Source organism: Flavobacterium sp. XS2P24, from assembly GCF_030010285.1.
GTDB lineage: Bacteria > Bacteroidota > Bacteroidia > Flavobacteriales > Flavobacteriaceae > Flavobacterium > Flavobacterium algoritolerans.
The window spans coordinates 1-111,202 of record NZ_JASCRU010000009.1 but is presented as its reverse complement, the minus strand read 5'-3'; the positions used below and the strand labels follow the sequence as shown (position 1 = coordinate 111,202).

93 protein-coding genes, 1 pseudogene and 2 riboswitches are annotated in these 111,202 nt (G+C 34.2%); of the genes and pseudogenes, 57 read left to right on the top strand and 37 right to left on the bottom strand.

Annotation, left to right across the window (positions count from 1 at the left end):
* Positions 1-166: 166 nt before the first annotated feature.
* Together QLS31_RS08740 and QLS31_RS08735 are read right to left on the bottom strand one after the other, a co-directional pair.
* Positions 167-1,084 carry a GYDIA family GHMP kinase gene (locus tag QLS31_RS08740; RefSeq protein ID WP_282743536.1) on the bottom strand — a complete coding sequence of 306 codons (918 nt, stop codon included), beginning with the start codon at positions 1,082-1,084 and terminating at the stop codon, positions 167-169.
* A gap of 52 nt (positions 1,085-1,136) precedes the next feature.
* The gene (locus QLS31_RS08735) at positions 1,137-2,453 is read right to left on the bottom strand and encodes a hydroxymethylglutaryl-CoA reductase, degradative (protein ID WP_282743535.1); all 1,317 of its coding nucleotides are present in this window, start codon (positions 2,451-2,453) and stop codon (positions 1,137-1,139) included.
* A 179-nt stretch (positions 2,454-2,632) separates the two neighbouring features.
* On the opposite strand from QLS31_RS08735, the gene QLS31_RS08730 reads away from it, so the two are divergent.
* From QLS31_RS08730 to QLS31_RS08715, 4 genes are read left to right on the top strand one after another with little or no spacing between them, the layout of a single operon-like run.
* Entirely contained in the window at positions 2,633-4,804 is a 2,172-nt protein-coding gene (locus QLS31_RS08730) for a S9 family peptidase (protein WP_282743534.1), read from the top strand.
* A 9-nt stretch (positions 4,805-4,813) separates the two neighbouring features.
* Positions 4,814-6,358 (top strand): oligopeptide:H+ symporter, encoded by a 1,545-nt coding sequence (locus QLS31_RS08725; protein WP_282743533.1) that lies wholly within the window; start codon positions 4,814-4,816, stop codon positions 6,356-6,358.
* Positions 6,359-6,362: 4 nt separating this feature from the next.
* On the top strand, positions 6,363-8,168 hold the full coding sequence (locus QLS31_RS08720) for a peptide MFS transporter (protein WP_282743532.1): 1,806 nt from the start codon (positions 6,363-6,365) through the stop codon (positions 8,166-8,168).
* Positions 8,169-8,214: 46 nt separating this feature from the next.
* Positions 8,215-8,676 carry a thioredoxin family protein gene (locus tag QLS31_RS08715; RefSeq protein ID WP_282743531.1) on the top strand — a complete coding sequence of 154 codons (462 nt, stop codon included), beginning with the start codon at positions 8,215-8,217 and terminating at the stop codon, positions 8,674-8,676.
* On the opposite strand, the gene QLS31_RS08710 is transcribed toward QLS31_RS08715, so the two are convergent.
* The 5 genes and pseudogenes from QLS31_RS08710 to surE all read right to left on the bottom strand — a co-directional run bounded on the left by QLS31_RS08710 (position 8,677) and on the right by surE (position 13,780).
* Entirely contained in the window at positions 8,677-10,716 is a 2,040-nt protein-coding gene (locus tag QLS31_RS08710; RefSeq protein ID WP_282743530.1) for a ComEC/Rec2 family competence protein, read from the bottom strand. It abuts the gene before it with no gap.
* Between the two features lie 69 nt (positions 10,717-10,785).
* A complete protein-coding gene (locus QLS31_RS08705) occupies positions 10,786-11,307 on the bottom strand; it encodes a C40 family peptidase (RefSeq protein WP_282743529.1) in 522 nt (173 codons plus the stop codon).
* Positions 11,308-11,354: 47 nt separating this feature from the next.
* Positions 11,355-12,467 (bottom strand): lipid-A-disaccharide synthase, encoded by a 1,113-nt coding sequence (lpxB, locus tag QLS31_RS08700; protein ID WP_282743528.1) that lies wholly within the window; start codon positions 12,465-12,467, stop codon positions 11,355-11,357.
* Between the two features lie 283 nt (positions 12,468-12,750).
* Entirely contained in the window at positions 12,751-13,023 is a 273-nt protein-coding gene (locus QLS31_RS08695) for a hypothetical protein (protein ID WP_282743526.1), read from the bottom strand.
* Positions 13,016-13,780 (bottom strand): annotated as a pseudogene (gene surE, locus QLS31_RS08690) (5'/3'-nucleotidase SurE). Before surE ends, QLS31_RS08695 begins: the two are co-directional and overlap by 8 nt.
* A 209-nt stretch (positions 13,781-13,989) precedes the next feature.
* Here surE and QLS31_RS08685 point away from each other — a divergent pair.
* Positions 13,990-16,167 (top strand): carboxy terminal-processing peptidase, encoded by a 2,178-nt coding sequence (locus QLS31_RS08685; protein ID WP_282743525.1) that lies wholly within the window; start codon positions 13,990-13,992, stop codon positions 16,165-16,167.
* 194 nt (positions 16,168-16,361) lie between these two features.
* A complete protein-coding gene (locus QLS31_RS08680; RefSeq protein WP_282743524.1) occupies positions 16,362-17,210 on the top strand; it encodes a DNA/RNA non-specific endonuclease in 849 nt (282 codons plus the stop codon).
* Between the two features lie 115 nt (positions 17,211-17,325).
* Here QLS31_RS08680 and rodA read toward each other — a convergent pair whose 3' ends face one another.
* The 6 genes from rodA to purH all read right to left on the bottom strand — a co-directional run bounded on the left by rodA (position 17,326) and on the right by purH (position 24,548).
* Complete coding sequence (rodA, locus tag QLS31_RS08675) at positions 17,326-18,561, bottom strand: rod shape-determining protein RodA (RefSeq protein WP_282717319.1); 1,236 nt, start codon at positions 18,559-18,561, stop codon at positions 17,326-17,328.
* A 5-nt stretch (positions 18,562-18,566) separates the two neighbouring features.
* On the bottom strand, positions 18,567-20,519 hold the full coding sequence (gene mrdA / locus QLS31_RS08670) for a penicillin-binding protein 2 (protein ID WP_282743523.1): 1,953 nt from the start codon (positions 20,517-20,519) through the stop codon (positions 18,567-18,569).
* Positions 20,516-21,022, bottom strand: coding sequence for a rod shape-determining protein MreD (locus tag QLS31_RS08665; RefSeq protein WP_099713618.1), 507 nt, complete (start codon positions 21,020-21,022; stop codon positions 20,516-20,518). The genes mrdA and QLS31_RS08665 overlap by 4 nt, the downstream gene beginning before the upstream one ends.
* On the bottom strand, positions 21,015-21,839 hold the full coding sequence (gene mreC / locus QLS31_RS08660) for a rod shape-determining protein MreC (RefSeq protein ID WP_282743522.1): 825 nt from the start codon (positions 21,837-21,839) through the stop codon (positions 21,015-21,017). Before mreC ends, QLS31_RS08665 begins: the two co-directional genes overlap by 8 nt.
* Before the next feature lie 100 nt (positions 21,840-21,939).
* Positions 21,940-22,968, bottom strand: a complete 1,029-nt coding sequence (locus QLS31_RS08655) for a rod shape-determining protein (protein WP_035668436.1) — start codon at positions 22,966-22,968, stop codon at positions 21,940-21,942.
* Between the two features lie 53 nt (positions 22,969-23,021).
* The gene (gene purH / locus QLS31_RS08650) at positions 23,022-24,548 is read right to left on the bottom strand and encodes a bifunctional phosphoribosylaminoimidazolecarboxamide formyltransferase/IMP cyclohydrolase (protein ID WP_282743521.1); all 1,527 of its coding nucleotides are present in this window, start codon (positions 24,546-24,548) and stop codon (positions 23,022-23,024) included.
* 198 nt (positions 24,549-24,746) lie between these two features.
* On the opposite strand from purH, the gene QLS31_RS08645 reads away from it, so the two are divergent.
* On the top strand, positions 24,747-26,003 hold the full coding sequence (locus QLS31_RS08645) for an ABC transporter permease (RefSeq protein ID WP_282743520.1): 1,257 nt from the start codon (positions 24,747-24,749) through the stop codon (positions 26,001-26,003).
* Positions 26,004-26,120: 117 nt separating this feature from the next.
* On the opposite strand, the gene accD is transcribed toward QLS31_RS08645, so the two are convergent.
* From accD to QLS31_RS08630, 3 genes are all read right to left on the bottom strand, one after another.
* The gene (gene accD, locus QLS31_RS08640) at positions 26,121-26,975 is read right to left on the bottom strand and encodes an acetyl-CoA carboxylase, carboxyltransferase subunit beta (protein ID WP_282743519.1); all 855 of its coding nucleotides are present in this window, start codon (positions 26,973-26,975) and stop codon (positions 26,121-26,123) included.
* Between the two features lie 74 nt (positions 26,976-27,049).
* A complete protein-coding gene (gene fbaA / locus QLS31_RS08635; protein ID WP_099713613.1) occupies positions 27,050-28,117 on the bottom strand; it encodes a class II fructose-bisphosphate aldolase in 1,068 nt (355 codons plus the stop codon).
* A 60-nt stretch (positions 28,118-28,177) separates the two neighbouring features.
* On the bottom strand, positions 28,178-30,745 hold the full coding sequence (locus QLS31_RS08630; RefSeq protein WP_282743518.1) for a BamA/TamA family outer membrane protein: 2,568 nt from the start codon (positions 30,743-30,745) through the stop codon (positions 28,178-28,180).
* Positions 30,746-30,782: 37 nt separating this feature from the next.
* On the opposite strand from QLS31_RS08630, the gene QLS31_RS08625 reads away from it, so the two are divergent.
* Positions 30,783-31,508: an RNA methyltransferase gene (locus tag QLS31_RS08625; protein ID WP_282743517.1), complete on the top strand. Its 726-nt coding sequence runs from the start codon at positions 30,783-30,785 to the stop codon at positions 31,506-31,508.
* A gap of 4 nt (positions 31,509-31,512) precedes the next feature.
* On the opposite strand, the gene QLS31_RS08620 is transcribed toward QLS31_RS08625, so the two are convergent.
* The 4 genes from QLS31_RS08620 to QLS31_RS08605 all read right to left on the bottom strand — a co-directional run bounded on the left by QLS31_RS08620 (position 31,513) and on the right by QLS31_RS08605 (position 34,374).
* Positions 31,513-32,217 carry a porin family protein gene (locus QLS31_RS08620; protein WP_099713611.1) on the bottom strand — a complete coding sequence of 235 codons (705 nt, stop codon included), beginning with the start codon at positions 32,215-32,217 and terminating at the stop codon, positions 31,513-31,515.
* A gap of 22 nt (positions 32,218-32,239) precedes the next feature.
* Positions 32,240-32,971, bottom strand: coding sequence for a bifunctional demethylmenaquinone methyltransferase/2-methoxy-6-polyprenyl-1,4-benzoquinol methylase UbiE (gene ubiE, locus QLS31_RS08615; RefSeq protein ID WP_282743515.1), 732 nt, complete (start codon positions 32,969-32,971; stop codon positions 32,240-32,242).
* Between the two features lie 574 nt (positions 32,972-33,545).
* Complete coding sequence (locus QLS31_RS08610) at positions 33,546-34,028, bottom strand: dihydrofolate reductase (RefSeq protein ID WP_282743514.1); 483 nt, start codon at positions 34,026-34,028, stop codon at positions 33,546-33,548.
* 13 nt (positions 34,029-34,041) lie between these two features.
* A complete protein-coding gene (locus tag QLS31_RS08605) occupies positions 34,042-34,374 on the bottom strand; it encodes a 2TM domain-containing protein (protein ID WP_121340865.1) in 333 nt (110 codons plus the stop codon).
* Between the two features lie 237 nt (positions 34,375-34,611).
* On the opposite strand from QLS31_RS08605, the gene QLS31_RS08600 reads away from it, so the two are divergent.
* Positions 34,612-34,908: an isoamylase early set domain-containing protein gene (locus QLS31_RS08600; RefSeq protein WP_282743513.1), complete on the top strand. Its 297-nt coding sequence runs from the start codon at positions 34,612-34,614 to the stop codon at positions 34,906-34,908.
* Positions 34,909-34,932: 24 nt separating this feature from the next.
* Here QLS31_RS08600 and QLS31_RS08595 read toward each other — a convergent pair whose 3' ends face one another.
* The 5 genes from QLS31_RS08595 to QLS31_RS08575 form a co-directional block, all read right to left on the bottom strand.
* On the bottom strand, positions 34,933-35,757 hold the full coding sequence (locus QLS31_RS08595; protein ID WP_282743512.1) for a thymidylate synthase: 825 nt from the start codon (positions 35,755-35,757) through the stop codon (positions 34,933-34,935).
* Between the two features lie 31 nt (positions 35,758-35,788).
* Positions 35,789-37,072 carry an amidohydrolase family protein gene (locus tag QLS31_RS08590; RefSeq protein WP_282743511.1) on the bottom strand — a complete coding sequence of 428 codons (1,284 nt, stop codon included), beginning with the start codon at positions 37,070-37,072 and terminating at the stop codon, positions 35,789-35,791.
* A gap of 125 nt (positions 37,073-37,197) precedes the next feature.
* Positions 37,198-37,821, bottom strand: a complete 624-nt coding sequence (locus QLS31_RS08585) for a bifunctional nuclease family protein (RefSeq protein ID WP_121343254.1) — start codon at positions 37,819-37,821, stop codon at positions 37,198-37,200.
* 143 nt (positions 37,822-37,964) lie between these two features.
* Entirely contained in the window at positions 37,965-38,933 is a 969-nt protein-coding gene (locus tag QLS31_RS08580; RefSeq protein WP_099713606.1) for an electron transfer flavoprotein subunit alpha/FixB family protein, read from the bottom strand.
* 136 nt (positions 38,934-39,069) lie between these two features.
* Positions 39,070-39,816, bottom strand: a complete 747-nt coding sequence (locus tag QLS31_RS08575; RefSeq protein WP_121340868.1) for an electron transfer flavoprotein subunit beta/FixA family protein — start codon at positions 39,814-39,816, stop codon at positions 39,070-39,072.
* Between the two features lie 291 nt (positions 39,817-40,107).
* On the opposite strand from QLS31_RS08575, the gene QLS31_RS08570 reads away from it, so the two are divergent.
* The 5 genes from QLS31_RS08570 to QLS31_RS08550 all read left to right on the top strand — a co-directional run bounded on the left by QLS31_RS08570 (position 40,108) and on the right by QLS31_RS08550 (position 47,617).
* A complete protein-coding gene (locus tag QLS31_RS08570) occupies positions 40,108-41,088 on the top strand; it encodes a pyruvate dehydrogenase complex E1 component subunit beta (protein ID WP_091204253.1) in 981 nt (326 codons plus the stop codon).
* 133 nt (positions 41,089-41,221) lie between these two features.
* On the top strand, positions 41,222-43,708 hold the full coding sequence (locus tag QLS31_RS08565) for a DUF5686 and carboxypeptidase-like regulatory domain-containing protein (RefSeq protein ID WP_282743510.1): 2,487 nt from the start codon (positions 41,222-41,224) through the stop codon (positions 43,706-43,708).
* Positions 43,709-43,806: 98 nt separating this feature from the next.
* Positions 43,807-44,409 carry a DNA-3-methyladenine glycosylase gene (locus QLS31_RS08560; RefSeq protein ID WP_099713604.1) on the top strand — a complete coding sequence of 201 codons (603 nt, stop codon included), beginning with the start codon at positions 43,807-43,809 and terminating at the stop codon, positions 44,407-44,409.
* Positions 44,410-44,515: 106 nt separating this feature from the next.
* Positions 44,516-45,046 carry an inorganic diphosphatase gene (locus tag QLS31_RS08555; protein WP_099713603.1) on the top strand — a complete coding sequence of 177 codons (531 nt, stop codon included), beginning with the start codon at positions 44,516-44,518 and terminating at the stop codon, positions 45,044-45,046.
* Between the two features lie 111 nt (positions 45,047-45,157).
* The gene (locus QLS31_RS08550; RefSeq protein WP_282743509.1) at positions 45,158-47,617 is read left to right on the top strand and encodes a sodium-translocating pyrophosphatase; all 2,460 of its coding nucleotides are present in this window, start codon (positions 45,158-45,160) and stop codon (positions 47,615-47,617) included.
* A gap of 68 nt (positions 47,618-47,685) precedes the next feature.
* On the opposite strand, the gene QLS31_RS08545 is transcribed toward QLS31_RS08550, so the two are convergent.
* Together QLS31_RS08545 and QLS31_RS08540 are read right to left on the bottom strand one after the other, a co-directional pair.
* Positions 47,686-48,300, bottom strand: coding sequence for a deoxynucleoside kinase (locus QLS31_RS08545; RefSeq protein WP_099713600.1), 615 nt, complete (start codon positions 48,298-48,300; stop codon positions 47,686-47,688).
* Entirely contained in the window at positions 48,300-49,091 is a 792-nt protein-coding gene (locus QLS31_RS08540; protein ID WP_282743508.1) for a hypothetical protein, read from the bottom strand. The genes QLS31_RS08545 and QLS31_RS08540 overlap by 1 nt, the downstream gene beginning before the upstream one ends.
* Positions 49,092-49,205: 114 nt before the next feature.
* Between QLS31_RS08540 and QLS31_RS08535 the strand changes: the two genes are divergently transcribed.
* Positions 49,206-50,096 carry a GLPGLI family protein gene (locus QLS31_RS08535; RefSeq protein WP_282743507.1) on the top strand — a complete coding sequence of 297 codons (891 nt, stop codon included), beginning with the start codon at positions 49,206-49,208 and terminating at the stop codon, positions 50,094-50,096.
* Positions 50,097-50,153: 57 nt separating this feature from the next.
* A complete protein-coding gene (locus QLS31_RS08530; RefSeq protein ID WP_282743506.1) occupies positions 50,154-52,856 on the top strand; it encodes a carboxypeptidase-like regulatory domain-containing protein in 2,703 nt (900 codons plus the stop codon).
* Between the two features lie 134 nt (positions 52,857-52,990).
* On the opposite strand, the gene metK is transcribed toward QLS31_RS08530, so the two are convergent.
* Positions 52,991-54,241, bottom strand: coding sequence for a methionine adenosyltransferase (metK, locus tag QLS31_RS08525; protein WP_121340876.1), 1,251 nt, complete (start codon positions 54,239-54,241; stop codon positions 52,991-52,993).
* 759 nt (positions 54,242-55,000) lie between these two features.
* On the opposite strand from metK, the gene QLS31_RS08520 reads away from it, so the two are divergent.
* The 18 genes from QLS31_RS08520 (at position 55,001) to metF (ending at position 76,082) form a co-directional block, all read left to right on the top strand.
* Positions 55,001-55,210: a hypothetical protein gene (locus tag QLS31_RS08520; RefSeq protein WP_282713117.1), complete on the top strand. Its 210-nt coding sequence runs from the start codon at positions 55,001-55,003 to the stop codon at positions 55,208-55,210.
* A gap of 231 nt (positions 55,211-55,441) precedes the next feature.
* Positions 55,442-55,578, top strand: a riboswitch (SAM riboswitch).
* A 78-nt stretch (positions 55,579-55,656) separates the two neighbouring features.
* Complete coding sequence (locus tag QLS31_RS08515; RefSeq protein WP_282743505.1) at positions 55,657-56,619, top strand: alpha/beta fold hydrolase; 963 nt, start codon at positions 55,657-55,659, stop codon at positions 56,617-56,619.
* Positions 56,620-56,638: 19 nt separating this feature from the next.
* Complete coding sequence (gene thrA / locus QLS31_RS08510; RefSeq protein ID WP_282743504.1) at positions 56,639-59,053, top strand: bifunctional aspartate kinase/homoserine dehydrogenase I; 2,415 nt, start codon at positions 56,639-56,641, stop codon at positions 59,051-59,053.
* 179 nt (positions 59,054-59,232) lie between these two features.
* Positions 59,233-59,667 carry an OsmC family protein gene (locus QLS31_RS08505; RefSeq protein ID WP_282743502.1) on the top strand — a complete coding sequence of 145 codons (435 nt, stop codon included), beginning with the start codon at positions 59,233-59,235 and terminating at the stop codon, positions 59,665-59,667.
* An 11-nt stretch (positions 59,668-59,678) separates the two neighbouring features.
* The gene (locus QLS31_RS08500; protein WP_282743501.1) at positions 59,679-60,098 is read left to right on the top strand and encodes a tautomerase family protein; all 420 of its coding nucleotides are present in this window, start codon (positions 59,679-59,681) and stop codon (positions 60,096-60,098) included.
* Positions 60,099-60,232: 134 nt separating this feature from the next.
* A complete protein-coding gene (locus QLS31_RS08495; RefSeq protein WP_282743500.1) occupies positions 60,233-61,405 on the top strand; it encodes an aminotransferase class I/II-fold pyridoxal phosphate-dependent enzyme in 1,173 nt (390 codons plus the stop codon).
* A gap of 189 nt (positions 61,406-61,594) precedes the next feature.
* A complete protein-coding gene (locus QLS31_RS08490) occupies positions 61,595-62,005 on the top strand; it encodes an Rrf2 family transcriptional regulator (protein WP_099713589.1) in 411 nt (136 codons plus the stop codon).
* Between the two features lie 118 nt (positions 62,006-62,123).
* The gene (locus tag QLS31_RS08485) at positions 62,124-63,026 is read left to right on the top strand and encodes a sulfite exporter TauE/SafE family protein (RefSeq protein WP_099716196.1); all 903 of its coding nucleotides are present in this window, start codon (positions 62,124-62,126) and stop codon (positions 63,024-63,026) included.
* A gap of 14 nt (positions 63,027-63,040) precedes the next feature.
* A complete protein-coding gene (locus QLS31_RS08480; protein ID WP_282743499.1) occupies positions 63,041-63,742 on the top strand; it encodes a phosphoadenylyl-sulfate reductase in 702 nt (233 codons plus the stop codon).
* Between the two features lie 67 nt (positions 63,743-63,809).
* Positions 63,810-64,709: a sulfate adenylyltransferase subunit CysD gene (gene cysD, locus QLS31_RS08475; RefSeq protein ID WP_099713587.1), complete on the top strand. Its 900-nt coding sequence runs from the start codon at positions 63,810-63,812 to the stop codon at positions 64,707-64,709.
* Between the two features lie 154 nt (positions 64,710-64,863).
* Positions 64,864-66,108, top strand: coding sequence for a GTP-binding protein (locus QLS31_RS08470; RefSeq protein WP_282743498.1), 1,245 nt, complete (start codon positions 64,864-64,866; stop codon positions 66,106-66,108).
* A gap of 29 nt (positions 66,109-66,137) precedes the next feature.
* Positions 66,138-68,228 (top strand): nitrite reductase, encoded by a 2,091-nt coding sequence (locus tag QLS31_RS08465; RefSeq protein WP_282743497.1) that lies wholly within the window; start codon positions 66,138-66,140, stop codon positions 68,226-68,228.
* Positions 68,221-68,997 carry a uroporphyrinogen-III C-methyltransferase gene (cobA, locus tag QLS31_RS08460; RefSeq protein ID WP_282743495.1) on the top strand — a complete coding sequence of 259 codons (777 nt, stop codon included), beginning with the start codon at positions 68,221-68,223 and terminating at the stop codon, positions 68,995-68,997. The genes QLS31_RS08465 and cobA overlap by 8 nt, the downstream gene beginning before the upstream one ends.
* Positions 68,997-69,578 (top strand): bifunctional precorrin-2 dehydrogenase/sirohydrochlorin ferrochelatase, encoded by a 582-nt coding sequence (locus QLS31_RS08455; RefSeq protein ID WP_099713583.1) that lies wholly within the window; start codon positions 68,997-68,999, stop codon positions 69,576-69,578. Before cobA ends, QLS31_RS08455 begins: the two co-directional genes overlap by 1 nt.
* Before the next feature lie 108 nt (positions 69,579-69,686).
* Positions 69,687-70,739 carry an NAD(P)/FAD-dependent oxidoreductase gene (locus QLS31_RS08450; RefSeq protein ID WP_099713582.1) on the top strand — a complete coding sequence of 351 codons (1,053 nt, stop codon included), beginning with the start codon at positions 69,687-69,689 and terminating at the stop codon, positions 70,737-70,739.
* Positions 70,740-70,831: 92 nt separating this feature from the next.
* Positions 70,832-70,951, top strand: a riboswitch (SAM riboswitch).
* Between the two features lie 315 nt (positions 70,952-71,266).
* On the top strand, positions 71,267-72,268 hold the full coding sequence (locus QLS31_RS08445; RefSeq protein WP_282713105.1) for a homocysteine S-methyltransferase family protein: 1,002 nt from the start codon (positions 71,267-71,269) through the stop codon (positions 72,266-72,268).
* Between the two features lie 82 nt (positions 72,269-72,350).
* Positions 72,351-75,029, top strand: a complete 2,679-nt coding sequence (gene metH, locus QLS31_RS08440; protein ID WP_282743494.1) for a methionine synthase — start codon at positions 72,351-72,353, stop codon at positions 75,027-75,029.
* A 96-nt stretch (positions 75,030-75,125) separates the two neighbouring features.
* The gene (gene metF, locus QLS31_RS08435; RefSeq protein WP_099713579.1) at positions 75,126-76,082 is read left to right on the top strand and encodes a methylenetetrahydrofolate reductase [NAD(P)H]; all 957 of its coding nucleotides are present in this window, start codon (positions 75,126-75,128) and stop codon (positions 76,080-76,082) included.
* 69 nt (positions 76,083-76,151) lie between these two features.
* Here the strand turns inward: metF and gldA are convergent, their stop codons facing one another.
* A complete protein-coding gene (gene gldA / locus QLS31_RS08430; RefSeq protein ID WP_121340887.1) occupies positions 76,152-77,048 on the bottom strand; it encodes a gliding motility-associated ABC transporter ATP-binding subunit GldA in 897 nt (298 codons plus the stop codon).
* A 148-nt stretch (positions 77,049-77,196) separates the two neighbouring features.
* On the opposite strand from gldA, the gene QLS31_RS08425 reads away from it, so the two are divergent.
* From QLS31_RS08425 to queA, 10 genes are all read left to right on the top strand, one after another.
* Complete coding sequence (locus QLS31_RS08425) at positions 77,197-78,450, top strand: dicarboxylate/amino acid:cation symporter (RefSeq protein WP_282743493.1); 1,254 nt, start codon at positions 77,197-77,199, stop codon at positions 78,448-78,450.
* A 434-nt stretch (positions 78,451-78,884) separates the two neighbouring features.
* Positions 78,885-79,712: a prephenate dehydratase gene (locus QLS31_RS08420; RefSeq protein ID WP_282743491.1), complete on the top strand. Its 828-nt coding sequence runs from the start codon at positions 78,885-78,887 to the stop codon at positions 79,710-79,712.
* Positions 79,709-80,854 carry an aminotransferase class I/II-fold pyridoxal phosphate-dependent enzyme gene (locus QLS31_RS08415; protein ID WP_282743489.1) on the top strand — a complete coding sequence of 382 codons (1,146 nt, stop codon included), beginning with the start codon at positions 79,709-79,711 and terminating at the stop codon, positions 80,852-80,854. Before QLS31_RS08420 ends, QLS31_RS08415 begins: the two co-directional genes overlap by 4 nt.
* Positions 80,855-80,929: 75 nt before the next feature.
* Positions 80,930-81,787, top strand: coding sequence for a prephenate dehydrogenase (locus QLS31_RS08410; protein ID WP_282743488.1), 858 nt, complete (start codon positions 80,930-80,932; stop codon positions 81,785-81,787).
* An 82-nt stretch (positions 81,788-81,869) separates the two neighbouring features.
* Positions 81,870-82,952 (top strand): bifunctional 3-deoxy-7-phosphoheptulonate synthase/chorismate mutase type II, encoded by a 1,083-nt coding sequence (locus tag QLS31_RS08405; protein WP_099713573.1) that lies wholly within the window; start codon positions 81,870-81,872, stop codon positions 82,950-82,952.
* A 275-nt stretch (positions 82,953-83,227) separates the two neighbouring features.
* Positions 83,228-84,205 carry a ribosome small subunit-dependent GTPase A gene (rsgA, locus tag QLS31_RS08400; RefSeq protein ID WP_282743487.1) on the top strand — a complete coding sequence of 326 codons (978 nt, stop codon included), beginning with the start codon at positions 83,228-83,230 and terminating at the stop codon, positions 84,203-84,205.
* Positions 84,206-84,250: 45 nt separating this feature from the next.
* Complete coding sequence (gene dtd / locus QLS31_RS08395) at positions 84,251-84,703, top strand: D-aminoacyl-tRNA deacylase (protein ID WP_282743486.1); 453 nt, start codon at positions 84,251-84,253, stop codon at positions 84,701-84,703.
* A 1-nt stretch (position 84,704) separates the two neighbouring features.
* On the top strand, positions 84,705-85,031 hold the full coding sequence (locus tag QLS31_RS08390; protein WP_035668323.1) for a nucleotide pyrophosphohydrolase: 327 nt from the start codon (positions 84,705-84,707) through the stop codon (positions 85,029-85,031).
* A gap of 106 nt (positions 85,032-85,137) precedes the next feature.
* Complete coding sequence (gene aroA / locus QLS31_RS08385) at positions 85,138-86,367, top strand: 3-phosphoshikimate 1-carboxyvinyltransferase (RefSeq protein WP_282743484.1); 1,230 nt, start codon at positions 85,138-85,140, stop codon at positions 86,365-86,367.
* Between the two features lie 174 nt (positions 86,368-86,541).
* Positions 86,542-87,591, top strand: coding sequence for a tRNA preQ1(34) S-adenosylmethionine ribosyltransferase-isomerase QueA (gene queA / locus QLS31_RS08380; protein ID WP_282713097.1), 1,050 nt, complete (start codon positions 86,542-86,544; stop codon positions 87,589-87,591).
* 325 nt (positions 87,592-87,916) lie between these two features.
* Here queA and QLS31_RS08375 read toward each other — a convergent pair whose 3' ends face one another.
* The gene (locus tag QLS31_RS08375; RefSeq protein ID WP_282743483.1) at positions 87,917-88,651 is read right to left on the bottom strand and encodes an SIMPL domain-containing protein; all 735 of its coding nucleotides are present in this window, start codon (positions 88,649-88,651) and stop codon (positions 87,917-87,919) included.
* 182 nt (positions 88,652-88,833) lie between these two features.
* Between QLS31_RS08375 and kynU the strand changes: the two genes are divergently transcribed.
* The gene (gene kynU, locus QLS31_RS08370) at positions 88,834-90,108 is read left to right on the top strand and encodes a kynureninase (RefSeq protein ID WP_282743482.1); all 1,275 of its coding nucleotides are present in this window, start codon (positions 88,834-88,836) and stop codon (positions 90,106-90,108) included.
* 101 nt (positions 90,109-90,209) lie between these two features.
* A complete protein-coding gene (locus tag QLS31_RS08365; protein WP_282743481.1) occupies positions 90,210-90,632 on the top strand; it encodes a YMGG-like glycine zipper-containing protein in 423 nt (140 codons plus the stop codon).
* Between the two features lie 77 nt (positions 90,633-90,709).
* On the opposite strand, the gene QLS31_RS08360 is transcribed toward QLS31_RS08365, so the two are convergent.
* Positions 90,710-92,242 carry a cryptochrome/photolyase family protein gene (locus QLS31_RS08360; protein WP_282743480.1) on the bottom strand — a complete coding sequence of 511 codons (1,533 nt, stop codon included), beginning with the start codon at positions 92,240-92,242 and terminating at the stop codon, positions 90,710-90,712.
* Positions 92,243-92,245: 3 nt separating this feature from the next.
* A complete protein-coding gene (locus QLS31_RS08355) occupies positions 92,246-92,887 on the bottom strand; it encodes a flavin reductase (protein ID WP_282743479.1) in 642 nt (213 codons plus the stop codon).
* Positions 92,888-93,049: 162 nt separating this feature from the next.
* Here QLS31_RS08355 and QLS31_RS08350 point away from each other — a divergent pair, with 162 nt between their 5' ends.
* On the top strand, positions 93,050-95,440 hold the full coding sequence (locus QLS31_RS08350) for a penicillin acylase family protein (protein WP_282743478.1): 2,391 nt from the start codon (positions 93,050-93,052) through the stop codon (positions 95,438-95,440).
* 62 nt (positions 95,441-95,502) lie between these two features.
* The gene (locus QLS31_RS08345) at positions 95,503-96,840 is read left to right on the top strand and encodes an NAD(P)/FAD-dependent oxidoreductase (RefSeq protein ID WP_282743477.1); all 1,338 of its coding nucleotides are present in this window, start codon (positions 95,503-95,505) and stop codon (positions 96,838-96,840) included.
* Positions 96,841-96,900: 60 nt separating this feature from the next.
* Here the strand turns inward: QLS31_RS08345 and QLS31_RS08340 are convergent, their stop codons facing one another.
* Positions 96,901-97,263 carry a cupin domain-containing protein gene (locus QLS31_RS08340; RefSeq protein ID WP_099713559.1) on the bottom strand — a complete coding sequence of 121 codons (363 nt, stop codon included), beginning with the start codon at positions 97,261-97,263 and terminating at the stop codon, positions 96,901-96,903.
* A 62-nt stretch (positions 97,264-97,325) separates the two neighbouring features.
* The gene (locus QLS31_RS08335; RefSeq protein ID WP_282743476.1) at positions 97,326-98,846 is read right to left on the bottom strand and encodes a helicase HerA-like domain-containing protein; all 1,521 of its coding nucleotides are present in this window, start codon (positions 98,844-98,846) and stop codon (positions 97,326-97,328) included.
* A 373-nt stretch (positions 98,847-99,219) separates the two neighbouring features.
* On the opposite strand from QLS31_RS08335, the gene QLS31_RS08330 reads away from it, so the two are divergent.
* From QLS31_RS08330 to QLS31_RS08295, 7 genes are all read left to right on the top strand, one after another.
* A complete protein-coding gene (locus QLS31_RS08330) occupies positions 99,220-100,038 on the top strand; it encodes a MotA/TolQ/ExbB proton channel family protein (RefSeq protein ID WP_282713091.1) in 819 nt (272 codons plus the stop codon).
* Between the two features lie 77 nt (positions 100,039-100,115).
* Positions 100,116-100,727, top strand: a complete 612-nt coding sequence (locus QLS31_RS08325) for a biopolymer transporter ExbD (protein WP_282743475.1) — start codon at positions 100,116-100,118, stop codon at positions 100,725-100,727.
* A 20-nt stretch (positions 100,728-100,747) separates the two neighbouring features.
* Positions 100,748-101,293, top strand: coding sequence for a biopolymer transporter ExbD (locus QLS31_RS08320; protein ID WP_282731204.1), 546 nt, complete (start codon positions 100,748-100,750; stop codon positions 101,291-101,293).
* 39 nt (positions 101,294-101,332) lie between these two features.
* Positions 101,333-102,121: an energy transducer TonB gene (locus QLS31_RS08315; protein WP_282743474.1), complete on the top strand. Its 789-nt coding sequence runs from the start codon at positions 101,333-101,335 to the stop codon at positions 102,119-102,121.
* A gap of 233 nt (positions 102,122-102,354) precedes the next feature.
* A complete protein-coding gene (locus tag QLS31_RS08305) occupies positions 102,355-103,278 on the top strand; it encodes a substrate-binding domain-containing protein (protein WP_282743473.1) in 924 nt (307 codons plus the stop codon).
* Between the two features lie 16 nt (positions 103,279-103,294).
* On the top strand, positions 103,295-104,962 hold the full coding sequence (locus QLS31_RS08300) for a tetratricopeptide repeat protein (RefSeq protein ID WP_282743472.1): 1,668 nt from the start codon (positions 103,295-103,297) through the stop codon (positions 104,960-104,962).
* 215 nt (positions 104,963-105,177) lie between these two features.
* On the top strand, positions 105,178-105,810 hold the full coding sequence (locus QLS31_RS08295; RefSeq protein WP_282743471.1) for a 7-carboxy-7-deazaguanine synthase QueE: 633 nt from the start codon (positions 105,178-105,180) through the stop codon (positions 105,808-105,810).
* Positions 105,811-105,881: 71 nt separating this feature from the next.
* Here QLS31_RS08295 and QLS31_RS08290 read toward each other — a convergent pair whose 3' ends face one another.
* On the bottom strand, positions 105,882-106,424 hold the full coding sequence (locus tag QLS31_RS08290) for a YfiT family bacillithiol transferase (RefSeq protein ID WP_282743470.1): 543 nt from the start codon (positions 106,422-106,424) through the stop codon (positions 105,882-105,884).
* A 16-nt stretch (positions 106,425-106,440) separates the two neighbouring features.
* Positions 106,441-107,157, bottom strand: coding sequence for a class I SAM-dependent methyltransferase (locus QLS31_RS08285; RefSeq protein WP_282743469.1), 717 nt, complete (start codon positions 107,155-107,157; stop codon positions 106,441-106,443).
* 92 nt (positions 107,158-107,249) lie between these two features.
* Here QLS31_RS08285 and QLS31_RS08280 point away from each other — a divergent pair, with 92 nt between their 5' ends.
* A complete protein-coding gene (locus QLS31_RS08280) occupies positions 107,250-107,744 on the top strand; it encodes a YkgJ family cysteine cluster protein (RefSeq protein ID WP_282743468.1) in 495 nt (164 codons plus the stop codon).
* Between the two features lie 42 nt (positions 107,745-107,786).
* Here QLS31_RS08280 and QLS31_RS08275 read toward each other — a convergent pair whose 3' ends face one another.
* On the bottom strand, positions 107,787-109,004 hold the full coding sequence (locus tag QLS31_RS08275) for a DUF1343 domain-containing protein (RefSeq protein ID WP_282743467.1): 1,218 nt from the start codon (positions 109,002-109,004) through the stop codon (positions 107,787-107,789).
* 112 nt (positions 109,005-109,116) lie between these two features.
* Here QLS31_RS08275 and QLS31_RS08270 point away from each other — a divergent pair, with 112 nt between their 5' ends.
* On the top strand, positions 109,117-110,343 hold the full coding sequence (locus tag QLS31_RS08270) for an FtsX-like permease family protein (protein WP_282743466.1): 1,227 nt from the start codon (positions 109,117-109,119) through the stop codon (positions 110,341-110,343).
* Positions 110,344-111,202 lie beyond the last annotated feature (859 nt).

The following is a 111,202-nucleotide window of genomic DNA, read 5'->3' as shown; positions in this document are numbered from 1 at the left end:
ACGAATTGAATAACCTCTTAGAGCTGTTTTTAATGATAGATTTCAAATATTCAATAAACCAGTAATAAATCAAAATTGAATTTAAACAAAAGAGGCTGTCCTTTTTCAGACAGCCTCTTTTATTTTAATGAAGTTTTATTTGAAAGCGGGGATTAATTATGAAACATTAAGACAATATCATTTCATTATACGGAACGATAGTTTTATATCCTTTTGAAACAAAATAGTCAGTTGGATTTTCAGTTGCAATCGCCATAACAAAATCACCTCCCCAAGCGCCAAGACTTTTTATCACGCCATTAAAATCAGGAAATAAAGATTCTTTTATGGTATGTGTTTCCAGAATAATACTCATTTGTACTTCGTGTTTTTGTATTGCTGTAGCAAAAGATTGAATCGTAGTGGCATTCAAAACTTCTGAAGTTATGTTGTCATTTAAAGCAATGGTTTTTGCCAGATTGTTTTTTTTATTTATGTTGTATGCCGCTATTGCGGTTTTACTGCTTTGCTTTTTGTTAAGGTATACAAAGTATAGGTTTTGTGTGAATTCTGGATTAAAGGTTACTTTTTCAACAATGGGAATCCCTTGTTCCAGATGATATATAATAGGAGTGTCGTTTTGTGCGCACGCAATATCATAACCGCTACCTCCAAAACTGTTTTTAAGCAGTGTAAACGCATCGATTTGCAGCCATTGAGCAATATTGTTTATCAAGGTCGATGATGTTCCCAGGCCCCAGCTTTTAGGAAATCCAAGTTCAGTAGTAATACGGTATCCTTCTGAATTTAAAATGAAATTCGGATTTAGTTTAAATGCTTCGTGTAAAATAGTAGTAAGTGTAGCCTTGACTGATTCGTTTTCAGTATTAACTTCTTTGGAAATATCAGAAAATAAAATAGTGTCTTCAAACCAAATACTTCCATCCGCATCATAACTTTTCCAAATGATTTCTTTGTTGCCTCCTTCTTCAATAATAAGGTTTTGCCCTTTTTTTGTGGGTAATGCAAAGGCTTTAGCTCCATCAAGAACCAGGTATTCTCCTGTGATTAAAAGTTTTCCGTTACTGTAAAATGTTTTTTTCATTGTCTTTGCGAGGAACGAAGCAATCTTATTTTTTGATGCTTCAAGATAAAAATTATTTTCTTAAACTTTCAATATAAGTCACCACGGCGCTATGTGAAACGGTATTTTTTTTGAAATATTTTTGGATTAAAATACGTTCTTCATCAGTGGCTTCAAACTGGTTGATGATGTTGTTCAAATGCATTTTCATGTGTCCTTCCTGAATTCCTGTTGTAGTTAAAGAACGTAAAGCGGCAAAATTTTGGGCCAAACCGGCTACGGCTACAAACTGCATTAATTCTTTGGCAGAGGGTTTTTCCAGCATTTCTAATGATAATTTTACTAATGGATGTAAGGAAGTCAAACCGCCAACAGTTCCTAATGCTAAAGGAATTTCCAACCAAAAAGTAAAAATGCCATTTTCGATTTTGGCATGGGAAAGACTGGAATATTTTCCATTTCGGGAAGCATAGGCATGAATTCCGGCTTCGACGGCACGGAAATCATTTCCTGTTGCCAGAACTACGGCATCCACTCCGTTCATGATTCCTTTATTGTGCGTTACAGCACGGTATGGTTCGACTTCAGCAATTTGAACGGCTTGGACAAATTTCTCTGCAAATTCTAGAGGATTTAGAATGTGTTTTTCTTCTAAATCAGCAATCAGGCAAGAAACTTCGGCTCTTACGATGCAATTTGGAACATAGTTCGAAAGGATGCTCATTACAACTTCAATGTCTTTCTCCGTTTCCGTGAACAAGTCATAATTATGTGCTTCTTCTTTTAATGTTTTGGAAAATTGTTCCAGACACGAATTGATGAAATTAGCTCCCATGCTGTCTTTGGTTTCAAAAGTAGCATGCAGCTGAAAATAATTGGGCAATAAATCGGTTTTGTCTTTTAGGGTGATGTCTAAAATTCCGCCACCGCGTTTTTGCATATTTGTGGTAATCGATTCTGTTTCTGATAAAAATTTGCTTTTGTGTTGAGCAAAAAACAAATTCAATTTTGACACATCGCCTTTATAGATAAAATGAACCTGCCCAATTTTTTCAGTATTTATTACGGTTGCTTTAAATCCGCCACGCGTTGACCAAAACTTAGCAGCTTTTGCGGCAGCGGCAACCACAGAGCTTTCTTCAATTGCCATAGGAATCGTGCTGTATTTTCCATTAATCAGGAAATTAGGAGCAACTCCCAGCGGAATGTAGAAATTGGTTATCGTGTTTTCGATGAATTCATCGTGTAATTTCTGTATTTTTTCATCAGAATTCCAGTAGTTTTTCAGCAAGGAAATGGCTTCTAGAGGTGTTGAAAAATATTGATTGGCAATCCATTTAATTTTTTCTTCTTTGGATAATTTAGAAAATCCGCTAATGGCCTTATTCATTCTCAATAGATTATATTATGTATACTTGCAAAGATACGCTTTTAGCTGTTTTGTTTACTATGTTAATATCCTCAATAAATGGGTGTTTATAATATTGTTTTTAACATTTAACACATCGAATGTGAAATTATTGTAAATTTTTCACTAAAATTGACGGTTTTTATATTTAAAGAAATATCATGTATTCGAAAAAAATTATTGCATTATTTTTATTCTTGTGTTTTACTGTCGTTGGTCAACAAAAAATCACAATTGATGAACTTTATAACGGTACATTTCGTGCTCAAGGAATGGATGAATTACAATCCATGAAAAATACAAATCAATACACTGTATTGAATTTAGACAACCAGTCCAGAAGTATGCAAATCGATTTGTACGATTTTGCAACTTTAAAAAAAGTAGCTACACTTATAGATACAAAATTCCACAAAGAACTTTTAAACGGGATTGATAGTTACACGTTTGATGCTTCAGAAAAAATGATTCTATTAGCTTGCAATACCAATCAAATCTTCCGTCACTCCTTTACTGCTGATTATTATTTGTACGATATAGCAAGTAAAAAATTAAAAAAGTTATTTGATTTTCAGGTTCAGGAACCTACTTTTTCACCTGATGGAAAAAAGATTGCTTACGCCAAAGAAAATAATCTGTATGTATATGATTTAGCTTCTAATAAATCGACTCCAATTACTACAGAAGGAAAAAAAAACAGCATTATTAACGGTATTACGGATTGGGTTTACGAAGAAGAATTTGCTTTTGTAAAAGCTTTTGACTGGAGCGCTGACAGCAAAAAAGTAGCCTACATTCGTTTTGACGAAAGTCAGGTTCCGGAATTTTCGATGTCCATGTTTGGAAAAGAGTTGTATCCAATGATGCAAACCTTTAAATATCCAAAAGCCGGTGAGAAGAATGCATTAGTTTCGCTACATATTTATGATGTAAATTCGAATGCGGTAAAAAATGTAAATCTTGGTAATTATAATGATTTTTATATTGCCAGAATGAAATGGACAAGTGACGCGAATACATTGTCTGCACAGGTATTGAATCGTCATCAAAATAATTTGGATTTGTTATTTATCGACGGTAATACAGGAGCTGCAAAAGTAGTTTTGAACGAAAAAGACAAAGCGTATGTTGATGTGACAGATAACTTGACTTTCTTGAAAGACAACAGTTTTATTTGGACTTCAGAAAAAGACGGTTTCAATCATGTTTACTTATATGACAAGAACGGGAAATTGAAAAACCAACTGACCAAAGGAAAATGGGAAGTAACTAATTATTATGGTTTAGACGAAAAGACAAATACGGTTTTCTATCAGTCTGTAGAAAATGGATCTATTAATAGAGATGTTTACAGAATAGGTCTTGACGGAAAAAACAAAATGCGTTTGTCGCAAAATACAGGAACGAATGCAGCGACATTCAGTCCGAATTTTCAATACTACATCAACACGTTTTCTAGTGCGTCTCAGCCTACAACTTATACATTGAACGAAGCTAAAGCTGGAAAACAAGTTCAAGTTATTGAGAACAATGAATCATTGGCTGCAAAGCTAAAAAGCTATAATTTACCGGCTAAAGAGTTTTTTGTTTTAAAAACAGCAAAAGGGAATGAATTAAATGCTTGGATGATTAAACCGAAAGATTTTGATTCTGCTAAAAAATATCCTGTTTTTATGTACCAATATTCTGGTCCAGGTTCGCAACAAGTGAATAATGAGTGGAACAGTACGGATGATTATTGGTTTATGATGTTGTCACAACAAGGGTACATTGTTGCTTGTGTTGATGGACGCGGAACTGGTTTTAAAGGAGCTGATTTCAAAAAAGTGACTCAATTGCAACTAGGAAAATACGAAGTGGAAGATCAAATTGATGCCGCCAAAGTAATAGGAAATTACGCATTTGTTGATAAATCTAGAATTGGTATATTTGGCTGGTCGTATGGTGGTTTTATGGCGTCTAATTGTATCATGAAAGGAAACGATGTTTTCAAAATGGCAATTGCTGTAGCTCCGGTTACAAACTGGAGATTCTATGACAGTGTGTACACGGAACGTTACATGACGACACCACAGGAAAATGCGAGCGGATATGATGATAATTCACCAATAAACCATGTGGATAAATTGAAAGGAAAATTTCTTTTGATTCACGGTTCAGGAGATGATAATGTGCATGTTCAAAATTCCATGCAAATGATGGAAGCTTTGATTCAGGCTAATAAACAATTTGATTCCCAAATTTATCCAGACAATAATCACGGGATTTATGGCGGTAAAACCAGAATTCAATTGTACACAAAAATGACTAATTTTATCAAAGAAAATTTATAACAGCGCTTTATGACAAACGACGCATTGAATAAGGAAGAATTTTTTGGACATCCAAAGGCGCTTTTTATATTGTTTTTTACCGAGATGTGGGAACGGTTTTCGTTCTACGGTATGAAAGCCTTATTGATTTTTTATCTGACAAAGTACCATTTGTTTTCAGATACTTCTGGGAATTTACTCATTGGAAGCTACGCTGCACTCGTATACGCAGTGCCCGTTTTAGGGGGTTTTATAGCGGATCGTTATTTAGGATTTAGAAAAGCCATTGTTTTTGGAGGTATTATGCTTGTGTTAGGGCATATTGGAATGGCTTATGAAGGGAATGCCGCAACTGAATCTATTACTGGCGAAATTACGCGTGATGAAACTGCCTTGCAAATATTTTATTTTTCATTATCCTTAATTATTGTCGGAGTTGGTTTTCTAAAAGCCAATATTTCTTCATTAGTAGGGGAATTATATGAAACAGGTGATAAAAGAAGGGATTCTGGATTTACTTTGTTTTACATGGGAATCAACTTAGGTTCCTTTTTGGCTACGCTAATTTGTGTTTGGCTTGGTGAAAAATATGGTTGGAGTTATGGTTTTGGTGCAGCTGGAGTCGGAATGTTTTTTGGACTATTGACTTTTATTTCCGGAAGGAAATTATTAATGGGCAAAGGAGAGTCAAATAACCCCTCTTTCTTAGAAAACAAATCGTTTGGACTTAAAAATGAGTGGTTAATTTATGTGGGAAGTGTTTTATCAACATTATTGTTTTGGCAAATGGTTCAAAATCATGATGCGGTTTCATGGGCTTTAAAAATTGCGGGTGGTATTTCCTTTATTTATATTGTTTATTATGCGATCACACAGTTAGACGGAAAAGCACGTCATCAATTGATTGCTTTAACCATTTTGATTGTATTTACAATTGTATTCTGGGCATTGTTTGAACAAGCGTATACTTCCATGAATTTATTTGCTGACCGGATTTTAGACCGAACGATATTTGGTTATGAAGTTTCTGCTGGACAGTTCTTAAGTTTTAATGCCTTATTCATAATTTTGCTAGCTCCTGTTTTTGCTTGGATATGGCCAAATTTAGGAAAATACAATCCTAATACAGCAGTAAAATTTGCTTTAGCATTAGCTCTAGTTGGTTTAGGCTTTGGAGCGTTAGTGATGGGGATAAATCTTTCTGGCACAGGAAAAGTAGCGGCAATTTGGCTAATATTAGCATATTTTTTACATACCTGCGGAGAATTGAGTTTGTCACCAGTAGGTCTTTCTGCAGTGACTAAATTATCCCCGGCAAAAATCGTTGGGTTCATGATGGGCGTTTGGTTTTTGGCGACAGCCAGCTCGGAATTTATTGCTTCCATTTTAGCTAACATAGCTTCTGTGGATACTTCAAATGGTACAGCACCTGATTTGAATTTAGCAAAACAGAGTTACTTAGTACTTTTTGAATATTTATTTTATACAGGACTCGGTTTCGGATTACTACTATTAGTACTTTCGCCAATAATCAAAAAATTAATGCACGGAGTAGACAAAGAATTAAATAATTAATAATATGAGTGAAAATACTACAGACCAATTTTTTAAAAGTACCGTTTTAGGACATCCAGCGGGATTATTCGTTTTGTTTTTCACAGAGATGTGGGAACGTTTCTCATTCTACGGAATGCGTTCTTTATTGATATTATTTTTAACCGCTTCTTTTACAGATGGTGGTTGGGAATGGACTCGTGAAAATGCTTCTGCATTATTTGGATCCTACGTAGGATTGGTTTATTTATCCACGATGTTAGGTGGTTATTTTGCCGATAAAGTGATAGGTTTTAGATGGGCAGTTGTTGTAGGTGCCAGTTTGATGACTTTAGGACACGCTTCTATGGCTGTTGAAACAGAATTTTCTATTTATTTAGGATTAGTATTGTTAGTTTTTGGAAATGGTTTTTTCAAGCCAAACATGACATCAATCGTTTCTGAAATGTACAAAGACCGTCCTGAGAAGAAGGATGGTGCTTATACATTGTTCTACATGGGTGTAAATGCCGGGGCTTTCTTTGGTATTTTACTTTGTGGTTATTTAGGAGAAAAAGTAGGTTGGACGTATGGTTTTGGTCTTGCTGGAATTTTTATGTTCTTTGGAATGTTACAGTTTTGGTTGTCACAAAATATCTTTGGAGACATTGGTTTAAAACCAAACAAAGAAAGCAAAGCGAAAGCAGAAGCTTTGGATACGGATAAAAGAAATCCTTTTTCGCCAATACAATTAGCGGCTATTGCATTTTCATCATTATTAGCTTTATTGTGGCTTTTAAATGATCCTGCTTCCAAAATATCCGGAGGGAAAGTAAATGTTTTTTCTTTCTTAGGACCAAATGGTAATTCGATTGCTATAGTTTCAGCATTGGTTGTGTTTATTATATTATTGATTTACAGATTTACCCAATATTCTAAAATCACTAAAGAAAAATTAATAGCAGTTACATTCTTTGCATTCCTGACTATTTTCTTTTGGGCGATTTTCGAACAATCTCCAAACAGTTTAACCATTTTTGCAAATGATTATACGGATCGAGTTTTAACGGGTAATTGGAGTGTGGTATTCTTAGTGATGAATTCATTGATTACTATTTTACCATTAGTAATTATTACTTGGGTATTGATTTTATTATTCAAACAAACGTTTAAACTTTATGCTGTTGCAAATATTATTCTAAGTGTAAGTTTTATAATTATTTGGGCAATAGCAATATGGATGTTGGCTAAAGATTATTATACTGCAGGATATTTATCACTGTCAGATGAAACCTTACAGGCTTTGAAAATTGATAAAGTAACTACAGCATTGACCGAAGTTCCAGCAACATGGTTTTCTACCTTAAATTCCTTGTTTATTATTTCATTAGCACCATTATTTTCAAAATGGTGGGAAAGTAAATACAACCCTTCGGCTAATTTAAAATACGGAATCGGAATGGGATTATTAGCGCTTGGTATGGCTTGTGTCGCTTTTGGCGCAAACGGAATCGAAGCGGGTGCAAAAACAGCTTCTGTAAGTATGATTTGGCTTATTTTGGTTTATCTTTTCCATACTATGGCTGAATTGTGTATCTCGCCGGTAGGATTGTCTTATGTGAGTAAATTAGTTCCTGCAAGAATGATTGCATTTATGTTTGGAGTTTGGTATCTTGCAGTTGCAATAGGAATGAAAGGGGCAGGGATGTTCGGAGAAAATATTGATAAAATTGCCAATGAGCATGGATTGAGTTATTTCTTCTGGATGTTGGCAATAATATCTATTGCAGTGGCTTTATTCTCAATTTTGATGGGGCCGGTAATTAAGAAATTAATGCATGGTGTCCGATAATTTTTAGGCATCGTTTTTGATTTGTCAATAATTAAAAATAATAATTATGAAGAAAATAATAGTTGCTTTGTTATTGTTTGCGGGATCATTTGCCGTAGAAGCACAGGAATTAGTTTGGGAAACCAATGTCATTAAGGCTATGGAAGTTTCTAATAAAACTAAAAAACCAATGTTATTGTTTTTTACCGGTAGCGATTGGTGTGGTTGGTGTATCAGGTTACAAAAAGAGGTTTTGAAAACTCCTGAATTTGCTGCTTGGGCCAAAGAAAATGTGGTTCTGGTAGAATTAGATTATCCTAGAAAAGCACCACAAACTCCTGAGATTAAAAAACAAAATGACGAATTACAACAAGTTTTTGCTATTCAAGGATTCCCTACAGTACATTTTGCTAATGTTACAACTGTAGATGGCAAAGTGAATTTTCAAGGTCTGGGAAGTACAGGATATGTAGCTGGCGGACCATCTGCATGGTTAGCTGTTGCAAATGAATTTCTTCAGAAGAAATAATTAGTCATTCAATTTATAATATCCCTTTTCACTCGTAGCGTGAAAAGGGATTTTTTGTTTTAAGCAAGTCGCTTTCCACTGTTTTTGAATGGTTTTATAATTGGAGGCATCTGCTACGACCATCTTTGGTTTTATAGTCTGCAACAGGCGTTCAAAATTTATTTTGGGAGATTGAGTCAGTACAATGATATCCGGATTCATGTTTTTTGGAAAAACTCCGGAACTGTCTAAAATGAAAATCTTTTTCCCATTGAAATAAAAAAGGTTTTGCAGTACTTTTTTCCCTCTAAGACTACTTAAATTCCCAATTCGGTACGACTTTAATACATCGTTTTTTTGAGCGGCTTTCAAAATACTGTCATTAGCATAGACCGTAATATTTTCCCCTTTTCGTTCTGCTAGTAGTGTGTTTCTTTTGATGTTAAAAACAATCCATTCTTGTTCGTTTTGAATGTTCCATTGAATATCCAGATATGAGATTTGTACAATGATGATTGAAACCAGTGTCATTACTAATCTGTTAAAACTTGGTTTCTTGAGCCAAATAATTGCAGTAAATAATAGCAAGTAACTACTAAGCAACAAATAAAAATGCAATGGAATGTCTTGAATTATAAATTGTTCTAAAGATGCGATCACATTAATGACTTTATTCAAGTAATAAATGCTCCATTCCAGTAATTGTGAAAGGAATATTGGAATGCTGTTAAGTGCCGCTAAAAGCATTACTAAAACGCCCAAAACCATAATGATGCTCAATACTGGAATGATAATCAGATTGGTTACAAAAAACAAACCCGGAAATTGATGGAAATAATAAATACTCAACGGTAAAGTTCCTAATTGTGCGGCAAACGAAACAGTGAGTATGTCCCAAATGTATTTTGAAACCTTGTTTTTTGGTAACCAAATAGAGGCCAAAAGCGGCTGCAACCAAATAATGAAAAATAATGCTAAATAGCTCAACTGAAAACCAACATCAAATAGAAAAGACGGTTCAAAAAGCAGGATCAGTAAGATGGAAACTAATAAGGTATGGTAAATATTGACGCTTCTACGTAAATGATTTCCAATGGCAACAAACGAAAACATGGTTACGGAACGCACTACTGAAGGCGCTAAACCAGCTATTATTCCGAAAGTGAATAATGAGGCGAGAATAATAAGTAGTTTTATGAATGAACCCCGTTTAGTATTAGGAATAGGCTTTAGAATAAAAGTGACAAAAATCAAAATGAATCCAATATGCAGTCCCGATACCGATAAAATATGCACTGCTCCGGCATATTGATAATCCCGAATGATTTCCGGTGAAATATCCTGTTGTTGTCCCATTATTAATGCTAAGGCAACATTTAATTCGGTTTTGTTGAAGTTGTTTTTTTCTAAATTATGAATAATTCTGGTTCTTAATTTAGAGGAATAATACCAGATGTTTTTCTCGATTTCAGTTCCAATTTTGATTTCATCCACATCAGCATACAGTTGCGCATAGATTTGTTTGTTTTCGAGGTATTTGCTGTAGTTAAATTGGTTCGGATTATTAGGTGGTTTGTTTTTTGATAAAATCCCTTTAATAAGTAGAGGTGTTCCAATTTCGAATTGATGATGTAAACTGTCCTTTTGAATGTTTAGGATGACTTTTCCCGTTTGTTTTTTCTCATTTACATGGTTAATAATGACAATGTAGCGGTCACTAAACGGAGAGCTTTTTAGCTTTTCGCGGATGATTATGGAAATAGATTGCGGTTTTTCAAAAATAGTCGTATTGTGAATGTAATTGCTTTTTTGAAAATGGTCAATGTGAATTATTTGTGTAGAAATCCCGATAAGAAAAGACAAGAGATACGTTGTCAGACCAAAATAGAAAACATTTTTGCTTTTGTTTTTAAATAAAAAATACAACATTCCAAAAACACTAATGGATATTGAAAGTAAGATTAAGAGTAATGATAGCGGTGGATGAAAGTAATAGGCGAAAAGAATTCCTGAAATAAATCCAATTGTTATTCTCGCTAAAGGAAAATGGAGTACTTTCATATATCTAAAGTACGATTTTTTAGCAAGAAAAAACTTTATTTTTAAAAGTTATACAGCTTTTCAGCTTGACTATAGCACCCGATTTAATTGTACAAAGGTTTTTTTATAATAGGGTTCTTTTGTAGAGGAAATAATTACTCCTTTTGAAGTAGACGAATGGATAAATTTTATCTCATCATCATTGACTTCAATGACGATTCCTACGTGATTTATCTGTGAATTCTTATTGGTTTTAAAAAATATTAAGTCTCCTTTCTGTGCCTCTCCGCGTTCTGTATTGATAACCTCACCAATTTTTGACTGTTGATAAGAGCTACGGGGAAGGGTTATATTATGTGAACTAAAAATGGTGAACATCAAACCGGAACAATCAAAACCTGCTTTTGTTGTGCCTGCATATTTGTATTTTACTCCAAGATTTTCAGCTGCCGCATCAATCAATTCTTCTGCAAGACGATTTGTTTTTCTTTTATCGGATTTCGTTAATTTCTCTTTTTTGGTGTCTGATTTTTTAGAAGTAACTATTGGGGAAGTCGATTTACAAGCCGTAAAAAAAACAAGAATCAATAATAGAAATGCGAAATGTTTCAAAAGAATATATTTTTGATGAATTTAAATAGTCCCAAATTAGTTGTAAACTATTGTAAATCAGAAACAATGAATTTAGCGGTTTTCTCGCTGGCGCCAATGCCTCCTAATTTGTCTTCTAATAACGCATATTTTTCTAAAAGCGTATTGCGATGATTGGGTTCCAGGATTTTTTTCAGTTCTTCACTAATGCGTTTTGTGTTACATTCCTCCTGAATTAATTCGGTGACTACTTCTTCATCCATTATCAAGTTTACTAATGAGATGTATTTGAGCGTGATGATTCGTTTCGCAATTTGGTAGGAAGCCCAGCTGCCTTTATAACAAACGATTTCCGGAACTTTAAACAGTGCCGTTTCCAGAGTTGCAGTTCCTGAAGTGACTAATGCGGCAGTTGAATTTCGCAATAAATCGTATGTTTTATTGGAGATGAATTTTATGTTTTTATGAGAAATGAAATTTTTATAAAAAGAAAAATCCTGACTTGGAGCGCCGGCAATTACAAATTGATAGTCGGGAAAATCATTGACAACACTCAACATTACAGATAGCATTTTAGTGATTTCCTGTTTCCTGCTTCCCGGTAAAATAGCGATAATTGGTTTTTCGTCTAATTGATTTTCTTTTCTAAAAAGGATAGGGTCAACTGCGGGTTGGTTGTGAATAGCATCAATCAGCGGATGTCCAACAAACTCAACAGGGAAATGATGTTTGTCCTCGTAGAATTGTTTTTCGAAAGGTAAAATCACATACATTTTATCAATATCGTGTTTGATGTCGGTAATTCTGCTTTCTTTCCAAGCCCAGATTTGAGGGGAAATATAATAGTGTGTTTTCATACCTAACCCTTTGGCCCATTTTGCTATGCGCAAATTGAAACCTGGATAATCTATAAAAATAAGAACATCGGGCTGAAACTCAAGAATATCTTTTTTGCATATTTTGATGTTATTCAAAATAGTTTTTAAATTAAAAATCACTTCGATAAAACCCATAAACGCTAATTCCCGATAGTGTTTCACTAAAGTACCACCAACGTTTTTCATCAAATCGCCACCCCAAAATCGGATGTCAGCATTTGGATCTTTTTTATACAGTTCTTTCATCAAATTTGAACCGTGCAAATCACCTGAAGCTTCACCCGCTATAATATAATATTTCATGCTTTCTTGATTAGGAGTTTATAAACTTGGATTTCAAACCTATAAAATCATATTTATTTTAATAATCTGTTTTTCTATTTGCAAAGATAAACTAATATGACTGTCCGCAAAGCGGACTAAATTTACAGGACGCAAACTCTTTGAAAAAGTTAGCCACGAATTACACAAATTTTCACTAATTTTTTAAAAATTAAAATAAGAATTCGTGGTAATTCGTGTAATTTGTGGCTGAACTAATTTGTTGGTATTAGTTACGAATAGTCATCTAAACTAATAACATTTCTTAAATAAACATAGTGATAATTGCCATTATTATTACAGCTAAAACCACACCGCGAGCCATTGTTTCTTTGTTTATTTTGAGTAAAACACCAAATGCTACTAGTGTAAGAATGGAACCCAATGTTATGATTTTGCCTAAATTTCCCTGTGATTTCATAATTTGAATTCCGGCAATGAAATTAAATTCAGTAAAAAAAGTTATAAAAATATAACTCCCAAGCAGGGTAGTGGCAAATCCAATTAAAAATCCGATAAACAAGTCTGTTTTATTCATTCCATTTCCAGGTGTTAAGTTGTTGTACCGCATGATGCGCCGTCAAGTCAAATTGAACAGGAACGACGGATATATATCCATTTTGCAAAGCCCATTCATCAGTGTCTTCACCTTTGTCTTGGTTTACAAATTCTCCGGCAAGCCAGTAATAATCCCTTCCTTGTGGTGTTTTTCTTTTGTCAAATTTCTCTACCCAAATTGCTTTCGCTTGACGACAAATTCGGATTCCTTTAATGTCTTTCTCTTCTAATTTTGGAAAATTCACATTCAAAACCACTCCTTCCGGCAGTCCATTTTCTAAAACCTCTAATGATATTTTTCGAATAAAAGATTTTATAGTGTCAAAATTAGCATTCCAATCATAATCCAATAAAGAGAAACCAATGGCTGGAATTCCTTCTATACCCGCTTCTACAGCGGCACTCATCGTTCCGGAGTAAATTACATTTATGGAAGAATTTGATCCGTGATTGACACCGGAAACACATAAATCCGGTTTTCGTTTCAAAATTTCATTTACGGCAAGTTTTACACAATCTACTGGTTATTCTATAAAGGGATCATTTTCTTTAGAAATTTTATTCAAATATAAAGTACTGTTTATAGTAATAGCATGACCCATGGCGCTTTGAGGATTGTCAGGCGCTACCACAACGATTTCGCCTATTTCTGCCATAACGGCAATTAATGCTCTAAGTCCGGGTGCCGAAATACCGTCATCATTGGTTATTAAAATTAAAGGTCTGTCTTTTTTCATTGTTTTATATTTCAAAAAGGGATTGATTATTGATAATTTTGAAGACAAATGTAATAACACAGAATGGAATGTGTAAACAAAAGATAAAAATATGTTATGTTGATTCATTTAACTTAAAACAAAAGAACATTTTTATATCTTTAACAAAAATTTATGGAGGCCTAGCCACTGTTGGCATAGTTTTTACCGTAACTTACATTAAAAGATTCATGAATACTATTATTAACTTTATGAAAAGAAATTATAAAATACTTCTTGTTGTTGTATGCCTTTCGGTGACATTATTCGCCTTCAAAATGAATGCGAAACAATCATCCGATCCCGAAAAAGATAAATTGCTTTTAGAGTTATTGACGTTTGTTATAGAGAAAGGGCATTATAGCCCGGCTACAATTGATGATACGTTCTCTAAAGGAATATATAAAGATTATATCGAAGCACTAGATCCGTCAAAGAGATTCTTTTTGCAATCAGATATTGATGAATTTTCAAAATTTGAAACGCAATTAGACGATCAGCTATTGAATAAGGATTTGACTTTTTTCAACTTGACATACGAACGTTTAATTAAGCGTATGGAAGAAAGCAAAAAGATTTATAAAGATGTTTTGAGTACCCCTTTTGACTATTCAGTTGAAGAAAGTTTCAACATTGATTATGAAAAAGCACCTTACTCTAAAAATGTTGCTGAACTTAGCGATAAATGGCGTAAGCAAATCAAATTATCTACCCTTTCATCCCTTGTTGACAAACAAAAGTTAGAAGAAGATAAAAAGAAAAATGATGCTACTTATCAAGTTAAATCTTTTGATGCTTTAGAAAAAGAAACTAGAGAAAGTTCTGCAAAATCATTAGATGAATATTTTGGTTTCATTAAAGATTTAGATAGAAATGACTGGTTTTCAGTGTATGTAAATTCTATAACAGCACGTTTTGATCCGCATACTAATTATTTAGCAGCAGAAGATAAAGAACGTTTTGATCAAAGTATCAGCGGTAAATTAGAAGGAATTGGAGCTCGTTTACAAAAGAAAAATGATCTTACTGAGATTTCTGAACTTATTTCTGGAGGTCCGGCCTGGAGAGGAAAACAGTTAGAAGCAGGAGACTTGATCATGAAAGTAGCTCAAGGTAATGGTGAAGCGGTTGATGTTGTAGGGATGCGTTTGGATGATGTTGTGAAGAAAATTAAAGGGCCTAAAGGTTCAGAAGTTCGTCTTACTGTGAAAAAAGTGGACGGAACCATTAAGATTATTTCTATCATCAGAGATATTGTTGAAATAGAAGAAACGTATGCGAAATCCAGTATTGTAAACAAAAATGGACTTAAATACGGAGTGATTTATTTACCAAAATTTTATATTGATTTTGAAAATAAAGACGGAAGAGATGCAGGAAAAGATATTGCTATAGAAGTTGACCGATTAAAAAAATCAGGTGTAAACGGAATTATTCTTGATGTTCGTGATGATGGTGGTGGATCTTTGTCGACTGTTGTTGATATTGCGGGATTGTTTATTGAACAAGGTCCAATTGTGCAGATTAAATCAGCAGGAAGGCAAAAAGAAGTTCTTTATGACAGAGATAAAAAAATTGAATGGGATGGTCCTTTAGTAATTATGGTAAATAGTTTCTCGGCTTCGGCTTCAGAGATTCTGGCTGCTGCAATTCAGGATTATAAAAGAGGAATCGTTATTGGAAGTAAGCAAACCTATGGTAAAGGAACAGTACAAAATGTATATGACTTGAATACTTTTGTACGCAATAGTGCAGTAGGGGATTTGGGTGCCATAAAAACCACTACGCAAAAATTTTATAGAATAAATGGTGGGTCTACTCAACTAGAAGGTGTTCAAAGCGATATTGTTATGCCGGACAGATATGCTTATTTAAAAATGGGTGAACGTGATATTGATAATGCAATGCCTTGGGATAAAATTGATCAGGCAGATTATAGTGTTTGGAATAATAATGCCAACTTTAATCAAGCAATTGCCAATAGTAAAAACAGAATTAGTAAAAATCCACAGTTCCAATTAATTGAGGAAAATGCAAAATGGATTGATAGTAGAAGTGAAGAGAATGTTTATAGTTTAAATATTGACAAATTTAAGATTGCTCAAGCTGAAATTGAAGAGAAAGCTAAAAAATATAAGCCAATCGTAAATTACAAAAATACATTGACTTTTACTTCTTTACCTTATGAAGCTGAAATAATGAGTAAAGACGCTTCTTTGAAAGAAAAAAGAGAAATCTGGCATGAATCTTTATCTAAAGATATTTATGTAGAAGAGGCAATTAATGTTTTGGACGATTTACAACCTAAATCAATTTCGAAAAAAGAAATTCCTGTTAAAATGAAAAAAAATAAACTAGCAAAATCTTAAAAAGGAATTTGTTAGTTCATAAAACATACAAGTATTAGTAACTATTACGCTCCAGAAATTCAATGAGAATTTTTGGAGCGTTTTTAATTTGAGTAAATTATTGATAATTAAAATAGCTTTAAGATGACTTTTTTAGTCAATTTAGACTGCTTGTTTTGATTTTAAAAACAGAAGTATCCTTAACATAGTTAGCAATGAAAAATAGAAAATTATTCGCGTTGATATTTATTATTCTTTACGGGATCCTTTTTTCTTCCTGTAAAAAGGATTTGGATGCAGGAAATCCAGATGCATCGAATGGGAGAAAGGAAGGAGACTTAATTCAGGTTATTAGTGCTGAGAATAGTAGTGCAAGGTTAGTGGGAAATTTTGATTTTTTGCCCTCATCTACAACCAATCAAGTTGTGCAGCATAAGTATTACACTTTGTCCTATAATGAAGCTCATGAACAGGCAGAGTGGGTGGCTTATGAGCTGAAGAAAAACTATATTAAGAATAATGACCTTAAGCGTCCTTTTTTTATTGAGGATACAAAAGTAAAAACGGGTTCTGCTGATTGGAGAAATTATAAAAAGTCAATTTATGATAAAGGGCATCTTTGTCCTGCAGGTGATATGGAGTTTGCTTTAGATGCTTATAACGAAACTTTTTTCACTTCAAATATTTCTCCTCAAGTGCGTAATTTTAATAACGGTGTCTGGAATAGATTAGAACAAAAAGTACGTTATTGGGCTGTAAAATATGATGGAATTTATGTGATTACGGGTGGAGTTTTAGAATCTTCATTAATGACAATAGGTAAAGAGAAGGTTTCGGTTCCTAAGTTTTTTTATAAAATTTTATTGGATAATTCTGGTGGCAACATGAAAATGATTGGTTTTCTGATTCCCAATTCAGAAAGTGATAAACCACTATATAGTTTTGTGGTTTCGGTTGATTATATCGAAAAAATGACCGGAATTAACTTCTTTCCAAAATTGAATGACAACATTGAGAATCAATTGGAAAAAAGGACAGATTATAAAAATTGGAGTTTTAATTAACTCTACTGGGAATAAGAATTTTTAAAGTTTCTGTTTTTGCAAAGAGGTAAGCGTATAAATAATTGAAATAAAACTATATACAAGAATAAAATCTTGATAATTAAAACCTATTTAATTACCACTCGTTTACTTTATTGGCGTCCATTTTTATAAATATAAACAACAATATTGTAAAGCCCCAAAGTCCCGAACCTCCGTAAGAGAAGAAAGGAAGCGGAACCCCAATTGTTGGGAAAATACCAACTACCATCGCTATATTTACAAAGAAATGTGTAAATAAAACCCCTGCAACACAATATCCATATACCCTGCTGAATTTTGTTTTTTGTCTTTCTGCCAAGTATATTATTCTAAGAAATAAACCTGAAAAAAGGGCGATAACAACTAAAGAGCCAACAAATCCCCATTCTTCACCCACTGTTGTGAAAATATAATCTGTATGTTGCTCAGGAACAAATCCGCCTTTGGTTTGTGTTCCTTCAAGAAACCCTTTTCCAAACCAACCCCCAGAACCAATGGCTATTTCGGATTGATTGGTGTTATAACCGATTCCTTTCAGATCGACGGTTTTGCCTAAAAGTATATTAAAACGATCCCTGTGATGTTGTTTAAATACATTTTCGAAAACATAGTTTACAGACAGTACAAATCCAGAAATAACCACTAAAAGGATGCTGCTCAGAACAATATTTCTATCGGCTAATCTTGATTTTAAATGAACTAATATTAATGTAACTAATGCTATAAGAATTACGTATTGTGGCTCTAATATCAGTGTTAATACAAATAAAAGGATGGTAATAAATCCTGTCCAAACATACCATGACGGTAGCCCTTCGCGGTATAAAACGATGATGAATATGCTATATATTAAAGCACTTCCGGGGTCAGGTTGCGGAAGTATCAGGATTACAGGCAAAAGAATTATTGCAAGAGCTTGTACCTGCCTATTGACTTCTTTTAAATTGATCTGGGTGTCACTTAAATATTTCGCTAAGGCTAAAGCTGTAGCCGCTTTTGCAAATTCAGAAGGTTGAATCGTGAAACTGCCTATTGCATACCAACAACGTTGACCCGCTATGGTTTTACCAAATAAAAACAATCCGGCTAATGTAAGTAAGGAAATTCCAAAAATGATACTTGCATATTTTTCATAAAACTTACCGTCAACAGAAAGCACAATAAAAATTAACGGGATAGTCAATATAATGAATATAAGCTGTTTCTCATGAGTGTCCTCCATTGATGAGAGCGAAGACGAATAGATATTTAGCCAACCCAAAATAACTAATGAAACATAGATTATTATGCTTATCCAGTCAATGTTATTTGTTATGCTTTGGTTTTTCATCTGAATTAAATAGCTTGTTTATTCGATTTTGTGGTATCTGTTTTTGCTTTCACTGTTGGAATAGTTGTTTTCTTTTTTAGAAGAGAATCGCTAATTCTTAATTGTAATTTTACGGCTTCTGACAGTCCTCCTAATTTAGCATATCGACTTTGTAAACTTGTTGCAAGAATTCTTTTTTCCAGATCTACTCGGGTGATTTTTTGTCTTAAATATTTTTCTATCATCAAACTGGCAATTGGTCCAGCTATAGTTGCTCCATATCCACCATTTTCAACCATAACTGCAATTGCAATTTTGGGATTGTCTTTTGGTGCAAAAGCTACAAATATTGAATGGTCTTCCATTTTTACGCGTACTCCTCCAATTTTAGCAAAATTTTCTGCTGTTCCAGTCTTACCACAAATATCAATTCCTTCCACTCGTAGGGATCTTGCTGTTCCTAAGTTGTAAACATCAAATAAACCGCTGATAATTGGTTTGAAATGTTTTTTATCAATTGTGGTTTCATGTTTGGTAGTGAATTTTTCGTCAATTTTGTGACCTTCAATTTTTTTGATGATATGAGGCGTATAATAATGACCTTCATTCGCAACTGTTGCCATCATATTCGCAAGCTGAATAGGTGTCATAAGTACTTCCCCCTGTCCAATAGAATTAGAAACAATAGTAGTACTTCTCCAGCCACCGTTAGGATAAATGCGTTTGTATGTTTTTGAATCGGGTACGTTTCCTTTTTTACCAGTTGGTAAATCATATCCCATGAATTGTCCCAGACCAAAACTTTTCACGTGTTTGCTCCAAATATCAACCGCTTGTGCAGGTTTTGAATATTTATTTATGGTCTTCATGTAAGCCGTTGCAAAATAGGAGTTGCAAGATTCAAAGATACCTCGGTGTAATTGAAGTGCGCCTCCATGACAGTGGCATCCCATAAAACGTCCTCTTGCATAGCTAAAACCACGATTGCAAAAAACAGTAGTATTGTCATCAATTACTCCTTCTTGTAATGCTACAAGTCCAGTTAAAATCTTGAATGGAGATCCCGGTGGATATTCAGCCAGCAAACCTCTGTCATAAAGTGGTTTTGCTATGGAATCGCGATATAATTCAGTATAATTCTTAGATCGTTGTCTTCCTACTAATATTCCGGGGTCATACGATGGAGCAGTTACAAGCGCCAATATTTCACCGGTACTAGGCTCAATTGCTACAATTCCACCTCGTTTATTAATCATTAATTCCTCCCCATATTTTTGAATTTCAGCATCTATGGTCAGATTTATGTCTTCTCCTTGAACAGCGATAGTGTCGTATTTCCCATCTTTATAAGAACCTATTTCCCTGTTGTATTTGTCTTTTTGAATGTATTTTACGCCTTTCACTCCGCGTAAAAGATCTTCATAGCTTTCTTCAACTCCTTGTTTTCCAATTAAGTCACCGCTATTATAATATGGGTTTTTGGCAACTAGTTTTTCATTTACCTGAGTGATGAATCCAAAAATATTGGCTCCAAAATCTACTTCATAATCACGAAGGGAACGTTTTTGAAAATAAAAACCTTCATATTTTCTTATTTTTTCTTGAAACGCAGCAAATTCACTTTTGTTTAACTGAGATAAAAAAACAGATGGCAAGCGCGGACTGTATACAGTAGCTTTTTCAATTTTTTTAATGAAATCTTCTTTTGTGATATTCAATAATTGACAAAATTCTAAAGTATCAATATTTTTGACTTCTCTAGGAATGACCATGATGTCATAAGATGCTTGGTTTGCAACTAATAACTTTCCTTTTCTATCATACATATATCCTCTTTCAGGATATTCATACTTTTTTTTAATGGCATTGTTTTCAGACTTTAGTTTTAAAGTGTCGTCAACAATCTGCAAATAAAAGATACGCATTACAAGCAAAGATGTAGCTATAATGATTAAAGAAGGCAACAAGACTTTTCTCATCTTTTGTTCGGCTTAATAAGATATATTATGATAATGCAAATAATGATTGTGAATACAGTACTTAATAATGTTCTAATTAGTATATCAAAAATAAAGCTAAACTGGAATGCTTCCAGTAAAAATAACGTAAAATGGTGAATAACAACAGAAAGTAATATGAAAGAGAATCTTTCAGGTGTCAAAACGTCATTTAATTTTACAGTTTGATATTCATAACTTAGACCAAAAGCAAATTTAAAAATAGCGGGTCTAAAATAGGCTAGAACTAAACATGCAGTGGCATGTATTCCGCCTGAATTGCTAAACATATCCATAATAAGTCCAAGTATGAAACTCGCCACTACAAGACCAGATTTGTTTCCGTTTACAGGGTAAAGTATTATAAACAATATATAAGGGAAAGGACTTATATAACCCAGAAAATTCATATTGTTGAATATGATAATTTGAACTGCCAATAACAGAATAAATCGAAAAATATTGACTAACAATGCGCTATTCATCCTTTTCTCTTTTTTCTAAATTAATGATTTCTTCACGATCTTTCCTTTTTATTATATAGACATGACCTAAATTTGTCATGTCGTTGAATAGTCTGACGTTTATTTTATAATAATTAGTTTCTTCTTCAGTATAGATATTTTCAATAGTACCTATTCCTATATTTTCTGGAAAAATTACAGATTGTCCGCCAGTTACGATTGTATCGCCTTTTCTTATCGCTGCTAATCTAGGAACATCTACCAATTGAACAAATCCAGTACTTTTTCCGTCCCAAACAAGTGACCCAAAGTGATTTGACTTTTTGATTTTGGCATTGATTTGAGATTTTTTATTCAGAATACTGATTACAGTCGAATAATTTGGAGATGTGTTTTCTATGATTCCAACAATTCCTAAACTGTTAATTACCCCCATATCTGGTTTTACACCTTGCAATTCTCCTGAATTCAAGGTTAAGTAATTTTCATGGACATTATAGGAGTTGTGTATTACTTTGGAAACAACAATGTCGTCTGGTTTTACCCCTTTAATACTGTCTAGTTTTTTTATTGCAGTAGTATCTTTACGATTGAATAGAAGGCTTCTTAGCTTTGCATTTTCAAGAGCAAGTGCATCATTTTGAGTTTTTAAATTCAAGTATTCGTTAAGGTTATTCACTTTTTCGTACACTCCGCCACTTAAAAAGTTTGCGGAACTAATTATTTTGCTTCTGTGGAAAGAATGGGATTGGATAGTTAGCGATAACGAGATACCCAAAAGCAGCAAAAACAGTAATCTATTACTGTTTTTAAAAATAAAATTAAATATTTGCTGCATTTCTTAACGGTATAATGTAAATAACTGTATGTCTTTTTTTGTAATCTAATTGTTATAAATTGACTTGTGCTTGAAGGCTTGCAAGTGTAACAAAAACGAATTACTTAATCAAAATGCTTTTAAATTTTGTAATGTTTTTAAGTGCCATACCAGTTCCTCTAACAACTGCTCTTAATGGATCTTCTGCAATGTAAACAGGTAAATCTGTTTTTTGCGAAATCCTTTTATCAAGACCTCTTAACATAGACCCTCCACCTGCAAGATAAATTCCTGTGTTGTAAATATCGGCTGCTAATTCAGGAGGTGTTTGTGATAAAGTTTCCATTACTGCATCTTCAATTCGTTGGATTGATTTGTCTAATGCTTTCGCAATTTCTCTATATGAAACTTCTACTTGTTTTGGTTTACCGGTAAGTAAATCTCTACCTTGGACTGACATGTCTTCTGGAGGAGTTTCTAAATCTTCAATAGCGGCACCAATTTGAATTTTGATTTTTTCAGCGGTACTTTCTCCAACAAAAAGATTGTGTTGTGTACGCATGTAATAAACGATGTCATTTGTAAATACATCACCAGCAATTTTTACTGATTTATCACATACAATTCCGCCTAATGCAATAACTGCAATTTCAGTTGTTCCGCCACCTATATCAACAATCATGTTTCCTTTTGGTTGCATGATGTCTATTCCAATACCTATTGCAGCTGCCATAGGTTCATGTATCAAATAAACTTCTTTACCATTTACTCTTTCACATGATTCTTTTACAGCTCTCATTTCCACTTCAGTAATACCTGAAGGGATACAAACAACCATTCTTAATGCGGGAGTAAACATTCTTTTTTTCAATGCCGGTATGCTTTTTATAAACATACTGATCATTTTTTCTGAAGCATCAAAATCAGCAATTACACCATCTTTCAAAGGTCTTATCGTTTTAATGTTTTCATGTGTTTTTCCCTGCATCATGTTGGCTTCTTTACCAACAGCGATGATTTTGCCTGAAACTCTATCACGAGCAACTATCGAAGGGCTGTCTATGACAACTTTATCATTATGTATGATTAAAGTGTTGGCGGTACCAAGGTCTATCGCAATATCCTCGGTCATGAAATCAAAAAATCCCATAAGTTTTTTAAGGGTTAAAAGTTATAAATTTGTGACGGGCAAAGTTAAACAAATTAATGTTTAAAATGACGAGTTCCTGTAAATACCATTGCAACTTTATTTTCATTACAATAATTAATACTCAATTCGTCTTTTATAGATCCTCCTGGCTGAATTACAGCAGTTATTCCGGCTTCTTTAGCGATTTCTACACAATCTGGAAAAGGGAAAAACGCGTCGCTTGCCATTACTGCACCATGCAAATCAAAGTGAAAATTATTCGCTTTTTCTATTGCTTGTTGCAAGGCATCAACTCTTGATGTCTGTCCTGTACCTGACGCAATAAGTGTACCGTTTTTTGCAAAAACAATCGTATTTGATTTTGTGTTTTTACAAATTTTAGAAGCAAAAATTAGATCCTGAATTTCTTGTTCAGTAGGTTCAGTTATAGTAACGGTTCTTAAGTCTTCTTTATTGTCGGTTATGTTGTTTCTTTCCTGAACTAAAATTCCGTTTAAGCAAGTACGAACTTGTTTTTGTGGTAATTCTACTTCGTTTTGGATTAATATAATTCGGTTTTTCTTTTCTTGTAAAATTGCAATGGCCTCAGTATCATATTCTGGAGCAATTACAACTTCGCAAAACAATTTGTTTATTTCTGAAGCAGTAGCAACATCAATTTTTGTATTCGAAATTAAAACACCTCCAAAAGCTGAAGTAGGATCGCAGGCCAAAGCCGCAAGATACGCTTCACTAATGGTATTTCTTGACGCTAAACCACAGGCATTATTGTGTTTTAATATAGCAAATGTAGGACCGTCATTTTTGAATTCATTAATCAAATTTACGGCAGCATCTACATCTAATAAATTATTATAAGACAATTCTTTTCCGTGAACTTTGTTGAACATTGCGTCAAAATTCCCGAAGAAAAATCCTTTTTGATGTGGGTTTTCGCCGTATCTCAAAACTTGACCGTTAGCAATACTTTGTTTGTATATTGTTTCGTCAGTGTTGAAATAATTGAATATCGCAGTGTCATAATGAGATGAAACATGAAATGCTTTTGTAGCCAATAATTTTCTGTCTTCCAATGTTGTAGCTCCATTTTGCTCTGTAATCAAGTCCAAAAGCAAACCATATTGGTCAACCGATGCTACAATTACAGTGTCCTTGAAGTTTTTTGCGGCAGCACGTATCAAAGAAATACCACCAATATCTATTTTTTCAATAATATCTGATTCACTAGCTCCGGAAGCTACTGTTTTTTCAAAAGGATATAAGTCAACAATTACTAAATCTATTTGTGGAATGTTGAACTCTATCATTTGTTGTACATCACTCTCGTTGTCTTGGCGGTTTAAGATTCCTCCAAAAACTTTTGGGTGTAATGTTTTTACTCTACCACCCAAAATAGAAGGGTAGGAAGTAACATCTTCAACAGGAATTACAGGTATTCCTAAATTTTTTATAAAATCCTCAGTCCCTCCAGTAGAATAAAGTGTAACATTTTGACTGTTTAGTTGTCTTACTATAGGTTCTAATCCTTCTTTTGAAAATACAGAGATTAATGCAGATTGAATTGTTTTTGTTGTGTTCATTATGTAGTTATAGTTATAAAGTGCAAAAATAGTTTTTTAATGTGAAAATTAAGCCATTTGAAAATGAGATAATGTGTAATTTTTACTCCTATTTCATTGGCAAAGGTAAAATAATTGATTCACACGGCAACGAATACGTTTTTCATTAGGTTTTTGATTAATATTTATGGAATTTTACTTTAATACAAAAAAGATTTTATGCTAGTTTACCTTCGATTATTAAAAGAGAGTTTGGGCTTTGCAATGAATGCATTGCGAAACAACAAGTTAAGAACATTGCTTTCTTTGTTAGGAGTTACTATTGGAATTTTTTCGATTATAGCTGTACTTGCGGCTGTGGATTCTTTAGACAGAAAAATTACAAAAGATTTGAGCAGTTTGGATAAAAATACGATTTATCTAATGAAGAGATCTTTTGGGCCTTCAGAGATTCCTGAATGGAAAAGAGAACAGTTTCCTAATATGAAATATGACGAATATATTTATATGAAAGGAGCGATGACTAGTACTGAACAGATGGGATATCAAATGTTTACTAGAAGGGAATCTATTAAATATGAATCGAAAACAGTAAGTGATGTTAACATAATTCCAGCTTCTCATGAGTTTATTGATATTCAGGGTCTTGAATTTGAAAAAGGAAGGTTTTATAATGAATCTGAATCTAATTCAGGAGCAACTGTTATTATCCTAGGTCATGAAATTGCAAAATCATTATTTGAGGATGTAACTGATCCTATAGGTAAAAACGTTCGTTTGTATGGACAGCGATTTACTGTTATTGGCGTTTTGAAAAAACAAGGAGCTGGCTTATTTGGTGGTGATAGCGATGATACTACTGCATATTTGCCTGTGAATTTTGTTCGACAATTGTATGGTGATAATTCAGAGAAAGTTTTAACGGTAGTTGTTTTTAAACCGATTAAAGGAGTAGATATGGATTCTTACAAAGCTGAAATTTCTCAAAAATTAAGAAAATTCAGAGGGTTGAAGGCTGGTGAAATTGATAATTTTTTCATTAATGTTTTTTCGGGCCTAACGGATCTTATTGATGGGATTTTAGGACAAATGAATGTTGTAGGCTGGATAATTAGTGGTTTTTCGTTACTGGTAGGAGGTTTTGGGATTGCCAATATTATGTTTGTTTCGGTAAAAGAGCGAACTAATTTGATTGGAATTCAGAAATCATTAGGAGCCAAAAACAGATTTATACTATTTCAATTTTTGTTTGAAGCCATAATACTTTCAGTGATTGGCGGAATGATTGGACTTTTTCTGGTTTGGATAATTTCTGTAATCTTGACAAAAGCATTAGATTTCGAATTTGTTTTAAGCGCTGGGAATATTATTCTGGGAACTGGATTAGCTGCTGTAATTGGATTGATATCCGGAATACTTCCTGCTATTTCTGCTTCAAAATTAGATCCTGTGGAAGCGATTAGAACAGGAATGTAAATTATACGAACTCTATTAAAGAAATAAAAAAACAGCTTTCAAATAATTTTGAAAGCTGTTTTTATTTGTAGTGAAATAGTTGAAAAATAAAAAATCCCGATTGCTTCGGATTTTCATTTATCTAATAGTATTGTTTTGAATCAAATCGATATACAAGTTGATCTTGTCTTTCAATTCTTTTCTAGGTGTAATAAAGTCTAAGAAACCATGTTCAAGTAAGAACTCAGCAGTTTGGAAACCTTCCGGTAAATCTTTACCTGTTGTGTCTCTTACAACTCTTGGTCCGGCAAAGCCAATTAATGCGCCTGGTTCAGAAATATTAATGTCTCCCAACATGGCGTAAGAAGCAGTTGTTCCTCCAGTTGTTGGATCCGTACATAACGAAATGTAAGGCAACTTTGCTTCGGCAAGTTGAGCCAGTTTTACTGATGTTTTTGCTAATTGCATTAATGAATATGCAGCTTCCATCATTCTTGCTCCACCTGATTTTGAAATCATTAGAAAAGGCAGTTTGTTTTTGATGGCGTGATCGATTCCTCTTGCGATTTTTTCTCCCACTACAGCTCCCATAGAACCTCCGATAAAGGCAAAATCCATACAGCAGATAACAACATCTTTTCCTTTTGATTTACCAACTCCGGTACGCACTGCATCTTTAAGTTTGGTTTTTTCCATAACATCTTTCAAACGATCTGCATATTTTTTTGTGTCAACAAAATGCAAAGGATCTTTAGAAGTCATGTTTTTATCTAATTCAACAAATTCATTGTTGTCAAATAAAATTTGAAAATATTCTGTACTTCCAATTCTAACGTGAAAACCATCTTCGGGACTTACAAATAAGTTACGAGCTAGTTCATCGGCATCAATAATTTTTCCAGTTGGAGATTTGTACCAAAGTCCTTTTGGAATGTCCATTTTGTCTTCGGTAGCAGTAGTAATCCCTTTTTCTTTTCTTTTAAACCAAGCCATATTTATTGTTTTTGTTGTTTCAGGTTTAAGGTTTAAAGTTTTGAAACCTTAAACCTGAAACTTTAAACTTTTTATTATAATGTATTTACGTTGTTCAAGTCAGCAAATGCTTGCTCAAGTCTTGCGTTGAAAGTAACTTCACTTTCACGCAACCATTTTCTTGGATCGTAATATTTTTTGTTTGGAGCATCAGAACCTTCTGGGTTCCCAATTTGAGTTTTCAAATAATCGATGTTTTTTACCATGTAATCACGGATACCTTCCGTGAAAGCAAATTGTAAATCAGTATCGATATTCATTTTTATTACTCCGTAGCTTATTCCTTCTCTGATTTCTTCTAATGTAGAACCTGAACCACCATGGAAAACGAAGTCTACCGGGTTGTGTCCTGTATTGAATTTATTTTGAACAAAATCTTGAGAATTTTTTAAGATTTTTGGAGTCAATTTTACATTTCCTGGTTTGTAAACTCCATGTACGTTTCCAAAAGCAGCTGCAATTGTAAATTTAGGGCTTACTTTAGAAAGTTCTTCGTATGCGTAAGCAACTTCTTCAGGTTGTGTGTATAATTTAGAACTATCAACATCAGAATTGTCAACACCATCTTCTTCACCACCTGTAATTCCAAGTTCGATTTCAAGTGTCATTCCCATTTTGCTCATTCTTTCTAAATATCCTTTGCAAATTTCGATGTTTTCTTCGATAGGCTCCTCAGATAAGTCAATCATGTGAGAAGAAAATAATGGTTTTCCAGTTTCAGCAAAATGTTTTTCTGAAGCATCTAATAAACCGTCAATCCAAGGCAATAATTTTTTTGCGCAGTGGTCAGTATGTAAAATTACGGTTGCTCCGTAAGCTTCCGCCAAAGTATGAATGTGTAATGCACCAGCAATTCCACCAGCGATTGCTGCTTTTTCACCTGCATTAGAAAGTCCTTTTCCTGCATTAAATTGTGCTCCTCCATTAGAGAATTGAATGATAACCGGAGCATTAAGTTTTGCTGCAGTTTCAAGTACACCATTGATCGTATTTGATCCCGTAACATTTACTGCCGGAAGTGCAAATCCTTTTTCTTTAGCATAATTAAAAATTTCCTGAACCTGATCTCCTGTAGCTACGCCTGGTTTTATGTTGTGTGCCATTGTAATTTTTTTAGTTATTTTATTTAGTTTTTAGTTTGCAAAAATAAGAATTAATTAGCATTAGAACGGATAATTTATTCCAAAATTTAAAACGGAGTTAGCAAAATTGTATTCTCTAAACCATCTTTTGTTGGTTTCATTGGCTGGATTGTAGGTTTTAAATCCTAAATCAAAACGAATTACAAAAAAACTCAGGTCATATCTAAGCCCAAATCCAGTGCCTAATGCGATATCTTTTAAGTCCTTAAATTGTGTAAATGTCGATTTCTCATCCTCTACATTGTCCAATACGTTCCAAATATTTCCTGCATCGGCAAAAAGGGCTCCTTTTAAACTGCCTAATATTTTAAAGCGATACTCTCCGCTAATGGCAATTTTCATATTTGCCTCATTAAAATCGTCTAATGCGCCACTGCTGCCCGGTCCTAAACCATACGGTTGCCATGCTCTGTTGTCATTTGATCCTCCTGAAAAATAACTTCTTGAAAAAGGAATGTAGTCTGAATTTCCAAATGGAATGGCTATCCCGAAAAACGATCGGAATGCAAATATTTTTTCTTTGGATAGATCCCAATGTTTAATGTAATCAAATTCTGTTTTTATGTATTCTGAATATTCTAAATTGAATATTTCATAATTGCCAGTTGAGTTTTTCTTTTGATTAGTTGTTGCTGCAATAGCAGATAAAATGGTTCCAGCCGATTCTATTTTTGTTTTAAAAAGATAAAATGTATTGTCTGTTAAATCCTTTTTGGTTGTTTTTGAGAAAGTAAAACTGGTCGCCAAAATAAAGTCATTTTCCGTAAGCCTAAGTCTTCGCTCTTCAATGCTTTTTACAGATTGAAAATCTTCGGCTTCTAATGGTTTCAAAAAGTTAGCGTTGCCTGTGAGCGCATCATTAGTAAAGCCAGCGGTTCCCTCTTCAATAAGCAAATTTTTATCAATGTCATTGTTATAATAGGAAGGATTTGTGTTGTATTCTTTGCTGATTTCATTCAAAGCATTATAAGAAGAACCGTAAACATTAAAGTAATTCTGTTGATTTAGGTTTCGCACAAACTGAGTGTTGAACAAATCAAATCTGGCGGTATTGTTTCTTTTTGGAGTCCAATTATAGGATAATGCTCCTGTAAAATTCTCTTTGTCTAGACCAATATTTTGTTGTTTTGCAAAACCCATTGTGATTAGTGTTGATGGAATCATGCTTTTAGGAATGATTTTTTCAGTGCTGAAAGGCATGAAAATCCTTGGAATGTTAAGTTTTAAATCCAAACCATATTCAGATACATTGAAGAAATTATTCTTTGGATTCGCTAAATCCTTTGAAGATCCAATATTACCACGCACAGCTAATTCCAGTGTTTCGGCTCCGTTGAAAACATTTCGAATTGTTTCAGAAACACTTAAGCCCACACCAAAATCCTGTATGTTAGAATGAGTAACATCTAATGTTGTCCCAAAACTATATTTTTTTCGGGGTGTCAAATACACTTTTGCAATCAATGATTGTGCAGTGGAATCTCTTGGGTCAACTTCATATTGTATTGAGGGATAGTTGAAAATTTTAAGATTGTTTAAATACCGAGTTGTCAAGACGGTTTTATAATCGGCAAATAATCCTCCTTTTGTAATGAAGATAGCATTAGTAATTGCTCGTGGTTTGTACCTTAATTTGTTCTGACTGTATAGATTAAAGTTCTTGTAAGTAGTGCTGTCTGTAATTTTTATACTGTTATTGCTTGGGGAATAATCAGTGTAAATATTTACATCACTTATTTTGTATATTTTAAAAGGTTCTGTTCGGGTTGAATCACCATTTTGATATGAATAATTATTAATCATCAGGTTTATATTTGCCTGATTGACTTTTTTAATGGTGTCTATGTCAAAAGTTACATAATTAGGTTGAAAATAATACACTCCGTTGTTCCTGAAATGAGTGGTGATTCTGTTTTTTTCATTCTCAAAATCTTCTGTTTTATATTGATTTCCGGATTTGATAAATGTGTTTGACTTGTTGCTCTCATATAAAGAATCTAAAGCCGGAGTTAAAATAGTAGTTCTCAAGGAATCTAAAAAATAAGCATTTCCAGGAGTAATGGCGTATTTTATCTTGCCCTTTTTGATACTCAAAGTGTCTATTTTGTAATTGGCATTGACATTAAAAAAACCATTGTTGAAATAATAATATTTCAAACGCAACAATGATTTATCAGCTCTGTCTTTATCGATAATTACGGGAGGTTCTCCAGTTTTTTTTAAGAAATCATGGATCCCGTGATACCAGAACGATTTTCCAAGTCGATTAACTTGTTTTTCAGAGAGCCATTTTGATTTTCTTCTAAATTTTTCCGGATTATTTGTAAACTTGGCTTGATAGGTTGAATCTGGATTTAGGTTGGCAAGATTGTAAAGATTCAATCTTAAACGGTATCCAAGTAAGGTACTGTTTGGCTTTTGATACAGTTGATTAAAAACATTTTCATCCTTAATTGTTTTGTCATTTACAGTAATTTCGTTTTTTGTAAGCAGAAGTTTTCCATCCGGAACTCTTTTTACAGCGTTACAAGCGCAAATTAGTATTGCAATTAGAATAAATGCAGTTATTTTTGTGGAAGTTTTTTTCAAGTGTTCTAAAATATTTAATTCAAAAGTACATTATTTTATGGTTAGTAAAAACCAAATAAAGCTTATAACGAGTTTGCAGCAAAAAAAATATAGAATTGCCAATAAATTATTTTTTGCCGAAGGCGTAAAAGGGATTCATGAACTATTGGAGTCTAATTTTGAATTGGAACATTTGTATACCACCCAAAATGATTTTGAAGAAGTTCCAGCAGCTAAAAAAACGATTATTCAAGAAAATGATTTAAAAAAAATAAGTGCATTAGCAACTCCAAATACTTGTTTGGGAGTTTTTAAAATGCCATTGGAAAAACCAATTATTGAAACCGGTTTAATAGTAGCGCTTGATGCAATTCGTGATCCGGGAAATTTAGGGACTATATTGCGTTTGTGTGATTGGTTTGGTGTTAAACAGTTGTTGTGTTCCAAGGAAACGGTTGATATTTATAATCCAAAAGTTGTTCAGGCAACTATGGGTTCTATAGCCAGAGTTAACGTAAATTATATTGATCTTAATGCTTTTATTGTACAAACACAACTACCCGTTTTTGGTACTTTTATGGATGGCGAGAATATTTATAAATCGGTTTTGCCCAAAGAAGGAATAATTATTATGGGTAATGAAGCTAATGGAGTTTCTGCAGCACTTGAAAAATTAGTAAAAAACAGACTCACAATTCCTCGTTTTGGAGATCTTCAAAAAACAGAAAGCCTTAATGTTGCCACCGCTACCGCTATAGTATTAAGCGAGTTTTGTAGAGGGTAAGTCTTTAATGGAAAGTAAAATTAATGAAGACTGCTCTGGTTTTCAAGGATTCTATATTGCTTGTCCATGGACTGTTTGGGTCTTTGTCTCGGATTAATTCGTCATTCATCCCAAAAACACCTCTTATGGAAGGGGAAAATATAAAATATTCTGAAAAAAGATCAATTCCGAAACCCAATTCATAATTAGTTGTCCACGCTTTTACTCTAAAGCGTTGTTCTAAATTGTCATCAATTAATTTAGAATTGCTGGACAAGTTTAACGTTGCAGATACACCTCCCACTAAATAAGGACGAATATTCCCTGTTCTAAGTGAGGAGAATTTCACTAATAACGGAAAATGGATGTAAGTACTATTCACTTCCCTAAGCGCATCTCCACTGTTTGTGAAATTTGGATAATATAAGTCTCTTTTGGTATAATAAAGACCTGGCTCAAATCTCAAGTCAATATATTCCTGAAGTTTCAAATCAGCGACGATTCCTACATTAAATCCGGTAGTTCTTTTTATAAGAATATCAGGTCCTACCGTTTTATAGTCTATTTTGAAATCATACGAGTTGAATCCCAGATAAAACCCGTAGTACATTCTCTTTTTTTGAAAATTTTCCAAATTAATAATAGGGTCTCTGCTAAATATGTTTTTAGACTTTTGAGCGTATCCTTTTATAATAAAAGCAAAAAATAGTAAGACAATTATTTTTCTCATGTTTATGCTGAAATCTTCAGTATTATTTTTTAGAAGCTGAGTAAATGGTAGCTACACCAAAAGTTTGTGGTAAGGCTACAACATCTATAAACCCAATTTTTCTTAAAATATTGTTTAATGCTTCTCCATAAGGAAATGCAGCAGCAGATTCAGATAAATATCCATAAGCAACATCATCTTTAGAGAAAACTTTGCCTATTAATGGAAGAATGTTTTTAGTGTAAAAATTATATCCTTGTTTGTAAGGTGTTTTGTCTGGAACCGAAGTTTCTAGAATCACAAATACTCCGTTAGGTTTTAAGACTCTTAAAATTTCAGCTAAGCCTTTTTCTAAGTTTTCAAAATTACGTACTCCAAAAGCAACGGTTATCGCATCAAAATAGTTGTCTTCAAAAGGCATGTTTTCTGAGTCTGCTAAAATCATTTCAATAGTATTAGAAAGATTTTTAGAAGCAATTTTCTTTACGCCCACTTCCAGCATTCCTGCAGAGATATCTAGTCCGATGATTTTTTCAGCATTTGTTTGCGCCATCAAAATTGCCAAATCACCAGTTCCGGTTGCAATATCCAGAATAATCTTCGGGTTTGACTTTGAAACTATTTGCAATACTTTTTTACGCCATTTTATATCAATACCGAAAGAAATGACACGATTCAGATTGTCATAATTTCCAGAAATGGTGTCAAACATTTTAGCAACTTGTTCTTTTTTACCTAGAGCTGAATCTTTATAGGGTGTTATTTTTTCTGACATTTTTTTATTTTGTACAAATATAATACAAACTTGACGAACTTAAAATGGGTTTCAAAAATTAGAAACAAGTTTTATTTTTAGTTTTTGAAATAGCTTAAAAACCAGAATTCACTTTATTTGAAATATCACTAAAAGTGGGTATTGTAACTAAGGATTTTATTGTACAAATTTGTTATTCAGGAAAATAACCATATTAAATGATTAAAAGAGAACCGATCAACCAAATCAAGTGGATAATTTTAGCGTTTTTTATCTCATTTGTTCTTGTTAGCTGTTTTGAAAACACTGTTTTACAAAGCAGTGTTGTTGTTAAAGCGCAACATACGTTCTTAGGATTAAATTTGTTTTTGGAAATTTTAATTTTTTTCGTCTTTAGTACCTTCGTGGTATTTGGTATTAAAGGCTTTTTTGAGATGTATTCTCAGAAAACTTCAAATGTTATAATCTTCATTTCTGGAGTATTACTAATATTTGTAATTTTTATTTTATGTTATCAAATCCTCTTTCAAGAGTAGGTCATCTCTTTGATCAATGGTTAAAAAAAAACATCCCGTAAAAAGGATGTTTTTTTGTTTTATTTTCTAATGAATGTCTGATACGAATAATCGTAGAGATGTTTTTCATCCTTCTTATTAAATTCTGAGGCTATTATTTTCCACTCTTCATCATTAATATCGGGGAAATGCGCATCACCCTCAAAGTTGTGATGAACACGTGTAATTTCTATTTTGTCAGTGAAGGGAAGTCCTAATGTATAAATTTCACCACCGCCAATTATGAATGTGTCTTCGTCTTTTGGACAAATTGCTAATGCTTTATCAATACTGTCAACTATGATACAACCTTCGGCTTGATATTCTTTCTGTCTGGTGATTATAACGTGGGTTCTGTTTGGTAAAGGTTTCGGAAAACTTTCAAATGTCTTTCTTCCCATTATAATATGATGTCCGGAGGTAAGGGATTTAAATCTTTTGAAATCATTTGGCAAATGCCAAACCAGTTCGTTGTCCTTACCTAGAGCATTATTTTCGGCAACGGCCGCAATCATTATTATCATAATTGATTTACTGTTATTTAAGGTCGTCGTTGTTGACCTGTGTTTGTAATTGATCCAGTTTTTTTTGTTGTAAAGCGACTAGTCGGTCTATTTGTTCTCTTTCCCAATTTTTATTCATAAAACGATCTGTGATGAAAATTTTTATAAAATGTAAAATAAAGAGGAACAACCAAATCGTAATTACCCAAATTGACCAGTGAGAATCTACGGCAATTTCGAAAAATTTATTAGCAATAAATAAAAGCAAACTCCCTAAAACGAAAAGAACAAAATGAAAATACAGTCTTTTTTTTTGTTTAATTCTTCTCCTTGCATACTCGTACTGTTCGTGTAGTTCTTTTTCCATTGATCAAAATTTAGGTTATAAAGGTAAAATTTATTTTGGAAAGTCACTATTTTGCCTATAGATTATTTAGAATGAAAACGTTTTCTGATTTTTGAATAGTAAATTTTACCCAGCTATAATTATTGAATTATTCATAAATTAACATAGTTTGGGCTATTCTATTAAATCTTTGGGTCTCTGTTGAAAGTTCAAATTCTTTTATTTTCTTTGTCTTATAAATCTATAAATGAAATAGTTATGGCAATCAAGAAACAATTCGTTAAAACAAAACCAGTTTGTAAAGTTACTTTTTCGGTAGCTGCAAAAGAGGCAAGTCAAGCTTCCGTTGTAGGAGATTTCAATAATTGGAGTGTTGCTGATGGTGCTTTGAGCAAATTAAAAAATGGTACTTTCAAAGGTGTATTTGATGTAAACAAAGATGCAGCTTATGAATTCAAATACGTTATAGACGGTACATTTGTAAATGAGCCGGAAGCCGATTCTTTCAAATGGAATGAGTTTGCAGGAAATGAAAACGGTGTTTTAGTAGTTTAACTAAAACACCGTTTTTTTATTGGATTAGACCGCAACACTACCTTTTATCAAGGCATGTGGTTCATAGCCTTCGAGAGTGAAATCGTCAAAATCGAATGCGAAGATGTCTTTTATATTTGGATTCAAAATCATTTTAGGCAATGGTTTTGGCTCACGGGACAATTGCAATTCAAGTTGTTCAAAATGATTGTTGTAAATGTGTGCGTCGCCAAAAGTGTGAATGAATTCACCTGGCTCCAAGTCGCAAACCTGTGCAATCATCATGGTGAGTAATGCATAAGAAGCAATATTAAAAGGAACACCTAGGAAAATATCAGCACTTCGCTGGTACAATTGACACGATAACTTGCCGTCAGAAACATAAAACTGAAAGAAAGCGTGGCAAGGAGGCAAAGCGGCTTTATTGTTGGCTACATTTTCGTCAAATGATTTTGTAGTGTCCGGAAGCACCGAAGGATTCCATGCCGAAACCAACATTCTGCGACTGTTAGGATTGGTTTTTAATTCCTTAATAAGTTCTGAGATTTGGTCAATCTCTTCGCTATTCCAGTTGCGCCATTGGTGTCCATAAACGGGTCCTAAATCTCCATTGGCATCAGCCCAAGCATCCCAAATTTTAACTCCATTTTCTTGAAGGTAGTTGATGTTTGTATCCCCTTTTAAAAACCAAAGCAATTCGTAGATAATAGATTTTAGGTGTAATTTTTTAGTGGTAACCATTGGGAAACCTTCATTCAAATCAAAACGCATTTGGTAACCAAATACACTTTTTGTTCCTGTTCCGGTACGATCTCCTTTTTGACAACCGTTTTCCATTACGTGTTGCACTAAGTCTAAATATTGCTTCATTGTATCTTTATTCTATTTGCGGTAAGCGAGTTTAGTTTTTATATATTTTTCCGTCTTTCATTACAAATACGACTTTTTCCAGCGTTTTGATAGTATTCAAAGGATTTTCATCAACGGCGATAATATCTGCCAAAAAGTTTTCTTTGATTTGTCCTACTTCATTTCCAATGCCTAATAACATGGCATTTGTTGTTGTTGCTGATTGTATAGCGGCTAATGCGGGCATTCCGGCTTCAACCATATAACCAAATTCCTTTGCATTTGTACCATGAGCAAAAACTCCTGCGTCGGTTCCAAAAGCAATTTTGACTCCTTTTTTATATGCTTTGGCAAAAGTAGCTTTCAATTGTGGGCCAACTTCTCTGGCTTTCGGAACTACTATGTCAGGATAAAAACCAGTAATCTCTGCATTTTTTTCAACTTCTTTTCCAGCAGTCAAGGTAGGAACTAAATAAGCATCATATTTTTTCATCAATTCCATTGTCTCTTCACTCATAAAGGTGCCGTGCTCAATGGTTTTTATACCGCCTAATATGGCTCGTTGCATGCCTTCATCACCGTGGGCATGAGCGGCAGTAAGCATATTATAATCTTTTGCAGTTGTAGTGATAGCTTTAATTTCTTCTAAAGTAAACTGAGGATTTTTACCACTTTTTGCCACGCTTAAAACACCGCCTGTAGCTGTGATTTTAATAACATCGGCTCCTTCTTTATAGCGTTCTCTTACTGCTTTTACTGCTTCTTCCGGAGAATTGATTACACCTTCATGTGGGCCTGGATCGCCTACAAGTTTTCTATTGCTTCCGTTCGTTGGGTCAGCATGTCCGCCTGTTGTGGCAATCGATTTTCCTGCAGTATATATTCTTGGACCTTTTACGATTCCTTTGTTAATAGCATTTCTTATGGAGATATTAACGCCGGTTCCTCCTAAATCACGTACGGTTGTGAATCCGGCCAGAAGTGTGATTTCGGCACAACGAACTGCTTGAAATGCAACGTCAGCCTCGTTGTCTAAATATTTCGACATGTAACTTTTAGTGTCGTGCTCTCCTTCAATATGCACGTGTAAATCGATAAGACCTGGCAATACATATTTGTTTTTTAGGTCGATTTCAATGTCTTCGGGTTTGGATTTAGATACAAACCCATCTTGTATTTTTATGATTTTGTTTTTAGAAACAACTATGGTTTGGTTCGATAACTCTTTGCCAGATTGAGTGTTTAGAATTTTTCCGCAGTGTAAATAATAATCTTGAGAAAAAACGACTGTAGAAATAAATAAGGTTACGGCAATAAGGACAAATTTTGTTTTCATAGATTAGTTTTATAACAGATGTCAATAAAAATATATAAAAAAGTGCAGCATTAAATACAGCTGCATTTTTTACGAGGTTAATCGTTTATGTATCAAATAATGCAATAATGAAAATCAAGATAAAGTTATCTCTTCGAGATTTCGTCTCTAATTTTTGCTGCTTTTTCGTAATCTTCATGTGAAACCGCTTGGTCTAACAGCTCATTTAATTCCTGTAAACTGTGTTTAGAATAGGTTTCTCCAGATTGATTGCTTTCCTCTTCATGACCAAAAGTCTCTGGATTAGACAACACATCGTCAATTTCTTGAGAGTCTTTATTGGCTTCCAATGGATTTGCTTTCAAGTATATTCCTGCTTTGTCCAAGATGTTTTTGTAGGTAAAAATAGGAGCATTAAAACGCAACGCTAACGCAATTGCATCGGATGTTCTGGCATCAATAATTTCCTCTATTTTATCTCTTTCGCAAATGATACTCGAATAAAAAACACCATCAACTAGCTTATGAATAATGACTTGTTTTACCACAATATCAAAACGTTCTGCAAAATTTTTAAATAAATCATGAGTCAAAGGACGTGGTGGTTTTATTTCTTTTTCTAATGCAATAGCAATTGATTGTGCTTCAAAAGCACCAATGACAATGGGTAATTTTCTTTCGCCATCAACCTCGTTCAATATCAAAGCATAGGCTCCGTTTTGAGTTTGACTGTATGAAATTCCTTTTATGGATAATTTAACTAAGCTCATAATTCTTAAATGGGTAAGTACAGCGTACTTATTTTTGATGAAAATCAAGTTTCATTTTTTGTTAAAAAAAATGCTACTTAAAAGCAAAGATACAAATATCTTGTTTTTAAGTAGCATTTAAATCGATTTAATGATTTCCTGTTTTAGGAATTCTGAGCTTTGAAAGCTTTAAATTTCTCTATTAATTTTGGTACAATTTCAAAAGCATCTCCAACAACTCCGTAGTCAGCTACTTTGAAAAATGGTGCTTCCGGATCGCTGTTGATTACAACTTTAACTTTAGAAGAGTTGATTCCTGCAATGTGTTGTATCGCTCCCGAAATTCCAATCGCTATATATAAGTTAGTAGCCACCGGTTTTCCAGTTTGTCCTACGTGTTCTCCGTGAGGTCTCCATCCTAAATCAGAAACTGGTTTTGAACAAGCAGTTGCAGCTCCAAGAACTGTAGCTAATTCCTCTACCATTCCCCAGTTTTCTGGACCTTTTAATCCACGACCAGCAGAAACTACTATGTCAGCATCAGCAATGGAAACTTTTCCAGAACCTTTTTCTACCGATTCTACTTTTACACCAAAATCATTGTCTCCAATAGTTGGGTTAAAATCTTCTTGAGTTAATGTAGATGCATTTTCAAAAACACCATAAGAGTTTTTAGCAAGGCCAAGAACTTTTACGTCTGTTGCAATTTCAGTAATATTAAAAGCTTTGTTTGAAAAAGCATTTCTTTTTACTTGAAAAGGCGAAGTTGAAACCGGTAATCCTACAACATTTGACGCATAACCAGCTTCTAAAGCTACTGCAACAAGTGACGAAAGATAAATACTATCTGTAGTTGATGAAAGTAAAACTAATTTTACGTTTTCTTTTTGAGCAGCTTGTTTGATAACATCGGCGTATGCTTTTGCTGTAAAACCTGATAATTTATCGTTGTTTACTTTCAATACTTTGTCTACTCCGTATTTTGACAATTCTGAAACATCTCCTGCATTTACTGTTACAGCCGTAACGGTAGTTCCTAAAGTTTCCGCTACTTTTTTTGCGTAAGAAGCTAATTCGAATGCAACTTTTTTAAATTTTCCTTCTGCGTATTCCGCATATATTAATATTGACATAATGATTTTAGATTTTAGATTAACGATTTTAGAATTTTGATTTTAGAAATTAGACTAATGATTCTCGATTTTTTTTGCTCCCGAAACTTCGGGACAGCAATCAAAAATCGTTAATCTTCAATCAGCAATCAAAACATTAAATCACTTTCGCCTCGTTGTGTAATAAATTGATTAATTCATCTAAATTGTCAGGAGAAATTAATTTCACTGCTGATTTAGGAGCTGGTTTTTCAAATTTCACTGCTTTTGTGTTTACAGTTGCATCCACAGGCTCCAGAATTGTCAAGGCTTTGGTTCTTGCTGTCATAATTCCTCTCATGTTTGGAATGCGTAAGTCTTTTTCTTCAACCAATCCTTTTTGTCCACCAATGATTAATGGTAAAGTAGTAGCAACGGTTTCTTTTCCTCCGTCAATTTCACGAACAGCTTTTACATTTGTTCCGTCAACAGTCAGGTTAGTACAAGAATTAAGGAAGTTGTATCCTAAAATTCCGGCTATCATTCCAGGAACCATTCCGCCATTATAGTCTAAAGATTCTTTTCCAGCGATAATTACATCGTAACTTCCGTTTTTAATTACTTCAGCAAGTTGTTTGGCAACGAAAAATCCGTCAGTAGGATTTGCGTTTACACGAATGGCTTCGTTAGCGCCTATTGCTAATGCTTTTCTTAAAGTTGGTTCGGTTTCTGGTCCTCCAACATTTACAACAGTTACAGTTGCGCCTTGTTGTTCTTGAAACCAAATGGCACGCGTTAAACCAAATTCGTCATTTGGATTGATTACGTATTGTACTCCATTGGTGTCAAATTCAGAATCACCGTTGACAAAGTTGATTTTTGAAGTAGTATCAGGAACGTGACTGATGCAAACTAATATTTTCATAAGTATATATTTTGATTTTTCTAAAAAGCTTTGACAAATTTAAAATAATAATTCGAATAATATACTATGCATGCATAATATTTTTCAATACTATTACGATTTCGTAGCCCGGATAGCAGCGGCATCCTTCCTGTGGCTCCTTTAGCCACAGGAAGATACAGCGGATAGCCGGAAATAGCTCCTGAAAATTATCCCTATAAATCATGATTAATTTAAAGTAATTTATGCTTTTAAGTGATATAAAATATTTATTTTTGCTTTTTCGAAAATTAGACACATACAACATATAATATGAGAACGATACAATTTAGAGAGGCCATTTGCGAAGCGATGAGTGAAGAAATGCGTCACGATGAGTCCATATACTTAATGGGTGAAGAAGTTGCAGAATACAATGGTGCGTACAAAGCATCTAAAGGAATGCTTGCTGAATTTGGTGAGAAAAGAGTAATTGATACTCCTATTGCTGAGCTTGGTTTTACTGGTATTGCAGTAGGATCAGCAATGAACGGATGTAGACCTATTGTAGAATACATGACTTTCAATTTCTGTTTAGTAGGGATTGACCAGATTATAAACAATGCTGCCAAAATGCGTCAGATGACTGGTGGACAATTTAATGTGCCTATCGTTTTTCGTGGTCCAACAGCTTCGGCAGGACAATTAGGAGCGACTCACTCACAAGCATTAGAAAACTGGTTTGCGAATACTCCGGGTCTTAAAGTGGTAGTTCCATCTACAGTTTATGATGCTAAAGGTTTGTTGAAAGCAGCTATTCGTGACAATGATCCTGTAATTTTCATGGAATCAGAACAAATGTATGGTGACAAAGGTGAAGTGCCAGATGGTGAATACACTATTCCACTTGGAGTTGCTGATATCAAACGTGAAGGTACGGATGTAACAATAGTTTCTTTTGGAAAAATTATCAAAGAAGCGCATATTGCTGCTGACGAATTAGCCAAAGAAGGAATTTCTTGTGAAATTATCGATTTGAGAACCGTACGTCCTATGGATTATGAGACGATTTTAACATCGGTTAAAAAAACGAACAGATTAGTTGTTCTTGAGGAAGCTTGGCCTTTTGCAAGTGTCGCTTCAGAAATTACCTATATTGTTCAAGAACGCGCTTTTGATTTCTTGGATGCGCCAATTCAACGTATCACAACTGCTGATACTCCAGCGCCTTATTCTCCAGTATTACTGAAAGAATGGTTGCCAAATGCGGGTGATGTGGTAAAAGCGGTTAAAAAAGTAATGTATAAAAAATAAATTTTTTTAGATTTTGATTTTTAGATAAACTTTAACAGTCGACGGTCTAAATTTCAATTAATCTAGATGTCTAAATACCTATATTTGAAACTTCATCAATTATTTATTTGATGAAGTTTTTTTTTGAATGATTATGAAAAAGAATCTCTTATTTCTCTTGTTTTTTCTGTTGGTTTCTGCAAGCGCAGTTTTTGCACAAACTAAAGTGAGCGGTATTGTGGTAGACAAATCAAATCAGCCTATTCCTTTTGCAAATGTAGTTTTTAAAGGCTCCAGTGAAGGGATTGTGACTAATGAAGACGGTAAGTTTTATCTTGAATCCCAAAAATCATACTCCATTTTGCTGATATCTTCAGTAGGTTTTTCTGAGAAAGAAATTATTTTGGACAAACTTGTAAATTACAATTTCAAAATTCAGCTGAGTGAAGCCGAAAGCCTAAGCGAAGTAGTTGTTTTTGCCGGAAAAACGTCTAAAAAAAATAATCCTGCGCTAGATATTCTTAAAAAAATTTGGGAAAGAAAACGCAAAAACGGACTCTATTTGTTTGACCAATACCAGATGGAAAAGTATGAAAAAATAGAATTTGACATGAATTCTATTGACAGCGCTTTCATGAAAAGCAAGCTTTTCAAAGGAATGGAGTTTATATTCGATCAAATGGATACTTCCAGAGTAACTGGGAAAACCTATTTGCCTATTTTTATAAATGAATCGCTCAATGATGTTTATGGTGATAATAAATTAAAGAAGGTAAAAGAAAAAATAAAAGCCAATAAAACGTCTGGTTTCAATGGGAATCAACAAATTTTAACTTTTGTAAAAGACTTGTATTCGGATTACAATATCTACAACAATTACTTGACTTTTTTTGACAAAAGCTTTACCAGTCCGTTGTCTAAAACAGGGATTGATGTCTATAATTATGTGTTGAAAGACAGTGCGTATATAGATAAAAAATGGTGTTATAATATTGTTTTTTATCCAAGGCGAAAAAACGAATTGACTTTCAAAGGAGATTTTTGGGTGAATGATTCGACATTTGCCATAAAGAAAATCAATATGGCAGTTACCAAAAGCGCCAATATTAACTGGGTAAAAGATATTTACTTAGAGCAAGAATTTGAAGTGGTCAGTGATTCTGTTTTCTTATTGACTAAGGATTATCTAATGTCTGACTTTGCTTTAAACAAAAAAGAAAATTCTAAAGGAGTTTACGGTAAACGAACCAGTTTTTATAGAAATCATCAATTTAATAAGGAGCAACCAGTATCTTTTTATAAAGATGAGGTTAATTATATGGATGACGAAGTCTACAATAAAACGGATGAATACTGGAATGAAAACCGTTTTGAAAACCTAAGCAAGGATGAATTGGGCGTTTATAAAATGCTCGACACGTTGGAAACCGTAGATAAATTTAAGCGATTGTATAGTTTGGTTTCGATACTTGGAAGCGGTTATGTAGAATTTAAAAACTTCGATTACGGACCTGTTTTTTCCACATTTGGATATAATGAAGTTGAAGGAGTGCGATTGCGAGTAGGAGGAAGAACCTATTTTGGACCTAACGATCCTTGGCGTATTCAAGCCTACACAGCGTATGGATTTGATGATGATAAATTCAAATACGGACTTTCAGGGAAATGGATGATTGACAAGAAAAATCGAATCATTTTGTCCGGAGGAAATAGGCGCGATATTGAACAAATAGGCGCCAGTTTAACCACCACAAATGATGTTTTGGGCAGAAGTTTTGCTTCGTCCTCCGTATTTTCGTCCGGTAGCAACGGGAAATTGACTAACATCAATTTGACTAACGTTGCAATAGAAATAGAACCCATAAAAAACTTGACGTTTCAGGCCGGTATTTCGTATCGTACACTAGAGTCCGCTTCTACTATTTTTAGCTTGGATTATTATACGGATATAGCAAATTCGATTACCGAAAGTGAAGTAAAACAATCCGAAGTTAATTTCCAGGTTGAGTATTCGCCAAAGAGAAAAACCATAGGTTTTGGAGTTGAAAGAAGCAATGTTGACAGTCCGTATAGTCGCTTTTTTGTGAATTACAGTCATGGATTCAAAGGGCTTTTAAACAGTGATTTCAAATATGATAAATTACAATTGTATTACAAACAACCCATAATTATAGGACCTTTAGGAAGAACCAATATTATTATGGAAGTGGGGAAAACCTTCGGGAAAGTGCCGTTAGGATTACTGAGTGTTATTCCTGGGAATCAAACTTATTTTACCATAGAAAACACATTCAGCAACCTTAATTTCTATGAATTTGTGTCAGACCAGTATGCTACTTTGCAGTGGAATCACAATTTCAATGGTCGAATTTTTTCCAGAATTCCGTTTATGCGTAAACTCAACTGGAGAGAAATTGTATCCGTAAAAGGGGTTTATGGAACCATTTCTGATGAAAACAGAGCGATTAATGCTTCGGGTTTAATATACAATGCACCAGAAAAAGTGTATTGGGAATACAGCGCCGGAATTGGGAATATCTTCAAAGTATTCCGCATCGATTTCGCTTGGCGAGGCAATTATCTCAATACGCCTGACACGAATCGTTTTACTGTAAAAGGATCGTTCGGGTTTAATTTTTAGGAGCTATTCCAGCTGTACACTATATCTTTTTATAAGGCGAAGAAAAATCGCCTTATAAAAAGGATGTCGTTTCCATCTGGGCTAAAAAACATCAGATTATGCAAGAAGCTATCGACTACCTTTTAGAAAAAGATACCATTTTCAAGTCAATTATTGAACAATACGGAATGCCAACTATTCCCAAAAGACCGCAAGGTTTTGAGACTTTGGTATTGTTAATTTTGGAACAACAAGTATCTATAGATTCCGCCAAAGCTACTTTTTTAAAAATAAAAGCCAGTCAAAAAGCCATAGCACCGGAAATTCTTCTTCACATATCGGACGAGGAATTTAGGAATCTTGGCGTAAGCCGACAAAAAACATCGTATATAAAAGCTTTGGCAACAGCTATATTGAATAAAGAGCTAGATTTAGAAAGTTTGCCAGCCAAAACGGCTCAGCAAGTACGTGAAGAACTTATCAAAATCAAAGGGATAGGAAACTGGACCATCGATATTTATTTAATGTTTTGTCTGCAATCTCCGGATTTATTGCCTTTAGGAGATATTGCGGTCGTAAATACCATAAAGGAATTGCTTGATATTCATGATAAAGATGCCATGGAAATTCATGCAATACAATGGAGTCCGTATCGTTCTTATGCAACCTATCTTTTGTGGCATCATTATTTAAAGAAACGAAATAGGACAGTGGTTTACTAAAGTACTCACTGTTAAAATTTAATCAAGAGATAACATTAATTTTTTATTGTAAAAAGGGATACTTTCCTTACTTTTGCACCCATAAATATAGAAAAGAAAAACTAAAATGACTGCAGACAAATTAACAACTTTCGATGTCTTAATCGAAATACCAAGAGGAAGTAGAAATAAATACGAATATGATTTCGAAATAAAAAGAATGCGTTTTGACAGAATGTTATTCTCTTCGATGATGTACCCGGCTGATTACGGATTTATTCCTGAGACATTAGCTTTGGACGGAGATCCATTAGATGTTTTGGTTTTAGTAAACGAACCAACTTTTCCTGGATGTGTAATGGAAGTAAAACCAATCGGTGTTTTCCACATGGCAGATGATAAAGGACCAGATGAAAAAGTAATCTGTGTACCAGTTTCAGATCCAATCTGGAATTCATTGGAAAACCTTTCAGATATTAATCCACACTTATTAAAAGAGATTGAACATTTCTTTCAAGTGTACAAAGATCTTGAAAACAAACAAGTTGATGTTGAAGGTTGGGGAGATGTAAACGAAGCGTACGCAATTATTAAAGAATGTACGGAGCGTTTTAATCAAATTGAGAATAAACCAGAAGGATTATTCAGTATTAAATAAATAATTACCATAATTTTTATAAAAAAAGCAATACTCTGTTAAGAGTATTGCTTTTTTGTTTATTTTCGTTTTGTTGCATTATTAATATTAACCAAAAACCAAACCAAAATTATGAATACAATAATGATTTATTTGCCAATAGCCATGGCATTTATTGGACTGGCATTTATGTTTACAAAACGAGCATGGGTTTTAAAACAAGATCCGGGTGACGGTAAGATGAAAGAGATTTCAGATTACATTTACGAAGGAGCTTTGGCTTTTCTTAAAGCAGAATATAGGTTATTGACTTTCTTTGTCATTGGAGCAAGTGTTGTTTTGGCCGGAATTTCATTTATCGTTCCTACTACACATATATTAATAGTAGTTGCTTTTATTTTTGGAGCTTTTTTCTCTGCTTTAGCGGGGAATATGGGAATGAAAATAGCAACAAAAACAAATGTTAGAACCACGCAGGCTGCCCGTACAAGTTTACCACAAGCATTAAAAGTTTCTTTTGGCGGTGGAACCGTAATGGGATTAGGAGTTGCAGGCTTAGCCGTTTTAGGGTTGACCACTTTCTTTATTTTCTTCTTTCACTTTTTTATGAATGGAATTTGGACTTCTACTGAAGATATGACTATTGTTTTGGAAACATTAGCTGGGTTTTCTCTTGGAGCAGAATCTATCGCCTTGTTTGCCAGAGTTGGTGGTGGAATTTATACAAAAGCTGCCGATGTTGGTGCTGATTTAGTGGGGAAAGTAGAAGCGGGAATTCCCGAAGATGATCCTCGTAATCCTGCTACAATTGCAGATAATGTAGGGGATAATGTGGGAGATGTTGCCGGAATGGGTGCCGATTTATTTGGTTCTTATGTTGCCACAGTTTTAGCGGCTATGGTTCTTGGGAATTATGTAATCAAAGACATGGGCGGAAATATTCAAGATGCTTTTGGCGGAATAGGACCTATTTTATTACCAATGGCAATCGCCGGTTTTGGAATTTTATTTTCCATCATCGGAACGATGTTAGTAAAAATTACAGATGATAATGCTAAAGAAGCACAGGTTCAAAAAGCATTGAATATAGGAAACTGGGTTTCAATTATTTTAACAGCTATCGCTTGTTTCTTTTTAGTACAATATATGTTGCCGGAAACCATGAAAATGGATTTCTTTGGAGAAGGAACTAAAGAAATTTCGTCAATGCGTGTTTTCTATGCTACAATCGTCGGATTAGTGGTTGGAGCCGTTATCTCATCTGTTACGGAATATTACACAGGATTGGGTACAAAACCAGTTATGGCAATTGTACAAAAATCGTCAACCGGAGCAGGTACAAATGTAATTGCAGGACTGGCTACAGGAATGATTTCTACATTTCCAACCGTTTTATTATTTGCAGCTGCGATTTGGACATCATATGCTTTTGCAGGATTCTATGGCGTGGCTTTGGCTGCTTCGGCGATGATGGCAACAACAGCAATGCAATTAGCAATTGACGCTTTCGGACCAATATCGGATAACGCAGGTGGAATTGCTGAAATGAGTGAGTTACCAAAAGAAGTACGTACCAGAACCGATATTTTGGATTCAGTAGGAAATACAACTGCAGCAACTGGAAAAGGATTTGCAATCGCCTCGGCGGCATTAACGTCATTGGCTTTATTCGCTGCTTATGTAACGTTTACGGGAATTGACGGAATCAATATTTTCAAAGCACCCGTTTTAGCCATGTTATTTGTGGGCGGAATGATACCGGTAGTTTTCTCTGCTTTGGCGATGAATTCTGTTGGAAAAGCTGCTATGGATATGGTGTATGAAGTGCGTCGTCAGTTCAGGGAAATTCCAGGAATTATGGAAGGAACCGGAAAACCGGAATATGCTAAATGTGTCGATATTTCTACTAAAGCCGCTTTGCGCGAAATGATGTTACCGGGAATTTTGACTATTGGTTTCCCAATTGCGATTGTTTTACTAGGGAAATTAGTTTATGCGGATAACAACCAATTAATTGCAGAAATGTTAGGAGGTTATATGGCTGGAGTTACCGTTTCTGGTGTACTTTGGGCTGTTTTTCAAAACAATGCCGGTGGTGCTTGGGACAATGCCAAAAAATCTTTTGAAGCAGGAGTTATGATTAATGGTGAAATGACGTATAAAGGTTCTGATGCGCACAAAGCGGCCGTTACCGGAGATACTGTTGGTGATCCGTTCAAAGATACATCTGGACCATCAATGAATATTTTGATTAAATTGACGTGTTTGATAGGTTTGGTAATTGCCCCAATTTTAGGAAACGGAAGTCATACAATTTCTGATAAAGCAGCGTGTTGCGCTTCGACAGAAATGTGTGCTTCAATGTCTAAAGAAGAATGTCTTGCAAAAGGATGTGACAGTAAAACATGTAAATTCATGAATGCTTCCGGAGTAGCTACCGAAATGGTTTCTAAAGAAGTTTCTATCGAAAAAACAAATGTTGATGGAAAAGTAAAAGCTACTATTAAAACAAGTATCAACGGGAAAGTTACTATTCAAAAATTTGAAGGAACTGACGAAGAAGTGCAAACTAAGATTGATTCTTTAAAATAAGTAAAAGTCTTGTAACTAAAAAATGCCTCGCAATTGTGAGGCATTTTTGTTTATAGGATGGAATGGTTTTAGAATAATCCGTTCAATTCGGCATCGATACGGTTAAAAATATTTCCTAAATCTTCAGGATTGTCAACAAAATTTATGTTGTCAACATCAATAATTAATAATTTTCCTTTGTCGTAGGTTTGAATCCAACCTTCATAACGTTCGTTCAAGCGACTCAAATAATCAATAGAAATTGAGTTTTCGTATTCACGACCACGTTTGTGTATTTGTCCCACTAAATTAGGGATAGAACTTCTTAAATAGATCAATAAATCAGGTGCTTTAACTGTAGATTCCATTAATTCAAAAAGAGAAGAATAATTCTGGAAATCGCGATTGGTCATCAAGCCCATTGCATAAAGGTTAGGAGCAAAAATATGAGCATCTTCATAAATAGTACGGTCCTGAATGATTTTTTTACCGCTTTCGCGAATTTGCATCACCTGACGGAAACGGCTATTCAAGAAATAAATTTGTAAATTAAATGACCAACGTTCCATTTGATGGTAAAAATCATCCAAGTATGGATTGTCAACTACATCTTCAAAATGCGGTTCCCATTTAAAATGTTTCGCTAATAATCGAGTTAAAGTTGTTTTTCCGGAACCTATATTTCCTGCTATTGCTATGTGCATTACGGTATTGTGATTTTATAATTTGTAATTCCTGCGGATGTAAAAATAGATAAAATTTGGTCCTTGTAACAGAATTTTTTAAACGTTTTTTCTGAAATTTCAATTTCAGTTTTTTTGCCTTTTTCTACATCTTCTAAAATCAAAATGGAGTTCTTGGAATAGAGAAACTGGTTTTCGTTAATAATAGTAACAAAATCATAATCAGGAATTATTCCCATACTTATTATTTTTCCAAAAATATCACATACGTACCAGTTGTTTTTATTGTCTATCCAATGAAAGACATTGAAATCCGAAGAATAATTTTTAATGTTTTCTGTAAAAGGAACCGAAATGGTTTTGTAGTTATTACCTAAATAATCATAAAGTCCCAGTTGCTGATTCATAGTGTTGTAAATCCACAATTGATTTTGAGAAGCTATTCCAATTGCTGAAGCTACAATAGGAATCGTATGGTCTGAAAAATTGATTTTTTGAGTTTCATTCAATTGATTGTCCAATACAATAACACTGTTGAAATTTTCGTAAAATAATACGATTTTAAGCGGATTTTGCAAGTCAACTGTAGTGATTTTACCCAAAGAAATATTTTTATATTCTAAAGTATCTCGTTTGCTGATTTTAGAAAAAACATTGTTTTTAATGGTGTAATAAAAGCCAAACGAATCGTATCCTAAAAACGCATCTCCATCAAAACGAATGAAGTCAATTTTAGTTGGAGTCAATTTTTGGTTCTGACTCGATACTACTGAAAAAGAGGCGATAAAGAGTAAAAATACTAATTTCTTCATGAAAGCGAAATTACGATTAAACCATATACAATTATGATTGTCTTATTATTATTTTAACAGAATACTTGTAACAAAAATAGTATTTTTCAGTCTTATTTATTAAAATCCAAAAGTATGTATAAAGTAATTTTCACATTAGTATTAGCAGTCGCATCATTTATGGGACTTCACGCTCAGGAATTTCAAGGAATGGCAGTTTACGAATCGAAAACAAGTACTTCCGATTTTAAAACGCGAATGGAAGGCAATAAGGAGATGACTCCGGATATGCAAAAAATGATAGAGGAAAGAATGAAGAAAATGTTCGAAAAGACGTTTATTCTTAATTTTGATAAATCGGCATCGATATACAAAGAAGAAGAAAAATTAGATACTCCCGGTCAAGGTGGTGGCGGAATGAGAATGATGATGTCTATGACCGGAGGTGGCGGAACGTATTATAAAAACGTAAAAGAGAAATCATATACTGTTGATAAAGAGTTCATGGGGAAAGAGTTTCTTGTAAAAGATTCGTTGCCTAATTTAAAATGGAAAATGGAAGGTGAAACCCGTGTTATTGGTGGTTACAATTGCTTCAAGGCAACTGCTGTGCGTCTTGCAAGTAAAACCGATTTTAGAAATTTCAGACCAAAAAAAGAAGATGCCGCAACTGCAAAACAAGCCGATGCTACTAAGAAAACTAATCTTATGGATGAGTTGGACATGCCGAAAGAAACTATAATTACAGCTTGGTATACGCCGGAAATCCCAGTGAATCAAGGGCCGGAGAACTATTGGGGATTACCAGGTTTGATATTGGAAGTAAATGACGGTAAAACGGTTATTTTATGTTCGAAAGTAGTTTTGAATCCTAAAGTTAAAACCGAAATAAAAGCGTCAACGAAAGGAAAAGTTACTACTCAGAAAGAATTTGACGAAACCGTATTGAAAAAAATGGAAGAGTTCAGAGAGATGAATCAAGGACGTGGCGGAAATGGCGGAATGCGAATGAGAATTGGAGGATAAAAATAAGCCAAATCAGAGTTTAAAATCAATACTATAGATTTCATCCATAATTTCTAAATGAAAAATACAATACTAATTGCCCTCTTTTTTATTACCTCATTTTCCTTTGCACAATCCGTTAAATTAGAAGGCCTCATAACCGATTCAAAAACAGTTGGACTTGAAATGGCCAATGTAATGGCAGTAAATAAAGCCACAAAAGCAATGGATTCTTACGCCATAACAAATGATAAAGGAAAATTTCTTCTTAATCTAAAACCAAATACTGCATATAGCTTAAAAATCAGTTATTTGGGAATGCAGAATAAAGAGTTGGAAATTACCACAACTTCAGAAAACAGCATTAAAAATATTGCCCTTGAAGAAGGCGGAATCGAATTGGATGGAGTTGAAATTGTTCGGGAAATGCCGGTTTCGATAAAAGGAGATACTATTGTTTATAATGCCGATTCCTTTAAATCCGGAACAGAACGAAAACTGGAAGATATTCTCAAAAAATTACCCGGAGTTGAGGTCAACGCTGATGGCGAAATTGAAGTCGAAGGGAAAAAAGTGTCCAAATTAATGGTGGAAGGAAAAGATTTTTTTGATGGTGATACGAAGTTAGGGGTCAAAAATATTCCAGCTGATGCCATTGATAAAATCCAAGTGTTGCGCAACTACAGCGAAATTGGCGCACTAAAAGGAGTGGAGAACAATCAGGATAATGTTGCGATGAATATCAAATTGAAATCAGGAAAGAAAAATTTCTGGTTTGGAGATATGACCGCAGGAATAGGAGTTGCACACGAGGAAAGCCGCTATTTGATAAACCCAAAATTGTTCTATTACAGTCCGAAATACAGCATCAATTTAATTACGAATTTCAATAATATTGGGGAATTGCCGTTGACAGTTCAGGATTATTTTAAATTCACGGGTGGTTTTAGAGGCATGATGCAAAAAGGTGGTTCCAGTTTTAATGTGTCCTCGAATGATCTAGGGATTTCACTTTTAAGGAATAATCGCGCCAAGGAAATTGAGACTAAATTTGGAGCTACAAACTTTTCATACAATGTAAACAAAGCGTGGACTTTAAGCGGTTTTGGGATTCTTTCTTCTTCTGAAACAGATTTAGAAACAAAGTCACAAACGAATATTTTACAGCCTAATTCTTCTGAAATTCTTTCTACAGAGAATCGTCAGGAAACTGCAAGTCAAAAAAGTAATTTGGGATTATTTAAATTGAGTTCCAGTTATAAACCCAGTGCTAGGTTTCAATTTGATTATGATGTTTTAACCAAATTGTCTAAACTAGACGAGAATAATTCACTGTTAAGAGAATCTATTGTCAACAGTAATTCGAATACAGAAAACATCAATACGTTAAAAAAACAAGATCCAATTTCGGTAAATCAAAACCTGAGTTTGTATTATACGCAAAGCGATAAAAATATTTTTGCTTTCGAAATGCAACATTTGTACCAAGAGGAAGATCCTTTTTACAATGCTAATTTACAATCGCAACCGTTTAATTTAGCCGATTATATTGCTGGGCAAAACAGAAATAACATCAACCAAAGTCGTTTTGTGAAAACCAGTAAGATTGACGCTAAATTGGATTATTATTACATGGTTACCCCAAAAAGCAACATCAATGTTACGTTAGGAAATACCTATTCCCATCAAAATTTCAACTCTAATATTTTTCAGATATTGGATAACGAAACAGTCAATAATTTAGATGATATTGCCAATACAAATGATGTAAATTACAATTTTAATGATACGTTTTTAGGATTGCATTATAAGATTTTGAGCGGAAAATTCACGTTTACACCAGGAGTAAGTCTGCATAGTTATAACATGACTAATGGACAATTAGGAACCAGTAACAGTCAAAATTTCTTCAGAGCATTACCTGATTTCTTGGCTATTTACCAAATCAAGAAAGCGGAAACATTAACCTACAATTTTTCGTATATCAATAATTTTACGGACATCAATCAACTTGCTGAAGGATTTGTTTTCTCTAATTACAACAGTTTGACTAAAGGAAACCGACTTTTGGAAAACGCTACCGCACAAGTGCATTCCTTGCGCTACTTTAAATACAACATGTTTAATTTTGAAAATATTACTGCTTTTGCCACGTATTCGAAAAGAGTCGATGCGATAAAAACCAGAGCAGTTTTCAACGGAGTTAATCAAACGTCATCTCCTTTTAATTCTGATTTTGCTGATGAAACTTTGTCAGGAAATGGTTCGTACGGCCGTTCTTTTTTGAAGAATTACAAAGCATCTTTAGGAGCTAATTTGAATTGGTCAAAATTCAATAACATTCAGAATAATGTGTTGTCAACAAACGAGAGTTTTACCCAAAGCTATACTTTGAAAGCGTCAACAAATTACAAGAATATGCCTAATTTAGAGTTGGGATATAATATTGTAACTAACGATTATAATAATACTACTTTTTACACCGAAAAACCTTTTGCGAGACTGGATTATTTCTTTTTAAAGAGTTTCTCTTTCGTTGCTGAATATGAGTTTTATCATTATTATAACAATACGAAAACGGTCAATAATGAATATGATTTCTTGAGCGCCAGTTTGATTTATCAAAAGAAAGGCAGCAAGTTAGAATATAAAGTAAGCGGAACTAATTTATTGAACACAACCTCATTAAATGACGATAATTTCAGCCAGTTTGCCACCAGAACTTCGCAATATACTGTTCAGCCACGCTATGTAATTTTCTCTTTAAAGTATAATTTGTAGGAGCTATTCCTGCTGTACATTTCAATCTTTCTTCAGCAAAGGATTTCTATTTCCTCCCGAGACTTCGGGAAGGGCTAAAAAAAAACCCGCAATCCAATTGAATTGCGGGTTTTAGATATAATTTTTTTAGATGATTACAATCCAAAAGCAGTTTTAACTTGGTCAACAAAATCTAATTTTTCCCAAGTAAACAATTCAACAGTAACTGTTTTTTCGTTTCCACCTGGAGCAGAAAAAGTTTTAGTAACCGTTTCTGGAGTACGTCCCATGTGCCCGTAAGCAGCAGTTTCGCTATAGATTGGGTTTCTTAATTTTAAACGTTGCTCGATAAAGTAAGGACGCATATCAAAAATAGCTTCTACTTTTTTAGCAATTTCACCATTGGTCAAATTCACTTTTGAAGTACCATAAGTATCAATAAAAATACCCATTGGTTTAGCCACACCAATTGCGTAAGAAACCTGTACTAAAATCTCGTCAGCAACACCAGCTGCAACTAAGTTTTTAGCGATATGACGTGTAGCATAAGCAGCACTTCTGTCTACTTTACTTGGGTCTTTTCCAGAGAATGCACCACCACCGTGAGCACCTTTTCCACCGTAAGTATCCACAATAATTTTTCTTCCTGTCAATCCAGTATCTCCGTGTGGTCCTCCAATTACGAATTTCCCAGTTGGATTAATATGGTATTGGATTGCATCATTGAATAAATGAGCATGTGTTGGATTTTTTGCAATAATCCTTGGAATCAATATTTCAACAATGTCTTTTTTGATTTTTGCAAGCATTGTAGCTTCTTCGTCAAAATCATCATGTTGTGTTGAGATTACAATAGCATCAATACGAGTTGGCTTATTGTCATCGCTGTATTCTAAAGTTACTTGAGATTTAGCATCCGGACGCAAATAAGTAATTTCGTTATTTTCACGTCTTAAAATAGCCAATTCTTGCAATAATTTATGAGATAAATCAAGTGCCAATGGCATGTAATTTTCCGTTTCATTAGTAGCATAACCAAACATCATTCCTTGGTCACCAGCACCTTGCTCTTCAGGATTTTTTCTGTCAACACCTTGATTAATGTCAGCAGATTGTTCGTGAATAGCAGAAAGAATTCCACAAGAATTAGCTTCAAACATGTATTCGCTTTTTGTGTAACCAATTTTCTTGATTACATCACGAGCGATTTGTTGCACGTCTAAATATGTATTTGATTTTACTTCACCAGCCAAAATTACCTGGCCAGTAGTTACTAAAGTTTCGCAAGCTACTTTTGAGTCAGCATCAAATGCCAAAAAATTATCAATTAATGCATCCGAAATTTGATCTGCAATTTTGTCTGGATGTCCTTCGCTTACAGATTCTGACGTAAATAAATAGGCCATAATAATTATTATTTTAAAATTAAGCGAGAAAAAATAATTGCTGAAAAGGACTAAAGAAGAGTTTCTGCTTTAGCATTTTTTCTACTGAAAAATTTTCAGTATCCATAATGAATTGATTTCATTATGAAGAGGTTGCAATCAGTTCAAATTTTTCCTCTTGTATTCGGGTGCAAATGTATGAAACCATTTTGAATTGCAAATTAATCTTAACTTTTTTTTGCTTATAAATCTTTTCATCTACTTATATAAATACAAAACGGAATCTTTGGTTCATTTTTCTTTGTATTTTTTTTAAAACTTATTTGGAAAATTCAGAAATAGTTAGCATATTTGTTACAACAAAAAAAAAACATGAAATTTAATGTGTGTAATATGTCAAAAGCCATTCAGGAAAAGTCCTGTGGGTCGTGTATTGCTTAAATTTAAATTAAAATTTATATAGCAAAAGCCTCCCAAGAAAATGGGAGGCTTTTTTTTTGAACTCTATTTAGCTGAAAATAAAACAATATTAATCATAGAATGAATAACCTGAAAATCCATAATACAAATAATTTTAAAGTCAAAAATATGATTTGCGCCAATGCCATTATGTGCGTTCGTGTCTGTTGATTCCAAAAGTATAAGTTATAACACAACTTAAAAAACCCTTTTGGATACGCATCTAAAAGGGTTTTTTTATTCAGATTAGTTAATAAGCATAGAGAATTTCAGAATTCAAAAATAATTTAAAACAAAACTAACATCATAAATTAAAAGATTATGAGCACATCAAAACATTTTCCAAAGACATTTCAGTTACTAAAAAGCTTTAGTTTCAGAACCAAAACAAAAAAGGAAATCGATTCAAAAAATGAATTGACTAATCCAAGATTTGAAATTTCAAAAAATGATCCTTTGGCACAAAAAATAGTGCCGAGTTCATTGCTGTTTCAAATGTATTCAAAAGAAAATGAAGAACTTTTTATTTAAAAAAGTGATGGTTGTTTTAGCTTTTGAATCTTTGATGGTAAATCTCAAATTATGATTTCGACGAAAGATAAAACCCTAATGTGGTGTTTTCTCTTTCGTCGGGATAATAATTATGCGTGCGATTTTTTCAAGTCAATTTGCAATAAATCAATTAGAACCAATTTGATAAAAATTTGGTTGTTTAAAAAAATAGTGGTTAATTTGTGCCTTTAAGTTCAAAAACGTATTGAAATGTTATAAAGAAAGGCAGAGGGATTAGACCCGATGAAGCCTTAGCAACCCTTCGATTTATCGAAGAAGGTGCTGCATTCTACCTTTATTCTGTCCCGAAGCCTCGGGATATTTCAAATCTAAAGGAAAGATAACACAAAGAATTCTTCTAGTTCACTTCTAGCTTTCTTTCTAATATTTCCAGACACAAATCAAAAATCATAAAAGATTTGAAATTGGAAAATAAACCAACATCTATTACCGTACAAAATTTTACCACCGAAAGTGGGGCTTTTTACCCTGCCTTAAACTTAAGTTTTCAAGTTTTTGGACCGGCTTTACATACCGCTCCAATCGTTTTGGTAAATCATGCATTGACCGGAAATTCCCAAGTTGTGGGAGACAAAGGTTGGTGGAATGATTTAATTGGTGCACACAAAACCATCGATACTAATACATATACAATACTGGCTTTTAATGTTCCGGGAAATGGTTTTGATGATGCCGTTATTGAAAATTATTCGGATTTTACTACCAGAGATATAGCCAGAATTTTTATTGAAGGCATTCATTTTCTTAAAATCAAACAGCTTTATGCTATTATTGGTGGTTCTGTTGGCGGAGGAATTGCTTGGGAATTGGTTGCTTTAGAACCAAAAATCACACAACATTTAATTCCTATTGCAACCGATTGGAAATCGACAGATTGGTTAATTGCCAATTGTTTTTTGCAGGAGCAAATTCTAAAGAATTCTTCAAAACCTATTGAAGATGCTCGAATTCATGCGATGCTTTGCTACCGAACTCCAGAATCTTTTACTGCAAAATTCCAGAGAACTACTAATGAGGAATTAGCCATTTTCAATGTAGAAAGCTGGCTGGATCATCATGGTAAAAAACTTCAAAAACGTTTTCAAATTTCGTCTTATAAAATGATGAATCAATTATTGAAGACGATAGATATTACTAGAAATAGCTCTTCATTCGAAGAAATAACGTCAAAAATTGAAGCTGATATTCATATCATCGGAATCAATTCAGACTTGTTTTTTACTGCAAATGAAAATAAAGCAACTTACAAGAAATTAAAAAAATATAAAAATAATGTCACCTATCAGGAAATAGTTTCCATTCACGGACACGACGCTTTTTTGATAGAATACAAACAATTACACAATTTGCTTCAGGATATATTCTAAGCCAAAAAAACACAACACAATGAAAATATTAAAATTTGGAGGTAAATCTTTATCGAATGGCGACGGAATAAATAAAGTAGTTGCAATTATTACCGACAAAGTAAATCAAGGAGAAGAAATTGCAATTGTAGTATCGGCACGTGGAAATGCTACAGATGAATTAGAAGAAATTTTAGGTATTGCTTCTAAAAACGGAGATTACAAACCGCTTTTTGAGAACTTTAAAAAATACCAACAAGATGATTACCAAGAGGTAGATTTATCTGAGGAATTCAATGTTTTGGAAAAATTATTCGAAGGCGTAAGCTTAATTGGCGATTACAGTAATAAAATTAAAGACCAGATTTTATCAAAAGGGGAATTGCTTTCTGCAAAATTACTGACGGCTATTTTAGTTGAAAATGGCATAAATGCCCGTTTTGCCGATACTCGAGAATTGATAAAAACTGATTCTAAATTTGGTGATGCGCAACCTTTGGAACAAATTTCAAAGAAAAATGTCATCAATTATTTCAAACAAAATAACGGAACTACCGTGAATATTGTTACCGGTTTCATTGGTTCTAATAACAATAATGACACGACCACTTTAGGAAGAAACGGTAGTAATTATACCGCTTCACTGATTGCGAATTACTTAAATGCTGACGAATTACAGAATTATACACACGTTGACGGAATTTATACCGCAAATCCTGAATTGGTGCTTGATGCTAAGAAAATCGACCATTTGACTTTTAACGAGGCGAATGAGTTGGCTAATTTTGGAGCAACAATTCTTCATGCAAAAACCATTATTCCTTTGTTGGAAAAAAACATTCCGCTTCGTATTTTGAACACATTCAACCACGAAAATAAAGGAACATTAATCACATCCAATTCTAATAAGGAAGGAATTAAAACACTTTCGGTACTTGAAAATGTATCATTAGTTAATCTGGAAGGAAGAGGGTTACTGGGGAAAACTGGCGTTGATGCCCGTATTTTTAGAGTGATGGGCGACAATGATATCAGCGTAAGCATCATTTCTCAAGGTTCTTCAGAAAGAGGAATTGGTTTGGTCGTTGCCGCTGATAAAGCGACTAAAGCAATGATTGAATTAGAAAAAGAATTCGAAAATGATTTCTATTCAAAGGATGTGAATAAAATAACGGTTACTGATAATGTTTCGGTGATTTCTATCATTGGCCAGGATTTAAGCACGTTTCACAAGCCATATACAGCTTTGATAAAAAATAAAATTGTCCCGATTCTTTTCAATAATACCGTTACCGGTAAAAATGTGAGTTTGGTTGTGAAAAAATCGCAACTGAACAAAGCCTTAAACGTGATTCACGGAGAGATTTTTGGAGTTTCAAAGAAAATCAATATCGCTATTTTCGGACATGGATTAGTAGGTGGAACTTTGATTAACCAAATATTGGAATCGGCAGCAACCATCGAAAAAAGAAAAGACATTAAGTTGAATGTTTTTGCTATTGCCAATTCAAGTAATGTACTTTTAAATAAAAACGGTGTTACTCCAAACTGGAAAAATGAAATCCAAAATAATGGCTTTTCTTATACTATCGATGATGTAATTGCTTACGCGAATGAGCATCACTTAGAGAATTTGATTGCGATTGATAACACGGCAAGTGCCACATTTGTTGAAAATTACATTCCTTTGGCAGAAAGTAGTTTCGATTTGATATCGTCTAATAAAGTGGCCAATACGTTAAGTTATAGTTTTTATAAAAAACTACGAAAAGTATTAGCAGATAATCAAAAGAGTTATCTTTATGAAACCAATGTTGGAGCGGGGTTACCGTTAATAGATACGATCAAATTATTACACCTTTCAGGAGAAAACATCACTAAAATTAAAGGTGTTTTCTCTGGAACATTGAGTTATTTATTCAATAATTTTTCTGCTAAAGACGCGCCGTTTAGTGAAATATTGAAAGAAGCAATTGATAACGGTTATACCGAGCCAGATCCAAGAGAAGATTTATGTGGGAATGATGTAGGTCGAAAATTATTGATTTTGGCAAGAGAATTAGACTTGCAAAATGAGTTTGAAGAAATTGATATTCAAAATTTAATTCCAGAGCATTTGAGAGAAGGTGAAGTTTCTGATTTTCTAAATAAACTGACGGAGTTTGATCCAATCTATGCTAAAATAAAAGCGGAACAAAAACCAAATCACGTGTTGCGATACATAGGTGAATTATCAGGCGATTTGCAAAATGATAAAGGAAATCTGGAAGTGAAACTGGTTTCTGTACCATCAGATACGGCTTTAGGCGGATTGAAGGGTTCTGATTCTTTCTTCGAAATTTACACAGAATCGTATGGAGACCGACCTATCGTGATTCAAGGCGCAGGAGCAGGATCAGCAGTAACGGCAAGAGGCGTTTTTGGGGATATTTTGAGATTATCAGATAAAGGGTAAAGATTTAAGATTGTGGATTAACGATTTTTGATTTCAGATGTAAAAAACAAAAATCCGAGTTTTTGCGATAGCAAATCCGTTTTATCCGCGTCTGAACAAATATAATTAATTAAAAAAGGGACAGCCTCCAGTCTTGGCTCCCTTTTCGCCGTGGCGAAAGGGTTGGGGAGGGGATTAATATGAAAATTACACTAAACAGAGTAAACGACAATTTCCACTTTGAATTAAAAAATGAAAGAGGACACATTGTAAATGTAGATAGCCGACCAGAATTTGGCGGAGACGATAAAGGTCCAAGTCCAATGGAATTAGTATTGATGGGTGTTGCGGGTTGTAGCGCTATTGATATGATTTCGATTTTAAAAAAACAACGTCAGGAAATCACTTCTTTCAAAGCCGAGGTTGAAGGGGAACGTGTACAAGTAGGAGAAGCGAAACCATTCAAGGATATTACAGTAGTATTCTTTTTGGAAGGTCCTATTAATGAAGAAAAAGCAGCGAGGGCAGCACAACTTTCTTTCGAAAAATACTGTTCGGTTTCTAAAACATTAGAACCAACAGCGACTATTATTTATAAAGTAGTTCTGAACAATAAACCATTAGACAAAAACTAAAAAGACATAAGATGCCATACGTAAATTTAAAATTTGTAAAAGAGCAGGTAAACAAAGAACAAAAAAAATTATTAGTCGATGGTGTAATGGATATCATTGCTGATTTGATGGGACGAAATAGAGACTTAACAGTAATTACAATAGATGAGTTAGACCCCGAAAATTGGATTGTTGGAGGAAAGTCATTGGAAGAGACGCAAAATAATCATGGAAAGGTTTCGTATGTTAATATCAAAATTTCCAAAGGAACAAGTAATCCAGTCGAAATGACTTCGGTAATTGAGGCCGGAAAAAAATTAGTGCAAAACGTATTGGGCAGCAATGACTTAACCAATTTTTTCATAATTGAAGAGTTGAATCCAGATGGTTGGGGTTTTGACGGAATTTCAATGACCGTTAGAAACGAATTAGAAAAACAATTGGAGAATTAGAAAATTTTAAAGACATACTTACACGGCTAAAAAAAAAACCTTGCCGGCGCTGTAAAAACAAAAAATTATATCTTTAAGAAATAGAGTGTTGCATTTGTATCCCAACAACTTTAAACTTTAAATTAAAAAATAAAATGAACGAACAAGAATTTGGTTTTGAAACCCAAGCCATACGTACTCAATTAGAAAGAACACAATTTCAAGAACATTCCGTGCCTTTATACTTAACCTCTAGTTTTGTATTTGAAGATGCCGAAGATATGAGAGCTTCTTTTGCTGAGGAGAAAGATCGAAATATTTATAGCCGATACAGCAATCCAAATACCAACGAATTTATAGAGAAAATTTGTAAAATGGAAGGTGCTGAATCGGGATTTGCTTTTGCCTCAGGAATGGCGGCTGTGTATTCAACTTTGGCGGCTTTGTTGAACTCCGGAGACCATATTGTTTCGGCAAGTAGTGTTTTTGGAGCGACACATTCATTGTTTATTAATTATTTTCCAAAATGGGGAATTGAAACATCGTATTTTGACATCGATAAGCCTGAAACCATTGAAAGTTTCATAAAACCTAATACAAAGATACTTTTTGCAGAATCTCCAACCAATCCAGCGGTAGATATTATCGATTTGGAACTGTTAGGTGCTATTGCCAAAAAGCATGATTTGATTTTGATTATTGACAACTGTTTTGCGACACCTTATTTACAACAACCGATAAAATGGGGGGCAAATTTGGTAGTGCATTCAGCTACAAAATTAATAGATGGTCAAGGTAGAGTTTTGGGTGGAATTACCGTTGGAGACGCTGAATTGATTCAAAAAATCTATTTGTTTTCTCGACTTACCGGTCCTTCCTTATCTCCATTTAATGCTTGGGTATTATCAAAAAGTTTAGAAACTTTAGCGATTCGTTTAGATAGACATTGTGAAAATGCCTTGAAAGTGGCTGAGTTTTTGGAAGGCCATCCCCAGGTTAATAAAGTGAAGTATCCTTTTTTGAAATCGCATCCGCAATATGAAATTGCCAAAAAGCAAATGAAATTAGGCGGTAACATCGTTGCATTTGAAATAAAAGGCGGAATAGAAGAAGGAAGAGCATTTTTGGATAAAATAAAATTATGTTCGTTGTCTCCAAATTTAGGTGATACGAGAACGATTGTAACGCATCCGGCATCAACAACACATAGTAAATTAACTGTTGAGGAACGTTTGGCGGTGAGTATTACAGATGGTTTGGTGCGTGTTTCTGTAGGATTGGAAACCGTGAAAGATGTGATTGCCGATTTAGAGCAGGCACTTTCGTAAGGATTTTTGATTGCAGATTAACGATTTTTGATTGCAGATTAACTACAAATTAGAAATCGTTAATCTTCATTCACTATTCTTAAATCAAAAAGTATATTTTTGTTGTTACAATATAAAAAGAATGTTGATTTCAGATAGCTTTGAAATCTGCAATCAAAAATCGTTAATCTTCAATTTTATATCTTTTAAATGCTTTCAAAAAAAACAAAATACGGAATCAAAGCATTGACTTTTTTGGCACGCCAGAAAGATCAAACACCGATACAAATTGCTGAAATAGCGAAGAGTGAACATATTTCGATTAAGTTTTTGGAAAGTATTTTACTACTGTTACGCCATTCTGGTTTTTTAGGAGCCAAAAAAGGAAAGGGCGGAGGCTATTATCTGATAAAAGACCCTAAGGAAATAAATATGGCCCATGTCTATCGAATTCTCGAAGGGCCAATTGCATTACTTCCTTGTGCCAGCCACAATTTTTATGAGCCATGTGACGACTGTACGGATGAGGCCACTTGTGCAGTTCGTAAACTAATGACAGAAGTTCGCGACAATACGCTTATGATATTGGAAAACAATACACTGGCTGATATTGCATTTTAGACAATAAATCGCAAAAAATTTTTTGTAGTTAAGTTAAAAGTTTTACTTTTGCACAGTAATCTACTATTCCGATAGGGTAATGGATTTAAATAATAAAAAACAGTTGAATTATAAAAGCATGAACAAAGAATTGAAACAGGTTAATGTCAATGTAAAATCGGGAAATACTTTCGCGGAGCGTTTATGGGTTGTAATTCCTGTTGTTTTGCTGATAGGGTTGTTTTCGACATTAGTTTACAATCATTATGCTGAGTTTTCTTGGAATGGTTTTTTGGCTGGTTTTAATCAGGAATTTTTAATCTTTTTCTGTATCGGGATTTTTGCGCAATTAGTGGATGGAACTTTAGGAATGGGTTATGGAGCAACTTCTACTTCTTTTTTATTGGCGTATGGAATTCCGCCCGCAATCAGCAGTACAGGAGTTCACGTTGCTGAAATGTTTACTACTGGAGCTTCAGCAATTTCTCATCATCGATTTGGGAATATTAATAAAAAACTAGTGAGGCATTTGTTAATTCCGGGTGTTTTAGGTTCTATTGCCGGTGCTTATTTACTGTCGGATGTGATTGACGGAGATGCGATTAAACCATTTATAGCCGTATATATGATTGCGCTGGCCATTATAATTATTAGAAAAGCATTGAAAAAAAATATCATTAAAAAGAAAACTAAAAAATTAGGTGTTTTGGCTTCTTTTGGAGGTTTTATGGATGCTGTCGGTGGTGGCGGATGGGGACCAATTGTGACTTCAACTTTACTTGGAAACGGCAGAAATCCAAGATATACTATAGGTTCTGTAAATGCAGCCGAGTTTGCAGTAGCTTTTGCCAGTGGTGTAACATTTATGCTTTTTGGAGGAATACAAGGATGGCAAGTGATTATAGGGTTGATTTTAGGTGGTGTGATTGCCGCTCCAATTGCCGCTATTTTAGTCAATAAAATAAAGAGAAAACCTATGATGATTTTGGTAGGGATTTTAATTATTGTTTTGAGTTTAAAAACACTGTCTAAATTATTATAAATAGAAACGAAATTATGAGCATAGCAATAACCAATACTTTATTAGAAAAAACAAAGGATTTTTCACTTGAAGAAACACTTTCGTTTTTAGCTAATGAATTCAAAGATAAAGTAGTTTTCTCTACTTCTTTTGGGCAGGAAGATCAGGTGATTACGGCTTTGATTGGTCAAAATGATTTACCAATTACCATTTTTACATTGGACACAGGGAGATTATTTCAAGAGACGTATGACGTTTTTCATAAGACATTGAAAAAGTATAAAAAGGAAATTAAAGTTTATTTTCCGGAAGCTTCTGAAGTTGAAAATTTGTTAAATCAAAAAGGACCAAATAGCTTTTACGAATCGGTGGAGAATAGAAAAGAATGTTGTTTCATTCGAAAAGTAGCACCGTTGACTAAAGCTTTAAAAGGAAATGAAATTTGGATTACCGGTTTGAGAGCCGAGCAATCGGAAAATAGAAATGATCTGGCAGCTTTTGAATATGATGCTCATTTCAATATCATAAAATTCAATCCATTATTAAAATGGACTTTGAAAGAAGTGGAGGATTATTTAGAAAAAAATAATGTGCCACAAAACGCTTTACATAAAAAAGGGTTTGTAAGCATTGGTTGTGCGCCTTGTACAAGAGCTATAGCCGAAGGCGAGGATATCAGAGCAGGAAGATGGTCATGGGAATCAAGTCATAAAGAATGTGGTTTACACCAAAAATAAAAAGTTTAATCGTTTATCTGTTTGGTCGTTTAACCGAATAAACAAATAAACAAATTACCAAATAATAATGAGTACCATATTAAAAACAAACGCTTTAGAAAGCGAAGCGATATACATATTTAGAGAAGTAATTTCTCAATTTGACAAGCCGGTTTTACTTTTCTCTGGAGGAAAAGATTCGATTACATTGGTGCGTTTAGCGCAAAAAGCTTTTTTTCCTGCAAAAATTCCTTTTCCATTGTTGCACGTAGATACTGGACACAATTTTCCGGAAACAATTGAATTTAGAGACAAATTAGTTGCTGAATTAGGTTTGGAATTAATAGTTCGTAATGTTCAGGATGCTATTGACGAAGGTAAAGTTGTAGAAGAATCTGGAAAATATTCCAGCAGAAACAGTTTGCAAACAACTACACTTTTGGATGCAATCGAAGAATTTAAATTTGATGCTTGTATTGGTGGTGCGCGTCGTGATGAAGAAAAAGCAAGAGCTAAAGAGCGTATTTTCTCTGTTCGTGATGATTTTGGTCAATGGGATGAGAAAAACCAACGTCCGGAATTGTTTGATATTTTGAACGGAAAAATTGAAAATGGTCAAAACGTTCGTGTTTTTCCAATTTCTAACTGGACTGAACTAGATGTGTGGAGTTATATTGAGCAAGAGCAAATCGAAATCCCATCGATTTACTTTTCACACAAACGTAAAGTATTCTTGAGAGATGGTATGATTTGGTCACATTCTCCATTTGTATACCAAGAAGAAGATGAAGAAATCGAAGAAAGAATTGTTCGTTTTAGAACCGTTGGAGATATGAGTTGTACGGCAGCTGTTGATTCTTACGCAGCAACAATTCAAGAAGTAGTAGGCGAAATCAGATCTTCGACTATTTCAGAAAGAGGAGCCAGAATAGATGACAAACGTTCTGAAGCCGCGATGGAAAAAAGAAAACAACAAGGATACTTTTAGAAAATAATTATAAGGTATGAATTATAAATTATGAATTGTTCCGACACATTTAAAATTTATAATTCAACATTTAAAATAAAAAAATCAAATTTAGAAGTTTACATAAGGTGTCTTGAAAACCTTAAACTTTTAAACTTCAAACAAAAAACAAGGAATGGAAGTTTTAAAAATAGCAACAGCAGGAAGTGTAGATGACGGAAAGAGTACCTTAATCGGGAGATTATTATACGATACAAAATCGTTGACTACAGATAAGATTGAAGCAATAGAAAAAAGTAGCAAGCAAAAAGGATATGATTATCTTGATTTTTCTTTGGCTACCGATGGTTTGGTTGCTGAGAGAGAACAAGGAATCACGATTGATGTAGCTCATATTTATTTTTCGACAGCCAAGAAAAGTTACATCATTGCCGATACTCCGGGTCACGTAGAATATACACGAAACATGGTTACGGGAGCTTCGACTTCGCAGGTTTCAATCATTTTGATTGATGCTCGTAAAGGCGTTATTGAGCAAACGTACAGACACTTTTTTATCAATAATTTATTGAGAGTAAAAGAAGTGATTGTTGCGGTAAACAAAATGGATTTAGTTGATTATTCGGAAGAAGTATACAACAAAATCAAAGCTGATTTTCAGGCATTGAACAGCAAAAGTTCATTCAAAGAGCAAAACGTAAGTTATATTCCGTTGAGTGCTATTAATGGAGGAAACGTTGCTGATAAATCAGAGAACATGCCTTGGTACACAGGACAAACGGTTTTGGAACACTTAGAAGCTTTAGAGCCAGAAGATATTTTTGAAACAGGTAAAGCACGTTTCCCAGTTCAAACGGTTATCAGACCAAAAACGGAAGAGTATCATGATTTTAGAGGATATGCCGGAAAATTATACGGGAACAATATCAAAGTGGGTGATGCGGTAACGGTTCTTCCTTCTTTGACAGAATCTAAAGTGACTAATATTCACTTTTTCGATCAGCAATTTGATGAAGCGACAGCAGGTTCTTCGATTACTTTAGAATTGGAAAATGATATCAATGTTACAAGAGGAGACATGATTGTAAAATCGAATGAACTTCCTAAAATCGAAAAAGATATCAATACAACGATTTGTTGGATGGACAGCAAAAAGTTAGTTCCAGGAACAAAATATTTGGTACAACACAATACCAACAGAGTTTTGGCAAAAATTGAAAGCGTGAAAAACGTAATCGCTACAGATTATTCTGGAGTTACACCAGCGACTCAATTGGCTATAAATGAAATAGGCGAAGTAAATATTAAATTAAGCAAAGCTTTGTATTTTGATGCCTATAATGACAACAAATCAAACGGCGCTTTTATTTTAATTGATGCTGCAACCAACACAACTGCTGGAGTTGGATTTATAAACTAAATCTAACTTTTGCCAAAAACAACACACAGATGGAAAGTTTTAGAACCGAAATAGAAAATCCGATTGTCCAAAAAGACATTATCGATTTAGAAAGAAAAATTGCTTTATTCCGTGACGGAAAAATTGATGACGAACGTTTTCGTAGCCTTCGTTTGGCGAGAGGAGTTTATGGTCAGCGTCAGGAAGGTGTACAAATGATTCGTATCAAATTGCCTTTTGGTAAAGTGACCAGCGAACAATTGTTGCGAATTACTAAAGTTTCTGATGAATATTCAACCGGACGTTTGCACATTACAACGCGTCAGGATATCCAGATTCACTATGTAAGTTTGGACAGAACGCCACAACTTTGGGCAGAATTAGAGAAAGATGATGTTACACTTCGTGAAGCTTGTGGAAACACCGTGAGAAATATTACGGCTAGTGAAACGGCAGGAATCGATGGAGAAGAACCTTTTGATGTGTCGCCTTATGCGCATGCCTTGTTTCAGTTTTTCTTGAGAAACCCGGTTTGTCAAGAGATGGGACGTAAATTCAAAATGTCATTTTCATCTTCGGATAAAGATACAGGATTGAGTTATTTGCATGATTTAGGATTTATTCCAAAAATTGTAAATGGCGAAAGAGGTTTTAAAGTAATGTTAGGTGGAGGATTAGGTTCTCAACCAAGTCATGCCGAATTACTTTCTGAATTTATTCCGGTAAACCAAATTATTCCAACTACTGAAGGCGTTTTGAGAATTTTTGATCGCTATGGCGAAAGAGCAAAACGTTTAAAAGCACGTATGAAATTCCTAATCAAAGATTTGGGAAGAGACGAGTTTTTACGATTGGTGGAAGAAGAAAAAAAAGCCTTGTCTTACCAAACAGTTGAAATCGATACAACTGCTTTTGATGGTGAAATTCCAGCTCCTTTATTAGAAGTTCCAAAAGTAGTAATCGAAGACACAGCAGCTTTCGAAGCTTGGAAAAAATCAAATGTAATCGCGCAAAAACAAGCGGGTTGTGTAGCGATTGGAATCAAAGTTTTATTAGGTGACTTTTATACGGATAAAGCAAGAGCATTGGCAGAATTAGTTAAAAATTATGCGGCTAATGAATTGCGTTTTTCTTTGAGACAGGATATTTTAATTCGTCACGTAAAAGAAGAAAATTTACCTTTTTTCTACCAAGAATTAGCCAAATTAGATTTTGTGGCTTTAGGTTACAATACGATTTCAGATATTACAGCTTGTCCGGGAACTGATACATGTAATTTAGGAATTGCAAGCAGTACCGGAATCGCAGTAGAACTGGAAAGAGTTTTAGAAACAGAATATCCACAATACAGCAACAATAAGGAAATCACGATTAAAATCAGTGGTTGTATGAATGCTTGTGGACAACACAATATGGCCGAAATTGGTTTTCAGGGAATGTCTATCAATTCAGGAAAATTAGTAGCACCAGCGTTACAAGTTTTATTAGGTGGAGGAAATTTAGGAAACGGAAACGGAAGATTTTCGGATAAAGTAATCAAAATTCCAAGCCGAAGAGGACCTGATGCATTGCGTTTCATTTTAAATGATTTTGAAGCTAATGCAAACGGACAATCTTTCTTGAATTATTATGATGCCAAAGGCGAAAAATATTTTTACGAATTTTTGAAACCATTAGCCGATTTGACTAATCTTACCGAAGCTGATTTTGTAGATTGGGGTAATGCTGATAACTACGTGAAAGCAGTTGGAGTAGGAGAATGTGCTGGTGTAGTAATTGATTTAGTAGCTACTTTAATATTAGAAGCCAAAGACAAAATGACTTTTGCGCAAGAAGCTTTTGATGAAGGAAAATGGGCTGATGCAATTTATTTAGCATACGCAGGATTTGTAAATGGAGCTAAAGCATTATTACTTGCTGAAAACCAAAAAACAAATCACCATGCAGGAATTATCGATTTGTTTGACACGGTTTTCATCGAAAGCAATAAAATTGAGTTGAATTCAACGTTCAAAGATTTAGTATACCAAATCAGAGCGAATGAGCCTTCTGCGGAATTTGCACAAAAATACATTCAAGAAGGAGTTGCCTTTTTTGAAAACATAGAAAAATACAGAGCAAAAGATTTAGCTAATGCATAATACAATACAACCAAAAATAACTTTAGTAGGCGCTGGTCCTGGCGATCCGGATTTGCTTACTCTGAAAGGAGTAAAAGCACTTGCTGAAGCGAATGTGGTTTTGTATGATGCGCTGGCCAATGATGAAATAATGATTCATGCGCCAAAAAATGCCATCAAAATATTTGTGGGTAAACGGAAAGGTTGCCATGAATATACGCAAGACCAAATCAATCAGTTGATTGTTGATAATGCGCTTACGTACGGAAATGTCGTTCGATTAAAAGGTGGAGATCCATTTATTTTTGGACGTGGAAGCGAAGAAATAGAATTCGCAGAAAGTTTTGGAATCCCTACATTTGTAGTACCCGGAATTTCATCTTCGATTGCAGTTCCCGCTTACCAAGGAATTTCTTTGACAAAAAGAGGTGTTTCAGAAAGTTTTTGGGTAATTACAGGTACGACTTCCGACAGGAATTTGTCAAATGATGTAGCGTTAGCTGCGCAATCATCGGCAACTGTTGTGATTTTAATGGGAATGAGCAAATTATCACAAATTGTTTCTTTGTTCCAAAAAGAATCCAAAGGAGAAACTCCCGTTGCAATTATTCAAAACGGAACTACTCCACAAGAAAAAATTGGAGTTGGAACGATTGACACAATTCAAGTAGTTGTAGCTGCGAATAAATTAAGCTCGCCAGCAATAATTGTTATTGGCGAAGTGGTTAAAGAAAGTAATAAGTTGAAAGGATTTTACGAAGAATTTCTATCAAACGAAATACGATTATAATGGAAAGAAATGAATTATATCCTGTTTTTTTAAAACTACAAAACCTGAATGTGTTGATTGTAGGTGGAGGAAACGTGGGTTTAGAAAAATTATCTTTCATGTTGAAATCAAGTCCGAATGCGAATGTTGAGGTAGTTGCACCAAGGTTTTTGCCGGAATTGGAAGAATTGGTCGAAAGACATCCTTCGGTGAAATTGACTAAAGCCAAGTTCAAGAAAAAAATGTTGAAAAAACGACACATGGTAATTGCTTGTACCGATGATTTAAAAGTCAATAAACGAGTATTTGATTTGTCTCGAAAAAGATATTTGATTTGCAATATTGCTGATACACCAGATTTGTGTGATTATTATTTGGGCGGAATTGTAACCAAAGGAAATGTAAAAATTGCTATTTCAACTAATGGAAAATCACCGACAACAGCCAAAAGATTACGGGAGTTTTTCGAAGAAATAATTCCGGACGATATCAATAAAATGGTCGAAAATCTGAATGAATATCGCAAGACACTAAAAGGAAATTTCGAAGAAAAAGTACAAAAAATGAACGAAATTACCGAAGCATTAAAAAATAAAGAATAGAAACAGCACAAAATAGCGAATGATATTTATCATTTAAAGTAGTAAAAATCAATCGTTAATTTGCAATTAAATAGTTTAGCATAATTACATTACATAAAGAATAAAAAAATGATTAAAACAGACATACTTATAATAGGAGCCGGACCAACAGGTTTATTTGCAGTTTTTGAAGCAGGATTGTTAAAACTGAAATGTCATATTTTAGATGCTTTGCCACAAGCAGGCGGACAATTATCTGAATTATATCCAAAAAAACCTATTTATGATATTCCAGGTTTTCCGGAAGTATTAGCCGGAGATTTAGTAGATAATTTAATGGAACAAATCAAGCAATTCGAACCAGGATTCACACTGGGAGAACGTGCAGAAACCATTGAAAAACAAGAAGACGGAAGTTTTATTGTGACTTCAAATAAAGGAAAAAAATTCCATGCTCCTGTGGTAGCAATTGCAGGTGGTTTAGGAAGTTTTGAACCAAGAAAACCATTGATTGAAGACATCGAATTTTACGAGGATAAAGGAATTAAATACTTTATCAAAAATCCGGAAAAATTCAGAGACAAAAGAGTCGTGATTGCCGGAGGAGGAGATTCTGCTTTGGACTGGAGTATTTTCTTGTCGAATGTTGCTTCTGAGGTAACTTTGATTCACCGTAGAAACGAATTCAGAGGGGCTTTAGATTCTGTAGAAAAAGTACAGGAATTGAAGAACTCAGGAAAAATAAAAATGATTACGCCTGCAGAAGTAGTTGGCTTGAATGGAGCGGAACATTTAGAGTCAATTGATATTGAGGAAAATGGCGCACATAGAACCATTGCAACGGATTATTTTATTCCACTCTTTGGATTAACACCAAAATTAGGTCCTATCGGAGACTGGGGATTAGACATTGAAAAAAATGCCATCAAAGTAAATAATGCTTTGGATTACCAAACTAATATTCCAGGGATTTTTGCCATTGGTGACGTAAATACCTATCCGGGAAAACTGAAATTGATTCTTTGTGGTTTCCACGAAGCCACATTAATGTGTCAGGCAGCCTATCAAATCATCAATCCAGGTAAGAAATATGTATTGAAATACACTACAGTTTCTGGTGTTGACGGATTTGACGGAACCCGTAAAGAAGCTCCAAAAGCCGTGGTGAAAGCCATAGTTTAACAACATAATACAAACTAGTTAAAAAATATAGCGCTAATACTTGCAAGTATTAGCGCTATGTCTTTACTTTGCACTGTTCATATATTTATTGAAAGTTATCACGAAAGGCGGAGGGAAAGACCCAATGAAACCTTAGCAACCCTTTATCTTTAAAGAAGGTGCTACATTCTACTTTATACAGAACCAGTTTCAGTATTTAAGATAGATAACACATGAATACTCACTTAGTATTTCTTAAACCCTTTCTTGACAACATATCGATATTTAGCTTACTGTATTTATTTCAGTATCAGGAGCGAACAATTGGCGTTTTTTTGTCAATACCGTTCCCGCTTTTCGTTGCAATCTTTTTCATCCTGAAACAAGTTCAGGACGAGAAAGGATTTTCACTGCAAACGTAGTTCATCGAACTCCTATGAAAATAGTAATTAAGTGAGGTAATCGGGGCTAAAGAGCTAATATATTGAACTTTTGGAATTAATAATAAGCGCTTAATACTATAATGTTTTGCGAGAATAAAACAAAAGATGTCAACAATTCAAGAAGCTATTAAAAAAAACATACTCATACTCGATGGAGCTATGGGAACCATGTTGCAACGCTACAATTTTTCCGAAGAAGATTTTCGAGGAGAACGTTTCAAAGATTTTCCACATTCCTTAAAAGGGAACAACGATTTATTGTCATTAACGCAACCACAAGCGATTCGTGCCGTTCACGCAGCTTATTTTGAAGCAGGAGCGGATATTGTTGAAACCAATACTTTTTCTGGAACTACTATCGGAATGGCCGATTATCATCTGGAAGATTTGGTATACGAACTCAACTATGAATCAGCAAGAATCGCCCGTGAAGTAGCCGATGAATTCACAGCCAAAAATCCGGATAAACCTCGTTTTGTAGCAGGTTCAATAGGACCAACAAACAGAACGGCCAGCATGTCACCAGATGTAAATGATCCGGGATACAGAGCGGTAACTTTTGATGATTTACGTATTGCTTACAAACAACAAGTAGAAGCGTTGATTGACGGAGGAAGTGATTTGCTTTTGGTAGAAACTATTTTCGACACTTTAAATGCAAAAGCGGCCCTTTTCGCTATTGAAGAAGTCAAAGACGAACGCAATATCGATATTCCAATAATGGTTTCCGGAACGATTACGGATGCGTCAGGAAGAACACTTTCGGGTCAAACCGTAGAAGCTTTTTTGGTTTCGGTTTCGCATATACCATTATTGAGCGTAGGTTTCAATTGTGCTTTGGGAGCTGATTTGCTGAAACCTTATCTACAGACTTTGGCGCATAATACGTCATTCAATGTTTCGGCGCATCCTAATGCAGGATTACCAAATGCATTTGGTGAGTACGATGAAACGCCAGAACAGATGCAAGCTTTCATCAAAGAATATTTAGACGACAATTTAGTAAATATCATAGGTGGTTGTTGCGGAACAACGCCAGAGCACATCAAGTTGATTGCTGATATCGCAAAGGAGTATAAACCTAGAGTATCAACAGCGACAATGTAACGTAGAGACGCGATGTATCTCGTCTGAATTATAGCCGGGAATTCTTTGTAATTATTGATTTTAGGGCAAAAAAAAATAAAAAATGGCACAAGCAGAAACTAGAAAAAACCTTGTATTATCGGGATTAGAGCCTTTAATCATTACGCCAGACAGCGTATTTGTGAATATTGGTGAACGTACGAATGTAACAGGTTCTAGAAAATTCCTTCGATTAATCAAAGAAGAAAAATACGAAGAAGCACTTAGCATTGCAAAAGAGCAAGTAGAAGGTGGCGCGCAAATCATCGATATTAATATGGATGAAGGAATGCTCGATGGCGAATATGCTATGACAAAATTCCTAAATCTAATCGCTGCCGAGCCTGATATTTCCAGAGTGCCAATTATGATTGACAGCTCGAAATGGGACATTATCGAAGCGGGTTTAAAAGTAGTGCAAGGAAAGAGTGTTGTAAACTCAATTTCTTTAAAAGAAGGGGAAGAACAATTTATTCATCATGCTAAATTGATCAAGCGCTACGGCGCTGCAGCAATTATTATGGCTTTTGATGAAACAGGACAAGCTGATAATTACGAACGAAGAGTTGAAATTTGCCAACGTTCGTATGATATTTTGGTAAACAAAGTTGGTTTTCCTCCGCAAGACATCATTTTTGATTTGAATATATTTCCAGTAGCTACTGGAATGGAAGAACACCGCTTGAACGCATTGGATTTCTTTAGAGGAACAAAATGGGTTAGAGAGAATCTTCCACATGCGCATATTAGTGGTGGTGTGAGTAATGTTTCTTTCTCGTTTAGAGGAAATGATACGGTTCGTGAAGCGATGCACTCTGTTTTCTTATATCATGCGATTCAACATGGTATGACGATGGGAATCGTGAATCCAGAAATGCTTTCTATTTACGATGAAATTCCAAAAGATCTTTTAGAACACGTTGAAGATGTAATCTTGAACAGACGCGATGATGCCACAGAAAGATTGTTGGACTTTGCCGAGAATGTAAAAGGAGATGTAAAGAGTAATGAAAAAACAGTTCAAGAATGGCGTTCGGGAACTATTCAGGAACGATTGACGCATTCGCTAGTAAAAGGAGTTGATGAATTTATAGAAATTGACGTAGAAGAAGCCAGACTTGCAGCAACAAAACCTATCGAAGTAATCGAAATCAACCTAATGGCAGGAATGAATGTCGTAGGAGATTTATTTGGTTCGGGAAAAATGTTTTTACCACAAGTGGTGAAATCAGCGCGTGTAATGAAAAAAGCAGTAGCTTATTTATTGCCATTTATTGAAGCCGAAAAAGATGGTGTTTCGAGTTTTGCAGGTCGTATATTAATGGCGACTGTAAAAGGCGATGTACACGATATTGGTAAAAATATTGTTTCGGTTGTTTTGGCTTGTAACAATTATGAGATTATTGATTTAGGTGTGATGGTTGCGCCTGAGAAAATTATCGCTGCAGCTATAGAACACAATGTTGATATTATCGGTCTAAGCGGATTGATAACACCTTCATTGGATGAAATGGTGTATTTGGCTAAAGAATTAGACAAAAGAAATATAAAAATCCCAGTGATGATTGGTGGAGCAACGACTTCGCGCGCGCATACTGCCGTGAAAATTGCACCACAGTATAGAGAAACGGTTATTCACGTAAATGATGCTTCGAGAGCCGTAACGGTTGCCGGAAATTTATTGAACAGTGAGAAAAAAATATATGCAAGTGACATCAGAGCAGAATATGATGCTTTTAGAGAGACTTTTTTGAATCGTTCGCGTGACAAAAATTTCTTAACTATTGAGCAAGCTCGTGTCAATAAATTGAAATTAGATTGGGAAAATTACAACCCAATGAAGCCTAATTTTATTGGAACAAAAACAATCGAAGTCGATTTGGATGTTTTGGTTCCGTATATTGACTGGACACCCTTTTTTAGAACATGGGAATTGTTTGGGAAATATCCAGCGATTTTAACAGATACTGTTGTTGGAGAACAAGCTACTTCGGTTTTTGCGGATGCCAAAGAAATGTTGGGCGTTATTTTGAAAGAAAAGAAACTGACAGCCAAAGGAATCTACGGAATTTTTCCAGCGAATCAAGTGAATGATGATGACATCGAATTGAGCGACGAAAGTGGAAAAGTACTAGAGAAATTCTTGACGTTGCGTCAGCAATCACAAAAAACAAAAGGTGCTCCAAATATCGCTTTATCTGATTTTATTGCTCCAAAAGACAGCGGTAAAAAGGATTATATGGGAGCATTTTGTGTAACAACCGGTTTTGGTGTGGATGAATGGGCGGCTGAATTCGAAAAAGATTTAGATGATTATAATTCGATTATGGTGAAAGCATTGGCGGATCGTTTCGCAGAAGCTTTCGCAGAATATTTGCACGAAAAAATCCGTAAAGAGATTTGGGGTTACGCTGCTGATGAAAATTTATCTACCGAGGCTATGATTGAAGAGGTTTATAAAGGAATTCGTCCAGCACCGGGTTATCCGGCTTGTCCTGACCATTTGGAAAAACCAACGATTTGGAAATTATTGAATGTAGAACAAGAAATTGGAGTGACTTTAACAGAAAGTATGGCGATGTGGCCGGCTTCATCGGTTTCTGGATATTATTTTGGAAATCCGGAAAGTAGGTATTTTGGACTTGGAAAAATAAAAGAAGACCAAGTTATTGATTATGCCAAACGAAGAAGCGTTTCGACAGAAGTTGCCATGAAATGGCTGAACCCAAATATTGCAGATTAGAAAATAGTTTAAAGTTGAAATTTTGTTTAAAGTTTAAAGTTTAAAGTTGTTCGAGAGAACCTTAAACCTTAAACCTTAAACTTCAAACTAAAGAAGATGAAAGTAACACAACATATTGAAGACGCAAAAGGAGAAACTTTATTCTCCTTCGAAATTATTCCGCCTCAAAAAGGCAAAAGCATTCAGGAATTATACGATAATATTGATCCGTTGATGGAGTTTAAACCACCATTTATAGACGTAACTACTTCTCGCGAAGAATATATTTACGTGGATAAAGGCAATGGTTTATTAGATAAGAAACTGACCAGAATGCGTCCGGGAACGCTTGGGATTTGTGCTTCGATAAAGCATAAATACAACGTAGATACGGTTCCTCACGTGCTTTGCGGTGGTTTTACTAAAGAAGAAACTGAGTATTTATTAGTCGATTGTCATTATCTTGGAATTGATAATGTGATGGCGTTACGTGGCGATGCGATGAAAGACGAGCAATATTTTATTCCGAAACAAGGAGGAAATGATTTTGCGGTTGATTTAGTGAAACAAATCAACCAATTGAATTGCGGGAAATATTTGCACGATGTAATGGATATTGATAATAAAGCCAATTTTTGTATTGGTGTTGCTGGATATCCGGAGAAGCATTTGGAGTCTCCATCCTTACAATCTGATTTAAAAAGGTTGAAAGAAAAAGTTGATGCAGGTGCGGATTATGTGGTGACACAAATGTTCTTTGATAATGCTAAATACTTTGAATTTGTTGCCAAAGCCAGAGAAATGGGAATTACTGTACCTATTATTCCAGGTATTAAACCAATTGCCGTAAAAAGACATTTGCAAGTCTTACCACAAATTTTCAGAATCGATTTGCCGGAAGATTTAATTCATGCAGTTGACCAATGTAAAAATAATGCGGATATCAGACAAGTAGGAATCGAATGGGCAATTCAACAATCTTTAGAATTGAAAGCTGCAGGAGTTCCGGTATTGCATTATTATTCTATGGGGAAATCAGAGAATATTAGACAAATTGCGAGTAAGGTTTTTTAATTCCCCAATCGTATTTCATAAAAAAAGCTCGTTTAAAATCAAATTTAAACGAGCTTTTTTAGTTGTAAACTACTTTGTAATCTCTCTAAATACTGCCTCGAGGTTTTTATTTTTCTGATTCAGTTGAAGTGTTTTCAAACCATTGGCATTAGCAAAATCAAAAACAGCCGGTCGCATGTCTTTATCCGCTTTGAAAGTCAATTCCCAAATCATGTCGTGTGTATTCTTGTAAGAAACAAGATTTTCGATTTTAGCAATAGCTTGTTCCTCTATTTTATAATCAAATTCTACTTCGATAACTTGCTCCTTGTCTTCGGAAATTAAGTGGTCCAGTTTTTTATCGGTAACAATTTTGCCGTTATTGATGATAATAACGCGGTCACAAATGGCTTCAACTTCCTGCATAATGTGCGTAGAAAGGAAAACGGTTTTGTCTTTCCCTACGTTTTTAATCACATTACGAATTTCCATTAATTGATTTGGGTCTAAACCAGTTGTTGGTTCGTCAAGAATCAAAACATCCGGATTGTGTAATAAAGCATTGGCAAGACCTACACGCTGGCGATATCCTTTGGATAATTGTCCTATTTTTTTATGACTTTCGGTACTTAAACCTGTCAATTGAATTACTTCTTCAATGCGGGATTTGGCTACTTTGTACACATCTGCGTTAAAAGCCAAATATTCTCTCACATACAAATCCAAATACAACGGATTGTGTTCCGGTAAATAACCAATGGAAAGCTGAACGGCTTTTTGCTGTGTGTTTACATCGTTTCCATTTACGATTGCTGTACCTTCATCGGCATTGATATACGTTGTCAATATTTTCATTAAAGTCGATTTTCCGGCTCCATTTGGACCTAAAAAACCAACAATTTCTCCTTTATTAATGGAAAATGAAATGTTATCCAGTGCTTTTTGGGCACCGTAGCTTTTGGATATATTAGTAACTTCTATTGACATGGAATTTTATTTGTTGCAAAAGTAAACAGAAAAAGTATTGATTTATTGTTTTTTGTAGCCCAATAGCTAAAAAGTCCTTTGTCAAAGTTTTACAAAGCGAGATGATATTCTATTTTAGATTTATATATTTACCATAAACTATATAGATATGAATTTGAAAAATACACAATCCGGCAGTTTCTTAAAAAACTACAAAAGTATTTTATTGCTACTTGGAGGAATTCTGGTAGGAAGTATATTAGGTTTAGTTTTTGGAAAAGGAGTAGAAGTGATTAAACCTTTGGGCGATATATTTCTGAATTTATTGTTTACAGCAATCATTCCTTTGATATTTTTCACTATTTCATCATCAATAGCCAGTTTAGAAAAGTCAGAGAAATTGGGGAGGTTATTCGTAATTGTAATAGGTGTGTTTTTAAGTACAGTATTGATTTCTGCTATTTTAATGATTATTGGTGTATTGTTATTCCCTGTTCAGCAAGATATTATCATTTCCAAAATTCCATTGGAAACAATTCAGGAAAGTTCTACGGGTTCACAAATTACCCAGTTGCTTACTGCAAGTGACTTTTTTGAACTGTTGTCCCGTAAAAATATGTTGGCGCTCATTATATTTTCTTTTTTAATAGGATTTGCCAGTTTGCATTCAGGAGAAAAAGGGAAAGATTTCAGTCGCTTCCTAAATTCAGGAAACGAAGTGATGAAGCAATTGTTACACATGATTATGAAAACGGCTCCAATAGGTTTGGGTGCTTATTTTGCGTATCAGGTTGGGATTTTTGGACCGCAATTATTTGGCGCTTACGCAAAACCTTTAGGGCTTTATTATGCGGTTTGTGCTTTTTACTTTGTCGTATTTTTTAGTTTGTTTGCTTTTATTGCCGGAGGGAAATTAGGATTTAAAGTATTTTGGAAAAACAATATTACGCCTTCTTTAACTGCGTTAGGAACTTGCAGCAGCATTGCGACAATTCCGGCGAATCTGGAAGGTGCCGAAAAAATGAATATCCCGAGTCATATCAGGAATGTAGTTATTCCACTTGGCGCACCTTTGCATAAAGACGGTTCGAGTATGTCGTCCATTATAAAAATTGCGGTTATTTTTGCCATGTTTGGTAAAGATTTTACAGATCCTTATAATTTACTAGTGGCATTGGGAATTACAGTAATTGTTTCAGTAGTCGAGGGCGGAATTCCAAATGGAGGTTATATAGGTGAAATTCTAGCGATAACCGTTTATGGATTTCCTATGGAGCAAGCTCTACCGGCAGCTATGATTGTAGGAACCTTAGTAGATCCTATGGCGACCCTGTTGAATGCAAATGGAGATTTAGTTTCAGCGATGGTAGTTACCCGAATTGCAGAGGGAAAAAAATGGCTGTCGGCTAATTTAGCAGCTTAAACGCTTTTTTAGTTTGAATTAGTTGAAAAAAGCATTTAGAAATCAGTAATAAGAGATGGGTTAGAAGTCTCTTTTTTAGGTATTTTGCAATAATAAGCAGCTTTCACAAAGAATTCTTTTTTTGTTACATAAAACAATAATTTTTTTTTGGTCGGTTTGAAATAAGCCCTACATTTGCAGTGTAAATATTAAATATAACACAGAAGATACAATGTCTAATAACCGTTTTTATTTTAGCAACACTTATTATTTCTTCTTTAGGAAGTAAGGGATTGTGCTATGGTTATTTGAAAACAAACAAACAAATAAAACTAATATACAATCCTGATGAAAATCAGGATTTTTTTTTGAATATAACTGAAATAAGATAAATGAAAATTGATAGAATACGAATCAAAATTTCATTTTCAAATAGAAACAAATAATAACTTAGAATGAGAACTAAGATTGCAATACAAGGTATAAAAGGCTCTTTCCATCATCAGGTGGCACAGGATTATTACTATCAAAATGTTGAGGTAGATGAGTGTTTGTCTTTTGAAGAGTTAGTGGATAGTTTGCTTTCAGGAAAATCAGATCAGGCAGTTATGGCTATAGAAAACTCTATCGCTGGACCAATTATTCCGAATTATGCCTTGATTGATAAAAACAATTTACACATTATTGGAGAGCATTATTTAGATATTCACCAAAATTTAATGGCGTTAAAAGGGCAACAAATTGAGGATATTTTAGAAGTGCATTCTCATCCAATGGCGTTATTGCAATGTATGGAGTTTTTGAAAAAGTATCCGGACATTAAATTAGTTGAAGATAAAGATACTGCCGAAACGGCTCGAAGAATACATCAACATCAGTTGAAAGGAATTGCTGCAATTGCGAGTAAAACGGCTTCTGAAATGTATGATTTAGAGATTTTGGCTCCGGAAATTCAGACGATAAATAATAACATGACACGATTTGTTATTATCAAAAAGGAGAACTCATTTGTTGATGAAAACGAAATAAACAGAGCTTCCATCAAATTTGAATTGGATCACAAACGCGGCAGTTTAGCAGCAGTTTTAAATGTGATGAGTGATTGTAAATTGAATTTAACCAAAATACAATCATTGCCAAAAATAGAAACGCCTTGGAAATATTCCTTTTTTGTGGATGTTACTTTCGAAAAATACGAAGATTATGCTAAAGCAAAAGCATTACTGACCATAATGGCGGAATACTTTAAGGTTTTAGGCGAATATAAAAATACAAAGCCATGATTACTACAGCGAAACGTCTGGATATAATTGAAGAATACTATTTCTCCTCAAAACTGAGAGAAGTAAGACAATTGGCTTCTGAGGGGAAACCAATTATTAATATGGGAATTGGAAGTCCGGATTTACAGCCATCACAAGCAGTTGTTGGTGCAGTTGTTATGGCAATGCAAGATGAAAATGCGCATCAATACCAAAGTTATCAAGGATTGCCGGAATTACGACAAGGTATGGCTGATTTTTATCAGAGTAACTTTCAAGTAGCGTTGAATCCAGCTAACGAAATTTTGCCTTTGATGGGTTCCAAAGAAGGAATCATGCATATTTCACTGGCTTTCTTGAATGAAGGAGATCAGGTGCTGATTCCAAATCCAGGTTATCCAACGTATACTTCGGTGACGAATTTAGTAGGGGCAGTTCCGGTTTATTATGACTTAAAAGAAGTAAATAATTGGGAACCTGATTTCGAAGCTTTGGAAAAACTGAATTTATCTAAAGTGAAAATCATGTGGATTGGTTATCCGCATATGCCAACAGGAGCAAGAGGAAGTTTGGAGTTGTTTTCAAAATTAGTGGCTTTTGCCAAAAAACATAACATTTTGTTAGTCAATGACAATCCGTATAGTTTTGTTTTAAATGACAATCCGATGAGTTTGTTACAAGTGGAAGGCGCCAAAGATGTGGCTTTAGAATTGAATTCTTTGAGTAAGACTTTTAACATGGCAGGCTGGAGAGTTGGAATGGTTTTAGGAAATGCAGCTTGTATTGATGCTGTTCTAAAAGTAAAAAGCAACATGGACAGCGGAATGTTCTACGGGATTCAAAAAGGAGCAATTGAAGCTTTAAAAAGTGACAAGACTTGGTTTGAATCGATGAATGCGATTTATAGAAAACGTAGGATTCTTACCGAACAACTAGCTGAGAAATTAGGTTGTAAAGTATATAAAGAAGGAGTTGGATTATTTGTTTGGGCAAAGTTGCCAGACGGAATTACATCGGCAGAGAAATTTATTGATGAAATTTTATATGACAAATCTATTTTTATTACACCGGGGACCATTTTTGGTTCTAATGGAGAAGGATATATTCGATTTGCACTTTGTGTAAAAGAAGAAAAAATACAGGAAGCTATAAATAGATTTTAGATTGTTGATTAACGATTCTAGATTTCAGATTTTCCTGCAAGGTTTTTAAAACATTGTAGGTATAAAAATAAAACGATGAAAGTATTTGTAATAGGAATAGGATTAATTGGTGGTTCGATGGTATTGGACATTAAAACGCTGCATCCAGAAGCCAAAATTTATGGAATTGATAACAACGAAAGTCATTTGGCGGAAGCCTTAGCTTTAGGAGTTGTTGATGGAGTGGCAACATTTGAAGATTTAGTTGATGCTGACTTTGTAATCGTTTCGGTTCCTGTTGATGTAGCATTGATTGTTTTGCCAAAAGTATTGGATGTTGTTGGGGACAATACGATTGTTTTTGAAGTAGGTTCAACAAAAACTCCTATTTGTGAAGCGGTTGCACATCATCCTAAAAGGAGAAATTTTATTGCTACGCATCCTATTGCAGGAACGGAGTTTTCAGGACCTTCGGCGGCGATAAAAGGATTGTTTCAAGGTAAAACGAATATTATTTGTGAAGTAGAGAAAACAACTTTCAAATTACAGGAAAAGGCGTTGGAGCTTTTTACGGCGATGGGAATGAGAATCCGTTATATGGACCCGAAATCACATGATAAACACATTGCATATGTATCGCATTTATCGCATATCAGTGCCTTTATGTTGGGGAAAACGGTAATCAATAAAGAGAAAGACGAACAGGATATTTTTGATATGGCCGGTTCCGGTTTTGAAAGTACGGTTCGTTTAGCCAAAAGTTCGCCAGCAATGTGGACGCCAATTTTTAAACAAAACAGGAAGCAGGTTGTAAAAACATTGGATGAATACATTTCGAATTTATCAAAATTTAAAGAATTATTAGAAAAGGAAGATTACGATGCGATTTATAATGAAATGCAAAGTGTCAATAAAATAAAGGAAATATTAAACGGAATTAATGTAAAAAAATAGACCGTTTTTTGGGGCAGGCGCAGTCTCAGAAAACAGTTTCAAGAAGAAGAACAACACAATAAAAAAATAAAAATTAAAAAAGATGGAAAACAAGAAAGAAATGAGAAATTGGTTGAATGAATTCAATTTGACTCATCCATTTGTAATCGCAGGACCTTGTAGTGCTGAAACAGAAGAACAAGTATTGAAAATTGCACATGAATTGAAAGATTCGGATGTAAGTGTTTTTAGAGCAGGAATTTGGAAACCAAGAACGCGTCCGGGAGGATTTGAAGGTGTTGGGGAAATAGGATTGAAATGGTTGAAAAAAGCCAAAGAACAAACGGGATTGTTAATGGGAACAGAGGTAGCAAATGCTGCTCACGTAAAATTAGCTTTGGAGTATGATATTGATGTATTGTGGATTGGTGCAAGAACTACCGTAAATCCATTTGCAATGCAGGAAATTGCAGATGCTTTAGTAGGAACTAAAAAAATCGTATTGGTTAAGAATCCGGTAAATCCAGATTTGTCTTTATGGTTGGGAGGTGTTGAGCGTTTATACATGGCAGGAATTGAAAAATTAGGAGTAATTCACAGAGGTTTTTCTACTTACGAAAAAACAAAATACAGAAATATTCCAGAATGGCAGATTGCTATCGAATTACAAAATAAATTCCCTGATTTGCCTTTAATCATTGACCCGTCTCATATTACAGGAGATCGTAAAATGATTCTTGAAGTAACTCAAGAAGCTTTGGATTTGAATTATGATGGTATGATTATCGAAACACATTACGATCCGGACAATGCTTGGAGTGATGCTGCACAACAAGTTACGCCAGACGCTTTGAAACAAATCTTTATTGATTTGAAAGTTAGAAAAGTAAATGATGTGTCGGATGAGTTTACTCAAAAAATGGCTAAGTTAAGAGCTAATATCGATGTTTTAGATGCTACTTTATTGGATTTATTAGGGAAGCGTATGAAAGTAGCAGACGAAATAGGTCAGGTGAAAAAAGATGCTAACGTTGCTGTTTTGCAAAACAATCGTTGGAACGAAATTCTAGGAAAAATGATTTTAGAGGGTGAGAAAAAAGGATTGACTGAAGAGTTTGTACTTAAAATGTTCAAAGCTATTCACCAAGAAAGTATTGGTCACCAAGAAAAAGTATTGAACGCTTAAAATGATTTAGGAGTGTAGATTAACGATTTCTGATTTTAGATTTCGGTGATGAGAATTTAAATTTTATGAAGTCCCAAGACGTTATGTTTTGGGATTTTTTTGTTTTTAGAGTCTTCTAATGTCAAAAATCGAAAATCCTTTATCTTTGCAGAGTCTTAGATTTTAAATCTGAAATCTAAAATCGTTAGTCTTCAATCAAAAATCCTTTATCTTTGCAAAGTCTTAGGTTTTAAATCAGAAATCTAAAATCGTTAATCTTCAATCAAAAATCCTAAATGACAGGACTAGTATACAAATCTACAGGAAGTTGGTACACCGTAAAATCCGAACAAGGGGATTTTATAGAATGCCGTATGAAAGGGAAATTCCGAATTAAAGGAATCAAAAGCACCAATCCTATTGCTGTCGGTGATATTGTGGATTATGAACTCGAGGTAACATCAGATGTAGTTACAGGAACTATTCATAAAATTCATGACAGGAAGAATTACATCGTTCGTAAATCAGTTAATTTATCGCACCAGATGCATATTATTGCATCGAATATTGATCGGGTTTTCTTGTTAGTTACCATAAATAATCCGCCAACGACTTTTAATTTTATTGACCGTTTTCTGGTTACTGCAGAAGCGTATGGAATTGAAACGATATTGGTTTTTAATAAAATCGATACTTTTGACGAAGCCACGCTTGACGAGCAGTTGTACATGCAGCATGTGTACCAAGAAATTGGATATAAATGTTTACGCGTTTCTTCTACCGAAATGAAAGGAATAGAGGAATTGAAAAAAATGATGATTGGTAAAGTGAGTATGTTTTCAGGACATTCAGGAGTTGGAAAGTCAACTTTGGTAAATGCGATGGAACCTTCTTTACATCTAAAAACAAAAACAATTTCTGAAGCAAGTAAGCAGGGACAACACACGACGACTTTTGCAGAGATGTATGATTTATCATTTGATGCCAGAATCATCGATACGCCGGGTATCAAAGGTTTTGGAATAGTCGATATGGAAAAAGAAGAAGTGAGTGGTTATTTTCCTGAGTTTTTCAAATTGAAAGACCAATGTAAATTTAATAATTGCTTGCATAAAGAGGAACCGCATTGCGCCATTAAAGCAGCATTAGAAAGAGATGAAATTGCTTGGTCCCGTTATAGAAGTTATCTTAAAATTCTCGAAGGTGACGATGAACATTATCGTACCGATATTCATAATGAAGACCGAATAATTAGTGATAAAACAAGAGAATAAAAGAGACGCGATTTATCGCGTCTGTTTTTTATAGAATATAAGATAATGAAAGTTGTAATTCAAAGAGTTTCCTCAGCCTCTGTAACCATTGATGAAAAAGTTGTTGCCGATATCCAAAAAGGTTTATTGGTATTAGTTGGAATTGAAGATAGCGACACGCAAGAAGACAGTAATTGGCTGGTTGGTAAAATTGTAAACCTGCGGATTTTTGGAGATGAAAATCAGGTCATGAATTTATCCGTTGCAGCTATTGACGGTGATATAATTGTGGTAAGCCAGTTTACACTTCATGCTTCCACCAAAAAAGGAAATCGTCCTTCCTATATAAAAGCTTCAAAACCAGAAGTTGCTATCCCATTGTACGAGAAATTTGTAAAAAAAATAGAAATGGAATTGGGAAAGAAAGTACAAACCGGAATCTTTGGTGCAGATATGAAAGTACTTTTGTTGAATGACGGTCCAGTAACGATAGTAATTGACAGTAAAAATAGAGATTAAAATGAACCTAAAAAATTCCCAACTAGACGTTGACACTTGGATAAAAGAACATGGCGTTCGTTACTTTAACGAACTGACTAACATGGCACAACTTACAGAAGAAGTAGGCGAAGTAGCCCGAATCATTGCACGTCGTTACGGCGAACAATCTGAAAAAGAAAGCGACAAAAATAAAGACCTTGGCGAAGAATTAGCCGATGTGGTTTTCGTGGTATTGTGTTTAGCAAATCAAACAGGAATCGATTTGCAGGCTGCTTTCGATAAAAAGATGGATTTAAAGTCTATTCGTGACAAAGACCGTCACAAAAACAACGAAAAACTCAAATAATTTGTGAATTGTAAATTATGAATTGTGAATGAGTAGTGGTAAATTGCGACCTTAAATTATTTGAGTCGAAAGCTAAAGCTATAACTCATAACTCATAATTAAAAACATGAATTTACTGTTACAAACTTCCCATTCTAATTTACAAGCTCAAATTGCAGTTACCGGTTCAAAAAGCGAAACCAACCGACTATTATTGTTACAAGCACTTTTTCCAAATATTACTTTGGCTAATACTTCCAACTCTGATGACAGTGAAGTCATGCAAAAAGCATTGAAAGGAAACGAGGAAATAGTTGATATTCATCATGCTGGAACGGCGATGCGTTTTCTAACGGCTTATTTTGCTGTAAACGAAGGTCGAGAAGTAGTTTTGACTGGTTCTCAGAGAATGACGGAGCGTCCAATAAAAGTTTTGGTGGAAGCTTTGGAACAATTAGGTGCAAAAATATCCTACGAGAAAGAAGCAGGTTATCCGCCTATTCGAATCAAAGGACAAAAAATCACAGCTTCTAAAGTTACTATTCCTGCAAATGTGAGCAGTCAATACATATCGGCATTGTTGTTAGTGGCGCCAAAACTGGAAAACGGTATTGAAATAACTTTAGTAGGTGAAATCACTTCAGTTCCTTATATCAAAATGACCTTGGCTTTGTTGAATGATTTAGATATCAAAACCAGTTTCGAAGGAAATGTAATTACCGTTTATCCAAAACAAGAAGTAGCATCGAAAGTAATGACCGTAGAATCCGATTGGAGTTCTGCTTCTTACTTTTTCAGTTTAGCTGCTTTGGCAGAAAATGCGACGATTTCATTGACCAGTTATAAAGAAACCAGTTTGCAAGGCGATTCGGCTTTGGTTGAAATCTACAAACAAATGGGTGTTGAAACGCATTTTGATGGAAACAAAATGACTTTGGTTAAATTGCCTAATTTCAAGCCTGAAGCTTTAAACTTAGAATTAAATAATACACCAGATATTGCCCAAACCATTGTAGTTACTTGCCTTGGTTTAGGAATTGGTTGTCATCTTACAGGACTTCACACCTTGAAAATTAAAGAAACCGATAGACTTGAAGCACTACGAATTGAGCTGACAAAACTTGGAGCAAATATATCAGTTACCAATGATAGCTTGACGCTTGTGGCTTCAAATGAAATCAATCATAATATTAAAATAGCTACGTATAACGATCACAGAATGGCGATGGCATTTGCACCTTTGGCTTTAAAAGTGCCAATAATCATCGAAAATGCGGAAGTAGTTTCTAAATCATACCCTGATTTTTGGGAAGACATGAAAAAATTAGATTTTAATGTGACTGAAATCGCTTCTTAATTCTCAATGTTTACGGGCCTAAACCTTTGTCGCTTTGTTGCTTTGCAAGTTCGAAACTAAATTAAACAGCAAAACACTTGACAACGCCTATCTCACAATCGTATATTTGCACACGATTTAGAAGTATGACTTCAAAACTCATACTTCATAATCTATAACTCATAACTTTATCAAATGAAATTATCACATTTTCAATTCGATTTACCAAAAGAACTTCTTGCTGAATATCCAGCTGAAAACAGAGACGAAGCACGTCTAATGGTTATTGATCGTAAGAAAGGAACTATAGAGCATAAAATGTTCAAAGATGTTATCGATTATTTTGATGACGGAGATGTTTTAATTCTGAATAATACTAAGGTTTTTCCAGCGCGTTTGTATGGAAACAAAGAAAAAACAGGAGCAAGAATCGAAGTTTTTTTACTTAGAGAATTAAATTCTGAGCAAAGACTTTGGGATGTTTTAGTTGATCCGGCTCGTAAAATTAGAATTGGTAACAAACTATATTTTGGAGATGACGATTCGTTAGTAGCTGAGGTTATTGACAACACGACTTCTCGTGGAAGAACATTGCGTTTTCTTTACGACGGTTCTTATGAAGAATTCAGAAATAAATTAACAGAACTTGGAGAAACTCCAATCCCAAAATATATTTCTAGAGACGTAACTCCGGAAGATGCGGAACGTTACCAAACCATTTATGCTAAAGAAGAAGGTGCTGTTGCAGCGCCAACTGCAGGATTGCATTTCTCGAAACATTTATTGAAAAAACTGGAAATCAAAGGAATTAAATTTGCCGAAGTAACGCTTCACGTAGGTTTGGGAACTTTCAATCCAGTTGAGGTTGAGGATTTATCAAAACACAAAATGGATTCTGAGGAATTAAAAATTACTCAGGAAGCGTGTGATATTGTGAATGAAGCCAAAGCTAAAAAGAAACGTATTTGTACCGTAGGAACTACTTCTATGCGTGCCGTTGAAAGCTCAGTATCGTCACAAAACACCTTGAATCCTTTTGATGGATGGACAAATAAATTCGTTTTTCCTCCACATGATTTTACGATTCCAACGTGTATGATTACTAATTTCCATACGCCAAAATCAACTTTATTAATGATGGTTTCAGCATTCTGCGGACATGATTTAATGAAAAAAGCCTATGCCGAAGCAATCAAAGAAGAGTATAAATTCTATTCTTACGGTGATGCGATGTTAATCATCTAATCTGTCCCTAAACTTCGAGATAATCATATTCTAAATAACAAAATCTCGTCAGTAATGGCGGGATTTTTTTTGGTGTGCCCCAAGGGTCGGGCTGTACGCTGTATCTTTATTTTCTGAAAGAAAGAAAATAAAGGATGCCACTTCCATCCCTCACACAATACGTTTTGGATAGGTGAGGACTTTTTGTGTGAAAAAAGAAATTTAAAACGTCATCTCAATTTTGTATCTGAATAAATTTATTACAGCTGTTTTTTTGTCAAGTCGAGCGCAGTCGAGACTCCTTGTTGGGTCTCGACTGCGCTCGACTTGACATATATTCTAAATTCTAATTCACTTGATACACCAGTCGTACCGTAATATTAGCCGTTTTGTTTTTGGATTGCGTATTGAAGGAACCGCCATAAGAAAAATCTTCCGATGAGTTTTGACCCGTAATTTGAAAAACACCCATATCTGATTTTTTTAGATTTCCTAAACTCGCATCTGCATTTTTAGCAATGCTTTTTGCTCTGATACTCGCGTCTTTTGTTGCTTCGGCAATCATTTTTATTTTTAATTCGGCAAGTTTTGTATAGTAATATTCAGGAGGAGATGAATAAAATTCCACACCAGAATTGATTAACTCACTCGATTGCCTGGATAATTCTTCAATTTTATTTACTTCCTTAGATTGGATACTCACGCTTTGGGTTAAGGTAAATCCAGTGAAAATTTGCTGTCTTGTCGTTCCGTTTTCGTTATAAGTCGTTTCAAAATCTTTATTAAAATTCACCGCAGAAAATACCATTTCATTCGGAGCAATTCCTTTGCCTGATAAATAGCTTTTTATTTTCTCTCTATCAGAATCCAATGCTGCGTACGCTTCTTTCAGAGTCACACTTTTTTTAGAAAAAGAACCGTTCCAAACAATCAAATCCGATACGAAATCCTTTTTCCCGGAGCCAGTTACACTTATGGTATCGTTACTTTTATTTCGATTCTGAAAAGCATTCGAAAATAAATAGGAGGAAATTACCACGGCGATAGCAATAATAATAACGTTCAAATTGTTTTTAAGCATAGGTTAAGGGTTTTAAATTCAATCAAATATAGTTAAATAACGAGTTGTTTTTTATTTCCGTATAGTATTCAGGAACTATTTTTTCTCATTCATAATTTTAACTATTTTATGTGTCGTCAATCGGCGATAAGTCTTTTATGCATCAGTCTTTTTTTACTACTTTTACAAACAAAATACAAAATATGGCATTCGAAAATACTCTTGAATTTGCAAAACAACTCGATTCGCAAGATCAATTACATAAATACCAAGATGAATTTATTTTTCCGCAGGTAAATGGAAAAAAAGTAATTTATTTTACGGGAAATTCATTGGGATTGCAACCCAAACGTACTAAAAACTATGTAGATGAGGTGATGAATGATTGGGCAAGTTTAGCTGTCGAAGGTCATTTTTACAGTGAAAAACCATGGTGGGATTACCACGAACGATTAGCAAATCCATTGAGTAAAATTGTGGGCGCTTTACCAAGCGAAGTTACCGTGATGAATACGTTAACGGTCAATCTTCATTTGTTGATGGTTTCCTTTTACCGACCTACAAAAAGCAGATATAAAATCATTTGCGAAGAAAAAGCATTTCCTTCGGATCAATATATGTTTCAAAGTCAGGTTCATTTTCATGGATACAAACCAGAAGATGCGATTGTAGAAATTAAGCGTCGCGAAGGTGAACACAACATTCGCATAGAAGATGTTTTGGCTAAAATTCAAGAAGTAGGTGATGAGTTGGCTTTGGTATTAATAGGCGGTGTCAATTATTACACAGGACAAGTATTTGATATGAAAACTATAACTGCAGCGGGCCATAAAGCGGGCGCTTATGTAGGTTGGGATTTAGCACACGCTGCAGGAAATATAAAACTGGAATTGCACGATTGGAATGTGGATTTTGCAGCTTGGTGCAGTTACAAATACATGAATTCAGGTCCTGGAAATGCTTCAGGATGTTTCATTCATGAGAAACACCACAACAATTCGGAGTTGCCACGATTCGCTGGTTGGTGGGGACATAATAAAGAGCGTCGTTTCAAGATGGAGCCCACTTTCGATCCAATTCATGGAGCCGATGGTTGGCAAATAAGTAATTTACCGGTACTTTCTCTGGCGCCATATTTAGCATCTGTAGAAATGTTTGATGAAATTGGGATGGACGCTTTAATTGAAAAAAGAGATGCAATTACTTCCTATTTAGAATTCATTCTGCACGAAATTGACAAAGAAGTTGATAGTACTTTCGAAATAATTACACCGTCAAATCCATTAGAAAGAGCGTCGCAATTATCAGTTTTGCTTCATGGGGAAGGACGTAGTTTATTTGATTATCTTATGAAAAGTGGTGTGATTACGGATTGGCGTGAACCTAATGTTATTCGATTAGCACCGGTTCCATTGTATTGTTCTTTTGAAGACATGTATCACTTTGGACAAATATTGAAATCCGGGATTTTAAAATAGTTTAGACGCAGAATTATATAAAAAATAGTTTAAATTGTATAAAGCATATTAACAGGTTTGAATGTTTCTTTGTATTATTATTAATCGTAAAACTTAAAATTATGAAAGCATTATATTTTATACTAATAGCTGCAGTTGTTGTTTCTTGTCAAAATCAAGGAAAAATGGAAATCGAAAAAGCAAAACTAGCGACTGTAGACTCGATGAAAGTTGAAATTGAAAAACAAAGAGTTATTGATTCCATGCAGGTTGAAATGGCTAAAATTGAGGAAGCCAAAATTGAAACCCAAAAAGAAGTTGTCGTTGTTAATAAACCATCGGCTACCACTACCACTTCAACAACCACACAAAAGAAAGGTTGGAGCAGTACTGCTAAAGGTGCAGTAATTGGAGCTGGAGTTGGAGCAGCAATAGGGGCAATTATAAGTAAGAAAAAAGTTCAAGGAGCTATAATTGGTGGTGTTGCTGGTGCTGGTATTGGTGCGGGAACAGGAGCTATTATAGACGGAAGTAAAAAGGAATAGATTTATTCTTTTAATAAAAAAGAGTGTATAAGTTCGTATCGAATTTATGCACTCTTTTTATTTACGGATGTTTCAGTTTAATAAGAATCCATATTTTGGATAATGGCATTGGCTTTAACTTTGATTTTGTATAATTCTTCGGGATTTAGTTTATTTAATAAATTCAGCATCATTCCCATGCGTTGATTTCCTTTAAAATACTCTTTTTTCTCATCTAGAAAATTCCAATATAGCGTATTGAAAGGACACGCTTTTTCTCCAAATTTTTCTTTGACATTGTAATGGCATTTGGCACAATTATTACTCATTTTATTGATGTAACTTCCGGAAGAAACATAGGGTTTTGTAGCAATAATTCCGCCATCTGCATATTGTGACATACCGCGGGTGTTAGGCATTTCGACCCATTCAATAGCATCTATGTAAACGCCTAGATACCAAGCATCTACTTCGTCAGGATTAATTTGTGTGAGTAGTGTAAAATTCCCTATTACCATGAGCCGTTGAATATGATGTGCATAAGCTTCGTCTAAACTTTGATTAATAGCGTGATTCATGCAATTCATTTTGGTTTTACCCGTCCAAAAAAAATTCGGTAATTTGTTGTCGTTTTTCAAGACATTCATTTGAGCGTAATGTGGCATTTCTTTCCAATAAATTCCTCGAATATATTCACGCCAACCCAGAATTTGTCGCACAAATCCTTCTACTTGTGAAAGGGTTATTTCAGTTTCATTGGTATGATAAAAAGAAATAACGGTCTCGATTACTTCTTTTGGCGAAAGCATTTTACTGTTCATAGCAAAAGACAAACGAGAATGGAAAAGGAATTTTTCATCGGTATGCATTGCATCTTCATAATCCCCAAAATGTTTCAGCAGATTAGTGCAGAAATAATCTAATACCTCTAAAGATTGCTGACGGGAAGTAGGCCAACTGAAATTATTTACATCGATATTTCCAAAAGTGACGATAGTAGCTTCTTTGATTTGGGAAACAACTTCAGAAACATTGGCGTGAAAATTTTTTTCTGATGGCACAGGAACTTCACCTTTGTATTTTTTACGATTATCGGCATCAAAATTCCATTGGTTTCCCACAGGAGTTGATCCATCCATTAAAATGTGATGTTTTTTTCGCATGTTGCGATAAAAATTCTCCATCAACAACAATTTCTTGCCTTCAAAAAAATCAGAAAGTTCGTAACGCGTGGTGTAAAAATGTTCGGAGTCAAAAGCTTCTGATTCTATTTTTAGATTGGAACAAATCGTTTTTAGTTGTTGATCCAGCCTATATTCGTCGGGTAACTGGTATTCAAATTTTTCTATTTTATATTTTTCAATACAAACGGCAATGATTTTTTCTAAATCCTGTGGATTCTCTGCATCGATAATTTGAAAATAGACCACTTGGTGTCCGAGTGCTTGTATTGCGGTGTGAAAATTTCTCATCGAAAGAAAAAATGCCACTACTTTTTGGATATGATGTTTTACATAGTCGGTTTCCTGACGCATTTCGGCAAGGACATAAATAGTATTGTCATCATTTTCCTGAAACCAAGAATGTTCTAAATTCAACTGATCACCAAGGATAAGCCGTAGTTTTGTCATTTTTTATTTTTTAAAAAAGGAAGTGGTTGGAAGTTCTTTTCGAGCATATTGAAAACGATCTACTAGTTTAGGTAAACAATACCCATCAAGACCATTTAGTGCCACAACATTTCCTTTGTCAATTTGTAACCAGCCATCTTTATGTTCTAATTCTTCTTCAAAAAATAAATTTTCAATAGAGGCAATTATATGAATCGTATCATTTTCCTTGATGTAATATTCATTCACATATTTGCAATACAATTGAACTGGGCTTCCTTTCACAAAAGGGATTTCAATATTAGGTTTGTACTCTTCTTCTAAATTAGTTTTATCAAATTCAGAAATGCCTAATTCATAATTTGCTGATGTATGGTGCGCATCTTCAATCATATCTACAGTAATATGATTTACAGTAAAATAACCAGTTTCTCGGATGTTTTTGTATGTGTCTCTTGGGACGGTTGTGGGTCTCATGATAAATCCTATTAGTGCCGGATTGCTTCCTAAATGGGTCACGCTGCTAAAAATTGCTACATTAGATTTTCCATCAAGGGATTTTGTAGCCAGAAGATTAGCTGATTTATAACCGGTGCAAGAATTAATTAAATTCAATCTTTCGACTTTCTCCATTTGAGAAATATCATCTCTAGAAATGTGTTTCATATCTTTTTAATTTGGAACAAATATACTTTTTGTTTAATTAATTTTAAAATAAATTAAACAAATAATGGTATTTAATCGATTTTACCAGAATCACACTCGTTTAAATAAATTATTTTAAATAACTTTCAAATCGTATATATTTGTTTATCAATTTATTTAAATATGAAAAAACTTAAAATAGTTCTTCTCGTTTTACTTTCGGTAGTGGCAGTTTTAGTTGTAGCTTTAATTATTTATGGATTTTATCTAAAGCCAAAATATGAAGGCAAATTGCCACTGAAAAATATTCAAAAAGAAACGACAGTTTATTTTGATGAGTTTGGCGTTCCACATATTTATGCGACAAATTCAAAGGATGCAATGATGGCTTTGGGTTATGTTCATGCCCAAGATCGATTGTGGCAAATGGAATTGATGCGTCGTATTGCACCGGGAAGATTATCGGAGATTTTTGGCTCAGTGGCACTAAAAAATGATAAATTCTTTGCAGGACTTGGAATTGAAGAAGCTTCAGCAAAAGCAATTGCAACTTTGGATAAAAACAGCCCAAGTTATCAATTGACCATGGCATATTTGGATGGAATTAATCAATATTTAGAAGAAGGAACAACGCCAATAGAGTTTAGTTTGGTGGGAGTTAAAAAAGAGAAGTTTACGATTAAAGATGTTTACAATATTTTTGGTTACATGTCTTTTAGTTTTGCAATGGCTCAAAAATCAGATCCGTTATTGACTGATATTCGAAACAAATACGGAATGGAGTATCTCAAGGATTTTGGGATTGATGGTTCGTTTAATACCACCCGAATTAAAAATGCCAAAGAATCATCTCAAGAATATATTGCTATTTCAAAGTCGGTAGCTTCGATTTTAGAGCAGTCTCCAATTTCTCCTTTTATAGGAAGTAACAGTTGGGTTATTGCACCAAAGAAAACGAAAAATGGAAAAGTTATTTTTGCTAATGATCCACACATTGGGTTTTCACAGCCCGGGACTTGGTATGAAGCTCATGTAGTAACGCCAGATTTTGAATTGTACGGCTGTTATTTGGCTGGAACTCCGTATCCTTTATTGGGACATAATCGCGACTATGCGTATGGCTTGACGATGTTTGAAAATGATGACATCGATTTGTATCAAGAGGAGAAAAATCCAAATGATGAAAAAATGTACAAGACACCAAATGGTTTTAGCGCGTATGAAATTCGAAAAAAAATTATAAAAGTAAAAGATTCTGCTGATGTGGTTTTGAATATTAAAGTGACTCGCCACGGCCCGGTCGTAAATGACTTGATTGATGGTTTGCAGCAAGACAAACCTGTTGCAATGTCTTGGATTTATACACAACAACCCATACAAATTCTTGATGCTGTTTATCAACTTTCGCATGCTAAAAGTAAAGCAGATTTTCAAAAAGGAGTCAGTTTAATAGCGGCACCAGGTTTGAATGTGATGTATGGCGATGCCAAAGGAAATGTGGCTTGGTGGGCAACAGGGAAATTATACAAGCATAATGCGGGCGTAAATCCTAATTTTATTTTAGATGGTGCCAGTGGCAAAGATGATATTAAAGAATATTTGGATTTCTCCAAAAATCCGTCGGCAGTAAATCCAAAATGGAATTATGTGTACTCTGCGAACAATCAACCAGAACCCATAGATGGATTTTTATATCCAGGTTATTATCTTCCCGAGGACAGAGCAAAAAGAATTACACAATTGTTAGAACCAAAATCAAATTGGGATAAAACCGCAGTAGGGGAAATGATTTTTGATAATACGTCATCAGTTGCTCCAGAGGTGGTTAAGCAGTTAATCTCAAATGTTGATCAGAAAACACTTTCTGAAAACGAGAAAGAAGCTTTGACTGTTTTGAAAGAATGGAAAGGTTCTAATAATCTTGCTGATGTTGCACCAACAATTTACAATAAATGGATTTTTAATTATTTGAAAAACACTTTCGAAGATGAACTTGGTGCAGTTCATTTCAAGCAATTTTTAGGAACACATATTATGAAACAAATTATTGCAAAACAAATTGTGAATGCAGCGTCGCCTTGGTGGGATAATATAAGTACTAAAAATGAAAAAGAAACCCGAAGTAAAATTATATCACAATCGTTTAAAGAATCAATTGTAGCTTTAGAAGAACAATTGGGAACTACGGTTGCTGATTGGACTTGGAATAAAGTTCATACGGTAGAACATCAGCATCCATTGGGTAAAGTGGCTGCGCTAAGAAGGATTTTCAATGTAGGACCTTTTGAAGTTTCGGGTGCTACAGAAGTCATTAATAATTTGTTTTTTGATTTTACCGATGATGGAAATTATATCGTAAAAGGAGGTCCCTCAACAAGAAGGATTATTGATTTTTCGGATATCGAAAACAGCTGGAGCATCCTTCCGACAGGGCAATCAGGAAACCCTTTAAGTGCGCATTACAGTGATCAAGCGGAGCTTTATAATACTGGAAAATTTAGAAGAATGATGCTGAATAAGGAGGAGATTGTTAGAACTTCAACAAAATTGGTTTTTATTCCACGTAAAAATTAATAGTTTTAAAGTTCTTAGTCTAATAAAATCAGTAATTTTGCTTAACTTTTTATAAAAAATTAATGCAAATTCCCAAAAAAATAGCGGTTGTAGGTTCTGGATTAGTTGGATCTTTATTAGCTATTTATCTTCGCAAAGCTGGTCATACGGTTCATGTTTTTGATAGAAGCCCAGATATCAGACAAATTCAGTTTTCAGGTCGTTCTATTAATTTAGCTATGTCTAACCGAGGTTGGAAAGCGCTTGATGGCGTAGGAGTGGGAGATGCCGTGCGAGAAATTGCCATCCCAATGGATAAAAGGGCCATTCATCTTGTTGATAAACTTAATTTTCAAAATTACGGACAAGAAGGAGAATCTATTTACTCGATTTCCAGAGGAACTTTGAATAGAAAAATGATCGATTTGGCAGAAGCCGCAGGAGCAGAATTCTTTTTCGAACACAAAATCTGGGATGTAACCTTAGATGATGCTACTTTGCACATCGGTGAAACCGAAAGAGGTGCTTGGGAAGAAAAGAAATATGATATGGTTTTTGGTGCTGATGGAGCTTTTTCCAGAATCCGTCATCGCATGCAGCGCCAAAGTATGTTTGATTATTCGCAAGAATTTTTACCTATTGGATATAAGGAATTAAATATTCCTGCAAACTCGGATGCAACGCATAAACTAGACAAGAATTCATTCCATATTTGGCCTCGTGGAGAATATATGTTGATTGCATTGCCTAATTTAGATGGTAGTTTTACATGTACTTTATTTATGCCTTTTGAAGGAGAAAATTCTTTTGCTTCTTTGAAAAACCAAAAAGAGGTAGAAACTTTTTTTGAGAAAAACTTACCGGATACCATTGATGTAATTCCTAAACTGACTGAGGATTTCTTTAAAAATCCAACAAGTACATTGGTGACGATGAAATGTTTTCCATGGACTTACGAAGATAAAATCGCACTAATTGGTGACGCTTGTCATGCAATTGTTCCGTTTTACGGACAAGGAATGAATGCGGGCTTTGAGGATATTTCAATTCTTTATGAAATGATTGAAGAGTATGGAGATGATTGGAAAACGATTTTCGCTGAATATCAAAAATCCCGTAAACCCAATGCTGATGCTATTGCGGAACTTTCCTATCGTAATTTTATGGAAATGAGTTCTAAAACAGCTGATGAGAAATTCTTGTTGCAAAAGAAAATCGAAAAATCATTCTCAGATAAATATCCCGAAAAATGGATTCCGCTTTATAGTAGAGTAACTTTTAGTGATCGTCCTTATGCCGAAGCTTTGGCTATTGGAGATTATCAAAATGCGATTATGGAGGAAGTTTTGAAAATGGAAAACATCGAGAATATTTGGGATACTGAAACGGTAGAGAATAAAATCTTGGAATTACTGCAATAATTTTTTCGAGTTGTTTGCTTCAATATAGTTTTGATAGTTTTTCACTTCCATCGCCACTATTTATTCCTCACGATGTACTTTAGTAAAATCGAATGCAGGTTTGCAAATGGCAATATATTCACAAGGCTCATCAAAAGGATTGGAATATTGCACTCGAGTATTTTTCTCAATTTTTATAGATTGTCCTGCTTCAAGAATTACAATTTCATTTTCAATGATGAATTGCTTTTTTCCTTTTATGATATAAGTGTATTCTTCAAATTCAGGTGTTTGAAAAGGTTCGCTCCATTTAGGAGGTGCAATCATGTGTGCAATCGAAATTTCGGGATTGTTTGTGGTAGCTATTCCGTGATGCTCTTCGATTAGTTTACCGTCAGTTGTTGGAACTATAAAAGGAGCTTTTTGAATAAAATATTTTTTCATTTTTAATGGGACTTTTAAAATACCCTTTTAGAGTTTTAATTATAAAAGGGTATTGGAGAATTTTATTTTTTAAACATTTTTGTCAAAACACCAAAAGCACCTCTTATAAAAGTAGCACTTGTCAATACTTTTAAAACGGATTTCCCCACTACACTTGCTGTACTAGGACCTTTAGCTTCTTCTTTTTCAGATGTTTTTTCCTGTTCTTGTTCTGCAGCTGCTTCTTCAATAATGGTAATTTTTTTATTTAGCATTTCATAAGCGCTTTCACGGTCAATAAGTTCGCTGTATTTTTTTACCAGTTTAGATCTGTTATTTATTTCTTGAATCTCACTCTCAGTTAAAATATCCATTCTGCTCATAGGAGCACGCATCATTGTTGCTGCAAGTGGTGTTGGAATCCCTTTTTCGTTTAATGCAGTGACTAATGCTTCTCCAATTCCTAAGCTAGTTAAAATTTCATCCGTTTTATAAAATTCAGATGTTGGATAATTATCAGCGGTTTGTTTGATGGCTTTTCGATCATTGGCAGTAAAAGCCCTTAAAGCATGTTGAATTTTTAAACCCAATTGTGCCAAAACACCACTTGGAATGTCCATTGGGTTTTGAGTGATGAAGTAAATCCCGATTCCCTTGGAACGAATAAGTTTTACAATAGTCTCTATTTGTTCTAATAATGCTTTGCTGGCTTCATTGAAAATTAAATGAGCTTCATCAATGAAAATCACTAATTCTGGCTGGTCCGAATCTCCTTTTTCAGGCATTTGCTGATAGATTTCAGCCAATAAACTTAGCATGAATGTTGAAAATAATTTTGGTTTGTCTTGAATGTCAGTCAGTCTCAAAATGTTGATGTATCCTTTTCCGTTTTCATCAATGCGCATTAAATCGTCAACGTCAAAAGACATTTCGCCAAAAAATAGTTCGGCACCTTGTTGTTCTAATTCTATTATCTTTCTGAGGATGGTGCCCGTTGTTGAAGTGGAAATTTTGCCATAGCTTTCCTCAATTTCGTCTTTTCCTTCTTCGGTAATATAATTGATTACTTTTTTGATGTCTTTTAAATCCAATAAAGGCATTTTATGGTCATCACAATATTTGAAGATAACAGAAACAACGCCAGCTTGAGTATCATTTAGATTTAGGATTCGAGAAAATAAAACTGGTCCAAACTCAGAGATAGTAGCGCGAAGGCGAACGCCATTTTGTTCTGATAAACTCAATAATTCAACTGGAAAACTTTCGGTATTATAAGGGATATTTATTTTAGCATGTCGTTCAGTAATAAATGCTTTCTCTTCTCCTTCTTTTGCAATACCACTAAAATCACCTTTTATATCCATCATCAATACAGGGATTCCAAAGGATGATAATTGTTCTGACAGTACTTGTATGGTTTTGGTTTTTCCAGTTCCGGTAGCCCCTGCAATTAATCCATGACGGTTTAATGTTTTTAGCGGTATTTTTACATGTGCATTGGGTAAAGCTTCCCCGTCTAATATAGCTCCGCCAAGAGTAATATTTTCTCCTTTAGAACTATATCCGTCTGTAATTTGTTGTATGAAATCTTCTTTTTTGCTCATAATAAGTTTAGATTTAAATCATTTGCAAGGTATTATTTTTTTTACAATACCTGAAATTTTAGTGTATACTGCAGTTTTCCTGCTTTTTTATTGTTAAGAATATAAAATATTAGTTTTGACAGATGGGAGTTAGATATTGAAATATTGTGTTAATATATCATAAAAAAATATGTTATTTTTCGTAAAAGAGTAGATTTGTTTGAGTATTTTGATATAAATGCAAAGTAGTAAATTGCAAATGTGTTTTTGAAATAAATTTAATTATAATAAAATTAAAAAAAGTTTTTTTATTTAAACTAAAAATATAAATTTGCTCTACTACAAGTTTAATATAACTAAGATAATTTATTTAAAACTATTAAAATTAAAAAAAATGGCAAACGTTAAAAAAGAAAAAGGTGCAAACGGAGGAGGAATGATTTCAGGAATCATTATTGTAGCATGTATTTTTGTTGGATGGTTAATTTGGAATTTCATAATGGGTAATGGCGCTAATTTCGAGGGCGGTGTTAATACAGGTCACCCATTGCCAGGAAATATGTTAGCAATGGTTTACAAAGGAGGTCCTATTGTACCGGTATTGTTAGGATTATTGTTAATGGTTGTTGTGTTCTCATTTGAGCGATATGCTGTAATTTCAAAAGCAGCTGGTACAGGAAATCTTGATCAATTCATGACAAGTGTACAAAAAGATATTAAAGCAGGTAATATTGAAGGAGCTATTGCTTCATGTGACAAACAAAAAGGTTCTGTTGCAAATCCAATAAAATCAGCTTTATTGAAATACCAAGAAGTTAAAAAAGAAGGTTTAGACAGCGAAGCTGCTGCCGAAACTATACACAAAGAAATAGAAGAGGTTACTTCATTAGAAATGCCAATGTTAGAGAAACACATGACTGTTCTTTCTACAATGGTATCATTGGGTACACTTGCAGGTTTGTTAGGAACGGTAACGGGTATGATTAAAGCATTTAGTGCTTTATCTGCTGCTGGTACTCCGGATCAAGCTGCACTTGCAAATGGTATTTCTGAAGCATTGATCAATACAGCGACAGGAATTTCTACTTCTGCTTTAGCTATTATCGCTTACAACTTCTTTACTTCTAAAATTGATACTTTGACTTACTCTATTGATGAGGCAGGTAATACAATTGTAAATACTTACAGACACTTCAGAAGTACTCAAAAATAATTAATAATTTAATTTTCAGGAAAATAGAAGTCTGGAAAACAGATTCTATTTTCTTGTAAGGATAAAAAAGAATATTAATGGCTATAAAAATGCAAAAAAAAGCAGGGTCTACTGATATGACAGCTATGTGTGATGTCGCTTTTCTTTTGTTGTCGTTCTTTGTAATGACAGCAACAGCTAAGATACCGGAAGCATTGCCAGTGGACACGCCTGCGTCAACAGTTCAATCAAAGTTACCAGATGATAATTTAGCTACTATAACGGTGGGAAAAGGAAAAGTTTTCTTTGACTTAAAAGGTAGAGAAGTTAGAAAAAAGGCACTTGAGTTGATGGGTCAAAAGTATGGTGTTGAATTTACAGAAGAAGAATCTGCTAAGTTTGCTTTAATGGAAGGAATTGGAGTTCCAATTACCAACCTTAAGCAGCTGATTGCAATGAAGACTGCAGACAGAAGTAAGCCAGGTTTACAGCCAGGTGTTCCTAAAGATTCATTGAATAATCAATTACATGATTGGATTTACAATTCTCGTATTGCAAATATTGATGTTAATGATAAAGAATTGCAAATTGCCATAAAAGGTGATGCAAAAGAAGAGTATCCTGCGATTAAACGAGTTATGGATATTTTACAAGATCAGAAAATCAATAGCTTCAACTTAGTAACTGGTTTGAGAGCAAAAGATAAATAACTAAAAAAAATACACTAAAAATGGCTGAATTAAATACCGGCGACGGTGGAGGCAAAAAAGGTGGAAAAGTAAGAAGTAAAAAATCAAACTCAAAAGTAGATTTAACTGCTATGGTGGATTTGGCATTCTTATTGATTACGTTCTTTATGCTTACAACTACGTTGTCTAAACCGCAATCGATGCCTTTGGGTTTGCCAGACAAACAAGATGATCCTACAGAGAAGCCAATTAAAGTTGATGAAAACCGTACACTAACGGTTTTATTAGGAGACAATGATAAAATGGTTTATTACATGGGTTTATTAGCAACTCCAATTGCTGGTCCTAAAGATATTTCTTACGGTAAAGAGGGTATTCGTAAAGAATTATTGAAAAGAAAAAAATCAGTAGTTGAATACACTGGGAACAAAGACAAAGGTTTAATAGTAATTATCAAACCAAGTAAAAAATCAAATTACCGAAATTTAGTAGATATACTAGATGAGATGGCTATTGTAGGAGTACCTTCAAATGCAATTGTAAATGATTTTTCTCCTGAAGAACTAAAATTGTTAGAAGGTAAATAAGATTTTTGTATTTACTCTATAACCTAATAATTAAGAAAAATGAAATTAGATATATTCACAAATCAATGGCTTGATATTGTATTCGAAGGTCGTAATAAAGCTTATGGCGCTTACGAACTAAGAAAATCAAATAACAAGACTACTGTTAGAGCACTTATCTTTGGTGCAATTGTTTTTGCTCTAGCTGTTAGTATGCCACTTATTTTAAGCTTACTACCGGATTCTTCGGAAGGTGATGAGACTTTAGATACTAAAATTGTTAGTATCAAATTGCCACCTAAAGAAGAAATAAAAAAAGATGTTCCACCACCACCACCACCAAAAGTGGATCAGGTAAAATTTGTTAAACCTGTGGTTGCAAAAGCGGAGGAAGTAACTGAAGAGCCACCGAAAACTGTCGAAATTAAAGATAAAAAATTAGGTGCTGAAACTATTAAAGGAGATCCTGATGCTGTTTTAACTGTTGAACCGGTAGGTACAGGAACTGCAGCTGTAGTTGAAGAGGTAGATAACCAAATTTATAATACTGCTGGTATTGAAGTTAAACCTGATTTTCCAGGTGGAATCGATAAATTTTATAAATTTGTTGGTAATAACTATCAAACTCCAGAAGAAGAAGGATTGAAAGGTAAAGTTTACGTTACTTTTGTTGTTGAAAAAGACGGTTCTTTGACTGATATTAAAGTAATTAGAGATATCGGTTATGGAACAGGAAAAGAAGCTATCCGTGTTTTGAAAAAATGTCCTAAATGGACACCGGGTGAGCAAAATGGTAAAAAAGTAAGAGTACTATATTCTCTTCCAATTACTATTCAATCTGCAGAATAATGTTAAATAACATACTTAATAATATTAAGAAGAAATCGCTTAAAGAGCGATTTCTTCTTGTTTTAGGAATTTTGTTTTTTCTAGTTTACCTTGTTTTAGGTTTATTTATTATCTTTATGAAGAATTTTCCCCTAGCAATGGAGCCTACTTATAGAGTTGCTTTTGGGGCTTTACTTATTGTATATGCTTCTTTTAGATTCTTTCGAATTATTAATGATAATAATAACTAGATCATGAAAAAATATTCTAAACTTCCATATTTTATATTGTTTTCAATAGTGATATTGGTGTTTGCGTGTAATCAAGCTACTAATAAAAAAGACAAAGAAACAATACTGAAAGGTTCAACCACAATTTATGTAGATGAAACTTTAGCTCCTATTATTGAAGATCAAGTAGCCGTATTTGAAAATGAATATAAGGCTGAAATAAAACTTGTTACTAAATCTGAATCTGAAACGGTTAATTCTTTATTTAATGAAAAAGCTGCAATAGCTATTTTATCTAGAAGTTTGACAACTGAAGAAGAGAAAATTTTTAAACAAAGAAAAATTAATCCTAAAATAACTATTTTCGCTACCGATGCTGTAGCTTTTATCTCTAATAAAAGCAATAAAGATACTCTTGTAGCGTTAAATGATGTTATTAGTTTTATGCAAGGCAAGCCTGTAGCATCAATCAAAGGATTGGTTTTTGATAACCTTAACTCAAGTACAGTACGTTACATGAATTCTTTGGCTGGTATAAAAGCCATACCTGAAAAAGGTGTGTTCTCATTTAAATCTAATGATGAAGTTATAAAATATGTTTCAAAAAATGAGGGTATGATTGGTGTCGTGGGAGTTAATTGGCTTTCACAACCATTACCAGCAATGCAAAAATATGTTGATAATGTTACTACTTTAGGTGTTAAAGGTCTTAAAGGTGATAACTATTATATCCCGTCACAAAATAATATAGCTGAAGGGAAATATCCTTTGGCACGTGATTTGTATATAATCAATTGTCAAGGTTTTTCTGGATTAGGAATGGGCTTCGCCTCATTTGTTGCTGGAGATGTCGGACAAAGAATAATTTTAAAATCTGGATTGTTGCCGGTTCGTATTCCCACAAGGAAGTTTACGATAATTGGTAAAGACCAAAATGATAAAAAATAAATTAACTACAATTAAAATGAATAAATTAAAATTTTTTAGTGTTGCATTGTTGGCTTCCGCTTTTGCGAGTCAAGCACAAGATATTAATCAGGCAAAAAAGGCTATCGATGCAGAGCAATTTGAAAGTGCTAAATCGATATTAAAATCGATTATTAAAGCAAAACCAAGTAATGGTGCAGCTTTCTTTACTTTAGGGAATGTATATCTTACTCAAAGTGTAGAAGATTCTGCTAAAATTTATTTTCAAAATGGATTAAATACATCTGAAGGAGCTAAATTGAATTATATTGGTTTAGGTCAAATGGATTTAGATAAAAATGATATGACTGGAGCACAAGCTAAATTTGCTTTGGCTACAAAAGACATCAAAAAGAAAGACGTACAAGAGTATGTTTATATAGCAAGAGCTTACATGAATGTTGCTAAACCGGATTATAAAAGTGCAATTGCAATTTTGAACCGTGCTGTGATAAACAATCCACAAGATGCGCAATTACAACTAGCATTAGGAGACGCTTATTATGGTGATGGCAAACAAAATGAAGCTTATGTTGCTTATAGAAGTGCTTTTCAAGCAGATAATACTTTGCTCAGAGCTAAAATGCAATTGGGTGTTTTGTTGAAAGGTGCTAAATCTTACGACGAAGCTTTGAAAGCTTATAATGAAGTTATTGCTATAAATCCTAATTATGGTCCAGTTTATAGAGAACTAGCTGAAACATATTATAAAATAGCACGTAACAAACCTTCTCAAGCTGCTGCAAACTATAAAACAGCGATGGGATATTATGATAAATATATGTCATTAACGGATTATTCTATTCACTCAAGAATGCGTCGTGCTGATTTCCTTATCTTGGTAGAAGATTATGCTGCTCTTGAAGTTGAAGCTAATAAGATGATTGAATTAGATAAAGTTAATCCAAGAATCTATCGTTATTTAGGATATGCTGCTTATAAAAACGGAAATGTTGATGTAGCTATCAAATCTTTGGAAAGCTTTATCGCAGCTCCAGGAAATAAAGCTATCGCTCTAGATTATTTATATTTAGGTTTAACCAAAATTAAAAAAGGAACTAGCGCTGATGGATTAGCAATTGACGCGACAGCTTTTAATGCTGGATTAGTAGATATTAAAAAGGCAGTTGAAATGGAGCCTTTGGCAGTTCAAGATTTAAGCGAAGTTGGTAAAAAATTATTTACGCAAAAACTATATAAAGAAGCAGCTTCAATTTTTGAATTTGGTGCTAATATTGCTGATTCTAAAACGTATCTTGATGATAATGTTTATTATGGTTTGTCAAATTATTATGCTAATAATAGTAAAGATGTAAAACCAGATGTTATTGCTTTGCAAAAAGCAGATGCTGCTTTCGAAAGAGTATTAGTGGCGTCGCCAACATATCATGAAGCATATCTTTACAGAGCAAGAACGAATAGATTGCTTGATAAAGATGATGTTATGACTAAAAATTATGAGGATTATGTAGCTAAAGTTACTGCTTTAGGTGCTGAAGAAACAGCAAAACCTGCTGTAAAAGCTAAAATTATTGAGTCATACAATAACATCGCTGCTAATTATGCTAATACAGATAAAGCTAAAGCGATCGAATATTTCAGAAAAACATTAGCGCTTGATCCGGCTAATGCTTATGCAACTGAATCATTGAAAACATTGAAATAAGATACTTGTTTCTTACTTAATAAACCGATAGTTTTTTAACTATCGGTTTTTTTTTGTTTAATAGTATTTTGAAATTTTAATTTTATCAATTGTATTGAACTTTTTTAGAATCATTATGAGCCTTAGATTTCTGTTTTTAAAGTTTATTGTTTTAGTTTCTGTTTTCAAATTAACTCATTTTCAAATTAACTATCTTTGCACTTTAAAATGAAATAATGTTATCAAAAGAAATACAATTAGAAGTTAATAAAGGTGCCATGCTTCCGTTAATGGAAGAATTCTATACCATACAAGGGGAAGGATTTCATACTGGGACAGCTGCATATTTTATTAGAATTGGCGGATGTGATGTGGGTTGTCATTGGTGTGATGTTAAGGAAAGCTGGAATGCAGAATTACATCCTCCAACAGGTGTAGATTTAATAGTTGCAAATGCAAGTAAATACTCAGAGACAGTTGTTGTTACTGGTGGTGAGCCTTTGATGTGGGATATGACTTTGCTGACGCAAAAGCTAAAAGAAAATAATAGAAAAGTTCATATTGAAACTTCAGGAGCGTATCCGCTTACTGGAAATTGGGATTGGATTTGTCTGTCTCCAAAGAAAAATAAACTACCTACACAAACGGTTTATGATAATGCACATGAGTTGAAAGTCATCATTTATAATAAACACGATTTTATTTTTGCTGAAGAGCAAGCTGAAAAAGTGAATAGTAATGCCATTCTGTTTTTACAACCTGAATGGAGTAAAAAAGAAGAAATGACTCCGCTGATTGTAGATTATGTGATGAACAATCCAAAATGGCGTGTTTCTTTACAGACCCATAAATATTTGAATATTCCTTAAAATTTAAAAATCCCAAATGCAAACTGTATTTGGGATTTTTTATCAATGGTGAAAATGGTTTTAAAGTTCAATTACCAACCTTTTTGTTCTTTTAATACTGTGATATGTGCTAAGTGATGATTTCCATGCCAAGCATAAGTTCCAATTATTTCCTTCAATTGAAATGCTGCGTTATGCTCAGGATGAATAAAGGATTTTTCTAAATCAGATTCTGATAGGCTATTCATTAAATATGCCAAACGAAAGTGTAAACCTTCCAGAAACGAAAGTGTAGGTTGGATAGGCATTGTCATATTATCATGTAATTCAGCCCAACGGTCTTCGTGATAGAATTTTATTATTGGATTATCCTCGGTCAGCGTCCATTTGATTCTAATAAAACAATTTAAGTGACTATCGGCACAATGATGAATTACTTGACGAATAGTCCAGCCATCTTTTCGATACGGTGTTTCGAGCTGTTCCTCGGTTAAATGAATCACTTCTTTTTTCAATCGTTCAGGGAAACTGGCGATTTCTGCTATTTTATTAGTTAGATATTCGCTGGAATAGCTTTCAGGGGCTATAAATTTCCCAATAGGATAACGTAATTTTTCTAATGCTGTATTTTCCATGCTAAAATGTGTTCTTTTAAATTGAAAGTTTGGCTAAATAATCATAATGTTCCCCTTCAAGAATTAACTCGCTTTGTAATCCATTGGCGAAAGCCGCATTTTGCAAAGTGTTATAATCTAAATAAAGCCAAGGGAATTCGTCTTCTTTTTCGTTTTTATAACGTATTGTAAAAGTCAATTCGCCATAATATCCACTACTTGGAATCCATTTTCCGCCATCTTCGTCATTATCAAACATATAAATTATATCAGAAGAATCAATTAGAATTTGTCCGTTTGGGTTTAGCAAACTTCTTAATTTCTGTAAAAATGTAGTGGTTTCTTTCAGTGTTCCAAAAATGCCGGTACCATTCATTAATAATAAAATGGTGTCAAATTTATTTTCAGGATTATCAGAGTCCATTTCTAGAATGTTTTGGACTAGAGTATTTTTTAAACCGCGTAATTTACAGGCTTCAATTGCATTTTTAGAAATATCAATCGAATGAACATCAAGATTTCTTTCGTTTTGTAAATACAAACTATGACTTCCTGCGCCACAACCTACATCCAAAATTTTTCCCTTCGCAAGCTGTAATGCTTTCTGCTCCAGTTTTGGCATTTCGTCATAGGAACGAAATAGATATTCAACACTCATTTCATCTTCTTCGGAAATGGAGGTTTCCGTTATTAAATCTTCCGGGAAATTATTAGTTTGAAAATCAAGTATGGCTTTGCCAAAAAGGTCTTTCATTGTAGTTGATGTGTTAATTTGGTGATTTGTTGGTTTGTTTTAAGTAATTTCGCGGAATGTTTTATCGAATAACCGAAAAAACAAATCTACGAATGAACACTATTTTAAACAATCTTCCTAAAGAAGCCAAAGATAAGCATATTGAAAACAAAAAGTATTTCGATAAGCTGAAAAAGAAAACACCAAAGAATTTGGATTACGTGATGCAAGATTTGCATGATGCTGAATTTAAGAAAACGGATTGTTTAAAATGTGCCAATTGTTGTAAAACAACAGGTCCTTTATTTACGGATGCAGATATTGAGCGTGTTTCAAAATATCTTAGACAAAAACCACAACAGTTTATCGAGCAATATCTTCGCATTGACGAAGACAGAGATTATGTGTTACAAAGTGTGCCGTGTACTTTTCTGGATAATGAAAATGCATGTATGATTTATGATGTTCGTCCAAAAGCATGCAGAGAATTTCCACACACAGATAGAAAAAAGTTTCAACAAATCACAGATTTAACGTTGAAAAACGTAGCTATTTGTCCGGCAGCTTTTAATATTGTAGAGGAAATGAAGAAGAAATTGCCCTTGTAACTAAGTATTAGCAAGTCTTGCTTCTTGTTTCTTTATTCCTTTTTAATATATCAAATATTTCAATCTCATTTCTTTAAAATCGATTAGCCCTTTTTTCCAGCTTTCTCTGATTTTATCTTCCGTAGTCCCAGCTTCTATTTGTTCTTGTAATTTTTTAGTTCCTGCGAGTTTGGTAAAAAAAGGATTGAAGAATTTAGATTTGTCCGTTGTAGTTTGATAGGCTTTAATCAACCATTTTAATTCTAATCGATTTACTTTTTTAGCTGTAGATAAATCTTCTCCGTAACATTCGATACCGTTGTAAACAGGATTTTGTGCGCCAAAATTTGGTTTAGGAATAAAACTAAAATCACTTTTTGGTAAATAAGGAGAACCATATATTTGAAATTGTTTTTCAGTTCCCCTTCCCACACTCACATTTGAACCTTCAAAAAGACACAAACTCGCATAAAGATTTACGGCTTGATCGTTGGGAAGATTCGGTGAAGGTTTTACAGGTAAGCTATAATTCATTTTTCTATTGTAATTAATACAAGGAATAACGGTCAATTTGCATTGCACTTCATTTTTCAACCATTTTTCACCGTTTATCATTTGCGCATATTCGCCAATTGTCATTCCGTGAAGTAACGGAATAGGATGCATTCCCACAAAACTGGTGAATGCTGTCTCAAGAATTGGCCCGTCTACAATACTTACGTTAGGATTTGGTCGGTCTAGAATTAAAAGCGGAATATTATTTTCGGCACAGGCTTCCATGATATAATGTAACGAAGAAATATAAGTATAAAATCGCGCGCCCACGTCTTGTAAATCAAAAACCATAATGTCAATTCCGGCTAGTTGTTCTGGTTTCGGTTTTTTGTTATCGCCATAAAGCGAAATAATTGAACGTCCAGTTTTAGAATCTTTCCCATCAACTACATGTTCGCCTGCATCTGCAGTTCCCCGAAAACCATGTTCTGGTGCAAATATTTTTTGGATAGCAATGTTTTTTTCTAATACAAAATCTACTAAATGCGTTTTATTAGATAGAATTCCGGTTTGATTAGTGACAACCCCAATTTTCTTATCCTTTAATAAAGGTAAATAGTTGTTGTAGTTATCAGCTCCAGTCTTTATTTCGATAGTTAGGTTGTTTTTAGTTTTTTCTAAAGTTGGTTTTATATTTTCGCTGTCATTTGTTTTCCTTGCAGAACAGGAAGTTGAAATGATTGTTAAAAATATAAAACTAACCGATATTCTTAAAAATGGAATCATATAGTGGTTCAAATAAAATTAATGCCAATTAGTGTAATTCGTGTTTTAGCTGTATTTTTGGCTTTAGCAACGCAAACTGGCGAAGCAAATCCAAATTAGAAAAGCAATCAAATTGAATTTAGAATATTTCATCGCCAAACGACTTATAACCGCTAAAGATTATAAAAGTAGCATTTCTGCGCCAATTATAAAAATTGCAATCTCGGCAATTGCCATTGGTATGATTATGATGATTGTTTCAGTAGCAACTGGAATTGGACTACAGCAAAAAATTCGAGAGAAAGTTTCGGCTTTCAATGGACATATCATTATTTCGAATTACGACAACAATCAATCCGAAGTTACGCTCACACCCATTTCTAAAAAACAAGATTTTTATCCAAAGTTTACATCTGTTCCAGGAGTTGAGCATATTCAGGCTATTGCCAGTAAAGCCGGAATTATTAGAACCGAAACTGCTTTCGAGGGAATTATTTTCAAAGGAGTAGGAAATGATTACAAATGGGATAATATAAAGGAATACATTGTTCAAGGTAGAATTCCAAATGTCAATGGTAATTTAAATGAAGAAGTTGTGATTTCTGAGTTTATAGCAAATAGATTGAATTTGAAAGTGGGTGACGCATTCAATACTTTTTTCATGAAAGAGAGTGGGTATAACTTGAGGAATTTTGATGTTGTTGGAATTTTTAATTCTGGTTTTCAAGAATTCGATGCTACCTATATAATAGGAGATATTCGTCACATGCAGCGTATTAATAAATGGGCGCCAGATCAAATAGGCGCTTTCGAAGTTTTTGTAGATGATTTTAATACTATAGAATCTACGGGAGAGCAAGTATATGTGCAAACAGCATCAACATTAGACAGCAAAACTATAATCGAAAAATACAGTTATATATTCGAGTGGCTTCAACTATTTGATTTCAACATCATCGTTATATTAGTAGTCATGATTCTTGTTGCTACAATCAATATGGTAGTAGCGTTATTAGTGCTTATACTTGAACGAACGCAAATGATAGGAATCCTAAAAGCATTAGGGGCCAATAATTGGTCAGTCCGAAAAATATTTCTCTACAACGCCTTCTACCTTATAGTAAGAGGACTCTTCTGGGGGAATCTAATAGGTGTCTCGTTATTATTAATCCAACAACAATTCGGGATAATTCAACTTCCTCCTGAGAACTATTACGTCAATCAAGCGCCAGTATACTTAAATTGGGGATACATACTTTTATTAAATCTGCTTACAGTGACCGTTTGTTTCCTGGTGTTATTAATTCCTTCCTATATAATAACCAAAATTTCACCGGTGAAAGCCATACGTTTCGATTAGGAAATTCTTTTTGGCGTTCCTCTTTAATATAAAGAAAGGCGATTCTCTTAGTGGAGAGTCGCCTTTCTTAATATTAAGGAGTCGGGCTATTCGCTACAAGTCCTCGTCCCGCCCAAAAAAAAGGCGGGACTGTGGGCTTTTCGCTGCTATCCCTAACGCGAACTTTAGATAAGTAGAGCTTTTTGTTGTTTTGATGTATATTTTGTGACCTTATATATAGGATAGAATAGAAAAGAGAAGTTTGTTATTATATAAGGTATAGCATAAAACCATTTTATTAATCCAGAGCAGTTTTTTTGTTAGCGTACTAGTAAGGAAAGCAGCTTCTGGAGGATTAAAGCGCATCGAATAGCTGTAGAAAAGACAAAAAACCAGAATTCTCTAAGATTTTATAAAGAAGGTAAAGGCAGTTGAAAGTTGCCCATCTTTATTGGAATAGGTGGTTTTGATTTGAAATCCCATTAATCAGCTGTAAGATTGTTGAATAGTATAAAAAACTTTACTATTCAAGAATCATGTTTTCAGCGAGTTAAAGATTGGGTTGTGAAAACATGAAAAAAAAGGTTTAAAAAAGCTTGTAAAAGCGAATAAAGGTGCTACTTTTGCACCCGCAATGACGCAGACGTTCTTTAGAAGACTGACAAGTAAACTGGATTGAGAGAGGAAATTTATTTTCAAAAAAGATTCAGAAAAGCTTGTGAGATTAGAAAGAGCTTATTACATTTACACCCCGCAAAACGCTCAAAGTTCCTTGACAAGCTGATAAGAAAACGGTAGTAAAACGGAGATAAAAATTTCCAAAAAAAACTTCAAAATTTTCTTGCCAGTTAAAAAAGAAGTTGTACTTTTGCACCCGCTT

Coding starts and splice junctions, on each gene's coding strand:
- QLS31_RS08520 (WP_282713117.1), top strand. CDS start 55,001: ATGAGCACATCAAAACATTTTCCAAAGACATTTCAGTTACTAAAAAGC.
- QLS31_RS08495 (WP_282743500.1), top strand. CDS start 60,233: ATGAACGAACAAGAATTTGGTTTTGAAACCCAAGCCATACGTACTCAA.
- QLS31_RS08455 (WP_099713583.1), top strand. CDS start 68,997: ATGGAAAGAAATGAATTATATCCTGTTTTTTTAAAACTACAAAACCTG.
- cysD (WP_099713587.1), top strand. CDS start 63,810: ATGAGTACCATATTAAAAACAAACGCTTTAGAAAGCGAAGCGATATAC.
- metH (WP_282743494.1), top strand. CDS start 72,351: ATGGCACAAGCAGAAACTAGAAAAAACCTTGTATTATCGGGATTAGAG.
- QLS31_RS08740 (WP_282743536.1), bottom strand. CDS start 1,084: ATGAAAAAAACATTTTACAGTAACGGAAAACTTTTAATCACAGGAGAA.
- QLS31_RS08470 (WP_282743498.1), top strand. CDS start 64,864: ATGGAAGTTTTAAAAATAGCAACAGCAGGAAGTGTAGATGACGGAAAG.
- QLS31_RS08580 (WP_099713606.1), bottom strand. CDS start 38,933: ATGTCAATATTAATATATGCGGAATACGCAGAAGGAAAATTTAAAAAA.
- lpxB (WP_282743528.1), bottom strand. CDS start 12,467: ATGAAATATTATATTATAGCGGGTGAAGCTTCAGGTGATTTGCACGGT.
- QLS31_RS08570 (WP_091204253.1), top strand. CDS start 40,108: ATGAGAACGATACAATTTAGAGAGGCCATTTGCGAAGCGATGAGTGAA.
- QLS31_RS08275 (WP_282743467.1), bottom strand. CDS start 109,004: ATGATTCCATTTTTAAGAATATCGGTTAGTTTTATATTTTTAACAATC.
- QLS31_RS08730 (WP_282743534.1), top strand. CDS start 2,633: ATGTATTCGAAAAAAATTATTGCATTATTTTTATTCTTGTGTTTTACT.
- QLS31_RS08445 (WP_282713105.1), top strand. CDS start 71,267: ATGTCAACAATTCAAGAAGCTATTAAAAAAAACATACTCATACTCGAT.
- rsgA (WP_282743487.1), top strand. CDS start 83,228: ATGACAGGACTAGTATACAAATCTACAGGAAGTTGGTACACCGTAAAA.
- QLS31_RS08710 (WP_282743530.1), bottom strand. CDS start 10,716: ATGAAAGTACTCCATTTTCCTTTAGCGAGAATAACAATTGGATTTATT.
- QLS31_RS08605 (WP_121340865.1), bottom strand. CDS start 34,374: ATGGAAAAAGAACTACACGAACAGTACGAGTATGCAAGGAGAAGAATT.
- thrA (WP_282743504.1), top strand. CDS start 56,639: ATGAAAATATTAAAATTTGGAGGTAAATCTTTATCGAATGGCGACGGA.
- QLS31_RS08325 (WP_282743475.1), top strand. CDS start 100,116: ATGGCTATAAAAATGCAAAAAAAAGCAGGGTCTACTGATATGACAGCT.
- QLS31_RS08665 (WP_099713618.1), bottom strand. CDS start 21,022: ATGAATAGCGCATTGTTAGTCAATATTTTTCGATTTATTCTGTTATTG.
- QLS31_RS08480 (WP_282743499.1), top strand. CDS start 63,041: ATGAGCATAGCAATAACCAATACTTTATTAGAAAAAACAAAGGATTTT.
- ubiE (WP_282743515.1), bottom strand. CDS start 32,971: ATGTCAGAAAAAATAACACCCTATAAAGATTCAGCTCTAGGTAAAAAA.
- gldA (WP_121340887.1), bottom strand. CDS start 77,048: ATGTCAATAGAAGTTACTAATATATCCAAAAGCTACGGTGCCCAAAAA.
- QLS31_RS08680 (WP_282743524.1), top strand. CDS start 16,362: ATGAAAAATAGAAAATTATTCGCGTTGATATTTATTATTCTTTACGGG.
- QLS31_RS08305 (WP_282743473.1), top strand. CDS start 102,355: ATGAAAAAATATTCTAAACTTCCATATTTTATATTGTTTTCAATAGTG.
- QLS31_RS08560 (WP_099713604.1), top strand. CDS start 43,807: ATGCAAGAAGCTATCGACTACCTTTTAGAAAAAGATACCATTTTCAAG.
- QLS31_RS08320 (WP_282731204.1), top strand. CDS start 100,748: ATGGCTGAATTAAATACCGGCGACGGTGGAGGCAAAAAAGGTGGAAAA.
- dtd (WP_282743486.1), top strand. CDS start 84,251: ATGAAAGTTGTAATTCAAAGAGTTTCCTCAGCCTCTGTAACCATTGAT.
- QLS31_RS08490 (WP_099713589.1), top strand. CDS start 61,595: ATGCTTTCAAAAAAAACAAAATACGGAATCAAAGCATTGACTTTTTTG.
- QLS31_RS08355 (WP_282743479.1), bottom strand. CDS start 92,887: ATGAAACACATTTCTAGAGATGATATTTCTCAAATGGAGAAAGTCGAA.
- QLS31_RS08620 (WP_099713611.1), bottom strand. CDS start 32,217: ATGAGAAAAATAATTGTCTTACTATTTTTTGCTTTTATTATAAAAGGA.
- accD (WP_282743519.1), bottom strand. CDS start 26,975: ATGGCTTGGTTTAAAAGAAAAGAAAAAGGGATTACTACTGCTACCGAA.
- QLS31_RS08295 (WP_282743471.1), top strand. CDS start 105,178: ATGTTATCAAAAGAAATACAATTAGAAGTTAATAAAGGTGCCATGCTT.
- QLS31_RS08715 (WP_282743531.1), top strand. CDS start 8,215: ATGAAGAAAATAATAGTTGCTTTGTTATTGTTTGCGGGATCATTTGCC.
- QLS31_RS08725 (WP_282743533.1), top strand. CDS start 4,814: ATGACAAACGACGCATTGAATAAGGAAGAATTTTTTGGACATCCAAAG.
- QLS31_RS08365 (WP_282743481.1), top strand. CDS start 90,210: ATGAAAGCATTATATTTTATACTAATAGCTGCAGTTGTTGTTTCTTGT.
- QLS31_RS08655 (WP_035668436.1), bottom strand. CDS start 22,968: ATGGGATTTTTTGATTTCATGACCGAGGATATTGCGATAGACCTTGGT.
- kynU (WP_282743482.1), top strand. CDS start 88,834: ATGGCATTCGAAAATACTCTTGAATTTGCAAAACAACTCGATTCGCAA.
- QLS31_RS08590 (WP_282743511.1), bottom strand. CDS start 37,072: ATGAAAACAAAATTTGTCCTTATTGCCGTAACCTTATTTATTTCTACA.
- QLS31_RS08290 (WP_282743470.1), bottom strand. CDS start 106,424: ATGGAAAATACAGCATTAGAAAAATTACGTTATCCTATTGGGAAATTT.
- QLS31_RS08425 (WP_282743493.1), top strand. CDS start 77,197: ATGAATTTGAAAAATACACAATCCGGCAGTTTCTTAAAAAACTACAAA.
- QLS31_RS08585 (WP_121343254.1), bottom strand. CDS start 37,821: ATGAGCTTAGTTAAATTATCCATAAAAGGAATTTCATACAGTCAAACT.
- QLS31_RS08410 (WP_282743488.1), top strand. CDS start 80,930: ATGAAAGTATTTGTAATAGGAATAGGATTAATTGGTGGTTCGATGGTA.
- QLS31_RS08335 (WP_282743476.1), bottom strand. CDS start 98,846: ATGAGCAAAAAAGAAGATTTCATACAACAAATTACAGACGGATATAGT.
- QLS31_RS08505 (WP_282743502.1), top strand. CDS start 59,233: ATGAAAATTACACTAAACAGAGTAAACGACAATTTCCACTTTGAATTA.
- QLS31_RS08360 (WP_282743480.1), bottom strand. CDS start 92,242: ATGACAAAACTACGGCTTATCCTTGGTGATCAGTTGAATTTAGAACAT.
- QLS31_RS08535 (WP_282743507.1), top strand. CDS start 49,206: ATGTATAAAGTAATTTTCACATTAGTATTAGCAGTCGCATCATTTATG.
- QLS31_RS08390 (WP_035668323.1), top strand. CDS start 84,705: ATGAACCTAAAAAATTCCCAACTAGACGTTGACACTTGGATAAAAGAA.
- QLS31_RS08285 (WP_282743469.1), bottom strand. CDS start 107,157: ATGAAAGACCTTTTTGGCAAAGCCATACTTGATTTTCAAACTAATAAT.
- QLS31_RS08540 (WP_282743508.1), bottom strand. CDS start 49,091: ATGAAGAAATTAGTATTTTTACTCTTTATCGCCTCTTTTTCAGTAGTA.
- QLS31_RS08485 (WP_099716196.1), top strand. CDS start 62,124: ATGAACAAAGAATTGAAACAGGTTAATGTCAATGTAAAATCGGGAAAT.
- QLS31_RS08645 (WP_282743520.1), top strand. CDS start 24,747: ATGCTAGTTTACCTTCGATTATTAAAAGAGAGTTTGGGCTTTGCAATG.
- QLS31_RS08450 (WP_099713582.1), top strand. CDS start 69,687: ATGATTAAAACAGACATACTTATAATAGGAGCCGGACCAACAGGTTTA.
- QLS31_RS08575 (WP_121340868.1), bottom strand. CDS start 39,816: ATGAAAATATTAGTTTGCATCAGTCACGTTCCTGATACTACTTCAAAA.
- purH (WP_282743521.1), bottom strand. CDS start 24,548: ATGAACACAACAAAAACAATTCAATCTGCATTAATCTCTGTATTTTCA.
- aroA (WP_282743484.1), top strand. CDS start 85,138: ATGAATTTACTGTTACAAACTTCCCATTCTAATTTACAAGCTCAAATT.
- QLS31_RS08595 (WP_282743512.1), bottom strand. CDS start 35,757: ATGAAGCAATATTTAGACTTAGTGCAACACGTAATGGAAAACGGTTGT.
- metK (WP_121340876.1), bottom strand. CDS start 54,241: ATGGCCTATTTATTTACGTCAGAATCTGTAAGCGAAGGACATCCAGAC.
- QLS31_RS08315 (WP_282743474.1), top strand. CDS start 101,333: ATGAAATTAGATATATTCACAAATCAATGGCTTGATATTGTATTCGAA.
- queA (WP_282713097.1), top strand. CDS start 86,542: ATGAAATTATCACATTTTCAATTCGATTTACCAAAAGAACTTCTTGCT.
- QLS31_RS08695 (WP_282743526.1), bottom strand. CDS start 13,023: ATGAATAAAACAGACTTGTTTATCGGATTTTTAATTGGATTTGCCACT.
- QLS31_RS08625 (WP_282743517.1), top strand. CDS start 30,783: ATGGTTAGTAAAAACCAAATAAAGCTTATAACGAGTTTGCAGCAAAAA.
- QLS31_RS08350 (WP_282743478.1), top strand. CDS start 93,050: ATGAAAAAACTTAAAATAGTTCTTCTCGTTTTACTTTCGGTAGTGGCA.
- QLS31_RS08340 (WP_099713559.1), bottom strand. CDS start 97,263: ATGAAAAAATATTTTATTCAAAAAGCTCCTTTTATAGTTCCAACAACT.
- QLS31_RS08300 (WP_282743472.1), top strand. CDS start 103,295: ATGAATAAATTAAAATTTTTTAGTGTTGCATTGTTGGCTTCCGCTTTT.
- QLS31_RS08685 (WP_282743525.1), top strand. CDS start 13,990: ATGAATACTATTATTAACTTTATGAAAAGAAATTATAAAATACTTCTT.
- mreC (WP_282743522.1), bottom strand. CDS start 21,839: ATGCAGCAAATATTTAATTTTATTTTTAAAAACAGTAATAGATTACTG.
- QLS31_RS08500 (WP_282743501.1), top strand. CDS start 59,679: ATGCCATACGTAAATTTAAAATTTGTAAAAGAGCAGGTAAACAAAGAA.
- metF (WP_099713579.1), top strand. CDS start 75,126: ATGAAAGTAACACAACATATTGAAGACGCAAAAGGAGAAACTTTATTC.
- QLS31_RS08720 (WP_282743532.1), top strand. CDS start 6,363: ATGAGTGAAAATACTACAGACCAATTTTTTAAAAGTACCGTTTTAGGA.
- QLS31_RS08280 (WP_282743468.1), top strand. CDS start 107,250: ATGAACACTATTTTAAACAATCTTCCTAAAGAAGCCAAAGATAAGCAT.
- QLS31_RS08555 (WP_099713603.1), top strand. CDS start 44,516: ATGACTGCAGACAAATTAACAACTTTCGATGTCTTAATCGAAATACCA.
- rodA (WP_282717319.1), bottom strand. CDS start 18,561: ATGAAAAACCAAAGCATAACAAATAACATTGACTGGATAAGCATAATA.
- QLS31_RS08545 (WP_099713600.1), bottom strand. CDS start 48,300: ATGCACATAGCAATAGCAGGAAATATAGGTTCCGGAAAAACAACTTTA.
- QLS31_RS08735 (WP_282743535.1), bottom strand. CDS start 2,453: ATGAATAAGGCCATTAGCGGATTTTCTAAATTATCCAAAGAAGAAAAA.
- QLS31_RS08600 (WP_282743513.1), top strand. CDS start 34,612: ATGGCAATCAAGAAACAATTCGTTAAAACAAAACCAGTTTGTAAAGTT.
- QLS31_RS08465 (WP_282743497.1), top strand. CDS start 66,138: ATGGAAAGTTTTAGAACCGAAATAGAAAATCCGATTGTCCAAAAAGAC.
- QLS31_RS08345 (WP_282743477.1), top strand. CDS start 95,503: ATGCAAATTCCCAAAAAAATAGCGGTTGTAGGTTCTGGATTAGTTGGA.
- mrdA (WP_282743523.1), bottom strand. CDS start 20,519: ATGAGAAAAGTCTTGTTGCCTTCTTTAATCATTATAGCTACATCTTTG.
- QLS31_RS08550 (WP_282743509.1), top strand. CDS start 45,158: ATGAATACAATAATGATTTATTTGCCAATAGCCATGGCATTTATTGGA.
- QLS31_RS08330 (WP_282713091.1), top strand. CDS start 99,220: ATGGCAAACGTTAAAAAAGAAAAAGGTGCAAACGGAGGAGGAATGATT.
- QLS31_RS08405 (WP_099713573.1), top strand. CDS start 81,870: ATGGAAAACAAGAAAGAAATGAGAAATTGGTTGAATGAATTCAATTTG.
- QLS31_RS08530 (WP_282743506.1), top strand. CDS start 50,154: ATGAAAAATACAATACTAATTGCCCTCTTTTTTATTACCTCATTTTCC.
- QLS31_RS08415 (WP_282743489.1), top strand. CDS start 79,709: ATGATTACTACAGCGAAACGTCTGGATATAATTGAAGAATACTATTTC.
- QLS31_RS08375 (WP_282743483.1), bottom strand. CDS start 88,651: ATGCTTAAAAACAATTTGAACGTTATTATTATTGCTATCGCCGTGGTA.
- QLS31_RS08610 (WP_282743514.1), bottom strand. CDS start 34,028: ATGATAATAATGATTGCGGCCGTTGCCGAAAATAATGCTCTAGGTAAG.
- cobA (WP_282743495.1), top strand. CDS start 68,221: ATGCATAATACAATACAACCAAAAATAACTTTAGTAGGCGCTGGTCCT.
- fbaA (WP_099713613.1), bottom strand. CDS start 28,117: ATGGCACACAACATAAAACCAGGCGTAGCTACAGGAGATCAGGTTCAG.
- QLS31_RS08420 (WP_282743491.1), top strand. CDS start 78,885: ATGAGAACTAAGATTGCAATACAAGGTATAAAAGGCTCTTTCCATCAT.
- QLS31_RS08565 (WP_282743510.1), top strand. CDS start 41,222: ATGAAAAAGAATCTCTTATTTCTCTTGTTTTTTCTGTTGGTTTCTGCA.